94 protein-coding genes, 1 tRNA gene and 1 other RNA gene are annotated in these 115,343 nt (G+C 39.0%); 22 read left to right on the top strand and 74 right to left on the bottom strand.

Going from position 1 to position 115,343, the window contains the following annotated elements; translation table 11 throughout:
• Positions 1-138 precede the first annotated feature (138 nt).
• The 33 genes from K0B81_02705 to K0B81_02545 all read right to left on the bottom strand — a co-directional run bounded on the left by K0B81_02705 (position 139) and on the right by K0B81_02545 (position 40,079).
• Entirely contained in the window at positions 139-2,199 is a 2,061-nt protein-coding gene (locus K0B81_02705) for a T9SS type A sorting domain-containing protein (GenBank protein ID MBW6515511.1), read from the bottom strand.
• A 78-nt stretch (positions 2,200-2,277) separates the two neighbouring features.
• Positions 2,278-3,315 (bottom strand): PorV/PorQ family protein, encoded by a 1,038-nt coding sequence (locus K0B81_02700; protein ID MBW6515510.1) that lies wholly within the window; start codon positions 3,313-3,315, stop codon positions 2,278-2,280.
• 9 nt (positions 3,316-3,324) lie between these two features.
• On the bottom strand, positions 3,325-6,429 hold the full coding sequence (locus K0B81_02695; protein MBW6515509.1) for a hypothetical protein: 3,105 nt from the start codon (positions 6,427-6,429) through the stop codon (positions 3,325-3,327).
• An 80-nt stretch (positions 6,430-6,509) separates the two neighbouring features.
• Positions 6,510-7,148, bottom strand: coding sequence for an energy transducer TonB (locus tag K0B81_02690; GenBank protein MBW6515508.1), 639 nt, complete (start codon positions 7,146-7,148; stop codon positions 6,510-6,512).
• Positions 7,149-7,163: 15 nt separating this feature from the next.
• A complete protein-coding gene (locus tag K0B81_02685) occupies positions 7,164-7,571 on the bottom strand; it encodes a biopolymer transporter ExbD (GenBank protein ID MBW6515507.1) in 408 nt (135 codons plus the stop codon).
• A gap of 9 nt (positions 7,572-7,580) precedes the next feature.
• Positions 7,581-7,988 carry a biopolymer transporter ExbD gene (locus tag K0B81_02680; GenBank protein MBW6515506.1) on the bottom strand — a complete coding sequence of 136 codons (408 nt, stop codon included), beginning with the start codon at positions 7,986-7,988 and terminating at the stop codon, positions 7,581-7,583.
• A gap of 10 nt (positions 7,989-7,998) precedes the next feature.
• Entirely contained in the window at positions 7,999-8,811 is an 813-nt protein-coding gene (locus K0B81_02675) for a MotA/TolQ/ExbB proton channel family protein (protein ID MBW6515505.1), read from the bottom strand.
• Between the two features lie 90 nt (positions 8,812-8,901).
• Complete coding sequence (locus tag K0B81_02670; protein MBW6515504.1) at positions 8,902-11,868, bottom strand: TonB-dependent receptor; 2,967 nt, start codon at positions 11,866-11,868, stop codon at positions 8,902-8,904.
• A gap of 48 nt (positions 11,869-11,916) precedes the next feature.
• Positions 11,917-12,786: a lipoate--protein ligase family protein gene (locus K0B81_02665; protein MBW6515503.1), complete on the bottom strand. Its 870-nt coding sequence runs from the start codon at positions 12,784-12,786 to the stop codon at positions 11,917-11,919.
• 4 nt (positions 12,787-12,790) lie between these two features.
• The gene (gene purM / locus K0B81_02660) at positions 12,791-13,807 is read right to left on the bottom strand and encodes a phosphoribosylformylglycinamidine cyclo-ligase (protein ID MBW6515502.1); all 1,017 of its coding nucleotides are present in this window, start codon (positions 13,805-13,807) and stop codon (positions 12,791-12,793) included.
• A gap of 80 nt (positions 13,808-13,887) precedes the next feature.
• Entirely contained in the window at positions 13,888-14,109 is a 222-nt protein-coding gene (locus tag K0B81_02655; protein ID MBW6515501.1) for a hypothetical protein, read from the bottom strand.
• A gap of 18 nt (positions 14,110-14,127) precedes the next feature.
• Positions 14,128-15,330 carry a pyridoxal phosphate-dependent aminotransferase gene (locus K0B81_02650; GenBank protein ID MBW6515500.1) on the bottom strand — a complete coding sequence of 401 codons (1,203 nt, stop codon included), beginning with the start codon at positions 15,328-15,330 and terminating at the stop codon, positions 14,128-14,130.
• Between the two features lie 62 nt (positions 15,331-15,392).
• On the bottom strand, positions 15,393-17,492 hold the full coding sequence (gene glyS / locus K0B81_02645; protein MBW6515499.1) for a glycine--tRNA ligase subunit beta: 2,100 nt from the start codon (positions 17,490-17,492) through the stop codon (positions 15,393-15,395).
• Between the two features lie 414 nt (positions 17,493-17,906).
• Complete coding sequence (locus K0B81_02640) at positions 17,907-18,860, bottom strand: PorV/PorQ family protein (protein ID MBW6515498.1); 954 nt, start codon at positions 18,858-18,860, stop codon at positions 17,907-17,909.
• Entirely contained in the window at positions 18,857-19,303 is a 447-nt protein-coding gene (locus K0B81_02635; GenBank protein ID MBW6515497.1) for a PTS sugar transporter subunit IIA, read from the bottom strand. The genes K0B81_02640 and K0B81_02635 overlap by 4 nt, the downstream gene beginning before the upstream one ends.
• On the bottom strand, positions 19,304-20,659 hold the full coding sequence (locus tag K0B81_02630) for an amidohydrolase (protein ID MBW6515496.1): 1,356 nt from the start codon (positions 20,657-20,659) through the stop codon (positions 19,304-19,306). It abuts the gene before it with no gap.
• A 305-nt stretch (positions 20,660-20,964) separates the two neighbouring features.
• The gene (locus K0B81_02625; protein ID MBW6515495.1) at positions 20,965-21,582 is read right to left on the bottom strand and encodes a class II aldolase/adducin family protein; all 618 of its coding nucleotides are present in this window, start codon (positions 21,580-21,582) and stop codon (positions 20,965-20,967) included.
• A gap of 12 nt (positions 21,583-21,594) precedes the next feature.
• Complete coding sequence (mtnA, locus tag K0B81_02620) at positions 21,595-22,701, bottom strand: S-methyl-5-thioribose-1-phosphate isomerase (protein MBW6515494.1); 1,107 nt, start codon at positions 22,699-22,701, stop codon at positions 21,595-21,597.
• 211 nt (positions 22,702-22,912) lie between these two features.
• Positions 22,913-25,126 (bottom strand): VWA domain-containing protein, encoded by a 2,214-nt coding sequence (locus K0B81_02615; protein MBW6515493.1) that lies wholly within the window; start codon positions 25,124-25,126, stop codon positions 22,913-22,915.
• Positions 25,127-25,301: 175 nt separating this feature from the next.
• A complete protein-coding gene (locus K0B81_02610; protein ID MBW6515492.1) occupies positions 25,302-26,555 on the bottom strand; it encodes a type II secretion system F family protein in 1,254 nt (417 codons plus the stop codon).
• 218 nt (positions 26,556-26,773) lie between these two features.
• Complete coding sequence (tadA, locus tag K0B81_02605) at positions 26,774-28,480, bottom strand: Flp pilus assembly complex ATPase component TadA (GenBank protein MBW6515491.1); 1,707 nt, start codon at positions 28,478-28,480, stop codon at positions 26,774-26,776.
• Between the two features lie 242 nt (positions 28,481-28,722).
• On the bottom strand, positions 28,723-30,840 hold the full coding sequence (locus tag K0B81_02600) for an Ig-like domain-containing protein (protein MBW6515490.1): 2,118 nt from the start codon (positions 30,838-30,840) through the stop codon (positions 28,723-28,725).
• A 16-nt stretch (positions 30,841-30,856) separates the two neighbouring features.
• Positions 30,857-32,323 carry a hypothetical protein gene (locus K0B81_02595; GenBank protein MBW6515489.1) on the bottom strand — a complete coding sequence of 489 codons (1,467 nt, stop codon included), beginning with the start codon at positions 32,321-32,323 and terminating at the stop codon, positions 30,857-30,859.
• 23 nt (positions 32,324-32,346) lie between these two features.
• Positions 32,347-32,886 carry a hypothetical protein gene (locus tag K0B81_02590; protein ID MBW6515488.1) on the bottom strand — a complete coding sequence of 180 codons (540 nt, stop codon included), beginning with the start codon at positions 32,884-32,886 and terminating at the stop codon, positions 32,347-32,349.
• Positions 32,886-33,440 carry a type 4a pilus biogenesis protein PilO gene (pilO, locus tag K0B81_02585; protein ID MBW6515487.1) on the bottom strand — a complete coding sequence of 185 codons (555 nt, stop codon included), beginning with the start codon at positions 33,438-33,440 and terminating at the stop codon, positions 32,886-32,888. Before pilO ends, K0B81_02590 begins: the two co-directional genes overlap by 1 nt.
• Positions 33,437-34,036: a hypothetical protein gene (locus K0B81_02580; GenBank protein ID MBW6515486.1), complete on the bottom strand. Its 600-nt coding sequence runs from the start codon at positions 34,034-34,036 to the stop codon at positions 33,437-33,439. The genes pilO and K0B81_02580 overlap by 4 nt, the downstream gene beginning before the upstream one ends.
• Before the next feature lie 11 nt (positions 34,037-34,047).
• Positions 34,048-35,121 (bottom strand): pilus assembly protein PilM, encoded by a 1,074-nt coding sequence (locus K0B81_02575; GenBank protein ID MBW6515485.1) that lies wholly within the window; start codon positions 35,119-35,121, stop codon positions 34,048-34,050.
• A gap of 29 nt (positions 35,122-35,150) precedes the next feature.
• Positions 35,151-37,040, bottom strand: a complete 1,890-nt coding sequence (locus K0B81_02570) for a hypothetical protein (protein MBW6515484.1) — start codon at positions 37,038-37,040, stop codon at positions 35,151-35,153.
• A gap of 18 nt (positions 37,041-37,058) precedes the next feature.
• Positions 37,059-37,208, bottom strand: coding sequence for a hypothetical protein (locus K0B81_02565; GenBank protein ID MBW6515483.1), 150 nt, complete (start codon positions 37,206-37,208; stop codon positions 37,059-37,061).
• 31 nt (positions 37,209-37,239) lie between these two features.
• Positions 37,240-37,887: a prepilin-type N-terminal cleavage/methylation domain-containing protein gene (locus K0B81_02560; protein ID MBW6515482.1), complete on the bottom strand. Its 648-nt coding sequence runs from the start codon at positions 37,885-37,887 to the stop codon at positions 37,240-37,242.
• Positions 37,887-38,501, bottom strand: coding sequence for a prepilin-type N-terminal cleavage/methylation domain-containing protein (locus K0B81_02555; protein ID MBW6515481.1), 615 nt, complete (start codon positions 38,499-38,501; stop codon positions 37,887-37,889). Before K0B81_02555 ends, K0B81_02560 begins: the two co-directional genes overlap by 1 nt.
• Position 38,502: 1 nt before the next feature.
• On the bottom strand, positions 38,503-39,558 hold the full coding sequence (locus K0B81_02550; GenBank protein ID MBW6515480.1) for a type IV pilus twitching motility protein PilT: 1,056 nt from the start codon (positions 39,556-39,558) through the stop codon (positions 38,503-38,505).
• 92 nt (positions 39,559-39,650) lie between these two features.
• Positions 39,651-40,079 carry a prepilin-type N-terminal cleavage/methylation domain-containing protein gene (locus K0B81_02545; protein ID MBW6515479.1) on the bottom strand — a complete coding sequence of 143 codons (429 nt, stop codon included), beginning with the start codon at positions 40,077-40,079 and terminating at the stop codon, positions 39,651-39,653.
• Between the two features lie 578 nt (positions 40,080-40,657).
• Between K0B81_02545 and K0B81_02540 the strand changes: the two genes are divergently transcribed.
• From K0B81_02540 to meaB, 14 genes are all read left to right on the top strand, one after another.
• Positions 40,658-42,670: a peptidyl-prolyl cis-trans isomerase gene (locus K0B81_02540; protein ID MBW6515478.1), complete on the top strand. Its 2,013-nt coding sequence runs from the start codon at positions 40,658-40,660 to the stop codon at positions 42,668-42,670.
• Positions 42,671-42,780: 110 nt separating this feature from the next.
• A complete protein-coding gene (locus K0B81_02535; GenBank protein ID MBW6515477.1) occupies positions 42,781-43,755 on the top strand; it encodes a class II fructose-bisphosphate aldolase in 975 nt (324 codons plus the stop codon).
• A gap of 98 nt (positions 43,756-43,853) precedes the next feature.
• The gene (gene gap, locus K0B81_02530) at positions 43,854-44,855 is read left to right on the top strand and encodes a type I glyceraldehyde-3-phosphate dehydrogenase (protein MBW6515476.1); all 1,002 of its coding nucleotides are present in this window, start codon (positions 43,854-43,856) and stop codon (positions 44,853-44,855) included.
• Between the two features lie 166 nt (positions 44,856-45,021).
• Positions 45,022-47,073: an amylo-alpha-1,6-glucosidase gene (locus K0B81_02525; GenBank protein ID MBW6515475.1), complete on the top strand. Its 2,052-nt coding sequence runs from the start codon at positions 45,022-45,024 to the stop codon at positions 47,071-47,073.
• Between the two features lie 4 nt (positions 47,074-47,077).
• Positions 47,078-48,448 carry a glycosyltransferase gene (locus K0B81_02520; GenBank protein ID MBW6515474.1) on the top strand — a complete coding sequence of 457 codons (1,371 nt, stop codon included), beginning with the start codon at positions 47,078-47,080 and terminating at the stop codon, positions 48,446-48,448.
• Between the two features lie 11 nt (positions 48,449-48,459).
• A complete protein-coding gene (locus K0B81_02515; GenBank protein ID MBW6515473.1) occupies positions 48,460-49,656 on the top strand; it encodes a glycoside hydrolase family 57 protein in 1,197 nt (398 codons plus the stop codon).
• The gene (gene glgP, locus K0B81_02510) at positions 49,649-52,234 is read left to right on the top strand and encodes an alpha-glucan family phosphorylase (protein ID MBW6515472.1); all 2,586 of its coding nucleotides are present in this window, start codon (positions 49,649-49,651) and stop codon (positions 52,232-52,234) included. The genes K0B81_02515 and glgP overlap by 8 nt, the downstream gene beginning before the upstream one ends.
• A 95-nt stretch (positions 52,235-52,329) precedes the next feature.
• The gene (rph, locus tag K0B81_02505; protein ID MBW6515471.1) at positions 52,330-53,019 is read left to right on the top strand and encodes a ribonuclease PH; all 690 of its coding nucleotides are present in this window, start codon (positions 52,330-52,332) and stop codon (positions 53,017-53,019) included.
• Positions 53,020-53,189: 170 nt separating this feature from the next.
• A complete protein-coding gene (locus K0B81_02500) occupies positions 53,190-53,498 on the top strand; it encodes a hypothetical protein (protein ID MBW6515470.1) in 309 nt (102 codons plus the stop codon).
• Entirely contained in the window at positions 53,498-53,869 is a 372-nt protein-coding gene (locus K0B81_02495; GenBank protein MBW6515469.1) for a hypothetical protein, read from the top strand. The genes K0B81_02500 and K0B81_02495 overlap by 1 nt, the downstream gene beginning before the upstream one ends.
• A 154-nt stretch (positions 53,870-54,023) precedes the next feature.
• The gene (locus K0B81_02490) at positions 54,024-54,902 is read left to right on the top strand and encodes a radical SAM protein (GenBank protein MBW6515468.1); all 879 of its coding nucleotides are present in this window, start codon (positions 54,024-54,026) and stop codon (positions 54,900-54,902) included.
• Positions 54,903-54,922: 20 nt separating this feature from the next.
• Positions 54,923-57,295, top strand: a complete 2,373-nt coding sequence (gene lon / locus K0B81_02485) for an endopeptidase La (GenBank protein MBW6515467.1) — start codon at positions 54,923-54,925, stop codon at positions 57,293-57,295.
• A gap of 16 nt (positions 57,296-57,311) precedes the next feature.
• On the top strand, positions 57,312-57,599 hold the full coding sequence (locus K0B81_02480) for a hypothetical protein (GenBank protein MBW6515466.1): 288 nt from the start codon (positions 57,312-57,314) through the stop codon (positions 57,597-57,599).
• 8 nt (positions 57,600-57,607) lie between these two features.
• Positions 57,608-58,546: a methylmalonyl Co-A mutase-associated GTPase MeaB gene (gene meaB / locus K0B81_02475; GenBank protein ID MBW6515465.1), complete on the top strand. Its 939-nt coding sequence runs from the start codon at positions 57,608-57,610 to the stop codon at positions 58,544-58,546.
• Between the two features lie 304 nt (positions 58,547-58,850).
• On the opposite strand, the gene K0B81_02470 is transcribed toward meaB, so the two are convergent.
• Genes K0B81_02470 through rsxC form a run of 6 tightly spaced genes read right to left on the bottom strand, consistent with a single transcriptional unit; the run spans position 58,851 to position 64,109 of the window.
• Positions 58,851-59,840 (bottom strand): RnfABCDGE type electron transport complex subunit B, encoded by a 990-nt coding sequence (locus K0B81_02470; GenBank protein MBW6515464.1) that lies wholly within the window; start codon positions 59,838-59,840, stop codon positions 58,851-58,853.
• A gap of 13 nt (positions 59,841-59,853) precedes the next feature.
• Positions 59,854-60,432, bottom strand: coding sequence for an electron transport complex subunit RsxA (rsxA, locus tag K0B81_02465; protein MBW6515463.1), 579 nt, complete (start codon positions 60,430-60,432; stop codon positions 59,854-59,856).
• A 17-nt stretch (positions 60,433-60,449) separates the two neighbouring features.
• Positions 60,450-61,046, bottom strand: coding sequence for an electron transport complex subunit E (locus tag K0B81_02460; GenBank protein ID MBW6515462.1), 597 nt, complete (start codon positions 61,044-61,046; stop codon positions 60,450-60,452).
• The gene (locus K0B81_02455; GenBank protein ID MBW6515461.1) at positions 61,043-61,657 is read right to left on the bottom strand and encodes an RnfABCDGE type electron transport complex subunit G; all 615 of its coding nucleotides are present in this window, start codon (positions 61,655-61,657) and stop codon (positions 61,043-61,045) included. The genes K0B81_02460 and K0B81_02455 overlap by 4 nt, the downstream gene beginning before the upstream one ends.
• The gene (locus K0B81_02450) at positions 61,654-62,733 is read right to left on the bottom strand and encodes an RnfABCDGE type electron transport complex subunit D (GenBank protein ID MBW6515460.1); all 1,080 of its coding nucleotides are present in this window, start codon (positions 62,731-62,733) and stop codon (positions 61,654-61,656) included. The genes K0B81_02455 and K0B81_02450 overlap by 4 nt, the downstream gene beginning before the upstream one ends.
• Positions 62,734-62,771: 38 nt before the next feature.
• Entirely contained in the window at positions 62,772-64,109 is a 1,338-nt protein-coding gene (rsxC, locus tag K0B81_02445; protein ID MBW6515459.1) for an electron transport complex subunit RsxC, read from the bottom strand.
• A 339-nt stretch (positions 64,110-64,448) separates the two neighbouring features.
• On the opposite strand from rsxC, the gene K0B81_02440 reads away from it, so the two are divergent.
• Both K0B81_02440 and K0B81_02435 read left to right on the top strand, forming a co-directional pair.
• The gene (locus K0B81_02440; protein ID MBW6515458.1) at positions 64,449-66,545 is read left to right on the top strand and encodes a T9SS type A sorting domain-containing protein; all 2,097 of its coding nucleotides are present in this window, start codon (positions 64,449-64,451) and stop codon (positions 66,543-66,545) included.
• A gap of 73 nt (positions 66,546-66,618) precedes the next feature.
• On the top strand, positions 66,619-68,619 hold the full coding sequence (locus tag K0B81_02435) for a T9SS type A sorting domain-containing protein (GenBank protein ID MBW6515457.1): 2,001 nt from the start codon (positions 66,619-66,621) through the stop codon (positions 68,617-68,619).
• A gap of 50 nt (positions 68,620-68,669) precedes the next feature.
• On the opposite strand, the gene K0B81_02430 is transcribed toward K0B81_02435, so the two are convergent.
• The 20 genes from K0B81_02430 to K0B81_02335 form a co-directional block, all read right to left on the bottom strand.
• On the bottom strand, positions 68,670-69,971 hold the full coding sequence (locus tag K0B81_02430; GenBank protein MBW6515456.1) for an amidase: 1,302 nt from the start codon (positions 69,969-69,971) through the stop codon (positions 68,670-68,672).
• A 2-nt stretch (positions 69,972-69,973) separates the two neighbouring features.
• Positions 69,974-71,164, bottom strand: a complete 1,191-nt coding sequence (locus K0B81_02425) for a CoA transferase (protein ID MBW6515455.1) — start codon at positions 71,162-71,164, stop codon at positions 69,974-69,976.
• A complete protein-coding gene (locus K0B81_02420) occupies positions 71,164-73,512 on the bottom strand; it encodes a xanthine dehydrogenase family protein molybdopterin-binding subunit (GenBank protein MBW6515454.1) in 2,349 nt (782 codons plus the stop codon). Before K0B81_02420 ends, K0B81_02425 begins: the two co-directional genes overlap by 1 nt.
• On the bottom strand, positions 73,509-73,973 hold the full coding sequence (locus K0B81_02415) for a (2Fe-2S)-binding protein (protein MBW6515453.1): 465 nt from the start codon (positions 73,971-73,973) through the stop codon (positions 73,509-73,511). The genes K0B81_02420 and K0B81_02415 overlap by 4 nt, the downstream gene beginning before the upstream one ends.
• Position 73,974: 1 nt before the next feature.
• The gene (locus tag K0B81_02410) at positions 73,975-74,868 is read right to left on the bottom strand and encodes a xanthine dehydrogenase family protein subunit M (protein ID MBW6515452.1); all 894 of its coding nucleotides are present in this window, start codon (positions 74,866-74,868) and stop codon (positions 73,975-73,977) included.
• A gap of 290 nt (positions 74,869-75,158) precedes the next feature.
• Positions 75,159-75,971, bottom strand: a complete 813-nt coding sequence (locus tag K0B81_02405) for a cyclase family protein (GenBank protein MBW6515451.1) — start codon at positions 75,969-75,971, stop codon at positions 75,159-75,161.
• Positions 75,972-76,068: 97 nt separating this feature from the next.
• Positions 76,069-77,463 (bottom strand): DUF1116 domain-containing protein, encoded by a 1,395-nt coding sequence (locus K0B81_02400; GenBank protein MBW6515450.1) that lies wholly within the window; start codon positions 77,461-77,463, stop codon positions 76,069-76,071.
• A gap of 189 nt (positions 77,464-77,652) precedes the next feature.
• Entirely contained in the window at positions 77,653-79,200 is a 1,548-nt protein-coding gene (gene fdrA / locus K0B81_02395) for an acyl-CoA synthetase FdrA (GenBank protein MBW6515449.1), read from the bottom strand.
• A gap of 9 nt (positions 79,201-79,209) precedes the next feature.
• The gene (locus tag K0B81_02390) at positions 79,210-80,067 is read right to left on the bottom strand and encodes a DUF2877 domain-containing protein (protein ID MBW6515448.1); all 858 of its coding nucleotides are present in this window, start codon (positions 80,065-80,067) and stop codon (positions 79,210-79,212) included.
• Between the two features lie 716 nt (positions 80,068-80,783).
• Positions 80,784-80,860 (bottom strand) — tRNA-Met (locus K0B81_02385).
• A 54-nt stretch (positions 80,861-80,914) separates the two neighbouring features.
• An RNA gene (rnpB, locus tag K0B81_02380) (RNase P RNA component class A) lies at positions 80,915-81,372 on the bottom strand.
• A gap of 21 nt (positions 81,373-81,393) precedes the next feature.
• On the bottom strand, positions 81,394-82,119 hold the full coding sequence (locus K0B81_02375) for a hypothetical protein (GenBank protein ID MBW6515447.1): 726 nt from the start codon (positions 82,117-82,119) through the stop codon (positions 81,394-81,396).
• Between the two features lie 4 nt (positions 82,120-82,123).
• The gene (nadC, locus tag K0B81_02370) at positions 82,124-82,945 is read right to left on the bottom strand and encodes a carboxylating nicotinate-nucleotide diphosphorylase (GenBank protein MBW6515446.1); all 822 of its coding nucleotides are present in this window, start codon (positions 82,943-82,945) and stop codon (positions 82,124-82,126) included.
• A 3-nt stretch (positions 82,946-82,948) separates the two neighbouring features.
• A complete protein-coding gene (locus K0B81_02365) occupies positions 82,949-83,098 on the bottom strand; it encodes a hypothetical protein (GenBank protein ID MBW6515445.1) in 150 nt (49 codons plus the stop codon).
• A gap of 71 nt (positions 83,099-83,169) precedes the next feature.
• Positions 83,170-84,225 (bottom strand): NTP transferase domain-containing protein, encoded by a 1,056-nt coding sequence (locus tag K0B81_02360; protein ID MBW6515444.1) that lies wholly within the window; start codon positions 84,223-84,225, stop codon positions 83,170-83,172.
• A gap of 41 nt (positions 84,226-84,266) precedes the next feature.
• Positions 84,267-84,932 carry a hypothetical protein gene (locus tag K0B81_02355; protein MBW6515443.1) on the bottom strand — a complete coding sequence of 222 codons (666 nt, stop codon included), beginning with the start codon at positions 84,930-84,932 and terminating at the stop codon, positions 84,267-84,269.
• Complete coding sequence (locus K0B81_02350; GenBank protein ID MBW6515442.1) at positions 84,913-87,234, bottom strand: cell division protein FtsK; 2,322 nt, start codon at positions 87,232-87,234, stop codon at positions 84,913-84,915. Before K0B81_02350 ends, K0B81_02355 begins: the two co-directional genes overlap by 20 nt.
• Positions 87,235-87,254: 20 nt before the next feature.
• Positions 87,255-88,319 (bottom strand): YchF family ATPase, encoded by a 1,065-nt coding sequence (locus K0B81_02345; protein ID MBW6515441.1) that lies wholly within the window; start codon positions 88,317-88,319, stop codon positions 87,255-87,257.
• 34 nt (positions 88,320-88,353) lie between these two features.
• Positions 88,354-89,505, bottom strand: a complete 1,152-nt coding sequence (locus K0B81_02340) for an rRNA pseudouridine synthase (GenBank protein ID MBW6515440.1) — start codon at positions 89,503-89,505, stop codon at positions 88,354-88,356.
• A gap of 6 nt (positions 89,506-89,511) precedes the next feature.
• Positions 89,512-90,015 (bottom strand): hypothetical protein, encoded by a 504-nt coding sequence (locus K0B81_02335; GenBank protein MBW6515439.1) that lies wholly within the window; start codon positions 90,013-90,015, stop codon positions 89,512-89,514.
• A gap of 114 nt (positions 90,016-90,129) precedes the next feature.
• Here K0B81_02335 and K0B81_02330 point away from each other — a divergent pair, with 114 nt between their 5' ends.
• Both K0B81_02330 and purE read left to right on the top strand, forming a co-directional pair.
• Positions 90,130-90,789 carry a PTS sugar transporter subunit IIA gene (locus K0B81_02330; protein MBW6515438.1) on the top strand — a complete coding sequence of 220 codons (660 nt, stop codon included), beginning with the start codon at positions 90,130-90,132 and terminating at the stop codon, positions 90,787-90,789.
• 97 nt (positions 90,790-90,886) lie between these two features.
• Positions 90,887-91,342 (top strand): 5-(carboxyamino)imidazole ribonucleotide mutase, encoded by a 456-nt coding sequence (gene purE, locus K0B81_02325; GenBank protein MBW6515437.1) that lies wholly within the window; start codon positions 90,887-90,889, stop codon positions 91,340-91,342.
• 79 nt (positions 91,343-91,421) lie between these two features.
• Here the strand turns inward: purE and sppA are convergent, their stop codons facing one another.
• From sppA to K0B81_02305, 4 genes are read right to left on the bottom strand one after another with little or no spacing between them, the layout of a single operon-like run.
• Complete coding sequence (sppA, locus tag K0B81_02320) at positions 91,422-93,836, bottom strand: signal peptide peptidase SppA (GenBank protein ID MBW6515436.1); 2,415 nt, start codon at positions 93,834-93,836, stop codon at positions 91,422-91,424.
• A 24-nt stretch (positions 93,837-93,860) separates the two neighbouring features.
• Entirely contained in the window at positions 93,861-94,754 is an 894-nt protein-coding gene (locus K0B81_02315; GenBank protein ID MBW6515435.1) for a hypothetical protein, read from the bottom strand.
• Entirely contained in the window at positions 94,744-95,592 is an 849-nt protein-coding gene (locus tag K0B81_02310) for an ABC transporter ATP-binding protein (GenBank protein ID MBW6515434.1), read from the bottom strand. Before K0B81_02310 ends, K0B81_02315 begins: the two co-directional genes overlap by 11 nt.
• Positions 95,589-95,969, bottom strand: a complete 381-nt coding sequence (locus tag K0B81_02305) for a GntR family transcriptional regulator (GenBank protein MBW6515433.1) — start codon at positions 95,967-95,969, stop codon at positions 95,589-95,591. Before K0B81_02305 ends, K0B81_02310 begins: the two co-directional genes overlap by 4 nt.
• A gap of 379 nt (positions 95,970-96,348) precedes the next feature.
• Here K0B81_02305 and K0B81_02300 point away from each other — a divergent pair, with 379 nt between their 5' ends.
• Positions 96,349-99,267, top strand: a complete 2,919-nt coding sequence (locus tag K0B81_02300) for a glutamate mutase L (GenBank protein MBW6515432.1) — start codon at positions 96,349-96,351, stop codon at positions 99,265-99,267.
• Positions 99,268-99,389: 122 nt separating this feature from the next.
• Here K0B81_02300 and K0B81_02295 read toward each other — a convergent pair whose 3' ends face one another.
• A complete protein-coding gene (locus tag K0B81_02295; GenBank protein ID MBW6515431.1) occupies positions 99,390-100,016 on the bottom strand; it encodes a phage integrase SAM-like domain-containing protein in 627 nt (208 codons plus the stop codon).
• A gap of 140 nt (positions 100,017-100,156) precedes the next feature.
• On the opposite strand from K0B81_02295, the gene K0B81_02290 reads away from it, so the two are divergent.
• The 3 genes from K0B81_02290 (at position 100,157) to K0B81_02280 (ending at position 102,064) form a co-directional block, all read left to right on the top strand.
• Complete coding sequence (locus K0B81_02290; GenBank protein MBW6515430.1) at positions 100,157-100,897, top strand: hypothetical protein; 741 nt, start codon at positions 100,157-100,159, stop codon at positions 100,895-100,897.
• A 33-nt stretch (positions 100,898-100,930) separates the two neighbouring features.
• The gene (locus K0B81_02285) at positions 100,931-101,326 is read left to right on the top strand and encodes a hypothetical protein (GenBank protein ID MBW6515429.1); all 396 of its coding nucleotides are present in this window, start codon (positions 100,931-100,933) and stop codon (positions 101,324-101,326) included.
• Positions 101,327-101,509: 183 nt separating this feature from the next.
• Positions 101,510-102,064: a 4Fe-4S binding protein gene (locus K0B81_02280; GenBank protein MBW6515428.1), complete on the top strand. Its 555-nt coding sequence runs from the start codon at positions 101,510-101,512 to the stop codon at positions 102,062-102,064.
• 13 nt (positions 102,065-102,077) lie between these two features.
• Here the strand turns inward: K0B81_02280 and K0B81_02275 are convergent, their stop codons facing one another.
• The 10 genes from K0B81_02275 to K0B81_02230 all read right to left on the bottom strand — a co-directional run.
• Positions 102,078-102,416: a hypothetical protein gene (locus K0B81_02275; protein ID MBW6515427.1), complete on the bottom strand. Its 339-nt coding sequence runs from the start codon at positions 102,414-102,416 to the stop codon at positions 102,078-102,080.
• 281 nt (positions 102,417-102,697) lie between these two features.
• A complete protein-coding gene (locus tag K0B81_02270) occupies positions 102,698-104,416 on the bottom strand; it encodes a M3 family oligoendopeptidase (protein MBW6515426.1) in 1,719 nt (572 codons plus the stop codon).
• Between the two features lie 35 nt (positions 104,417-104,451).
• Positions 104,452-105,057, bottom strand: a complete 606-nt coding sequence (locus K0B81_02265; protein MBW6515425.1) for a DUF2179 domain-containing protein — start codon at positions 105,055-105,057, stop codon at positions 104,452-104,454.
• A 21-nt stretch (positions 105,058-105,078) separates the two neighbouring features.
• Complete coding sequence (locus tag K0B81_02260; protein ID MBW6515424.1) at positions 105,079-106,263, bottom strand: class I SAM-dependent rRNA methyltransferase; 1,185 nt, start codon at positions 106,261-106,263, stop codon at positions 105,079-105,081.
• A gap of 390 nt (positions 106,264-106,653) precedes the next feature.
• Positions 106,654-107,712, bottom strand: coding sequence for a beta-lactamase family protein (locus tag K0B81_02255; protein MBW6515423.1), 1,059 nt, complete (start codon positions 107,710-107,712; stop codon positions 106,654-106,656).
• Between the two features lie 450 nt (positions 107,713-108,162).
• The gene (locus K0B81_02250; GenBank protein MBW6515422.1) at positions 108,163-108,495 is read right to left on the bottom strand and encodes an HRDC domain-containing protein; all 333 of its coding nucleotides are present in this window, start codon (positions 108,493-108,495) and stop codon (positions 108,163-108,165) included.
• A gap of 272 nt (positions 108,496-108,767) precedes the next feature.
• Positions 108,768-110,237, bottom strand: coding sequence for a chitobiase/beta-hexosaminidase C-terminal domain-containing protein (locus K0B81_02245; GenBank protein ID MBW6515421.1), 1,470 nt, complete (start codon positions 110,235-110,237; stop codon positions 108,768-108,770).
• Positions 110,238-110,245: 8 nt separating this feature from the next.
• Positions 110,246-110,809 (bottom strand): T9SS type A sorting domain-containing protein, encoded by a 564-nt coding sequence (locus K0B81_02240; GenBank protein ID MBW6515420.1) that lies wholly within the window; start codon positions 110,807-110,809, stop codon positions 110,246-110,248.
• A gap of 259 nt (positions 110,810-111,068) precedes the next feature.
• A complete protein-coding gene (locus tag K0B81_02235; protein MBW6515419.1) occupies positions 111,069-113,228 on the bottom strand; it encodes a hypothetical protein in 2,160 nt (719 codons plus the stop codon).
• A gap of 64 nt (positions 113,229-113,292) precedes the next feature.
• Positions 113,293-115,343 (bottom strand): hypothetical protein (locus K0B81_02230; GenBank protein MBW6515418.1); only part of this gene is annotated, 2,051 nt, incomplete at its 5' end.

Raw genomic sequence — 115,343 nt, 5'->3', positions numbered from 1 at the left:
TTGTTTTCTATGTATCTTTTATCTACGTTTCAATATAATTCTGTACTTTGATAAAAAAAGGGATGGGTGAAAACCCATCCCTTCATGGCTTACTCTATTTTTTCAAGAGATTTATTAAACTATTACGAGTATGTACTCTTATTTAACCAAGAGCATCTTTCTCATTTCTGAATCATTATCGGTAGTTAGTCTGTAGAAATAAACTCCACTACCTACTGATCTACTATTGTTATCGGTTCCATTCCAAACAACACTATGCTCTCCAGCTGGTCTGTTATCATCAAGTAGTGTTTTAACAAGCTGTCCCTTCACGTTATAAATCTCCAGATTAACTCTGGAAGCTGAAGGAAGATTGAAGCTAATTGTGGTTGATGGATTGAAAGGATTCGGGTAGTTCTGTCTTAACATCTGAGCTGGATTTACTGCTACTTGACCATCATCAACACTTACCGGTCCGAAATCGATATCGATAGATGTGTACATCGTTCTTCCACCTGTTACAGGACTGTTACCCTGTACTGAAGAACCATAATCTTCCTGATCTAAAAAGAAGAAGTGCAATCTAAACCAGTCATTGCCAAGATCTTCCATATGATCTGATATATACCAATAAGTTGGTATCAAACCAGCTAATTCAGGAGTTTCAATAGCATTAAGAATTATTGGTTCAGACCAAGTCTCACCATAATCACCAGAAATTACAATGTAGGTTTCTGGAACGCTTGCCCAGTCTGCATATTGAGCATCACCGGCGTCATTAAACAATTTTGCCTTTGTACTCACTTGGAAGAGGGCAACCATGTACGGTCCATTCTGAATAATTCTATGATAATTTTCATGGAAAAGATCATCATTTCCATACCAATAAACTGGATAGCTGGCATAAGTCAGCAAGAAACCATCATCATCAAACTCTGGTGGAATACTCCATGGTAAGTACAAAGATCCATCCTCATTTCTAGGATACATGTCATTTATTGTAATTTGTTCTGTGTCGCGATGGAATTTTATATGTTTAGTAGTTGTAAAATAAGGATACCAGGTGTTTTCTTCAGTAGATAATGAATACACTGCTAAGAAGTGATAATTGCCTTGTTCGTCGATAGCTACACCAGAACGATTAACATAGGGAGAATATCGCATATCTTGATAAGGTGTATTGCTGTCACTCTCAAAGTAGTCATCAGGATTTTCTACCATTATAGTCGGGTCTGAGGTATACATAGTCCATTCGCCTTCACCATAGTTATCGTTTTCCAGTAAAAAAAGTACTTCATTGGGAGTAAAAGGTTCTTCTGAATCGAGATCTACCGAATGACCAAAAATACCAACATGACCGTCTGTTTTAGATACGATCATTGCTCTGAAAGTTCGGATGTTTTGTTGACGCCATGTATCAAGTTGTGGAATTGTAACATATGTCCAGTCATCTTCATTATAAGTTTCCAAATCAGTAGGATCTGTGAAATCGGCAAAAGCGATCATTGAGTTTTCACAAGGGTAACCCGATAAGTTGCTAGTGAAATTTCGGGCTGCCACATAAACTCTTCTTTGACCGGGATTAGGAGAAGGTCCTATATAGACAGAAGGCCAGATAAATTCTTGATCTTGTTCGGGACCAATATCATAAGGATTGAGAATAACACCATAAGGTGTTTCCCAAAGACCGGGAATACCGATCATGTCATAGCGGTCAAAAGTTACTGGGCAGGTATAGAAAGTTGGGTTACTGGGATCAGGTGTATGCCAAGAAACGAAAGGATCACCAGTTTCCCAGTCGATATCGATACCAGGAAATCCTTCTGCTAAAGTAGCAGTTCCGTCAATTAATCCGGGTCCACTTGTTATGTTCCCGTCTTGAATATATACATAATATACTCTTCTGGTGCCACCTGCAGCCGGTGTTGCTTGAAAGGCAATATAAATGCCGCCACCTGTGTGTATACCGGCAGGTGTCGGTTGAATACGGATAGGAATGGACTCATATGCACCTGGAAAATAATCATAATATGTTGTCATAATGTTTAGCGGTAAAACATCAAATGCATAATCGGGTGCATCTCTGCGACTGCTCTCCACTATTTGATGGACAGCATTATCTGGTTTTTCGGTTAGCAGATTGGTCGGTTGCATTAAATCTGCATAAATAAAACTCGCTGCTAACAAAACAGCAATGATGATTAATACTGATTTTTTCATCTTAATCCTCCTTTAGGATAACTTTTTTTCTTATTGGTTTTTTTGTTCTGTTATTCATAGAAACTATTCAGTTCGAAATTAGTATTGAATTTTCAACGATAGTCTTTGTGCTTTTGACATTAAACCACTCTCTTCGAGATCTCCCATGCCTGTATAAGCATAATCCAAATCGATTATAGCAAAACTAACTGGTATTCTCCATCCAAGACCAAAGGAATATTCAGTTGCATCATAATTAAATTGATATCCCGCACGTAAAGCAAAGACACCTAATTTATATTCTGCACCAATATTCCATGTTTCTTGTCTATCGACACAATTATCCAATTGCATAGAAGCTATCAAAACATTATTGCCGCTTCTATACAGATCTAAAACAATACCGAGCGAGAAATTCATTGGTAACTTAAAAGGGTATTCTTCTCGGTCTTCATCTACCAAGCCATCACCATCATTATCGATCAAGTCAAAAGGATCTTCATCAAAGAGACCATCACCATCATTATCGATAGTATACTCCAGATCAGGCCCAAAGTTCCTTAAAGACATACCAATCTTGAGATTTCTCCATCCTGTATTGTAGGTAGTGCCGATATCAACAGAATAACCATTGACTGTATGTTGAGATTCCCACCCTAAATTTTCTCTGAGATATTTACCTGTCATACCAAAAGCGAAACGATCAGTAAATTGACTGGCATAGGTGAATCCCAAAGCCAAATTATAAGGAGAGAAAGTTTCTCCTGTCGGTCCAAAAACCTCTTCGGTTGTTATATCCATTTGATCCATATGAAGAAATGATATACTAAGGGCAAAGACTCCAAAATAAGTATATCTAGAGGCAGCAATGAATTCATGGTTGATATTAGCAAACCAATTAGTATGGGATAACAATATCTGATTGTTAGTTGTTAATGCTAATCCTGCAGGATTCCAATATACTGAAGAGATATCATCAGAGACAGCAGTATATGCTTCTCCCATTCCAATTGCACGGGCATCAACCCCTAATTTAAGGAATTGTAAGCCCGCTGTACCTGTTTTAGGAAATATTGCCCCGAACATGAGACAAGGAATTAAAGCGATCACAGCTATTATTATATATAGTTTATTCACTTCTCCTCCTTATTGAATGATGACGAACTTGTCAACTTTTATTTTTCCATTAGCGTGATTTTTTACAGAATACAAATAAACACCCGGGGCTAAGATTTGATTATGTCGTGATAGTACATTCCAAGAAGCCATTCCACTGGCTGCTAAACCATGAGTGGCAGCACGGCTGACATTTATAATATCTTCTTCAATGGCTCCATAATGTTCAATGGTATCAACCAAATCCCCAGCAAGAGTATAAATCTTTATCGTTGCTCTTTCAGGAAGATTAACGAACCAGATTCTCTTGCTTCTATCTCCCTTCATATCACCTTCTCTTCTTCCGTCGAATCTGCTTAGCCCAAAATAAGGATTAGGAACTACATAGATATTGTCCATGCTTTCTTGAGCTTCAGGTCCCGGGAAAAGGACTTTCATATTAGCATCAGCGTCTCTTCCTGACTCAAGAGGTTCCAGGTTAAAGTCCGGCATACCTCTGTCCCAAGCACTGACTGCTACATAGTATTCTATGCCTTTGGGTGGAAAATCTATGTAATGACGATAAAACCTACGAGCAAGACGATCTTTATGCATCTCATAAATTTTCTCATCTCTCTGGACAGGTTGTGGTCTGGGATCATTAATGTCATAAAAATTCAGTACCCATTGTCCACCATGACCAACTAGCGGAATTAATGAATCGTCATACAATTCAAGATATATACTCGGTGTTAATTGGGGATCATGGGGATTCATAAATATTAGAGCTTCCTGTTCAAATGTTAGATTCATATTCCCTATATCAATTAGATCATCATAAGTATACTCTGTGAAGTCATACAGATGATAACCATATATTGTTTGTCCCTCTTCAATAGAAGATAAGAGATACATCTCATCGAGATAATAATATTGAGTATCATCCTCGGTGGCAATTCTTGGATTTGGAAGTCCTTTATCTAAGCCAGTATAACCACCATAATCATAATTTAACTCTGCTGCCGGATTGATTGCAATAACATAATCATCTAAATCTTGATCTGTTTCGACCTTATCCCATCTATCAATAAGCATCCAGTTTTCTTGAATACCGGAACCAGATCTGCCATACAACGAGTAACCCTGAAAATCGTGCCGTAATCTGTTTGCAGTCCAGGGATTAACAACTGCATTGGGATTCAAAGCATCAGTATCATCAGGATCAGGTGGTCTAAATTCTTTAGGCCACTCATCGATCGGAATTCCGTTAGGATAATTATAAAGATAACTATCCTCCCATTTAGGATTAAAGGTCTGCCAACCCAACTGTTCAGAAGGAACTACCATTCTATCTCTTGTAAACTCTGATCTATTATCCCAATACACATCTATTCTATTGCCGTTATTGGCTAATTCAGCATACATCTTTGGAATATTTGGGGGTTCTGGTGCTATATAGTGTGGGAAGATGTCAGGCAAAATAACTGACTCGAGATCTTGTGCATCTCCATATATCAATTTTGCCCAAGTTGCTGTTTGTTTCAATTCATCTAAATTTTCACCGGGGAATACTGCCACAACGATCTTCATTGTTTTGCCAGGTGCTAGGTTCCAAGAACCGGCAGTTGGATTAGTCGTACCTTGCATATCTCCATAGAAGGCAAATAAGAACCTTGTATCATTGGGACTCGGTTCCTCATACCAAGGATTTTGATCAGGAGTCCATCCAACAGGTCTTAACGGTCGGAAATAATCTTCATTGGGGTTTCGTCCGGTCATTAACCAATACTTCTCATTCGATGTTACCAGCCCAGCCAGAGGGGGTATTCTTCTCGGTCTACGGTCATTGGGACCATCTCCTCGAGTCCATACCCAACATGCAAATTCAAGCTGCTCCGGATCAGGGGTACAAACTCTGGCACCAATCCAACCGGGTGTAAGGCCACCGTCTCCATCATAGTCACGAGTGTAGGCAAACTCGAAACCTGTACCGGCAACATAACCACTAACATCGTCCAGGGATCTGGCATCTCCGTCCCATGCCTGTGGTCCGACATCACAGTCCATATAAATCGCCATAGCACAGTCATAGAGAGTATCAGCAGGATTCATGTTGGTAATATTAAACTCAACATAGACCAGGTTCTTAATATATTCATAGCTCCATTGATAGCTAAGCTGTCTCACTTTAATATTCAATGGATACCTGACAAACTGACCAGCTGAACTACCAGATTTCCTTTCTTGATGCCTGGGATCTCCTAAGGCACTGAAAGGACTATAGTCATAATAATAAGATATATAGTCCTGCTCAGATACAGGAGCTCCATCTTCATCTTCATTATCATCTCCATCATCATTATATGGCATAGTATAATTATATTTACCGTGCGATGGATCTCTTCCCAAATCAACAAATCCCAGGGGAAACCAAATATCGAGATTATTTTGGATAATTTGACTCTGGAAAGCCGGATCATGTTCATGAAGATAAAGACTACCCAGCGCAGCTATTTCATCAGGTAGTTCATCTGCTTGACGGAATGGAAAAGCTATTCCAATTGGATCTTCATCAATTAAACCATCTCCGTCATCATCGACACCTGCTCTTTGGGTTCTGATTGATTGAGACACAATCCGATCATAAGGATTATATTCTCCGTATTCTGGTCCTAATAGGTCTTGCTCGAAGGGAAAATATGCCGGTAATAATTCCGAATAATCATAATCACCATCAAATCCAACTGCAACTAGTGTGTCGATAACTACCTGCGTATGAACTATCGGATCAAAATTAGGATCACCTTCTGCAATAGTATCATTCTCATCACTAGGTGGCCAATTGCTCCAATATAGCTTTCTGCCTTGAATATCTCTTCTGACCTTTTTAGCTCCAAACCATAGTGAGCCGAGATAAAGATAATCAATCCCGCTACCACCGGGATATTCAAGAGAAGGCCACTGTGGTTTATAGTTTCCAGAACCAAAAAAGCCAAAGTTACTCACTCTGAGCCAGATGTTCCCAACATCATGCCATTGCGACACATCCATTATCCTTGATGCATCACCCTGCTCGATAGCAGCTGCGTGAAGCACATCAACTTGGCTTAAAAGAATCATGAGAACGATGCATATTACATATTTTGTAAACTTCATACTACTTTCTCCTTACTACCTTTGCCTAATCTTTTTCAGTACTAATCAATAGTACAAAGAAAAAGCAAATAGTATATTTATTACTCTAATTGAAAATCTATTGGAATCCTCGCCCAAACAGCAATTGGTTGACCATGAGCTTTGGCAGGAGTAAATTCCCATTGTCTAACTGCTCTTATAGCAGCTTCATCAAGACCACCAGGTCCTGCCATGAGAGATCGAACTACTTCAACAGCTCCAACCGAGCCATCTCTTAAAACTTCAACCTCAAGCAATACTTGACCTTGAATACCACTTCTTCTGGCGAATGTAGGATATTCCGGGTTGACCCTTCTGATCGGCAGTGGTGGTTCGTCATAGATAACAAACCTTGGAGTTTGTCCAATACCGGGTGGTGGTTGAACAACTTCATAGGGATCAAGAACTGTTCTATCTATTGTTTCAACTATCTCCAGATCATCATCATCTCCTGTTAAATCATCATCAATAATAATCTCTACAGGAGGTCTCATTAGCTCTGCTGGGGGTTCGATTCTTTCTCGTATTTCCGGTGGAATTTCAATTGCTTCAGTTATTCTAATCTCTGTTGTATAGGGCCTTACTTCAATCTTTGGTGAAACGAGAAACGAGAATAGAAGCAATAGAACAGCCAAGCTCATTGCTTTATCATAATAACTATTTGCAACATCTTTCCAATCGGTATATCTTTTATTATTCATTTTTTGCCTCCGTTGTTATCTTTGAAGCCGCGCTTCAAAAGACACTCTTAAGGCATTTGCTTCTCTAAGCTGATTTAATATATCAGCCATTATTCCATAATCGGTATTTCTATCGGTTCGAAAACTTACTATTGTATTAAAATCATCATATAGTTTGCGAACCATAATGTCCCTTACTGTAGGAATATCAACAACAAAGTCATCTATAGATATCATTCCGCTCCGATCAACATATATAGTTGTAGCATTACGTCTAGGTACTTTTTCAATACCACGAGCATCTGGTAGAGTAACTCTTAATCCACGTTCTTTAACATAAACAGTAGAAACCATAAAGAAAATCAAGAGCAAGAAAGCAATATCTGCCATAGAACCGGATGGAATAATACTTTCAGGTTTTGATTTAGCTTGTAATCTCGGCATTATTCCTCCTTAATTTGTAGATAGCGAAATTTTTTCAGCACCAGCAGCTCTTAATCTGTCCAATGCTTCAATCATATAATGATATCTGCTTCTTCTATCTGTTCTCAAAGATACCACGAGGTCAGGATTTTGAGCTACCATTTGTCTGATTCTACTCTCTAAGGCAGCATAAGATATTTCTTCATCATTGAGAGCAACTCTTCCTTCACGGTTAATAAGAACTCGGGCAATATTTTCCTCTCGGACCCTAACTCTTTGTGCCCCTTCTTCCGCTACTGGGGGTAGTACCAAACCTAATCCCTGTTTGATATCAAATTTAGTCGTCGTTAAAAAGAAAATCAGGAGTAAAAAAGCCACATCAGGTAATGCTGCTGTGGGAATGCCTCCTAAATTCTTCTTCTTCCTGCGAAATTTCATTTATCCCCCTCTATTTATTTTGTACAAGGGTCTCCACTAATGATTCTGATGCTTTTTGCATATCTATTACCAAATTATCTACCATTCCCATAAACATATTATTGAAAAACTGTACAGGGATAGCTATGGCAAGACCAGATGCTGTGGTAATAAGAGCGATCTTAATACCAGAAGCAACAATAGTTGGGTCAACTTCACCGGCTAAGGCAATAGCATCGAATGCTGCTATCATACCAACAACTGTACCAAAGAACCCCAACATGGGAGCTAAGTTAATAGTAGTCGATAATGAGATGAATCCTTTATCCAGATAGGAAAGTTCTAAAGACGCCGCACTTTCTATCGCTTTTTCGACTGCTTCAAGTCCATCCTCAGCTTTCAGTAGTGCCAGATGAAGTACCATTGCTACTGGTCCTCTCGTTTCTTCACAAATCTTAGCAGCATCGCGGAATTTTTTCTCTTCAACTAAGGGCATAACTTTAGATAGAAGTTCATTAGTATTAATCCTTGCATAAGATAATACAACTAATTTCCAGATAATTGTACCGATAGCCCATACTAATAAAATCAAAAGAGGCCACATAGCAAAACCACCCTGAATGAACAGGTCAACTAAACCGCTGCCGACAATTTTACGAGCAAGCACTTCTAACCAACCCATATCGGGAATATCTTCGAAAACAAATTCTTCTTCAATTTCAGTAACTCCAACTGTCTCGTCTTCTGGGGTTACAACAGCATCATCTTGTTGAGCAAACAGGAAACTCGCTGTTAACAACAAGATTAGAAATGCTATCAATAATCTTCTATAGCTCTTAACCATATTTTCTTATCCTCCTATTGGACACTTTCCTTTTTTTATATCTTTTTTAGCAAGAAACAGTACTAAACCTGTTACTTGTCTGATAATTCATTACCAGTTATAAGAAATACCGAGCGTATAAGTCCTGCCTGAAGACAGAGCAGACGGGTTCTTGATAAACTCTGTATAGTTATGAAGCACCTCTGAATATACATAATCAGATCCGGATTCACTCAGATCTTGCCCATCCCAATCAACTCTTCCTGTTCGTGGATATACCCAATTAACATTTCTTCGATTGAACAGATTATTAATGTTAGCAAACAGTCTCACATTCTGTTTCCTTCCGAATCGGAAGTTCTTGGTCAGACGTAAGTTTGCATTTTCTGTGAATGGCATGCGGCGACTGTTCGTATCAAGCATTTGGGTTCCTTCTAGATTCATAGGTGTATAAGGATATCCAGAAGAAATTGAGTAGATAAAGTTCATAGAAATATCATCCAGCGGGAATATTATATCAGTAAAGGGAACCCACCACTCTTCATCTCTTCCGATTCTAAACTCGAAGTTGAGATTTGCAGCATGTCTTGTATCCCACTCAAGCGGGAATTCTCTTAGATTCCTAAACTCATCCTGTCGTGTTAATCCTGAATGATTACCCTGTGCCCATGCAAAAGAATATGATAACGAGCCGGCTGTAAAATTAGAGAGTATTTTTTGTAATGTGATATCTACTCCTCTGGCACTTCCGTAATCTTCGGAAACATATTGATACCAAGTGATTGTCTCATCATTAGGATCAACTCTTTCTTGCAAACTAACATAATTATAGATATTCTTGTAGTAAGCTGTTATATCAAGTATATAGTCCTCCCCTAACTGTCTCTGCAAGCCAACTTCATAGGTAATCGTTATTTGCGGCTCTAAATTTGGATTTCCCACATCGATTGTCTCTTGAGCGAGAATAGCATCTTCCGGTTTAGCTGTGGTAAAGACATATTGCATCTGTGGTAGCTGATTTTGATAATTATAAGCAAAATGCAGAACCGCTCTCTCTGATATTGGATGAGAAACACCTACTCGAGGAGATACCATGACCCTTGTTTTCTTGACTTTTTCGTCTGTCAGATCTTCCCATTTGACGGTAATATAAGTCCCATCGTCTTGACGGATCAGATAATCATTGCCAAGATGCCAGAAATCAAATCGTAATCCGAGATTGGCTATCATACCTTCAAATTGTAATCTGTTTTGCAGATAGTAAGCACCTTGCCAAGGTTTTGCCTTATATCCGTCTGTCTGTCCGGATGTTTCTCTCAAAGCTTCATGTACATCATAATGTGAATAGACGAAGATCGTATCTTCAATAGCACTATCAGGATCGGTTGGATCTTCATTCACATATATTTCATAAAATACTTCACAGTTATCTCTCAGGTATCTATCAAATCTCAGACGGTTTATTCTCTGTGGATTAAATAATCTATCCTTAACAATTTCATGGCTGGTAATTTCAAAACCTGTTTTAAGATTATTAATTATGCTCATCTGATATTCGAAATCAGCTCTTAAGGTCATGGTTGTTGTCTCATCATCAATAAACCTTGACCAATAGCTTCCCGGCGGGTTGAAACCTCTTATAGCTCTTTCCCTTTCGGTACCGAATACTCTAAAAGCCCAGTAGCTACTATCAATAAATCCATAATCAGGATTATCAATAACACCGTCTCCCGTTCTATCGATAAAGATAATTCCGTCTAAATCAGACTGATAAGTTCCCTCATCAAATTCATAATCTGGATCGATTCTAAAGAAATCATCGCGACCTATTCCTCTCGGACCTTCAAAACGTTCTTTTCTGAACCAGCTACCCTTAACATTCAGATTCATTTGCGGATTAAAGAGATGATCATAGGTAAACATGTATTGTCGCATATCTTCTTCAACCTTGGCATAGTGTTCCAAAGCATATCGCCATGAATGGGCGTAAGGGTACAATTCTGCTTTATCACCGCGAGCAGCAAATGACATTGTTTGTCGGGGATTTAATCTATAGGTCAACTTGAGATTAGCATTGTATGTATTGAAATTTCTATTTCCTAAATCAAACATACCAAGAAATTGGTTTCTATCTGCATAGGGATCAACATACGGAAATTCTGTTACTAAATTCACCAGATCGCTATTAGGATGTGAAATGTAATAGTCACGAAATCTTGAATCGTGCCATAATCCTGCTGCATTAAAAAAGAAGGTAAACCTGTTTCTTAAGTCAGACACAAAAGGTCCAAATACCGGACCACCAAGTGTTACCTTAAGTTCGTCAGAATTACTTCCATCTGTTATAATGTGATCTGAGATCAATTCAACACTTCCGGAATATTCACTCGTTCCATCACGGGTAACAATATTTACAATACCAGATTGTGCATTACCAAATTCAGCTGAGAAACCACCTGTCATTACTACCATATCGGCAATAGCATTTCTATCTATTGTCATAGCTGTTCCACCATCAACAGGGTCTGAAACAGACATACCGTCTATTTGATAAACTACCTCGTTGGCGCGGCCTCCTCGGATGTGCAGATCACCTCCTACTTGAACAGCACCAGCTTGTAGGGCTATAATGCCCTCTATACTATCAACAGCAATATTCTCTATCGTCTCTTGTGTTATACCTCGCGTCGAGCCAGTTCTGTCAGCAACAACCATCTCTCTTTGGGCAACAAAAGTCAACCCTTCAATGTCAACTGCATCTCGAACCATTTGGATATTCAATGTTGCTGTTTCATTGACATTGATCCTCTGACCGGTTACAGTTGTGGGTCGATAACCTATCTGTTGTGCTTGAATATTATATGTGCCAACGGGAATGTTAATCAATATATAAGTACCGTCTTCCCTCGTCTGGGCTCCCATCAAGGGATCAGTGCCGACAAGAATAACATTAGCGTAAGCTACCGGAGTACCATCAGTATCTGTGACTCTACCGGCTAGTCTGCCTGTTGTTTGGGCAAATATTAAACTTACCGAGAAAAGCAGCAATACGATGGTGATTATAATTCTTCTCTCCATCAAAATTCCTCCCTAAATATCATTACATTACATTCTTACTATTTTTTTTCAAATTCTCTTCATTGATAGATATGTGTCAAACTCTTTTTGAGTTTTTCTCTCTTTTTTATTCCATTGATCGGTTGCATACTTTTTATGCATTAACTGCTCGGCAGTATTTTTCTCTACAAGTGTCGGTGTCTCATGCAGATAAAAAGTATCTTCAGGCCATGCTTCTTTAAAACCAGATATCAGATTGTTAACTACTTCATTAAAAGTTAAGTCTCTTTCCAGGATCATTTGTAAAGAGATCGTTCTTCTTTCCAATAAACTGGCAATTCTTAATCTTTCGTCTTCGTTAATATTCGGTATAAAATCAGCAACTTTTTTTTGATTATAGGTCTTTAAGATAGAGCCATGTTGCAGAAAAGCCGTGTTATTTCTTGTTTGGGCACTCCCAACCAATTTCTTCCTTTTATAAGTTAATTCAAAGCGTGAACTGCTTGTAAAACAGGGATTTGCAGGTTGTCGTTGTTCATGCTGACTTAATTCTCCTTTTGATAACTCGGCTTCAACATTCATGATTTTTAACCCTGTAAGCAGGGCTTTACCGATCCTAAAATAGGTGTCAGAAATGCTGCCTGCCATAGCTCCTTCGAGTGGTGATATGACAGCATAAGTAACCTCTTCTTCATGCAGCACCATTCTACCGCCGGTAGGTCTTCTTACAAAACCGTATTGTGATGTTTTAAGCCGTTCAAAATCAAGCTCTAAGTCTATGTTCTGATTAAAGCCACAAGAAAATGAAGCCGGTTCCCAGTCATAAAACCGCAATGTAGGCAAAGATTCTCTCTTGATGATGCTCAAATAAATCGCTTCATCCAAAGCCATATTCATGTATGGACTCATCTTTCCTGAAACTAAAACTCTCCATTCCATAATCTTACCTAATGATGACTCTCTCAGCTTTTTGTACCGATTTTTTTATACAACCAATATTAATACCTTCAGCTCTATCGACAAGTACATCAGCAGTTGAAGACGGTACAACAGTAACAAAGCCAATCCCCATATTGAAGACCCGAAACATTTCCTCTTCAGATACTTCACCTTCTCTCTGCAAATATTCAAAAATCTGTGGTCTCTTCCAACTACTGCTATCTATTTCAGCATATAAATCGTCAGCTATAATTCGTGACAGATTACCGGCTATTCCACCACCCGTTATATGCGCCATTCCATGTATCTGATCAGGAGTCGCATAGTCCCTTAATTGCTGATAATAGGACTTATGAACCGTCAGAAGCTCTTCTCCTACTGATTTCCCAAATTCGTCTATCAAATCAGTAACTTCTAACTTCATTTTTTCAAAAACAATACTTCTGGCTAATGAATAACCATTCGTATGAAGCCCTGAAGAAGGAAATCCTATTACTTGATCCCCTTCCCGAATAGTGCTGCCATTGATGATATTTTCGCGCTCAACACAACCTATTATCGTTCCGACAAGATCAAAGTCACCTTTATCATATACAGCAGCCATTTCTGCCGTTTCTCCACCAATCAAGGCCATATTATGCTCCTTACAAGCAAATACCATGCCCTCAACTATCCCCTTGATCATTTCCGGATCTACTTTTCCTATTCCTATATAGTCGAGAAAGAACAAAGGTACGGCACCGTGCACGAATATATCATTCACGCAATGGTTTACTAAATCACTGCCAATAGTATCATATTTTCCCAGTGATTTAGCGATCAACAGCTTCGTTCCAACTCCATCGGTGCTGGATACTAACACCGGTTTGCTCCATTTCTCCAACTCTAGAACATAGAATCCGCCAAAACTACCAAGTTCTGATAATACGTTACTATTAAACGTTTCCCTTACTAACGGTTTAATACGCTTAACTGTTTCGTTTCCGGCTGAAATATCTACACCTGAAGATCGATAATCCAAAATTACTCCTAATTTATTTAGTCTTGCATAACTATCTCTTATTCAATAAGATGCTACTTTTCGGTTTTTTATGCAGAATCTTATTCATAAAAGCTATTTTCATAATTATTGGTTGCTTCCTCTGTCTTTGGAGAACGGAATATGTCAGTGAAAAAAAGTACATTAAGATCAGTAAAGTATCTAATGATCAACACAACAAGAATCAGTAAGAAGATTCTAATAAGCCAGCTAATCCATAACGAACCCTTATCATTTCTTCTCTCTTCATATCTTTTTCTTAACTCTTCATTTAAAAGTTTCATAAACTAATTTAAGCAATATTAATGGGTTAAGGATAACAAACCGTCTCGTAACCTCTTGACCCCTTCTTGGATGTTTTCCATGCTGGTTGCATAGGAAAATCTGACATAGTTATCGACACCAAATGCCAGACCGGGAACCAGTGCAATATGGAACTTTTCCAATAGATAGGTACAGAGCATAATCGAGTTTATGATTCCTAACTTATTATTTAACAGATAATAAGAAACATTTGGCATGGCATAAAAAGCCCCTTGGGGTTTGTAGCAAGTTACATTGGGAATACTGTTCAGTTCTTCAACCAGCCAATTCCTTCGTTTCTCGAATTCTGTTCTCATCATTTCCACAGATCCATCATCCTCAGTTAAAGCTGCTAATGCGGCTTTTTGGGTTATCGAACAGACATTTGATGTTGTATGTTCTTGGATTCGACCTGCCCGTTTAATAACTTCTTCATTTCCTGCAGCATATCCTAATCTCCAGCCGGTCATGGCATAAGCTTTGGAGACTCCGTTGATTAACACCGTTCTTTCTTTAATTTCCGGTGAGATAGAAGCTATAGAGATATGTTTTATACCATCATAGATAATCTTTTCATATATCTCGTCGGAGATAATTACTAAATTATGTTTTACACAGATTTCGCCAATGGCTTGCAGCTCTTTCTTGGTATAGACACAACCGGTTGGATTATCTGGTGTATTAATTATTAGTGCCTTGGGAGTAGTGTGATATAAAATCGCCTCTTCTAACTGTTCCGCTGTGATCTTGAAATTTGATCCTTCATTTGTCGGAAGAATTATCGGAAAAGCATCTACCATTTCCACCTGAGAAGTATAACTAACCCAATATGGTGAAGGAATAAATACTTCATCTCGAGGATCACAAATAGTCATTAAAACATTAATAATAGCAGCTTTCGCACCCGGGGATACCAATACCTCATGTGCACTATAATCGAGATTATTGTCTCTCTTAAGCTTAGCACAAATTGCCTCTCGAAGTGGTAAGATGCCCGGCGTAACAGTATATCTCGTGAAATTATCATCAATTGCTTTTTTGGCAGCTTCTTTAATATAGTCCGGAGTGTTAAAATCCGGTTCTCCGGCACCCAAGTTAATCACATCAATACCATTAGCTTGCATCTCTTTGGCTTTGGCTGTCACCGATAGAGTTGGTGAGGGACGAATAGCTTTAGCTCGATTTGCAATTTTAATATTCATTATTACCCCCGTTTTCTTGCTCTCTGTTTGTCATCTTTATACGCTTTATAGTAGTCTTATGCTCATTTTTCACCTTCGATAACTATTAGAGAAAGATCTCCCACCTGTAAAAACAGTTTTCTTAATCTATACAGCAAAGCATAGCGATTATTTCTAACAGAATTTTCTTCTACATTCACTAATACTTTGTCGAAAAAAAGATCGATCTTATCTTTAATAGATATGAAACTTTCCAATAAAGCCATATAATCCTGTTCGGTCAGATGTTTTATGGACTCTTCTTCCAGATCTTTAAGAACTTGATAAAGATCCTTTTCGGCATCTTCACTAAATAATCCTGGATCTATCTCTTTAAAATCCTTTTCTTTGGCAATAATATTTGATACCCTTTTGAAGCTAAGAATTAAGCTCTCAAAATCTTCTCGGTTTCTGAGTGCTTGCAACGCCTTTACTTTTTTCTTCAATAATGTGATTTCAGAAAATCCATCTATTATGACAGCATTGATGATATCATAATCAATCTTATTCTGCTCTAAGAGCCATTCTGCTCTCTGCTTGAAGAAATTCAATATTTCTACCTTATTCTTATCCGCTTCCTTGAGATGTTTATTGATCAAGCAGTAAGTAAAATCGATCAGGTCGGGTAAATTAACAGATAACTCATTTTCATAAAGAATTCTTACAATACCGTTTCCAGCTCTTCTGAGGGCAAAAGGATCATTTGAACCTGTAGGAATGCGACCAATGCCAAATATTCCACAGAGTGTGTCGATTTTGTCTGCTAATGCTATTATAATACCAATAATTGTCTGAGGTAATTTGTCAGTGAAACTTAAAGGGAGATAGTGTTCTTCTATTGCCTGTGCTACCTGATGATCTTCACCAAATTTAACAGCATAATTCATCCCTATATATCCCTGTAATCCGGTAAATTCTTTCTCTGCGATCATATTCGTAGCTAAATCGAATTTGCATATAGAAGCAGCTCTTATTGCTTTATCTTTCAAATCTTGTTCGAGTTTTAATTTGTCTGATAAATAGGAAGTTATATCAACTATTCTATCTATCTTATCCTTTATTGTTCCTAATTCTGCTTGAAAGACCATTTTTGATAGACGTTCATTAAAATATGCTCTAGATCTCTGCAAATCCTCTTGATAATAAAAGACTGCATCATCAAGTCGTGCTTTAACAACTCTTTCATTACCATCTTTAGTATTGGAAGCATACTCGGGAAGATTATTCGCAATAAATATAAAGCTATTCAGCATCTGCTTTTTATCTTTGGAATAGAGTGAGAAATATTTCTGATTCTTAGATAGAGTAGAGTGGATTATCCTTTGCGGCAGTTGCAAGTACTTCTCATTGAAACTCGCCAGAACAGCAGTCGGATATTCAACGATATCAGTTACTTCATCTAACAGACCACCATCAAAATTAACTTCACCATTAACACTGATAGCTAACTTAGTTAATTGTTCTCTAATCAGTTCCTTTCTTCTATCCCTGTCACAAATAACGTAGCTTGACTCCAACAGCAGAGAATAGTCTTCAATTTTATCTATATTTATTTGTTTAGCTTCAATATTAAGTACATTACCATAGGTTACTCTACCTGTTTTCAAACCATCGTATTCGAAATTGATAAGATCATCACCGAAAATCGCTACCAGCCATCTTATTGGTCTGGCAAATGTTACATTTTTGGAATTCCAATACATTGTTTTGGGAAATGTGATCTTCTTGATTGATTCAGGTAAGATCTGTTGTAATATCTTTTCTGTTTTTTTCCCAATTACTAATACATCGGCTTTGATATAATCACCCTTATCTGTCTTTTTTATAACAACAGCTTCCGGATTTATTCCGGCACTCTTTATAAACCCACTTCCTGCTTTACTTAAAGTCCCGTCAGGATTATAGGCGACACTAATTGCCGGCCCTATTTTTTCGATTTTCTCATCTTCTTGCTGTAAGGGTAGAGATTTAACACAAAGGGATAGTCGTCTGGGTGTTGAATATTTCTCAATCTCTGAATAAGTCAGTTTCGCCTTACTAAGAGATTCAGACAGGTGTTTGACCAGCGACTCCAGAGCCGGTTGAATATAACTGGCTGGCAACTCTTCAATACCTATCTCAAAGAGCAAATCCTTCATTACCATTATCTAATAGTCCTCATCCCACCGATTTTTTTTATGAAGTGTCATTAAAAAGAGATCGCATTTAATGTCTATGATTATTTGTATAATTTTACCGGCGCTGGTAGTTTCTTTCTCAGACCTGTCTGATAGACTATTTAGAACTATTGGATTCTCTCCTTCTTTTGATAGCTCTGCTGAGATTTGTCTTACCTGTTATTAACCTAACTGATATCCTTATCTGCATTATTTAGAATTATCTACCCGATACTTGAGTCCTGTTCGTATATCTTTTTAAGATGAATGAAAAATCATGCTTTTTATTTATCAATGGTGAGTGAAGCAATGATAAATTAGTGAGATACCAAAGGGGACCCTACGAGTCTGCCGCATCCGACTCGTAGGGTCCCCTTTGGTAAAATACTGGAAACTTAGTTGTTAAAAAGTATATTTAAGTGAGACCTGATTAACGAGTCCTAAATCTCCAAAGGAAGAAATGCTATAATTAATTTCATATTGTCTTAAATAGCAACCAAATCCTGCTGATAATCCCGAAAGAAAATCGAAATCTCCACCCATCCGCCAATCATCCGCTCTGGAGTTAAATCCTGCTCTTAAGGTGAGCATTGGATGTACTTGATACTCTGCTCCAAGCCGACCAAAAAAATCTTGTTCGAATGGTTTTACTATATCAAGATTAGCATTAAGTTTCTCGTTTGGATTGTAATTAAACCCGACTGTTAGTTGAGTCGGCATCTTTTCGTCATATTTAGAAGAGGTAAAATAGGTGAGTTGTTTACCAAAATTCCTCAATGTTACCCCGACACTTACATGATCATTCATTGTTTGATGGAATAGTGCCAAATCCACTGCCACAGCAGAAGCTGAATAGTCATCGATAGATTGATAAATAAATTTCACTCCGACACCTAAATTCAACATCTCATGGACATATAAACCGGTTGAAGCACCGACAATTAGATCAGTAGCACCAAAAGTTCCAGCAGTGCCCAGATATTCTCCCAGATTATCAACGAGTGTTCGTGTTATCCCTTGATTACCTAAATATTGGGCATATAAACCAAAAGCAAAGCGGTCTCTTCTGGGATAAGCAAAGACAACAGACCCTCCCTGAAAACCTTCAAAATAATTAATATAAGAGGTCGAGACCATCATCTTGGTCAACTGTGGTAATCCGGCGGGATTAAAAAAGAGGGCATCGCTATCGTCTGCCTGACCGGTATAAGCATTTGCCATACCGCCAGCTCGTGCAGAATAGAAAAGTCGCAGGAAATTGAATCCTTTAGTGCCTATATCTTCATTAGCAGCATGTAGCAGAGATAAGCTAATAGCTGCAATTATAAGACATACAATCAGTTTTTTATTGTTCATATTTCTACACTCCGGAAAATTCTAAGTAGCTCATCAGCATCCTTACAATTGTAAACTACTGAACGATTACTTTCGTTACGTAAAAATTCGGACATTTTTTGTAAAATCTTCATATATTGATTCCCCTCATTGGAAGGGATGGCAAAACATACGATCAGTTTCACTTTTTTCCTGTCAAGTGAATCAAATTCGATCTCATTGTCAAGGAGATAAATCCCTATTTGTAATTGGGATACAGACGCATCTCTCAGGTGAGGAATGGCAACTCCGTGACCTATTCCTGTAGATAGCTTCTCTTCTCTCTCCAGCAATTTTTGATAAAAGTCCTGAGTTTCTTCGATAACACCTGCTCTTTGAAAATCTTGAGCTATCGTCATCAAAGCGTCAGCTTTGGTTTCAGCGACAAAGTTGGTCTTGATCAGATTAGGTTGGAATAAACTCATCTAGTTTCTCATTTTCTCCTTGTAGTAATGAGCCCTTTCTTTTATCTCTTCCTCGTCGAGAGTGGTCAATTGTCTGTTCAACATTACAAACTGACCGTTAATCAGAACATCAGTTATATTGGCTGAGCTGAGATTATAGACAATTTGTGAATAGGGATCATACAGTGGTAAAGATTCCAGATCGTTTGTATCTATAATGATCAAATCTGCATTTTTACCCTTCTCCAATGAACCAAGTTTATCATTCTTCTTTAATGCACGGGCTGCATTGATCGTCGGAAACTTAATGATTTCTTTGGCTGGTAGAAAAGTCGGATCATTATTCAATGCCTTGTGAACCTTGGCAGTTATGCCCAATTCTTCGATAATAGATAAATTGTTGTTACTGGCTACTCCATCTGTTCCCGTCGTCATATTGACTCTCTTTACCAAGCATTTTTTAAGGGGTAAGAATCCGGATGCTAGTTTTAAGTTACTTTCTGTATTAATGGCAATGCTAACACCTTTTTCCGCTAAAATGTCAATATCGTTATCAGAGAGCCAGACACAATGAGCTGCAATGACATCATCACCCCAGAATCCAATACTGTCTAAATACTCAGTTGGGGTCATCTTGTGTTTCTCTAATGCTTCATCATATTCTTGTTTGGTCTCAGCTAAATGAGTGTGGATCAGCATCCCATTGGAGCGAGCAATTTCGATGGCTTTCTCAAGTGTCTCTTTGCCACAAGTATAAATGGCATGTGGCGATATAGCCGCTTCAATCATTTGATCTTCTTTATACTGCTGGTGTAAATTTAGTGAATATTTAAGAGCATCCAGTGCGTTCTGATGATTAGCTACAGGAAAATCGAGCGTTCCTTCACCTAAGACAGCACGTATTCCGGCTTTTTTTGCTGCTTTGGCTAACATTTTACTCTCAAAATACATGTCGTTAAAGAGGGTCACACCGTTACGGATCAATTCGGCAATCCCGTGTAAGGATGCATGATAGACATATTCTGCCTTCACCATCTCTTTCTCTTTAGGCCAGATATAGTCATTCAACCAAGTATGAAGCGGTAAATCATCGGCAAGACCTTTAAAATAGCTCATCGGAACATGGGTATGGGTATTTATGAATCCAGGTAACACAATTTTGCCTGTACCGTCAATCTTCAAGAGTGGATTATACCGGTTGAGAGGGTCTTTCCCCTGATCACTATTTTCCGGATTAACAGAATAATTACCTACCTCAAGGATAATACCATCGTTGATAGCTATCCAACCCTTTTCAACGGTTTTCATATTTTCATTCATCGTTAAAATTGTTGCTTTGTCAATCAAGAGGTCTATTTTCATTCTTTCATCAATCATAAGTCTTCTCCAACTAAATATCTTTAATAACAAGCTTAGAAACTACCGGTAAATGTCTATATTTTTCTTTTTGTTTTGTGGCTGGCACAAGGAAAGCAAAATAGACAAACAAGGTCTATGTTAAGAATGTCAGCCCTGAGTTGGCTTCGCCGACCCTGAGTTGACTTCGTCGAGCTCGGAAGCAGCCACCCCGATGAAATGGAAAAAGGATTTCATAGGGCAGGCGAAGAAGTGTTTTCCTCGGTTCGATACAATCCGCCCGAGCGGATCACTCAGGGTGACAGATGCACAGACTGAAGTCTATGTTACTCAAAGTTGTCTAATAATTCTATTGTTTTTGATCCGGTGCTGTCGAGAGTACTGCCACAGATAATAATACCATCTGGATGTCCACCCAGAATAATGATCTGAGGCAGGCAATCGAATGTTTTAGTTAGTAATTGCTCGATGGATAAAGCCATTTCAGGTGTTCCATATTCTGCTTTAGGGTCTGTGACAGGGTAGATTTCGTGTACTAATTTCCAAATTTTATGACTATGTATATGAATAACTGCCTTATAATCTAAGGAGTTAGTGTATATAGCTGCATGAGTTAATGCTTCAGACGATGCTTTTATCAATCCGGAACATCTGATATAATTATTGAGAATATCGTAGTCTGTTACCAGTGATAATTCATTTGGTGACAATTTATTCAGATGACCGGTCTGAGAACCGGTGATTATAAAATCTTTGCTCACTTTAACTCTCATACTAATATTGCCATAACCAATTCCGGTTACATCAACCCCAATGACCCCTCTTTCTCTTAACTTACTTCTCCAATAATTGAATTTTTCCAGTTCTAAAACAGTAAGAACTTCAAGCGGTTTTTTAGTCCAATCACAATGATACTTGATGATCCCTTCTGGTTGATTTGTCATAATTCTATTAGTCTATATCATTTCGGGAAAGAGTGAGGTAATTCCTTCCCGATTAGCTTGACACACGCCTCTTTCGGTAATCAATCCAGTAACGTATTTCGCCGGAGTTACATCAAAACCGGGATTGACTACATTTGCATTTATATCGGTAATCAAGACAGATTTAATCTCATTTTCACACCAACCCTCCACATATTTGACTTCGGATTCATCGCGATTTTCTATCGGTGTGTTCTGCAATCCATTTTTCATTTGCCAGTCTATCGTAGAAGAGGGCAGGGCAACATAAAAGGGAATCTTGTTATCCCACGCAGCTAAAGCTTTAAGATAAGTTCCGATTTTATTGGCTACATCACCATCTTGGGTAACCCGATCACAACCTACTAACAGAATATCGACAAGACCCTTTTGCATCAGATGCCCACCGGCATTATCAGTAATTAGAGTGTTGTCAACTCCGTTCTGAGATAATTCCCAAACGGTTAGTCTGGCACCCTGATTCTTGGGTCTCGTTTCGTCAACCCAGACGTGCAGATCAATACCAGCTTGTTGAGCTTTATATATAATAGAGGTTACTGTTCCATAATCAACACATGCCAACCATCCGGCATTACAGTGAGTAAGAATGTTGACTTTCCCCTTTCTTTGGCTGATCTCTTCAATAATGCCTAAGCCATTTTCTCCAATCTGACGACAAATTATTTTATCTTCTTCCAGTAAATCAAGAGCGGTTTTTAAAGCTGCTATCTTCTGGTCCTCTAAATTATCGTGTTGTTTGATAGCTGTGAGAACTCTCCCAATACAATACTCGGTATTTACTGCCGTTGGTCTGGCATTCAGGATTTTTTGGGCAGTTTCTTCGATATAACCGTCACAAACTTTATCTTGGTTAACATTCAGGGCAAAAACCAACCCAAAAGCAGCAGTTACACCGATCAAAGGAGCTCCCCGTACCAGCATATCTTTGATCGCTGTAACAACTTCTTCAGGGGTAGATAAATCTCTGAAAATAAGCTGGAATGGTAAAAATCTTTGATCAATAATACGGATCGCTTCCGGTTTCTCAGAATCCGGAGGAATATAACTTACTGAGTTGTAGTGGGCACCATTAATTAACAATTAAAACCTCACTTTAAACTAATATGTTTTTATATAAGAAGAGCTTCGATAATCGAAGCTCTTCTCTGACGCGGATTGCATCGAACCGAGGAAAACACTTCTTCGTGGCTGCTTCCGAGCTCGACGAAGTCAACTCAGGGTCGGCGAAGCCATCCTCTTCGCCCTTAGCCCTTAGCTCTTCGCCCTTTTATTCTTTGTTAAACAGATATTATCATTTTAATAAGAGTATCTTTTTATGGCCTATGTATCCGGTTGTTTGCATCTTCACAAAATAGACCCCGCTGGTCACTGATTTATTCTCGTTATCTACTCCTGACCATGAAACAATATGTTCACCCTTATCCAGATATTCATCAACCAGATTCTTAACCAATCTCCCTGCAATATCATATATATCTACCTTGACTTTATAAGGTTCGGCAAGAGAAAAAACAATATTGGTTTCAGGATTGAATGGATTCGGATAGTTATAATTAATGCCAGTTACCGGACTAATCTCCCCGATTAGATCAATAGAGACAAAATCGATAGTAATCGTATTTGACGGTAATGATTCAAAACCATTGTGATGGAAAGCAGTAACATGATAGCTGTATGGCTGATCAGAATAGATATGCTCATCGAGATAATAGTCCTCTGATCCCATAACATAATCATAATAACTGTCATTCCTAAATATCTTATAGAACCAGGGGTCTCCATGAAAATCTTCGGTTTCAGGATGTTCCCAATACAAGCTTATACTATTATTCTGTATATAACCTTGAAGATTGATCGGTATTGGTACGTCGGGGATACCTGTAGCAAAACTAAAAATGTTCGACCATATTCCTTCCTCTTCTCCGGCTAATGCTCTAACCCGCCACATGTATTCTGTGTTATAATTGGGAAGAGTCAGGGTAATTGTATTCTCGCCTATTTGGTTAATATCGAAGAGAATTTCCTGATCGTTAGCTATCTGAATTTGGTATGAATCAGCATTGAGAACGGGAGTCCAGAGAAAGTTTACTTCGGTTATCAAATTCTGGAGATTATTCTCGGGTTGTAGTAAGATCGGTGCTGCTACAGGTTCTGAAGTTGTTAGATAATAGGTAGCGAGAAGGTTTCTACTAATCAAAATATTGTTATAATTGATCAAGGAACTGAATTCTACTATGTAACTCCCACTCTGAGATGTATCATAAAATAGTGTCTCATAGCGTCCCGGTTCTGTTTCTGACAAAATCAACTCCAATTCTGTTGAAGTTCTTGTTATCACATAATCATTATCATTCGCTGTTTCATCTTCAAAAGGAAAGCTGTTGCTATAAGTAGTCATCTCATTAGAATCCGGATATCTGACAGTTGCAGTAACAGCAGCGTTGGAGACCGGATTGCCATTGTCTGTTAGTTCAACTATCAACACTAACGGATCATCTACAAGCATAGCATTGGTAGGGAGGATATGTTGCATCATTAGATGGGATAGACCATAGACGCTAATGTCATATTCAAGGTTTTGTGAAAATGAATGGTTATCTATTTTTATTAGCCATTCACCGGAAATTGGTTGAGAAATGTGGTATGATTTGTATGAAAATCCTTCTGCTAAATCATTATTTAGGCAATTATTTTTATGTATTTCTTGCCCATACGGGTTGATCAAACTCAATTCAAGAGCTGATAACTGATCTGAATATTCTTCATTCGAAGCAACGGAAAAAAACACAAAATCTGCATTATCAATATTGACAGAGTAATATCGTGTTTCCTGTGCTCCGATAATGTCATGACCAGATAAATAATTTTGATACCCTCTTAGCATACCACTTATAGTATTATAAATCTGTTGAAGAACTGCCGGGGTAGGAGCATAATGATATGTTCCTCCTGTTTGATTGGCTATCCATTGTAATAGCGCTTGATCGGAATTAGGACCTAAAGCAATAGTATATACATCTATGCTTGCCGGAATCGTTGGTACAACTGATACTGCTGTTGGAGGGTAGTTATCCAATCCATCACTGAGCAGGATCATTGCTTTCTGTCCGGAGACAGTGCTATTGGTTAGTTGATTTCTACCCGCTGCCAATCCTGCTCCGATACTTGTTCTGCCTGAGGATTGAATATTGTTTATGGCGTTTTGGGCTGAGTTGATCGTGGAAGTACCAGTTATAGTAGTTAAGGCAAAGTTGACCGTCGCAGTTTCGTTATAACTAATTACTCCCACCTGATCACCAACCTGCATCAAACCGATAAAAGTTTGTGCTCTCTGCTTGGCGGGAGTCATATAGTTAGAAAATCCCATACTACCGGAACGATCAATAATAAGTGAAATAGCCGGATTATCACGGTCGAAACGTACTGCCGACAGAAGTATTGAAGAACAGATCATCTGTATAACAAATATTAAACATAGTACCGAAAAAAACTGGTTAAATCTCATCTTACCTCCTTTGATTTAAAGGTAAAAAAAATATAAATAACCGTGTTATAACTGCAGCGAAATATATGTAGCAGCTGTTTTATACATATTAAAGAAAAAGAGCGTTAAGCACGCTCTTTTGTCAATATTATTCGAAACCTTTTTCGTTTTGGACTCTATTTTTTTATTTGATCTCTTAATAAACACCAGCACTAATCGCTAAACCAAGATAGAATATTGGTAAATATATAACGACAATTATTGTCCCAACTATGGATGCCATTAATACGATCAATACCGGCTCTATAAGAGCTGTAAGACGGTCTATGACTGAATCTACCAATTTTTCATAAAATTCGGCTGCTTTCCCAAGTAGTTTATCCATGTCGCCTGTCTCTTCACCGGTAGCAAATAGCTGTAACAAGGTCGAAGGGAAAACATGAGTTCTTCTGAATGCACCCACTACACTATAACCCTCTTTGACCATGATCCTTGCCTTGCGAATAGCACCTTCGAATACGGCATTCTGCACAACATTCTCAGATAATTCCATAGTGTCCATAATGGGTACACCGGCACCCATCAGGATACTAAAAGTACGGGAAAACTTACTGATGATAGAATTCTTGAGCAAGCCACCTATAATAGGTAATTTAAAAGCCATCGCATCAAAAAAGTAGCGTCCTCTGTCGGTCAGATAGATCAGAAAGATGGCAAAGCCGACTACAAAGAGCATAAGTAATGTTATTAAAACATTGTCCCGGATGAAATCACTGATCGCTATAGCTGCCAAAGTCGGAGCAGGCAGATCAGCCCCAAATCTTGCATAAACTTCGCCAAACATGGGGATAATGTAATAGAACAAACCCCAAACGACAAAGAAAAGAAAGATCAGGATGAAGATCGGATATGCCATCGCAGATAAAACTTTTCGTCTGGTATCTTCTATCTTTTCTAAGTAATCTGATAAGTTGTTGAGTACGGTATGCAATGTACCAGATACCTCGCCGGACTGCACCAAAGCAATATAGAGATTATTAAAGACACCCGGATGTTGTTCCATCGCTTCTGATAAACTAAAACCCTTTTTGATATCATCCGAGATCTTTTTCAGGATCTTCTTTAACCGTTTGTTCTTTTCTTCCTGCTCTAAATTTGATATCGCTTTCTCAAGGGTTAAGCCGGCTGAAAACATAGTTGCCAACTGCCGGGTAAAGAAAACCAACGCCTTGAGCGAGATCCCGGTCCGGATCTTATATACGACCAGCATCACTTTGTCAAACAGCGATAACTTGCCTTTAAATGCTCCTTCGGCGGCACTTTTAACCGATATAATAGTACCACCCTCTTTACTTAATTTATCTACTGCCTCATCCAGTGAGCCGGCTTTTATTGTCCCTTCTATTTTGATGCCTTTAGCATCCTTGATCACGTACAAGAAAGTTGCCATTCTTTTCTTTACCTCATTTCGATATTTTTTTCACAGTACTCGGACTGTGCGACATTGTCTATCCTTCGATGACTTCGTCGACCCTGAGTTGACTTCGTCGACCCTGAATTGACTTCGTCGAGCTCGGAAGCAGCCACGAAGAAGTGTTTTCCTCGGTTCGATACAATCCGCCCAGCGGATCACTCAGGGTGACAACCACTCAGGATGACAATATTATGTTACTCTACTATTGTTAATTTGATCACTTCGCGGATCGTTGTTATTCCCTTCTTCATCTTTTTATAGGCACTGGCGTGTAGTGTCTCCATGCTGTTCTTTATTGCTGCTTCCCGAATGAGATCCTGATTAGCTCCGTCAAAGATCAGCCGGCGGATATCGGAAGTGACCTCTAAAATTTCAAAAATACCTGTTCTGCCCTGATAACCTGTATTATCACAATGTACACAACCCTTACCTATCTTGAAAGAGATCTTTTTCGCTTCTTCTTCTGTTATTCCGCAATCACGCAATTCTTCCGGAGTTGGCTGATAATCTCCTTTACAGTGAGTACAGATCTTACGAACCAATCTCTGCGCCATCACCAAATTCAGGGAAGATCCAACCAAATAACTTGGAATACCAATATCAATGATACGAGTTATAGTAGCAGGAGCATCATTAGCGTGCAGTGTTGTGAATACTAAGTGTCCGGTGAGTGAGAACTTCACCGCTATATCGGCTGTCTCGGCATCGCGGATCTCGCCAATGAGAACGATATCAGGGTCCTGACGCAGAACTGAACGTAAGGCGGCAGCAAAAGTCAAGCCGATCTTTTCCTTGGTCTCTATCTGTGTTACCCCTTCCAAACGGTATTCAACAGGATCTTCTACCGTAATAATGTTTGATTCTATATCCTGGATCTCTTTCAGTGCAGCATGTAAAGTTGTTGATTTACCACTACCTGTCGGACCGGAAACAATGATAATACCGTAAGGGCGTCTGATCCATTTTTTAAATATTTCCAGATTGTCCTCATCAAAACCGAGAGTAGTCAGTTTAAAGCCGAATTCACCTTTGTCTAAGAGTCGTAGTACTACTTTTTCACCGGTAACTGTCGGAGTTATGGATACACGAACATCAACTGCTTTCATAGACGTCCTAAGAGAAATATGACCGTCTTGTGGTAATCTTCTCTCAGCTATATTTAATTTGGACATAACTTTGACCAACGAAACCACTCCGGCATGGACACCAATAGGTGGACTCATTACTTCACGTAAGGCACCGTCTATACGATAGCGAACCCGGGAATTTTTGTATAATGGTTCTATATGAATGTCAGTTGCTCCGGCTTTGATTGCTTCTGTAATTATCAGATTGATCAGCTTAACAATTGGTGCATCTGCCGTCGCTGATTTATCAATATTGATCTCATTCTCATCTTCATCTACGGCAACGAAACCAAATTCACCAACAGCATCTTCTACTTCAGAAGTTGTACGAATACTTTTATAATATTTCTCTAAGGTGTCTGTCAAAACGCTTTCGCTGATCAATACCGGCTTTATTGCCTTGGAAATTATCTTCTTGAGATTATCCTGAATGACAATATTCTCGGGATCGGTCATCGCTACAACAACACCGTCTTCATCTTCGCGGACAGCGATGACTCTGTTCGATACCGCAAAGGGTTCCGGTATCATCTTAACTACTTTAGATTCAAGGTCTAATAACTGTTCTTCATCAAAAACATCAATCTCTAATTGCTGATGAAGTGCCTCTAATAAATCCTTTTCTTCTATGTAGCCAAGCTTAAGAAGTGTTTCACCTAATTTCAAATTGAAATTGTTCTGTTTTATTAATGCCTCTTTTACCTGATCTTCAGTCGCTGCTCCCATGTGAATTAGTATTTCACCAATGCGGGCAAATTGAGGATTAAAACTCATTATCTCTCCTTGTCTCCATTTCTATTACAAACTCTTTCTTACCCAGCCGAAGTTTATGTTACGTGGTTGCTTCCGATCCTTCGATACAATCCGCCCGAGCGGATCACTCAGGATGACAACAAATAAGAACACTGCTTCGTGGCTGTGCTATATTCTCTGACCTTGTGACTAAAGCCGCTTAACACGTTATTGCTATGTTAAGCAACTTTAGTCCAAGGTTTATGATAAATACCTCTATGCTTCTACGGACGAGGAATATCTCTGTATCTTCTGATGGTAAATGATCCCTGAGTGATCGTATTCGTACCAAGCAATCTGGCTGTTACCTGAACATCAACTGTTGTTACATAATCATCAATTGGCTCCGGACATTCCCAAATTCGGGAGCGGATCGTACCGTTTGCCTCGCCTGCATATGTCTTAATGATATGTGGATATGTTTCGTCGTTTATCGGATTATTGTACGGATCTAACCAATCATAGTATTCAAATATGCAGTGTGTTGAAGTCATAGTAATATTACCACCGGTTACCGGATTACCTTGTCCGTCCTGTAAAGAAACTATTATATGCCCATCTTGAGTAGCTGAAAGTGGATCGTTGTTGAAATATTCATGATAACCGGGAGTAATAACCATTTCCATTCTCGGTTGGTTGATAGGTAACGTTGCCAATAACTCTCCGATAACTTCACCCGACTCAGCTATAATCTTGACCTGATCAAAGGTATTCGCTCCATGATAATACAAGAATGTTCCGGCATAACCGGGTGTTCCATCATCATTACTGGGGGTCGAATTACCGGTATATCCTGAACCGTCGATGTAACAATTGGGGGGAGGTTGAGGTACATCAGCCAAAGAAAACCAGACTGCTGTTCCATTGATAACAGGGTTGTTGTATTGATCTTTAACTACAGCACCAGCTTCGATCTGCCAGATGCCGCCACCCATAGAAACACCTGTATCAAAATCTCCAATTGTCGGAATGACACTTGATGGTGGTCCCGATCTGATTACAATATTAGCTTTGGTGGCGTTTATATCAGGATTTTCAACCAAAGAGACCTTGACTTTAACTGTCCCTGATCCAGTTCCGCTATTTATCGCAGCAACGGCAACACCATCGTTGGCTTGAACCTCATCACTAAGTCCCACATTGTTAATATTGACTCCTGTTGGTGGGTTGGAACCGATGATCTCATATTTTACCCAGTGCTGACCGGAGACCAGATTTCCGCCGTAATCCCGCAATTCAACTCTCAAAGATCTTGATTCAACTCCACCTACTCCAATAACATCAAGAAAGATCTCTTCGGCAATTTCAAAAGATATTGAATGCACAGCATCAGAATAGATATTGAGTAGTGTTATACCTGTTATTGGATCTCCACCCTCTCCTGCCTGAACAGTTCTTGCTGTAATCTGAGCTGTTCCTGCCGATTGTCCGGGAAAGAAATTCACATAAGCAACACCATTTTCATCAGTAATAGAGGAACCTTGAATTCCGCCAAGAGTAGTCTCAAACTCTAAAGGTGTTCCCGGATTCATATTGTTATACATATCTTTAACTGTTGCTCTTATTCTAACTGGGCGTGGGAAATTTACCGGAATTCCCTCTGGAGATACATTAATCCAATCCCCGAATTCATCAACCATCTGGGTCATTAAGCTTATACTTGCTGGAAACCCGGGATTGATATTACCGGTCTTTGTTCCGACCTTATCACCCAAACGGGCTGTGATAGTTAATAGCCCGGCAGAGGTACCTGTATTGTATTGTACTGATGCAATACCATCTGTAGTTTCGGCAATACTTGATTCAGGAAAAATCCCTTTAGTAGCAGAAAAGGTAATCATGGTACCATCAGCTACCGGTTCCCCTAAAGTGTTAATGACCTCTGCCCTGATAGTCATTTGAATTTCAAGGGCTAGATCCGTCAGATCATTTTGGATCTCTACAGTCTCCACTTCCGGAGTCTCGACTATATCTACTAAAACAGATTTACTGATCGTACCGATAAATGCCTCGATCGTAGCAAGTCCCAGATCTCCGTTATCCCAGAAGGTAGTAGTTGCAATACCCATTTCGTTTGTTTTAACAGTTGCTATTAGCTGACCTAAATCTGAGCGAAAACGGACAGTTTGATCTTCAACCGGAAAATCTTCTTTATCTAATACCCGTGCTCTGATCGTTGAATATGTTATGTTATTGTCGGAATAGATAACAGTAGGATTAGCAATAATACTGGTTATTCTATATTTGTCGCTATCAAACACCCTATTATCACAACCAACAAAGGTCATCATTAAAATAGCAAGCAGTACAAAAGAAATTGCTAAAATTTTGCTATATTTCATATTTAACTCCTATAAATTAAAAGTTGGTTTCATCTTCGTCTTCTTCGATTTGACGGATCAATCTCCTATCAAGCCGTTTATCAATCTCGAAGTCAACTTGATGTTCGGAAAGATCAATTATTCTTGGGGTTATCTCGATTATCAAGTCTGTTGTTGTTATCTGTTCATTTTTGTGTTGAAACAGCTTTCCAATAAAAGGTAGATCCCCAAGTATTGGAACCTTATTTACTGAACTTATTAAAGTTGAACTCAATAGACCGCCGACAATTATCTTGCTTCCGTCGGGTACCGTAACAGTTGAATTTACCCTTCTAACCTTCGTTCTGGGAACAAAACCACCAACTAATTCTGTTACGGAACTAACTTCCGGAGATATTTTTGTTGTTATCAGACCATCTTTATTAACTGTCGGTGTGACATTCAACTTGATACCGACCTGTTCTCTTTCTACCTGCGACCTATAATCCCTGTCTGTAACAACAAAGGGAACTACTTCACCAATAAGGATCTCAGCATGCTCACCATTCAGGGCAGTCAGTCTCGTATCGGTTAATAATTTGGCAGCATTGTTCTCTAACAGCCAGTCTATTGTGATATCAAAAGCTGTCAATTGACGGCTGAATTTTGCTACATCACTCCAGCTATCCATCTTTTGAAAATACTGTTCTGATGGTAACTCTCCTAACGGATTACCAGCCAACCTGCCGTGAGGTATAGCTCCTGTTTCATCAGTATAATTGAAAGGCAAACCTACTCCGTCAGCACTAACCGGATTTTCAGCAATAATGGTTGTTAATCTGTTCAGTCTTGACCAATCGACACCAATTCTCTTTGAATCTGTGAGCGAGACTTCTATTATCCTTGCCCTAATTTCAATCTGTTTCTGGGGAACGTCGATTTCCTGTATTCTTTTGCTGATCTCAGCAAATGTTACCGGATTGGCTTTGAGCATGATTGCATTTTGCCCTTCGATCGCAATTGCTTCTCCCGGCAGAACTTTCAAGGCATCTACAATTTTATCGGCATCTACGTAATTTAGATTTATTATGTAGCTTCTTTCCCCTACCTCTTCCTGGATTCTTGTTCTGTCTCCTACTAAGAATGTATTATCTCCGACTAAACGATATGATAACCCTACTGCTTTAACAACTAATGATAATGCCTGCTCGATCGGAACATCTTTCAAACTCACCGTTATTCTTGGCTCATCGTCTTTTTCCTTATCAACTACATCAACTGCTAATACAATGTTACTATCACTCATTTTTGCCATTGTTGAGAGCACATTTGATATGGAGGCATCAACGGCATCAATGGTTATTTTCCTGTCTAACAAATTACCACTTTGTACTTGTGCATATATATTAAATGATAACCCCAGCAAGATGATCAGTATAGTAATGCTGAATCTAAAAGTATGTAAAGAAATCACTGAAGCTGCTCTGGCTGAACAGTCAGTTGTGGATTTTACTAAATTGAACATATATACTCCTTTTCTCTTTAATTTTACCATATATATTCTTGAGATCTTGAACGATCATCAATTTGAGCCGGTTTCGGTGGAATCGGTTTCAGCTCCAAAGTGCTTTCTCGTCCTTGATACGTCAAAGTCACTGTTCCTACATCTATATCAACTATTCGATTATTATTAACTGAGTCACCGATGGCATATAATCTGGTCTCTCCTCCGTAAGCTATGGCAGCTCTTCTATTACCGTTTTCATCTATGTAGGTAGCTGCTAATCTGATCATGGCATCAACTTGTCGCCGCCATTCTTGTTCCAGATCTATCCTCGTGCGGACAATTAGATTTTGTTCGAGAGGATCTCTGGTTACTGTGAACAAGAAATCCATGCGGTCACGGATAGAATGTTCGATCTGTTGGATCTGGTCTATCAATTGGGCATCAATAGCCATATCCTTATATCTTGATTCTACAGGAACTGCCTGAACAGTGTTAACCACATTAACCGTCTTAAGTAAAAAGACAAAAAGGATAATTACGATGATCGCTATCGTGAAGTCTTTTATATATCTTGTCTCCATTATCCCTCCTTTACTATCTTGAATACTGATAGCTCGACAATAACCCTGTATTGAGTTACCAACTCTCCATCAACTTCAAGTTCAGTGACGCCACTGCGAACCGGTTTTACATCTAAAGTATTGACTTTCACAATGTAGTCCAAACTTTCGATCCTTGTTAAAAATCTACCTAACTGAACATAAGTACACATTATATCCATCACAAATTGATGTTCCACTAAATTAGCGGGCGAATGAGCAGATCTAGGGATTAGTGAAAATACTGCGATTTGATTCCGATCTGCTAATTCAGCCAAAGTTCTGACAAAAGCATTAATCTCTTCCGGCGAAAATGATTGTTCAGAAATCAGAGTATTATCTATAACTCTCGATACCTGAGATAACTGCTCATCCATAACCTTGGCGCTATTCAATCTTTCTTGTGCTCTTCTGATCTGGGCATCAATTCGTCTGATATCTCTGGTTTTGTTATTTATCATGGCATTCGCTGAATAAATGAAGAGAAATGTAACAATAACAATAGCACCAAGGAGTATTAAGTATCTTTGCTTCATAGTCTTCTTCTCCTGTCTCTTGCTGAGATGTTGCGTCCGATACAATCAATTTGGAAGCGGAGTATCTCAACATCTTTCTCTCGGTCTCTGTTTGAACGGACAAATCTGATCTCATCAAAATCTACATTTATCTGGTCATTAACTCTCAGATTCTCGATAAACTCATAGATCAGATCAAATTCTCTCTCTTCTATATCTACTTGAGTTATGCCAAAAAGACTTAGTACATCATCTTTATAAGAAAAATGAGTAATCGCTATTTTATCTGTAGTGATATCGGCTAAAGCGATCAATTTATTCGCCCAGAATATTCGTTCTGTACTGGTTCTGGCTAATCTCTCCAGATCACCGGTAGAGAGATACTCTCCGCTATCTTGATATTGTTGTATCTCGTCATTGATCCTCTGCAGAAGATCTCTTCGATTCTCAAGTTTACTGCTGAGAGTTAAATTAAAGTAGATTACGGTCGCATATAGAATTACTGTAATAATTGCAAAGATAACCACTAAGGACATAAACAGTTTGGATTCTGCTTCTCTTTGTTTTCTTAGCTCACCGAATTTGTTGAGGTTAATTGTGAAATAGAATTGTGTCATCGTTTCCCCCCTTACTCCGCTCTCATTGCCAGACCTATCGCTAAAGCTAACTGAGGGTCTTTCTTGTCTCTAAGTTTTTCCGGCATCTCTAAATTGATAAAGGGGTTAAATATCTCAGTAGGAATATTTAACTGCTCAGTAAAATATTCGGGTAATCCCTTCAACTTTGAACTTCCACCAACGAGCAGGACTTTTCTGAAATCGCTGTTGCCCGCTTCTTTGACATAGTACCTTAAGGACCTCTTTATCTCTAAAGCGATCTGTTCTTCAGTCGGTTTATCACTTATCTCTAAAGTAGATAAGCCGATCCCTTCTCCTGCTGTGTCGCCTGTTTCCGTAATCCCGTGTTCAAATTTATGGTTCTCAGCATCTTCGAAAGAGAGATTCTTTCTTTTCATAATATCTTTAGTAATGTTATAGCCACCCCAAGCGAGATCTCGAGAGAAGAATTTCGCCTTTGGTCCGTAGATGATCATATTTGAGCGATGTGCTCCCATATTGACGATCACATATACCCCCTCTTCTACGAAAGCATTTAACATAAAACTATTGGCTACTGCCAATGGTTCGGCATCAACAATGCCCGGTGCAATATCTGCTGCTGTTAGGATATCATTATGTTTTTTTAATTCTTCTTTGGTTGTAGCAACGAGGAGTATGTTCATATTGTTGGTGCGTTCTTCAACATTCAATACCTGAAAATCCAACAACATATCACTACCACTGATTGGCAGGTGTTTCTTAGCTTCGAAAAAGAGTGCTGATTCTAATTCGTCTTCAGGGAGAAAGATCGTCTTTATTTGTTTAATACTAACATGATCACCCCCAATAGAAGTAACCAGATGCTTGATCTTTCTCGGTTTAATTTTTAAAGTTCGCAATATTTCTGCTAATATAGGAGCATAACGGTCTCTTCGTAAATCTGATGGTATATACTCCACACCAGCAGGAACTGTGGGTCTGATCTCATAATTCAGCAGCTTGTAACCGTCATGTAGTCTCTTGAGGTGCACCAGCTTAATAGAATGAGTTCCTATATCAATCCCCACAGATTCTTTAAACTTAGTTGGTTTCTTTTTTGCCATAATTCCTCTTAATTATTGATTATTTATTGTTAAAAGTTTTCCGGTGGTTTCCTGAAGGTCCATCTCCCTAAGAAGAAGCCTAAATCTGCAACACTTTCACTATCTATTGTATATTCATACTTAACTAATGGAAAATCTGGAGGTCCTTTAGTTTCGAATCTGGTGTCAAAGGTATAATCTTTGTCATATCCGCTTGGTCCTCCTGCTGGGTTCAATGCGTTAGAATGCAAGCCGAAGATATGATTGTCAATATCCCAGATACCGGTATCATAATCTGCATTACCACTTCTGCGGACAAAGCCCCGTCTTCTTTGCGCGATAGAGCCAAAGAGTCGAATTTCCCCCCGCAAATAAGTAACTGTTGGTGCTCCATGAGGATTTGGAATAGCGGGAACACCTGCAACAGGTCCCGGTTCAGGCCATATTGGATTATACCACGGATAGTCTAATCCGGGTGGCCAGGGAGCTAATATGCTGGTGGGATATTTGAAGCGATGCAGATCGATCATAGTAAACCACTCACCAAACCAAAACTGAGCTGGTGTAGAACCCTTGGGAAAATGATATTGAAAAGTGAAGATACCATCACCTGCATAAATCCCATTTGGTGTAGTTTCTCCTTGGCTATCACCCATAGCGCATAAGGCACCATATATGTATATATTGTCAGTGTTGGGCTTTTTTCGGATAGTATCTATCGGACAATAATGACCGTATTGGATATAGATTGATTCTTCAGAGATCAGTCCGAAATAATCATTTGTATTGACGGGGTAATCACCATCTTCCCCACCATCGGGTGGTTGACCCGGTATTGTATGTTCGTAGGTAATATCATCTTTTATATAGATATTGTGCGAACTTCCCCATGTCTGAGCACCCCTGATCGTACCGGAGATCCATAATTCAAAAGGAACCCAATATGAAGCATCATTGGCTAACGTACCGCTCATAACCGTCCATGTTGTATCCCGCAAAGCTATATAATTAATCCCTATCTGATTACCAATCGGACCATAAGGGGGGTATTGATCATAAATTATAAACTCTTCTGGTGGATGAAGCTCTTGAATATGACCTAGACGGGCATTATAAGACAGACCATTGATATTCACAAAAGCTATCATATTATCTGACTCGGAATCACCAAATAACGTTCTCCCGTTCTGTCTGACCAATTCTGCAGTCGGCTCAAAAATGACTCTCGGATAACCTTCAATTAGACCCCCACGAAAGACGTCATCCAGAGGATAAGTTCCACCACCATAAACCTTGATCTCTCCGGCTGTTGTAACAAGCCCGTAAAAAGTCGGCCAACCATTGTTACTCCCTCCGCCGATCTGTCTGATCCAAATATCGCTATTACTATGAACCCTGCCATGGATTACATCTGCGCCATAAAAACGAATATTACCATCAACATCATCCAAAGCCCTGTCTATGTCACTAAAGTAATGAAATATTGCCAAAGTTTGTGATGAATAGATAAAATACTCCCCAAATTTCACGATAGGAAGAGAAGATTCTTCGGTTGCTGAGTGCCCTCCGCCAGAGTATGAATTGACCATCGAGCTGACCAGATATCCGCTAGATCCTAACTCATACCTTGTATTGGCTCTTGATCTGATCTCATAGACAGTTCTATGATCTCCATAGTTAACATTAATATTTCGTCTTATATCAAGGGGGAGTCGCTCATTTATCTGATTATTGATCGTTAACCTTGATATAACTTGCCTGACCCTATAGACTTCCGTTCGCAAAAAATGAAATTTCTGCAAACCATCGATCTGCAACCGTGCAGATCTGCTATCACGGAATGCAACAGAAGCTAAAGATATTCCGGAAAGAATACCGATCAAAGCAATAACTATTGCTATACCGATACTCCCTTTTTGATTATTTAAAAACTTGATCATAACTCCTCCCTGGTTAATCTAATCATAACCAAGACCTTGTCTCTGCTCTTCCATTGTTTTTTTCTGATCACTCTTTTCATCTTTGCTGGCTCCACTCCCAACGGACTTGTTATCCATCCGCAGGTTTTTTCTCGTAACACGTAACCCATAACACGTAACACTTTTCATTATACACTGTACATTGATAAATTATTCATTCTTAATGTCGTCCTAATGATATAGTGGTAGTATAAAAAACTTCTCTTCGTTTTTCTTCAGAGATAATGATTTCAGCTCTTAACTCCATTTTTACGATATTAGTGCTGGGATTCCCTGTATTAGACGTTAAATTAAAATAGGTAACCTCAATTCTGTCATCACCGCTTTTAGGGAACAATTGTTCCGAGAAATAAATCCCACCATAAAACCCTTGTACACGGATCTTTTTATCGTATCTATCCCAGAAGAACCTGATATAATCAAAAGAGTGTCCATCATAGGATGTTTCATGAGTACACCTTATCCCGGAATAAGCACCCCAGCCACCACTTAAAGCTTCTAAAGTTGCTGTTTGTGCATTGCCGATGCCAAAGAATCTATATTGATTAAGTTCATCAAGTACGGGATATCCGTACTTCATGGTCTCTATCGCTTCAAATGCCTGTTGTTGCAGATCTGCAAAGTAACTCAACTCTTTGAATTTTGTGAAAAAGGATACTATCGCCAGAGCTGCTAAAATGATCAAAATACTGGAAACGGCAACTGCAGCTATAACTTCTGTTAAGGAAAAACCATCTTCACCTTTGATAAATTTCCCGCCATATATCCTTTTCACACTAACTCGCTCTTTTGCTTTGATCCTGAACATCACCAGAAAAAGTCCTCCTGAACAACCATTACCCTTTCTCCAAGCAATGGTTCAATCCAGACGATTTGTACCTGCAAAGTTTGAAAGGAGTAATAGGCAGTATCAATATGCTCTCTGTTATTAATTATCTGCATGGTCATCGTGCCTGTCAAAGGTGGATAATCTGCTTCGGGAAACTCATCTATTATTACCTGGCGTGCAACAAATGGATCGAATTCCCGGTTTGTAAGAAAATATCTGTAATGATATTGCCAGTTACATTCGCCTGAAGCCAATAGAGTTGCTACTCTGTCGTGATAATTACGATTGATCTGTGTCTCTGCATATAAAAGTGCTAAATATATTCCTACAACAGCAAAAACAATTATTGCAAATGAAACCAGAACTTCTATAAGCGTTAAACCCCTGTTATTAGATAATAACCTGTTGAAAAACTTGTCTCTGGAACAGACTTCCGGCTGTTCTTTATTAGTATTCGAGCCCTTTCCTCTGTCATCCTCAGTTTTTTCTCGTAACACGTAACCCATAACACGTAACACTTTTTTTTCTTTCCTTGCTTTTTTAGCGGAAATTGTATCGAAGGATACAGAGACTTCCGGCTGTTCTTTTTGCATACTAAAATCCAGCTCCCGATTTGAACATCTTAGGATTATCTGCTACCTGTTCAGCTACCTCTCTATCCAGTAAACCGTTCATAACATGGTTGTAAAGTGACTGATCAAGTGACTGCATACCCTCTTTTGTTCCGGCTTGAATTACGGAAGGGATCTGATATGTCTTTTCTTCCCTGATCAGATTTCTCACTGCAACATTTGCGATCATTATCTCTAAAGCTGGAACTCGACCCTTGCCGTCTTTCATTGGTAACAGGGTTTGGGCAACGACTGCTTCTAAGGATTCCGATAACATAGATCTTACCTGAGCTTGCTGTTCTTTGGGAAACATGTCAATTACACGATCTATCGACTTTGTAGCTGAGCTTGTATGTAATGTAGCCAAGACCAGATGACCGGTTTCTGCGGCTGTTAATGCCAGGGAGACGGTTTCCAGGTCTCTCATCTCTCCGACCAGAATTACATCGGGGTCTTCACGAAGTGCGGAACGTAAAGCGGCAGTGAAAGACCATGTATCATGTCCCAACTCTCTCTGATTTATCAGAGAGTTTTTACTCCGGTGCACGAACTCGATCGGGTCTTCGATAGTAATGATATGACAATGTTTTTTGTCATTTATCACATCTATCATTGTTGCTAATGTCGTTGATTTACCACTCCCTGTAGGACCGGTTACCAGAATTAGCCCTTTGTTTTTAAGAGCTAATTTACTTAATATCTCTGGTAAATGAAGCTCCTCGAAATTCAATATTTCGTTGGGAATAACTCTGAATGCACATGCTAAACCATTGATCTGATGAAATGCATTTACTCTAAATCGTACATCATTGCTCAGCTTGGTAGAAAAGTCTATTTCCAGATTCTTCAAAAAGAGTTCTCTCTGAACCTCATTCATGACACCGAAGATCAATTTCTCTACTTCTTCTGCAGATAATTTGGGTAGATTCAACTTTTTCATCTGACCGTGTACACGGACCATCGGTACTGAGCCAGAACTAATATGAAGATCCGATGCTCCAGCATCCGATGTAAATTTCAATAATTCCTGTATTGTCAACAAAACCTCCAGATTGACTTCTGTTGTTTCTATACATTACAATTATAATGCAAGTCTAATATTTTACTATATAGTAGTTGATACAATCCGGGTTAAAAATCATCGTCATCATCATCAGTATAAATATCTATACCGTATCCTGAAAACTGTGACAATTCTTCATCATAAACTACTTGTCGTCCCTCTCCGCCGGGAAAATCAGCCGTTGAGGTTGCTATAAATTGTACCGGTGGATTCCCTACGGCTTCAAAAGTCCAGTTTCTTAAAGTCGATCTACCTAATCTCGCATCACGCAGTGCATCTTCAATATTATAATTGTCGGTAGATCCATAAGTTTGACGGTGAACTCGATAAGCAGTTCTGATAGCACTAATTGCTGATTGTGCCTCTGTTGAACGAGCTTTTTCTACATAGCGCATATAAATCGGGACTGCTATTGCTGCCAATATTGCAACGATTATTACCACGACGAGGACTTCCACTAAGGTAAATCCTTTGTTGTTTCTAAAGAATTTTAACATTCTTCCTCCTAATTAGGTTTGTTTCTTTTTTATATGATACCAAATATATTTGGTCACATAATACAATGCAATTTGCGTTCCAAATTCTCTTTCAAATTCTATAGCGTAATATAATTTCTCGAAATCAACTTATAATGATTATTTGTTCGACTCCAAAATAATGTGAATCTTCTATTTACTGCTGCATGATTTGTCAACAATTATTCCCCTTGATAAATTTCGATCTCCATCTTCATTAGTTATAACGTTTAATTCTACTATCATTACCGTATCTTTTGTCACAATACTTGAGTGATTTAAAAAAATTTCAGGTTGCGGTAATTTGAGTATAACATATCTACCTAAAAATATCTAACTACTTTCGTATTTATAAGTTATACGTTATATATGTCTTGCTCCTCAGGGCTTGAATATGATTATGATCATTTTCAAGATCAAATTGAATCAATCAATGAGCCCTTAAACATTACATACTGCAGTATTTATGTTTTTTCCTTGACCAAGAGACGATACTAAAACTATATGTAAAACGTTAGATAATTTACATCCTAAAATGTAAGGCAAGGAGATAAGAAATCATGAGAAACAATAACAACTCAGTCAAAATTTTTATGACAATTTTCTGTTTAATCGCTGTTTTCTCTTCAGTAGTACTTTTAGCTGACAACAATCAACAACAGCAAGAGACGATATTTGCAGAATATCGTGGCGGAAAAATTACTCGTGCAGATTTTGATGAAGAGTTTCAAAAAATTCCTCATATGTATCGTGCTCGTTTTTCAACTTTGGCCGGGCAAAAAGAGTTACTCAATTCTATAATAATATCTAGATTGTTTTTTTTTAAGGCAGAAGAACTTGGGATTGATCAGAGAGACGATGTTAATGACGCTATTGAAAGTGCTTTAAAAGATCATTATGCTATGGAATTTCGCAAGAGAGACATCTCTGATCGAGTTATTATTCCTCAAGAAGAAGTCTCTAATTATTATGAACAGAGTAAAGATCGTTTTACAGAAAATCCTAATATAGTGATAAGATATATTATGCCAGAAAATGCTGAAAGTGCTGAAAAAGCCAAACAAGCTTTACTCGCTGGAGAAGATTTTATCGACGTTATGAATAGTTATTCTATTAATAGCTTTTCTAAACGACATCAAGGAGTCATTCGTAATATTCGGGGCAATTCATATATCGCAGGGGTGGGTATGGATGAAGAGCTGGACGAAGCAATCACTGCCGCTCCCCTGAATACATGGATAGGACCTTTAACAACAGAAACTGGTATTCATATATTTCAGGTTACCGAAAGAATACCACAGAGAGTTAAACCTTTGGATGAGGTCAGAGAAGAGATTATTTCTCGTTTGAAACCTGTCAAAGATTTAGAAATGACACAAAGAATTTTTAAACAATTAAAGGACAAATATTCTGTGCAAATAGATAATGATCTCTTAGAATCGGTTAATTTACCAGAAGCAAGACCAGATCCGGAAAGAGTAGACCTACTCATTGCAACAGCAAATATACCTGATTTGCAAATCACTGTCGGTGATTTTGTCAATCATATGCGAAGAGTAACTCAACAAGAACGAGCACAGTTAAGCAATCCTCAATATCGTAAAGATCTTTTCGATAATTTACTGATGAATAATCTTTTTGCTTTCGAAGCAAAACAAAAAGGATATGGTGAATTTTTAAAGGAAAATCTTGAAGCAGAGCAAATCAGGCGTAATATCATTCTTAATCATCTTTTTAACGAATTAGTAGTAACCCAAGCAATCCCGACTCAAGAGGATATTGAATCTCATTATAATGAGAATATCGATCGTTATACGACCAATGAACAACGAACCATTCAGTTATTCTTATTCGATAATAATAGAACTGCCAGAAGAGCTAAAAACGATGCTGCAAAAGCATATAGAAATGATAACCATGATAAGATTACTGAAGTTATCGGTAATTCTTTATTTACTGAGAACAATGGTTTGATTGCCAATATACAACGTGATCCCAATATCCCTCGAATTGGGAAAGATGAAATTATGCATCAAGTTATCTGGAATACTAAGGTTAATGAAATAAGTGAAGTAACAAAAAATGCAGATGATAAATACTTCTTTCTAAAAGTTCTAGATGAAATACCTGCTCATACTTTCCCTCTGGCTGATGCTGAAGAACGTATTACTTTTCAATTAACCAGAGAGCTAAGAGAGAGAAAATGGGCTGAATTGCAGGAAGAGTTAAAGGCAGAATACGCTTTAGTTTCTTATCCGGAAAGATTAGCATTTATGTTTTCAGCGAGAGAACTGTTTGATTTAGCTGAAGAAGCAATGAAAAGAAATCGCTATAGAGAAGCAATTCAATATTATGATCAAATAATTGATACTTATAAGAATAATGATGACGATTATAAAGCTCTCTTTATGAAGGGTTTTGTCATGGCAGAGGAATTGCAGAATCCTCAAGAGGCAGTAAAAATATTTCAAGATGTTATTAGAAACTATCCCGCTGCCGATTTACACGAATCTGCAGAGTATATGATCAAATCAATAGAAGAAGGTTTTGACGTATTTGATGATCTGAAATAATAAAACTAACTCGTTTACCCTACTTTTCTAACAAAAAAGGACGTTTTCTTTATCATATAAGTATCGGGAGCAGTTAGGGATGTAAAATATAATTATTTAAAGGAGTGGTAATGTTTTTAGAAGGTAGTAAGTTAAAGAATGTCTTTTTAAAGGCAAAAAAAGAGAGATTTGGAATTATTGCTTCTAATGTTGTGTTTGATTCTACTATCCGTGGTGTTTTGGAAGGTTACGCTCGCCAGAAATCAGATGGATTGTTACAGATCAGTTCCGGTGCCTGCAAATATGCTGCCGGTTCATCAGAAAATATTTTTCTCGGGGCAGAATTGATCTCGGCAATGGTAAAAATTTTAGCTAATCAATATCAAACTTCCGGTATCGGTTTACATATTGATCACGCAACTCCGAATTATTTCGATTTCATCAAATATTGCATTGAAAAACAACTTGTTTCTTCTGTAATGATCGATGCCTCAAAAGATTCCTTTACCGAGAATGTCAGAATCACCAAAGAGGTAGTTGAATTAGCACATCGGCACAATGTTTTAGTCGAAGGTGAAATAGGGTACATTAAGGGCACTGAAGATGAAATTGTCTCAGAAACTGAACTGTATACTGAACCAGAAGAGGCGCTGGAATTTGTCAAACAGACCGGTGTTGACCTTTTTGCTGCTTCTGTTGGCACGAATCATGGTGTAACAAAGGGTCACAAGGTAACTCTGAAGTTAGATCTTATAAAAGAGATCGACGATCTACTCATAGCTAACAATGTTGAGACTGGTATCGTACTACACGGAGCTTCCGGGCTTACGATTGAACAACAACAAACCGCAGTAAAAAATGGTGTAGTCAAGATCAATAAAGATACAGACTATCAGATGGTTATGGCAAAAGCAGTTCAGGCATATTGGGAAAAAGAAAAGGAAGCTGTTGTTTGTCCCTCAGGGCAGAATGAAGATGATTTTACTCCCGATAAGAAGAGATTCGATCCGAGAAAATGGTTAGTAAAGGCAGAAAATGCTGTCCAAAATGAGGTCGAATCGTTAGTTCAGATAGTAAAAAGCAGTAATAATAGTATTTTACTCTAAGAAGAGTACTTTTTTGAAAACACTCTGAACCTGAAAGAATTCAAAGTTTATACAATTTTTACTAAGAAATTATCTATAGAATTAGATAGGAGGAAGTTATGGCTAATATAGCAATTAATGGATTTGGTCGCATAGGAAGATTGGTTTATCGCGTTCTGGCAAACGAACCGGAAATTAATGTCGTAGCAATTAATGACCTGACGGATACTAAAACTTTAGCTCATTTGCTAAAATACGACTCAACCCATAGAACATTTGAGCATTCAGTTTCTCACACAGAGGATAGCATCATTGTAAATAACAAAAAGATCAGAATTTATTCGGAAAAAGACCCGGCTTTATTACCATGGAGAGACCTTCAAGTCGATTACGTTATCGAGTCAACGGGTGTATTCACTTCGAAAGAGAAGGCAACAAAACACTTAACAGCTGGTGCAAAAAAGGTTTTAATAACTGCTCCTGCCAAAGACGAAGTTGATGCCACTATAGTAGTTGGTGTTAATGACAATGATTTGAAAAGAGAGCATGCTATAGTATCCAATGCATCCTGTACTACAAACTGCCTTGCTCCGGTTGCAAAGGTATTGCATGAAAAATTTGGTATAGTTTCCGGGTTAATGACTACTATTCACTCTTATACCAATGATCAAAGAATTCTGGATTTTCCCCATAAAGACCTGAGGAGAGCAAGATCGGCAGCAGTAAATTTGATACCAACCACTACCGGTGCAGCTAAAGCTACAGGGTTAGTAATGAGTGATCTTAAAGGAAAATTTGATGGCTTGGCTGTCAGAACTCCGACTCCTAACGGATCTATTGTAGACCTATCTGTTATTTTGGAAAGAGAAACGACAGCAGCTGAAATCAACGCCGAAATGAAAAAAGCAGCAGAGACAAATATGAAGGGTATTATTGAGTATACTGAAGAGCCCTTGGTTTTAGTTGATATTATCGGAAGCCCCTATTCTGCGATTTTTGATGCTTCTTTAACAATGGTCTCCGGTAAATTGGCTAAAGTCATTGCTTGGTATGATAATGAGTGGGGTTATTCTGTTCGAGTAGTTGATCTTTTAAAGATGATGATTAATATTGATTCTTAACACAAAGAAACATAGTTAAATAGACAGTACTTAAAATGTTTGCCTATTAAGCATAATTATCCCACTTAAACAGATAATTGGTGTATTACATTGATTTAGACAAAGTGGTTCAAACTTAAGAGGATTGAGATTTTTTATGTTATTTAGCTATTGAAGAGGTAGTATCATGAAGGATAATTATTTTAACGAAACGAGTAATCATGAGTGGATACTGACTAATAAAATTGGTGGTTATGCTCTCGGTACAGGTAATTTGATCAACCAGCGTAAGTATCATGGATTATTGATCAGTAGCGATGATAATCTCAATCGACACAATTTGCTTGCCGGTTTAGAAATGGTACTGGAGTGGCGGGGAGAAAGATGCTATCTTGACAGCACTAATTATAGTAGTTGCATTTATCCTGAAGGTTTTTTACATCTCGTCAAGAGCTGGTTAAGACCATATCCCATTTTTCTCTATTCTTCTCTCCACCATAGTAATGATATTCTCGTTAAGAAAGAGATTATGATGGCAGATGACGAAAACACAGTAATGGTTAAAATTACTAATCTCAGTTACCATAAGTTAAACTTTTTTATCAAACCTAAGGTAACCATGCGTAGCCATCATGATACAAATTCACCGGGTACATGGGATTATGACAATAAAGGTTTGCAACTCACTGAAAGAGACTTCTTGTTTCAACACAATAAGTTAGCTCTTTACGGTGTAATCCATAATGGTGCTATCCATCCTGATGGCAATATTTATCGTGATTGTTATTATCCATGGGAAGCGATACGAGGATATAATGGAGTAGAAGATCAATATACTCCTGTCAACATCTCATTTTCTCTCCGATATGGAGAGACTAACTATCTGTTTTTTTCTGACCTAAAAGAGAATTTTCAGGAAATCTCTTTAGATAAGAAGATAGAGAAGATAGAGAAAAAATATTCAGAATTACCTTTACCAAAGGATTACCCTGCTTCTAATGATAGCGATAATCCACTTTTGCATAGATTGGATTTTCAAGACCAAATCATGTTTGATTATAAAGAATATCTGCGCATACTGGAATTCAGTTTGCACGATTTTCATATTAAGGAAGATGTTATTGCTGGTTACCCATGGTTTGGCTGCTGGGGACGTGATACTTTTATTTATTTCGATGCACTGATAAAGTCAGTTGTCAATCATCGACAATGTTGGATGATCATCAAGAAATACGCATCATTAATCAAGAATGGACTCATTCCAAATATGTTAACAGAATCTGCCAGAGACCTCAATTACCATTCTATAGACAGTAGTCTCTGGTTTGTCTTAAGAATTTACGATTTTGTCAACAAAGTTGTCAGTGAAAATCTCTATGGACAGAAAACAATAATTAGTGAATCTGTCGGTTATTGTGAAGAGATTATAAAAGGTATTTTAGATAACACAGAATACCCTTTCTTCATAGCAGATAATGGTTTACTGTATCTAAAAGAAGAGTTCTCCACTGCTACTTGGATGGATGTCAGAATCAATGGTAATGCTATTACACCACGTAACGGAGCACCTGTAGAGATCAATGCCCTCTTTTATAATGCTCTCTGTATCTTTAAGGAGCTAACAGAAGACTATCTCCCAAAGAAAATGATGCAAACCGAGTTGATTAAAAGAGTTACAGTCCAAATTGACAAGATAAAGGAATCTTTTTCACTCTTTTGGATTGATGATTATCTAGCTGATAGATTAGAAAGAGACCTCCCTGTTAAAGAATATCGTCCCAATGCATTGATTGCAACATCGTTACCCTTTTCATTGTTATCTTCCGATAAACTGAAGACAGTCTTTCAAACTGCAACGAATGAATTAGCAACACCTTACGGGCTAAGAACTCTCTCTCCCAGAGATTATCGCTTTAAGAAAAAATATCTGGGTAATCAAAAAGAAAGAGATTCTCAATATCATCAGGGTACTGTTTGGGCATGGCTCATTGATCCTTACACTAAGACATATTATAATGCTTACAAAGGGGAAAAGAGTTCTTTAGAAATGGTAGAAGACTTAACAAAGATTATTTCAAATTTACGGAATGGTTATATGAAAGGACACATTTCTTCAATAGCCGAAGTCTGGGATGGTGAAAGACCTCATTTTCCGAAAGGTTGTCCGGCTCAGGCATGGAGTGTAGCTGCTCTTGTTAACGCAGAACATCTTATTAACAAGTTAATGCAGAAGGATTAACAAGATGAAAGTATTAATGTTAACTTGGGAATTTCCACCTTTGATAGCTGGTGGACTTGGTATGGCATGTTATGGTATGGTCAAGTCACTTCTGAGTTTAGGTGTAGAAATTGATTTGATCTTACCGACAAAAAAAGCAGCATATTTCCCTTTACGAAAAGTTGAAGATGCTGACATACTTCCGGTAAGATTTTCAGACCCTGTTGCTCAAGAAAGATATACTATTGAGACAAGGAAGCTAACAATAGTTGAGGAACGTTTAAAATTTCTCGGTATTAGCGAGAGACCTGAAACTTATATCAATTATCAAGACCTAAAGGATTATAAGAGTCTGATTCAATACGGAACAGAAAAGTTTCAACCGTTACAGGATCTTATTACCTCCCATTTTACTGAAACTGAATACATTACAACCCAAGAAGATCTTATGTTCGCCAATATCAGGGATTATCTTGTCGGACAGGAAGATATTTTCCGTAAAGTCCAAGAATATACAATCAGGGCTACTCAACTTGCTCAAACTCTAGATTATGATTTAATCCATTCCCATGACTGGCTTACCTATCCAGCTGCTATGTTTATCAAAAAGATCACAGGAAAACCTCTAGTTGTTCACATACATGCCACTGAATTCGACAGAGCCGGTGGTGAGGGAGATGAACGAATACATAAGATCGAATTTTCCGGAATGTCTTATGCTGACAGAGTTATAGCTGTTTCCAAATATACTGCTCAAATGGTTATGACTCGTTATCGGATAGATAGCGGTAAATTGCGCATCGTTCATAATGCCCATATAACCAATGTTAAAAAAATGAAAGATCCCGACCAAAGACTCTTTAAAGGACCGACAATACTCTTTTTAGGTCGCATCACTATACAAAAAGGTCCAGATTATTTCCTCGATGTAGCAAAAAGAGTACTTGAAAAACATCCTCGTGCACGTTTTATTATGGCTGGAACTGGAGATATGGCAAAACGACTACTTCATAAATCTGCCTTTTATAGACTGAAAAATGGCTTCCTTTTTACCGGCTTTCTCAACCGTGAAGAAGTTGAAAATATTTTATCCAATACTGATATATATATGCTCCCCTCCGTTTCCGAACCCTTCGGTATTGCTCCATTAGAAGCTATGGCTTACGGTATAGCAGCCATAATATCCAAACAGTCAGGGGTCTCGGAAGTAATTAAAAACGCTTATAAAATAGATTTCTGGGATATTGACCAAATGTCTGAAACTATCTGTTATCTGATTGAAAACCCCGATGTTCGGGAGGAACTGGGACATAAAGGAATGCTGGAAGTTGAACAGATTCGTTGGGATACAGCAGCAGAACATATTAACACAGTATATAATGAAACCATAAGATAAGGGGAGATGCTATGCTAAATTTTGTCTTCTATTTTCAAGTACATCAACCATATAGGTTAAGACACCTGAGAGTACTTGATATCAACACTAACTCTAATTATTTCGACGAAGACTTGAATGCCAAAATAATGCAAAAGGTTGCTCAAAAATGTTATCTCCCTGCAAACAAGCTAATGCTCAAACTGATCGAACAACACTTGGGAAAATTCAAAGTAGCTTACTCTATCAGTGGCGTTACTATTGAACAGTTTAAGAAATACTCTCCTGATGTACTCCGTTCTTTTCAGGAACTTGCTGCGACCGGAATGGTAGAATTTTTAGGTGAGACATATTATCACTCTCTCGCTTCCCTTTATGATACAGAAGAATTTTTAGAGCAAGTTCAAATGCACCGCAAACTTATGCAGGAAGAGTTTGGTCAGAACCCGACAGTTTTTCGTAATACAGAGTTGATCTATCAGGATAGATTATCGGATATCATTTTTGAAGAGGGCTTTAAGGTCATCCTTACTGAGGGTGTGGATCGTATCCTTAAATGGCGATCTCCGTTATATTCTTACAAAAATTACTCTAAAACCATTAGCTTGCTTCTTAAGTATTATATGTTATCAGATGATATTGCCTTTCGGTTTTCAAATAGAAGCTGGCCGGAATATCCTCTTACAGTAGAAAAATTTATTCACTGGATAAATCAATTAACACTTTCAGAGAGCAAGAACAAGAACCTTTTCCTCAACTTGTTTATGGATTATGAGACTTTCGGAGAACATCAATGGGAAGAGACCGGTATCTTTGATTTTGTTGCCCATTTACCTGGTGAGGTATTGAAACATCCACATCTCGGATTTGCTCATCCATCGCAGTGTTATGAATTATCAAATTACCAGCAAGAATCACTCTCCTTCCCGGAACCGGTTTCATGGGCAGATCAGGAACGTGATATCTCAGCTTGGGTTGAAAATGATATGCAGCAGAATGCCATCAATACGATATATGAACTAATAAAGCAGATAAAAATGAAAGGTAGAATCGATCTTTTGAATGATGCTCGATGTCTGACCATCTCGGATCATTTTTATTACATGTGTACGAAGTATTTTCAGGATGGAGATGTACATAAGTATTTTTCTCCTTATGATTCGCCTGAACAGGCATACATCTATTACATAAACGCTTTAGCTGACTTGGAGGAACGAATTAATGGATAGAGAAAAGAATCTTTATACTTTCTATGTGAACCCTAAAATACCGGAAAAATTGAGCAAACTAACTGAATTGAGTTATAATCTCTGGTCAACATGGGATAAGCAGGCGATCAAACTTTTCAACAGAATTGACCCCATAATCTACAGACGCTGTGTTCATAATCCTGTTATGTTACTCCATCAGGTTTCTCCGGAACGACTCGAAGAACTTGCTCAAGACAACGGTTTCTTATCAGAACTGGAAAAAGTTTGGATGAATTTTAGATCATATCTCTCTTATCGCGGATATTATATCAGCTCGAAGGGTAAAAAGCACAACTTCGAAAAAGATGACTGTATAGCCTATTTTTCTATGGAATACGGTTTACATGAATCACTGCCCATCTATTCAGGAGGTCTGGGAGTTTTAGCGGGAGATTACCTGAAAGCAGCTTCCGACCTTGCTCTCCCTTTTATTGGTTTTGGTTTACTCTATAAATACGGTTACTTCTCTCAAATTATCAATATAAACGGTGAACAGCAAGAGGAATGGAAAGAGAATCAATGGCATCTCATGCCTGTTAAGGTTTTGAGTGATGAAAGCGGAGATAATCGTCTGATAAAAATAAAGATCGCTGACGAAGATATCTGGATCAAAGTTTGGTATATTACAATCGGTCAGATCAAGCTCTATCTATTGGATACCGATATTCCGGAAAACACTCCAGCAAATCGCTCAATCACCGACAAATTATACGATGCTAATCGTTCGATCCGATTGATGCAAGAAATTGTTCTCTCTTTCGGTGCCATGGAGTTGTTACATACATTGAAAATCGAACCTAAGGTATATCATCTGAATGAAGGACATTCTGCCTTCATCATACTGGATAGATTACAACGGATGATCAATAAAGAGGGATATTCTTATGCTGAAGCATGTCAAATCATTGCCAATAATACCCTCTTTACTACTCATACTCCGGTTACAGCCGGTAATGAGCATTTTGATATCGAAATGATCCGCAAGTATCTCAAAGATAAAATCGAGAGTATTGGTCTTTCGGTAGAAGATTTCTTTAAAATTGCCGCTATTCCCGGAGATAATAATAATTTTTGGTTACCCGCTTTGGCTCTGCGCTTTTCACGTTATGCCAACGGCGTTTCACAACTACATTCTACAGTATCCAGAAAACTCTGGAGTCATATCTTCCCTAACCTTAATATTGAAGAGATCCCTATCGGTTATGTAACTAACGGTGTACACGCCCAAACATGGTTGAGTAAAGAACTTACTCTTCTCTATGATAGATATATCGGAGCCGATTATCTACATATGGGTGAGGATAGCTCAATCTGGCAAAATATCAAAAAAATACCGGATATAGAGATCTGGGAAGCACATCAAAGACGTAAAGAACAGATGATCTCTTTTATTCGACAACATATTGAACAGACCTTTTTAGAGAAAAAATCTACCATTCCTATCTCTCATAAATTAAGAAATACACTCTCTCCCGATACACTGACTATAGGGTTTGCCCGGAGATTTGCTCCATATAAGAGAGCTAATCTTATCCTCGAAGATCCAGAAAGAATTCTTTCCATAATCAATAATCCACATCGTCCCGTACAGTTTGTTCTTGCTGGTAAAGCACACCCTGCAGACCCGGAAGGTAAGAAACTAATAAAAAACCTTATCGATTTTGCCAAAAAGTATGATATTGAAGATCGCTTTGTCTTTATCGAAGACTATGATCTGAATGTCGCCAAGCATATTGTTCAAGGTGTTGATATCTGGCTTAATACACCGATCCGTCCATTTGAAGCGAGCGGCACTTCCGGTATGAAAGCGGGATTAAATGGTGTTCTCAATCTTAGCGTTCTCGACGGTTGGTGGCCTGAATGTTACGATGGTGAGAACGGTTGGGCTATTACCAGTGGAGAGGGTTATGACACACAGGAGATCAGTAATCATCTGGAATCACAGCAAATATATGATCTTATCGAAGGTGAAATTTCCGATCTTTACTATAGAAGAAATGAATCCAACCTACCGATCGGATGGATCAATAAAATGAAGCATTCTATGTACACAGTTGGTATGGGATTTAACCTGCACCGCATGCTAAGACAATATCTGGATAACTATTATCTTAAAGCTTTTGGCGGTTACAAAGAACTGGTAAAGGATGATAAAAAATTACTCAAAACTGTCCTGAGTAAAGAAAATGAAATAAAAAAATTCTGGAATAACATTTATGTGAAGGATCTGACCCTAAAGCTCAAGGAAAAGGATATCCCAATACAGTCAGCTCATACCTTGACCTCAGGTGATCTCATTTCAGTCGATTGCTATGTTTATCTTGATAAAGCACCAGAGGATCTATTTGTTATTGAGTTGTTCTACCGTAACGTTACAAATAACAGGTACCATTTGCTGAAACTGGATTATAAAGAGAAATATGAAGATAACGTTACCCGATATTGTGGTGAGTTTCAATTAGAATCTTCCGGTATGCAAAGCGTCAATGTCAGAATTAAAGGTGATAATCATCCTTACCTGCAGCATTACTATGAGTATATCAAATGGAAAGAATAAATTCAATCGTTGGTTTTTTCGCTCTCTCGCCACATCGCTCCCTTGTATTTCTATTCCTCAACATTTCACCTTATTTTTCTTAAGGTAATTAAATTATGAGACCGGTAAACATCACCCGCAATTATTTGATCTACCCTGAAGGATCGGTTCTGATCGAAGTCGGTAATACAAAAGTCATCTGCAACGCCTCAGTAGAACAAGGTGTGCCACCTTTTCTGTTAAATAGTAATCAAGGATGGATAACCGCTGAATACAGCATGCTGCCCCGTAGTACCCAACAACGTAGTCGTAGAGAGATAACAAGCGGAAAGATCAGTGGAAGAACCGCAGAGATTCAACGATTGATCGGTCGTGCTTTACGTACTGTATCTGATCTGACTCTATTTCCTGAATATACGGTCTTTATCGACTGTGATGTCATTCAGGCAGATGGCGGAACCCGCACCGCTGCAATTACCGGCTCATGTGTCGCTCTTTATGATGCCTTTCAATGGATGATGAAGAAAAATATTATCAACAAGCTACCACTTAAAGAATGGATGGCAGCAATTAGTGTCGGCATAGTAGATAATAAGCTGCTGGCTGACTTGGATTATCAACTTGATTCAAATGCTGGTACTGACATGAACATTGTCATGACTGAATCAGGAAATTTTATTGAAATTCAAGGTACGGCTGAAAAAGAACCCTTTTCTTCTTCAGAGCTATCAGAACTACTCACTTTAGCATATCAAAACATTAGAGAATTAATCGATCTTCAGAAGAAAGTAGTCGCTCTATTATAGTATTCTCAATAGCAGTAAACCTCTACTATCTATTTTAACAACAGCAGTAACTTTATCTTAAGCTATCCCTATCTGACGATTTTCTTTGACAATAGTTATCTATATATTATTCTGTATATTAGTAACTTAGCAACTGGAATAAGCTTATTAAACAGGAAAAGGATGTGGATATGAAGCTACTATTGCTCATTTTGAGACTGTTGTTGTTAGCCATGATCATTATTCTTATCGTGCACGCCGGTTTTAGAATTCTGCAAGTCAGTTTAAAATTCTGGTATATTTCGGTTCCTGCCTTGATACTGATATATCTTCTCATTTCCAATTATTGGAAAAACAAGAAAGCTCATGAAGAATTTCTTCATACACCGTTTCATCCCTATCAGGAAGTACAACCGGAAAAGGAAACAAATACAGGAAAAGCTAATAGTAAAGATTCTAATAAGGAAGCATTACCAGAAGAAAAACAAAAGGATACTTGATGAATTCTGAAATACTGTTTTATACTTTAGTGATTCTTTTTATTCTGCTCAACTTTTTTGATGGACATTCGACTTATAAAGTGGTCATGAAGACCAGTATTCGTAATGAAAGAAATCCTATTGCCCGCTTCATATTCAAGATTTTTGGTCCCGCTCTGGGTATTATAGTTCTTAAGTTGATTTTAATACCGCTTGTATTTTTGATGTTTTACTATTTCCGTTTCCGCAATACGGATATGAACATTATTCTTATCTTAGCTAACTTCTTCTATCTATCTGTTGTCATCCATAACTATAATGTCGTGAAAAAAATTAACTATTATGCTCAGTTATCAGATAATGATGACGAAGAGGAAGAGTATTTAACTTAACCTGCCGGATCAGATATAGATGTTTCAAGTTAAGAAAAGAGTTCTTAAAAGAATTCTAACCCCAAAACCCTTCATTAATATTCTACTCACATATACTTCTTATTTTCTTTCACTCTTGTTAAAGAGAAGTATCATATGGGGTTCCCCTCCATTAGTGATGATAGAACCAACCAGTAACTGTAATCTTGCCTGTCCTCTCTGCCCTTCAGGTAACAAATCTCTCCAACGAGAACGAAGTTATATCGATCTGACTCTTTATAAAAAGGTTATCAATGAGATCAAAGATACTGCAATTATGCTGCTGTTGTGGAATCAGGGTGAACCTCTTCTGCACAAAGATCTACCTGAAATGATCAGATATGCTAAGGATCACGGCTTATTCACTATGACCTCTACTAATCTGAACTATCTCCCCAATCCTGATGCTTTAGTAGACTCAGGACTTGATAGTCTCATCGTTTCCCTTGATGGTGCAACACAAAAAACCTATAATAAGTACAGAGTTAATGGAGATTTTCAAAAAGTACTCGATAATACCACAAAGTTAGTAGAAGCTAAAAGAAGAAAAAAATCTCCAACGCCTTATATCTCGTGGCAGTTTATTATTATGCGGCACAATGAGCATGAGATACCAGAGATCAAAAAACTTGCCGAGGAATCTCAAGTCGATGAATTGATCTTTAAAACTGTCCAAATTTATGAAAAAGAGGATATAGATAACTTTTTACCGACAAATGATAAGTATCGGCGATACAAAATTACTGAGGATGGTTTTATCTTAAAGAAGAAGATCGCCAACAGATGTCGGAGAATTTTTACCCAGCCGGTGGTAAATTGTGATGGTGAATTGGCAATATGTTGTTATGATAAGGACAATGTTTATAAAGTTGGTAATCTGAAAGATAACAGTATAAAGAATCTATGGAAGAGTTCAAAGATGAACCGCTGGCGAGAGATCATTCTTAAAGAGAGGAATAAAATGGGCATCTGCTTGAATTGTGGCGAAGGTATAAACCTGAAAATCAAAGAATAGGAACTGGTTATGGAGGATAAATGGCTCTAAATAGCAAGACGATAAAAACAAAGAATAGTTCACAACATCCGGTCTTGCCTTTGCGCAATCTGGTAATGACACCAAATATCATTACCCCTTTGCTTGTCGGAAGAAAGGGCTCAATTGAAGCAGTTGAGAAAGCTTACATGGAAGACAAGAAAATCATCTGCGTAGCTCAAAAAAATGATTTTGAGTCTGATCGTGAACCAAAAATTACCGAATTATACAGAATGGGTACTCTCTGTACCATCCTGCAAATTTTCCGTTTGCCAGATAACAATATTCGCTTATTAGTTGAAGGTATTTCTCGTGTTAATATCAAACGCTATACGAAGAAGGAATCTTACCTTGCTGCAGCTATTGAAATAAACAATAAAACTATCGAAAAACCTTCTGCAGAAAATGAGGCATTGTATCGTACTTTCAGAAAAATCTTCCTGGAATATTTACGTCTGAACAAGCAGATTCCGGAAGAGGCAATTATCTCGCTCAATGAGATCAAAAAGCCGGATGAATTCTTTTACTTTGTGTTGGCAAATATAACTGCCGATCTGAGAATGAAACAGAGAATGTTAGAAATCCCCTCTCTGGAAAATTCCATCAAGAGCTTGATCTCTTTTATCAGTGACGAAATTGAGATCCTAAAATTAGAAAACCGGATCGATGATAAGGTTAAGAAGAAATTAACCAAACTGCAGAAAGATTACTATTTGACCGAACAGTTGAAGATAATCCAAAGAGAGTTGGGAATTGGTAGTGATGAACAAGAGGACTTGCTCGAGTTTAAGCGAAAAATAACCGAAACCAATCTCAATGATGAAGCACGGAAAAAAGCGGAAGAAGAATTTAAGCGGTTAAGCCATATATCACCACATTCTCAAGAATATGCCGTTATTCATACTTATCTAAGCTGGATACTCGATTTGCCATGGGCAGAACCGCAAAGTCCCCAAGATCTAAGTATTAAAGAGGCAAAATTTATACTCGATAGAGACCATTACGGGTTAACGAAGGTAAAGGATCGTATTCTCGAATTTCTGGCAGTCATTCGGCTCGCTGATAAAATCAAGGGACAGATCATCTGTTTTGTCGGTCCTCCCGGTGTAGGAAAGACTTCTTTAGGTAAATCAATAGCTGAAGCTACTAACAGGAAATTTGTCAGACTTTCACTCGGTGGGGTACGCGATGAAGCTGAAATACGAGGACATAGAAGAACTTATGTCGGTGCTCTACCAGGTGTTATCATGCAGAGTATGAAACGTGCTGGTACCCTCAATCCGCTCATAATGATGGACGAAGTTGATAAATTGAGTCGAGATTTCAGAGGTGATCCGGCTTCAGCTCTATTGGAAGTACTCGATCCGGAACAAAACAACTCCTTCCGTGATCACTATCTCGATTTCGGATATGATCTTTCTCAGGTTATGTTCATAACTACTGCTAATTCACTTAATTCTATTCCCCAACCATTGATGGATAGAATGGAGATTATTCGTCTCCCCGGTTATACAATGTTTGATAAATATCACATTGCCAAGAATCATTTGATCCCTAAGTTGCTAAAAGAGTATAAGTTAGAAGGGAAAATGGATATCACTTTCTCCATGCAAGCTATCGAAACAATCATCAGCTCATATACACGAGAGGCGGGAGTTAGGGATCTTGAACGTCATCTCTCTAAGATCATCCGTAAAGCGATCAAGAACTATATTGAAGAAAAGGAAGGGAAGAAACCGGAAAAATCAATTCCAAAATTTCATATAGAAGCTAAAGATCTGGTTAAATATCTGGGTGTTGCTCGACATCTTTATTCAGAGGTTAATCGTCAAGATGCTGCCGGTATTGTTACCGGACTTGCTTGGACACCTTATGGAGGTGAGACCTTGCAAATTGAAGCGGTCAAAATGAAGGGAGCAGGAAATATCAAACTGACCGGTAAACTCGGAGAAACGATGAGAGAATCGGCACAGGCAGCTCACAGCTATTGTCGTGTTCATGCCAAAGAATTCGAGATTCCGGATGACTTTCCTAAGAAAAAAGATCTTCATCTCCATATTCCGGAAGGTGCTATTCCTAAAGATGGACCCTCTGCCGGTGTCGGTATCGTTACTGCCTTTACGTCAGCACTATCCGGAAAGAAAGTGAGAGCCGACATAGCAATGACAGGCGAGATTACCCTTTCCGGGAAGGTCTTACCGATTGGTGGATTAGAAGAGAAGATCATAGCTGCTAAAAGAGCCGGTATTAAAACTGTCATTATACCACGCAAAAACGAACCCGAACTGTCGGAAATATCAAACGATATAAAGAAAGATTTGAACATAATTTTGGTAGATTCTGTCTCTGAAGTTCTTCGACATGCCCTTTTATAGCTAATAAATGATCTAAATGAAACTGGAATTCAATGTCGAAGACATTAAGACCTTACCGGACGGCAGTAAAGAGATCTATCTCGATATCAAAGCCGATTGTCAGGTTTTTATCGGCTATCTGTTAGAGGGTTTGGACGGGTATTGCTATCATACTATCGTTGATACTCAAAATGATCCCTATCAAAATAACTGTTTGACAAATTCATCCCACAAAGGCAAAAAGTTAATGAAAATTACTACTACCGTCGATTATTTTTCGGAAGTAGAGAGTTTTCTTAGAGATTTACAAGGTTATGAAATATGAATCGGGAAATGTTGCAGGATCTGATTGAATCGATGTTACAAGGCAATGAAGTTGCCTTAGCTAAGTTGATCTCACAGGTAGAAAATAGAGATCTGGGAAGAGAAATTATCCCCTTGATCCATAAGCAAGCCAATAGTAGCTACACTATAGGTATCACAGGACCTCCAGGTGTAGGGAAGAGCACTCTCACTGAAAAACTCGTTTTACGGCTAATTAAAGATAATAGTAAAGTAGGCATTCTGGCTATTGACCCAACAAGCCCCTTTTCTGGTGGTGCACTTTTAGGTGACCGGATCAGATTACAGCAATTAAGTACTAATCCTCTAGTTTACATTCGATCTATGGCTTCACGTGGATATCTCGGTGGCATTTCTGCTGCTACTCTTGACGCCGCAAAGATCTTAGAAGCTTATGGCTGTGATTATATCATTATCGAGACAGTCGGGGTCGGTCAATCGGAAGTAGAGATCGTACAACATGTTGATAGCACACTGCTGATACTATCACCCGGTTTGGGGGATGATATACAGGCACTCAAAGCTGGTATTATGGAAATTGCCGATATCTTTGTTATCAACAAGGCAGATCGGGAAGGTGTTGATCGTACTGTTGCCGAGATCGAAATGTTGCAGAAGAGTAGTGAACAACAAGAGTATCTCCCCCCTATTGTAAAAACAATTGCCAGAGATGATATCGGTATCGATGAACTTTTACAAAAAGTTCAACTTCATCGCCAATATCTCAAAGAGAGTGGTTCTTTAGAAATGAATAGAAAAAAACGGCTTAAATTTGAGCTGCATCACCGTATCAACAGTATTATCTCTCAAGAAATCTCTACCCTCTTTGCATCTCATAATCTGGATGAAATTATTAACGATATCTATAATAAAAAAACCGATTGCTACACCGTTGCGGATAAGATGATCTCTTCTCTGCTGGTGAAATAACTTCTATTCTATAACTCATATAACAGTCCTAATTATTTCTCAACGATCCTTACGGTATCTTCTTTTATATAAATAAGTTATAATAGACAGACCATTTCTCTCTAATATCTGACTATTCTTGTCTTCTACCCTTAGGAAGGGGTATAGTCGGCTCCCCTCCGACTATACCCCTTCCTAAAGGTAAAACAGTGAACAGATTTACCTTAAACAGCAGAAAAGGGCGACCATCGGTCGCCCCTACAATTCTTTATTTATTCGTGTTTATTAGTTTATTTTCGTGAGAATTCGTGGATAGTTTTATATTTTATCTCCACTGGATAGCTTTTACAGGACATTTCTGCAGACATACTTCACAGCCAATACACTTCTCCATATCGACTTTGTGTGGTTTTTTCAGTTCTCCTTCAATCGCATTTACAGGGCAATTCTTGAGACAAATCATACAGCCAACACATTTATCTTCCAGGATAAACGCCTTTTTTCTTTTGCCAGCTAAGGGATCTATGATCGCTTTTGTAGGACAAACTGTCGCACATAAGCCGCAGACAATACATTTTTCATAATCTATGACCGCTAAATCGTCCTGCATTGTTATCGCTTCCACCGGACACTGCTTAATACAGAGTGAACAACTGATACAGGCAGTGTTATTACCACATCTACGCTTTGCTTCTTGTCCTTTATCGTGTGAGGAACAGAGGATATGAACCTTTTTTGAAATGGGTAATATCTTGATCAAATTTCGGGGACATGCCTTGGCACAGGCACCACAACCGGTACATTTATCGGGATTTACAACTCGCATTCCCCTTTCATCAATTTTTATTGCATCAAATTTACAGGCAGCGATACAATCATTTTGAAAGACACAACCAAAATTACAGTAATTTGGACCGTTAGAGACCAGTACAGCCGCTTTACAGGTTGCTATCCCCTGATAATCGTAACGAAGCAAAGTGTTTTCATATCCACCGCTTTGACAGAGGATAAAGGCAATCTCCTTCTCTCGAATAACTGCTTCGATACCCATTATTCCGGCTATTGCTTTGACTGTATTCTCACCTCCGGGTGCACAGAGATTGATCGGTAGCCCAGAGCTTACTATCCCTTCGGCATAACCTGCACAACCGGGTAAACCACAAGCACCACAATTAACTCCTGGTAACACCTCTAAAATCTTATCTATTTTCGGATCAACTGCCACATAAAACTTCTTAGACGCAAACGCCAAGACTAACCCGTAAACAAGCCCTAGTCCACCTATGATCGCAATGGGGATTAATATCTGTAACATCTATTTTTTCCTCTTAAATTTTAAATCCGGAGAAACCGAGAAATGCTAATGCCATACAGCCGGCTATAATAAAAGCAATCGGCAGTCCTTTCATACTATCCGGCAAGTCTGCCCATTCCAGTCTTTCCCTTAAACCGGCCATAATTATCAAGACGAGAGTAAAACCTATCCCAGCAAAGAAACCGTGTAAGATAGCCTCTAAAAAGGAGAGTGATTCATTGATGTTGATAATAGAAACACCTAAAACAGCACAGTTGGTTGTGATAAGCGGTAGAAAGACCCCTAACGCTTTATATAGAGTAGGAACCATCTTCTGAATAACCATCTCCACAAACTGTACGAGTGAGGCAATAGTCAGAATAAAAGCTATCGTCTGTAGGTAACCAATGTTATATGGGGCTAAGAGATGGTATTGGATCACCCAAGTTATTGTCGATGCCATAGTCATGACAAAAATGACTGCCATTCCCATACCTAACGCTGAATCGAGTTTTTTCGAAACACCGATGTAGGGGCAAAGACCTAAAAAGCGTGCTAAAACAAAGTTATTGATTAGTATGGCTGATATCGCCAGCATGAATATATTGCTCATCTAATACTCTCCTAATCTCACTCTACTTCTTTTTTCTTGAAGAGATTTAATGCTCCCATAAGTAAGCCGAGCGTTAGAAATGCTCCGGGAGCAAGGATTGCTAATAGAACCGGTTGGTAAGAAACCGGTAAGATCTGGATTCCTAAAAGTTGACCTGCACCGAGCAATTCTCTGAAAAAGGCAACTAATACAAGTGCCAAAGTAAAACCTATACCCATTCCCAAACCGTCAAAAATTGATTTAAAAAGACTATTCCGACTGGCAAATGCCTCTGCTCTGCCAAGAATGATACAGTTAACCACAATAAGTGGGATAAAAATGCCGAGATTTTTATGAATTTCCGGTGTATAGGCATTCATCAACATATCGACGATAGTTACAAAAGAGGCAATAACGACAATGAAACAGGGGATACGAACCTTAGTCGGGATGACATCTTTTAAGAGGGAAATCAGGATGTTGGAACAGAGCAGAACAAAGGTTGCTGCCAAACCCATTCCGATAGCATTCTCTATCGAAGTAGAAACTGCTAGCACAGGACAAAGACCCAATGCCATAATGAAAACCGGATTCTCTTTAACGAAACCTTTGGTCATTTCCTTTATCAAGCTCATTCAACCTCCTCAGCACTTGGTTGTTCCTCTTTGACAAACTCTGCTTCATCCTCGATAAGATCGCTGTAACTTATCTCGGGAAGATTTCTCAGCTCTTCTGAAACTCCTTTTATTGCCTTTTGCAAAGAGCTGGTCAATGCCCGGGTCGTAATGGTAGCACCGGTTATTGTTACTATTGAGCCGCTGTCTTTATCGAGTACCAGCTCTTCCAAAGCTAAATTGCAGAATTGATTGGTAAATTCAGGTCTGACACAATTTGCACCCAGACCGGGAGTTTCCGATTGTTTGATCACCTTTATATTAGTTATTCTCATATTAGGATCAACACCGACCATAGTCTGTATAACTCCGCTATACCCCATCTCTTCAGCTATGAAGGTATATCCTGCAATGTTTTTCTCATTATCAAAACCGACATAGAAGGGGTATTCAGTATTCATTAACTTGAATACAGCTGCTTCCGGTAATACTTCACGTCTCGCTTCATCTTCGGCTCTCCGTTGATTCTCCTCAATGATAGGTCTGGTAAAATTGTTCACAAAAGCCAAAACTCCACTGGCTACAGCTGCTATTAGAAAAAGAATTGCCCCAAGCTTAAAGTAATACTTCATATTTTTACCTCCCCGAATGTCTTTGGCAAGGTATATTTATCTATTAAAGGAACAATGAGATTCATTAGAAGGATGGCAAAAGTTACCCCTTCAGGGAATCCTCCGTATAAACGGATTACCGTTGTTAAGAGCCCACAACCAGCTCCGAAGATTATACGCCCCTTTTTTGTTAGGGGTGTCGTAACCATATCCGTCGCCATATAAAAGGCACCTAATATCAAACCGCCACTAAAAATGTGGAAAAGAGGAAGCAGAATAGAGGCAGAAAAAATACCGTCAATACCACCAAAGATGAAAGTCAAAACAAAGACAGTACCGACATAACTCACTGGAATGCGCCACTCGATAATTCTATTCCAGGCAAGATAGATAGCACCTAACAGAAGGGCTGCTGCCGAAACTTCACCAATACAGCCACTTATATTACCCCAAAAGACATTCTGTAAGGTATTTATACTTGCTACCTCTCCCATCAATATCGCCGGTGCATCTGTCACTGTTTCTTTGATGGATTCGACAAAGACAGGGTCTCGTAAAGATTTTACTACTGCCATAGGGGTAGCGGAGGTCACCAAATTCTCTACCGCAGGAATACTCTGAGATAAATTACTTGTTATGCCACTTATTGCTCCGAAGGCATTGCGAGGCCAGCCGGCTGTAGTTAAAGTCGGCCAAGAAGCAACTAAGAATACCCGACCCAATAGTGCAGGATTCAACGGATTATGTCCTAAACCACCGAAAACATGCTTACCGATGGCTATGGCAAAGACAGAACCGAGAACAGGTATCCACCAAGGAGCTCCTGCATGTAGATTGAAGGAAATTAATATGCCTGTTATTACTGCACTACCATCTGTAATTGAGACTTCTTTCTTTCTTAGTTTCTGAATTATTGCTTCGGTAGCGACTGCCGCTATGACACCATAGATCGTTAAGGTTAATGCCCTATAGCCAAATAATAAGACAGCTACTATCAATGCAGGCATCAGCGCAATAACAACACTCCACATGACCTTCTTCACCGAAACCGGTTGATGAATATGCGGGGATGCTGAAACGGCATAGATCCCCGACATTCCCTTCGCTTCTTCTTTCTTTTTAACTTGATCACTTGTCATGACTGTTTCTCTTTCTTTGTTCTATCTATTTCTGTTATCTTATTCTTTCCTATATCTATCCATTGGATCATCTTGATATGTGCCGGGCAAACATAGGCACAACATCCACATTTTATACAATCTACTGCGCCGGCTCTTCTTGCCGATTCCCAGTCATTGTTCTGTACACTGGAAACTATCATACTAGGCATCAGATTCATTGGACAGACATCCACACAGCTACAGCACCTGATACAGGTTTGTTCATTACGTTTCTTTGCTTCTTGACTGTCGAAAAGAATTAGACCGGAACTACCTTTTGCTAAAGGGGTATTGAGGGTTGATATGGCGTAACCCATCATCGGACCGCCGGATATTATTTTGGCAATTTCCTCACTGGTACCTGCACAATGATCTAATAATTCATTAAACAGAGAACCAATCCGGGCTTGCAAGTTCTTCGGTTTGTTGACAATTCTACCGGTTACGGTAATTACTCTGTCAATAAGAGGTTTCTTATAGCGGACTGCCTCATAAGAAGCTATTGCTGTCCCTACATTTTGAACAATTACCCCCACATCCATCGGCAAACCGCCCTTATTGGGAACTTTACGCTGCGTGCAAGCATAAATAAGCTGCTTCTCAGCTCCCTGCGGATATTTAAGTTGTAATCCTACGACTTCTAGATCCTTTTCCTTAGCTAATATTTGTTTGAAGAGTGAAATAGCATCGGGCTTATTTGCCTCTATTCCGATATAACCTTTCTTTGCTCCGACTATCTTCATGAAGATCCTTAAACCTTTCAAGATGTCTTCACTACGCTCCAGCATGAGTCGATAGTCAGCCGTCAGATAAGGTTCACACTCTACTCCATTGATGATCACCGTATCGATCTTCTTATCCGGAGGGGGTGATAGTTTGACATGAGTTGGAAATCCGGCACCACCCATCCCACAGATTCCTGCATCACTGATCCTGTTGCGCATCTCTTCAACTGATAGTTCCATAAAATTCTCATCATCTACCAACTCAACCCATTCATCTGTACCATTACCAATTATCTCGATAGCATACTGCATATTACCTATTGGGTGAGGAAACCTACCAATCTTTGTTACCTTGCCCGTTATGCTTGCATGCATTGGGATGGAAACAAAACCACCAGCTTCACATATCAACTGACCAGTCTTAACGCTGTCACCCACTTTTACTATCGGTTTGGAAGGTGCTCCTATATGTTGGCTAAGTGGGATCACTACCCTCTCGGGTATCAGAAAAAGCTCTATCGGAGAATTCTTGGAATAGCGCTTGAAATCATCACTATGTATTCCGCCGGGAAAGGTCTTTAAACCCATATAAGCTCTCCATTTACACAATTTTGTGACATCTTTTCCAATCTGAAAATCATTGCAAGGTTTTTTTAAACCTATTCATTACATAAAGCTTTTATCTCTGATGGGTTATGGGAGTAGCTTTTAAAATCCTTTATTCCTTGATTTTTTTGTCTATCAAACCTAATCTTAGCTAAAAAATTAAGCACATTTCATTACTTATTCTTAATCACTTCATCTCTTATAGATACAATACCCAACATCGACGATCTTTCTACTATGGTTAAAAAAACTACTTGACTTTTTGACCATAGCATGTGTATAAATAATGAGAAAGCAACCAATAGCTTTTCGGAGGGAAAAATGTTAAAAATAACTTTGATCTCTTTTCTATTTGTCATAATAAGTTTAAACCTTTGGGCAGAAGAATTTCCAATAGCAACAGGCACTTATAGCCAAACGTATCCACAAATAGTTTTCGACGAAGAAAATTACTATGTCGTCTTCGTTGATAAACGGGGTGGAGCGAGCTCTTACGGTTTTTACGGAAAATTCGTTACTCCTGAAGGAGATGTATTAGCGGGAGAAACCGAAGTTGTTCCAGCTCACAACGCTATGTCTTTTATGCATCATCTCGCTTGGGGAGACGATCAATATCTCTTCGTTTGGTCAAGGCAAAGAGGACCCTATAACTACACCAGAGATACTTATGCTCGCCGTTTGAATGAATCAGGGCAACCTCTAGGTGCTTCTTTCCCTGTTTCTATCGGCAATACTCTTAGTGCCTCTTTTATTCGAACGGCTTATGATGGAGAAAACTACCTTGTTATCTGGCAGGAGGGTATGCCTACTCAAGAAGCACACATTAGAGCTCAGTTTGTTAGCTCTACTGGTACTCTGATCGGTCAGAATTTCTCTATCAGACCTCCAGACTTACCGGCAAATACGGCTCAGATCTATCCCGATATCGTCTTCGATGGTACTAAATATTTTGTGGATTGGGACGATAGTCGGACTGGCTCACGGTGTATCTATGCCCAGTTTGTTTCTCCCGCAGGAGATATGGTTGGAGATAACATCATTATAACAACAGAAGTAGCTAATCAGTTCCTCGTTCAAACAGCTTTTAACGGCACACATTTCCTTGTTGTCTGGGCAGATTCGAGAGACAATCCAAATAATAAGAGCATATATGGTCAATTGGTTGATACTTCCGGTAATCTTGTCGGTGATCATATCCCTATTAGTATAGTTGTAGGTAATATGGAGAGAAGCTGGCCCGATATCGGTAGTAATGGAAGCCAATTTCTTGTTACTTGGCAACAGGATTTTTACCGTTCTTCTTCTCGTTCTTTCGAAAATAGAGAACGAGAGGAGATTCATATAGCAGCTGGTGTTGATGTCAGTGATCGTCAGCAACTCTGGTATGACGTGTATGGTAGAGTTATTAATGCTAATGGTTCATTTGCTACTGACGAAATTCCCATCTGTACTGCCATTTATCATCAAGATGAACCAGCTGTTGCATCTGACATGCAGGATTTTCTCGTAGCTTGGGAAGATTCCCGAAATCAAAATCAATATTATGACATCTACGGTATGATTATCGAAGGAGAGATCGTAGCAGAGTACCATCCTCCGCATAATTTAACTGCTGATATAATTAATATCAATGAAATCTATCTTACTTGGGAAGAACCTCTCCCCTCGACAATGCAGGTGATCGGATACAATATTTATGAGAATGATCTCTTATTAACTGAAATTGAAGATCTTGCATTGCTCTATTATCAAACAACCGGAAGAGATAATGGAGTATATCAGTATCATGTAACAGCAATTTATGAAGATGAAATTGAATCAGACCCTTCAAACTTGATCGAAATAGAAATTGTCCTATTACCTCCTCTGAATTTAGAAGCAGAAGTCGATACATCTTACTATATAATAAATCTTTGGTGGTTACCTCCCACAACCCTCAGAGAATTAACTGCTTATAGACTCTACCGCAACGGAGAATTACTAATTGAAACGGTTGAACTATTCTTTGTTGATACAGAACCGCCACTCGGCATGAATGATTACTATGTTATTGCTCTTTATGATGATCTTTATGAGTCAGAACCCTCTAATGTTGTTTCTGCAGGTTATACTAATATTACAGATACCGTTAATACTCCCCTAGTTACCTCGCTCAATCAGAATATTCCCAATCCCTTTAATCCGGAAACCATTATTAAATTCACTGTATCAGAACCGACACATGTTAAACTCATTATTTATAATCTCAAAGGACAGAAGTTAAAGACTCTTCTTGATGAATTTATAGCTGCAGGAGAGTATCAATATTTCTGGAATGGTTTAGATGAGCAGAGAAGAGAGATGCCTTCCGGTATTTATCTCTATCAATTGATCACAGAAAAAGAGATCATTACTCGAAAGATGATAATGTTGAAGTAAAGAAGGTGTATCAGTAAGAATAATCATTTCGCGAAACAAGAAAAACAAAAACCCAAAAGGGAAGGAGAGAAAAATGAAAAAATTTGCTCTTTTCATCCTGCTTTCATTAAGTTTAGGGTGTATTGAATTATGGAGCCAGCCCGTTGAACAGTACAGTTATAATACCGGTGGCTCTATTTTGTATATGGCGATTGATTTCCCATTATTATCAAGGGATGCTCGCCAAAATTATCAAATTGTTTATGGTCCCATCGGCTTGGGATATTCCTATTATGGTTATTTCCCGGGAGGACACACTTCTTATCCGCTCATAAAACAACCACAACCTGCAGGAATTCACAATGGTGGCGGAATATATGTTATTTATCAAGCAGCCCCTGCACAAGGCAGTGCTAAAAGAATCAGCTATGCATATCTACAAGATGGCTATATAGTTTCTGGTCCTTCTTTGATATATCTTGGCGGTGCAGGACCTGATGGGTTTCCTACCATAGATATGGATATGGAAACCGGAGATCCATTTGTTGTCTGGCATAGCCCTTATGCTAATATTGATCAGGAGAGAGTAATCTGTTTCTCTTTCGATCAATATGACCTGATCGGGATTCCTGGTTTATGGGAAAGTGCCTCTGTTGTCATTGATAATCCGGTTCTTGGTGAAGAATATATCTATCCTGTCGTCAAGATCGGTCCTTCACCCAATCCCGGAATGAAAAGAGTCTATGTTGTGGGCTTTAATAACCATGAGATAGGAAACCTAAACCCCAGTTATAACGCTTATCTCGCTTATGTAGATTTTTCTCATCCCAGTGACTTGTCAAACTACAGTGCAAATGATTGGACTCATTATGAAGTCCCCTACATGCGTGATTGGGCAATGCAGGGTATTAGGGCTTATAGTGATTTCACTGTCTCTGATTCGGGCAAGGTTATTATCACAGGTACTCTTTATGATTGGGGTACTTATAATGATCCTAATTGGGTTGAAGGTTACAGTGATAATGATGTCCTATTTGTACTGGTAAACACGAATTATGGTGAAGGAAGTTCAGAAGAAGATTGGGATTTGTATCTGCAGGAAGCTAACATACCTGTTGAAAATCCTGATGATTATTTCACTAATGATGTTGGTATTCCTTATGATAATTTGTATCTGGTTCCATTTGCTCCACGATTTAGTGCTGTTGTAACCGATATGGAAACTGTAGTTTTTAGCTGCATATACCGTCTATCAGCTGGACGAGGTGATGATTTCTTTCCTGATCAGGGATATGTGAAATTTCTCAACTTCTCATTCGACACAGGAGAATTCACAATATCAGATGTACATCCCCGTAGTGATAACCCCTCTGCTCAACCTTATCTGCCTTGGGATCCGGAAGGAGATGGAGAATGGGAATATGATAACGATGGTAACTTAATAATGACCTACTCATGGCCTGTCTGGACATCTAATGAGGAAGATTTTGAGACTGAGAATTATGTCCGTGTATCTCATAAGAATAGTGATTTTTTTGTGGTCTTTCAAGAGAGTATCTATAATGAAAATAACTCTGATATTTACATTATGCATACCAGAGATTACGGACAAACATGGTTACCTGATAACCAGCATATTTTAAGCACTTATCCTGAAAGCGATCATTATCAAGCGGAATTAGAGGGTATAATACCGGCATATCTTTACCCGACACAGCTAATAGAATTTCTCGACCCGGATACAGCTAGAATTCACTTTCTGTTTTTTGATTATCAGGATTATCAGAGTAATGATGAAGATAATTTAGCACATCCTGTACAAAACAGACTCTACTCTAATTATCCCAATCCTTTCAACCCAATAACTACTATCCGTTTCAATCTGCTCCAAACTGAAAAAGTTACTCTGTCAATCTATAATATCAAAGGGCAACTCGTCAACACACTGGTAGATGACATTATGACCATCGGTGAACATCAAGTATCCTGGGATGGAACAGATAGCAATAACAGAGTTGTTGGTAGTGGAGTCTATTTCTATATATTAACTACAGAAGATCATTCAGAAATAAGGAAGATGGTGTTGATCAAATAGCAACATCTTTATAAGCTCTGGAGGATACCTTCTGGAAAATCATACAAGTTTTATACGCTGCAATTTATTATCTCGTTAAGTACTTTGGCATAGGCAAGAAGATTCTCGTCCTCTCCATAAGGAGCGATAAGTTGCAGACCTAAAGGTAACCCTTTTCTGTTATTATCTGAAGGAATAGTGATTGATGGTAAACCGGCAAAAGTCCAGGGAAGACTCATTAACGGACTACCGGTTGAATTTAGTCCTAAGGGAGCAGATCGTGTAGCTGCTGGAGTTAACAAAAGGTCTATCCCTTTTTCTTCCATCTTTTCCGTAACCTCGTAGCGCATTATGAGTTGCTGTTCACGTATTGCTTTTACTTTTTCCGCTCTGATATGAAGTCCTTTCTTATATAGACTTTTAGAATGTTCTGAATAGAGTTTAAAATGCTCCCAAAAGATTTCATGATGTTGCACAGCAAATTCTGCAGCAAGTAATTCTTGATGCAGTTCGTTGATCAGTTCGATATTCTTAAAGAGTGTCGTAGCACGTATCTCAAATCCGGCTTTGGTAAAAAGTTTGAGAGTTCTATTAAATGATTGTAGAGTAGCCGGTTCTGCCTGATTGAGAAATTCAGAAGCGGGAATAGCGAGAAGTGGTTTTTTCTTAGCAGTAATTTTGTGCCAATTACTAATAACCGATCTGACCACTAACTTCATACTCTCAACATCCGCTGTAAAAAAGCCAAGATGATCTGCCGATTTAGCTAACGGAAAAACTCCGCACATGGATACTCTGCCATAACTCGGTTTGAATCCAACAACACCGCAATAGGCAGCAGGTCTGATAACAGATGCAATGGTTTGAGTACCAACCGTCAATGGAGATATGCCGGCAGCTACTGCTGCGGCAGAACCACTACTTGACCCTCCCGGTGTATGTTTGGGATTATGAGGATTAGTCGTTTCTCCCGGTTGAAAGTATGCAAACTCGGTACAAACTGTTTTACCTAAAATAATAGCTCCGGCACTTTTCAAAATAGTTACGATATCTGCCTCTTCTCCTTGAAAAACTTCCGGTGGTAGTTTTGACCCTGCTAAAGTTTGAAGACGATCTACATTTATTATATCTTTAACTCCAACTAAAACGCCAAAAAGAGGTGGTCTCTCATAGGGATCAGGATATCTCTCTAAAAGTGCTTTTGCTTCGAATAGCAGTCGAATATCCCTCTTTTCTTCTGGTATAAATGAGTGTATTATCGGCTCAATCTCTTCCATTCTTCTTAAGGTCTGTTCGATATAATCCGACAGAGGCAGTTTGCCACTTCTCAGATCATGGGCAAGATTCTTCAAAGATATCGGAGAATAGTACATCTTTAGATTACTCCTTCATTTTTCAATTCTTCAAGTTCTTCAGTAGTCAGTTCTAATAAACTGGTATATATTTCCTTGTTATGTTCACCTATTTCCGGAGCTTTAGGGCGAGTTTGACTTTCAGATATAGATTTCATCTTTATAGGATTACCGGCAATTTTTACTTTTCCGGCTATTTCATCTTCAACCTCTAATATCATGTTACGGGCATTGACCTGAGGATCTTGCATAACTTTGTTAATATCGTTAATAGGAGCACTTGGGATATGAGTTTGGGCAAATAAATCAAGCCACTCTTGAGCAGTTTTGGAAATAAATATCGGCTCCAGTATTGCATTGAGCTCTTTAAGATGCTCTGTTCTAAATTTATTGCTTTTAAACCGCTGATCTTCCAATAGTTCCGGCTTTTGGATTGCCTGACAGAATATACTCCAGAGAGAATCATTTCCGATAGCAAGAACAAAGTACTCATCTGATCCCTTATATGCCTGAAAGGGAGAAATTGTAGGATGACGATTACCTATCGGCTCAGGACTTTTACCTTCTGCCTGTAATCTCAACATAGCATTTTCCAGAATTGCTACCTGACAGTCCAGCATAGCAATATCTATCTTCTCTCCTAATCCGCTCTTCTCTCTTCCATAAAGTGCCGAAGTTACTCCGATAGCAGTAAAGAGTGAAGCAGTAATATCTCCTAAAGACATTCCTACTCTTGTGGGTGGTGTGTCTTTCCAGCCGGTAATACTCATGATGCCACCCATTGCCTGTACAAGAATATCATAAGCAGGGAGAGGTGAATATGGTCCTGTATGTCCGAATCCGGAAGAAGCTGCATAAATAAGTCGAGGATTGAGTTCTTTCAGTACTTCATAACCTAAACCGAGTTTTTCCATTGTCCTTGGTCGAAAGTTCTCTATGATCACATCAAAGTGAGGAATTAGATCTAATAAGATCTTATTCCCTCGGGGATGCTTCAGATTGAGAGAAATGCTCTTCTTGCCACGATTTATGCTGATGAAATAAAGACTTCTATGTTCATGAAAGGGACCAAAGGCACGCGAGTCGTCCCCTTTTCCGGGTATTTCGACCTTCACTATCTCAGCACCCAGATCGCTCAATACCATTGTGCAAAAAGGACCTGCCAAAACTCTAGTTAAGTCCAAAACACGAACATTCTCTAACGGTTTAGACATTATTTCTCCTTTTCTTTATCTAATAGGGTCAATGCTACTTTCTCGGCGGTGATTGGCATGCTCTTGATCCTGATCCCGAGTGCATCTTCCAGAGCATTAGCTATCATTGGAGCTGCCGGTAACATTGTATGTTCTCCAATTCCTCTAGCACCATAAGGTCCATCAGGTTGTGGAACTTCTATGATAATCGGGATGATCTCATCGGGAACATCCATAGAGGTTGGGATCTTATAATCGGAAAAGTTCGGATTCAGCATTTTCCCTCCCTTATCAAATCGCATATCTTCATAGAGAACCGTTGCCAGCCCTTGTAAGAGTCCACCTGTGATCTGCCCTTTAACAAGATCGGGATTTATTGCTTTACCGGCATCTATGGCTTCTGCTGCCTTGAGAACTCTCATTTTTCCCGTCTCTTTATCTATTTCCAGGATCAGAGCTCCAGCTCCTACTGTATAATGTACATTCGGATGCCCACCCTGGCTTGTTTCCGGATCTCCCTTTGTTGACGAGAATTCAGGCATAAAGACACCTCTGGCATTTATCGGACCCCCCTTAAAGGTTCCATCTTCGGTCATGATACCATTAATGACAAAATCTTTGAGTGGTAAATAAAAATCCTTCTTGGTGTGGCATTTTACCGCTTCATCCTCCAGATACAAAGAATCCTGAGAGAGATGATAAACCCTTTCTATAAGAGCAAAGATCTGGTCTCTGGCATCTATGGCTGCCTTTTTCACCGCATTACCACAACCCCAAGTTACATGGGATGCTACTGTTTGCCATTCGTAAGGATTACGGTCTGTATCGGGATTTTCTACTCTTATCTTGGAAGGTGGAACTCCCAATACTTCGGCAGCAATCTGAGCCATTACCGTCTGATAACCCTGTCCTATATCCATACCCGAGATGAGCAGATTGATACTTCCATCCTCATTGAACTTTAAAAATGCTGAAGAACTGGCATTAGGCGGCATAGCAGGTGCTTTCCAAAAAATAGCAAACCCCTTACCGATTGCTTTCTTGGGATCTTTGGACTCTCTATTTTTGTCCCATTCTATAGCTTTAGCTACTTCATCTATTGCCTGATGTAACCCGCTAGGATTCATTTCTGCTCCGTAAGCTGTAGTATCACCCTCTTTAATAGCATTTATTCTGCGGAAATCTACCGGGTCGATATTCAGTTTGTTGGCGATACGATTAACGTGAGATTCCAGACCAAAGATGAATTCCGAATAGCCAAAACCACGATAAGGACCTCCCGGCGGCAGGTTTGTATAAATACAGATCGAATCGATAGAAACATTGGGTATTCGATACGGTCCGATAGCGGAAAGCCCTACAGCATTAACGACATTGGCACCATACTCGACATATGCTCCGGCATCCCAATAGATCTTATGATCTATCGCTGTTATTGTTCCGTCTTTCTTGGCACCCATCTTGATCTTGGCTACTAGGCCGAGCCGCTGATAAGTATTCATGAACTCCTGTTCTCTTGACCAACGCAATTTTACTGCATAACCGGGTAACTTTGTAGCTATAGCAGCCGGTATTATTTCCATTGTTACCCCCGCTTTACCGCCAAAACCACCACCAACATGAGGAGCAATGACCCTGACATCTTTATGGGTTAATCCCAAAGAGGATAGAGCTTCGGCAAAGAGATTTCTCTGCGTATGTGGTGACTGGGAAGAACTCCAGACGGTTAATCTGCCCGAATAATCATATTTTGCTATTGCAACATGGGTTTCCAAAGCACAATGGGCATAACGGGGCACATAATAGGTATCTTCCAAAACTATATCCGCTTCAGCAAAAGCTTTCTCCATATCACCTTTACGGGTCTTACGCCAATGAGCTATATTAGTCTTTTCCTGGGGAAAGAACCAAGGTACATGAGGATATTTATCCAGGTCAGGATGCAGTAAAACAGCATCATCTTTCATAGCATCCAGTTGATTAAATACAGCAGGCAGCGGTTCGTATTCTATCTTGACCAGTTTGGCAGCTTTTCTGGCTGCTTGAGGAGTTCGTGCTACTACTGCTACAACTTGTTCCCCAACAAAACGGACCTTCTCCTGAGCAAGAACATAACGGTCTTTCATATAGAGCCCGAACTTAAAGGGAAAATCCTTACCGGTAAAGATATTCACCACATCCTTGACCTTTAATGCTTCTGAAGTATCTATCGATTTGATAAGAGCATGAGCTTCCGTGCTGCATATAATATGAGCATGCAGCAAATTAGCGCCAAAATCAATATCGTCTGTGAAGATAGCAGCTCCAGACACCTTCTCTTTGCCATCTATCCGGACTACAGGTTTGCCGATATATTTATAGTCGCTCATTTCACCTCCTTTCCTGTGACGTCTAAGATGGCATCAAAGATAGGTTTATAGCCGGTACAACGGCAGAGATTGCCCGAGAGCACTTCTTTGATCTCTTCCAGATCTGGTTTAGGGTTTTTGGTGAGGAGTTCGGTAACGGTGATAATTATCCCCGGTGCACAATATCCGCATTGAAAGGAATTGAAGGCGATAAATGCCTCCTGTAATGCATTGAGATTCTTTGCAGATATTCCTTCCAGTGTCATTATCTCCATTCCGGCAGTTTCAATAGCCAAGACAAGACAGCTACGAACACTTTTCCCATTCAGCAAAACCACACAGGCACCACAATCTCCCCTATCACAACCACATTTGGGACTTTTCAGACCCATCTTGTCGCGTAAGACCTCCAACAGAGTTTCAGAAGGTTCGACCTGAACAGATCGCTTTTCATTATTGAGTATAAAAGTAATCTCCTTCATCTTAACCTCCCAAGATCCTTACCGTATTGATAATCTCTCCGTTCATTCGCTGTTGACAAACAATCAGACCCCTTTCAAACATTACCCGACAGATATGTTCTCTATACTCACGTGTAGAACGGATATCGGTGATAGGACTGATTTCTTCGGCAACGAGTTCCTTTGCCTGTTTCAGTAGATCCTGATCGATCTCTTTCCCTTTGAGTAGTTCTTCGATCTTCTGGGCACGGATAGGAATGGGACCTACTGCAGTAAAGGCAATCCGGTATTCGAGATCTGCTCTGATCAAGATCCCTAATCCAGCTTGAGCTAAATCTTCACCACCATATCTTCCGAGTTTGATGTAACAACCGCTGTTCTTCTGAGATGGTAAAGGAACAGTAACTCCCACAACGAGCTCATCCGCTTTACGGGCAGTTTTTCGTGGTGCTATGAACCAGTCGTTGATCGGTATATCCCTTTTCCCTGTCTTGCTTACTGTATGAACTATTGCATCATAACATAAGAGAGCGGGAGCTGAATCCATACAGGGTACGGCTGAGCAGATATTACCGACTAAGGTTGCTCTGTTCCGTATCCCTACTGAGGCAACAGCTCTGGCAGATTCCCAAAGCAGTAGATAATTATCCTTAATAACTGAAGAGTCCAAAATATCAGTAAAAGTTGTTTTAGCGCCAATAAAAAGCTTATCTTTATCAATATCAAGTCCTCTCAATTCGGATACTCTCTTGATATCAATTACTGCCGATGGTGATTCCAGATCATCTTTGATATTGACGATCAGATCTGTTCCTCCTGCCAATAAGGCAGCTTGTTCACCTAATTGTTCCAGCAGTTTTACTGTTTCGTCTAAAGATGACGGACAATAGTATTCGAAATCGTTTGTTATGGACATTTTATTCCTCTTATAAGTTTGTTCTTCTATATCGGTATGCTACTCCGTCGCCCTGAGTAATTGACTACGTTAAACTCGGATGCAGCCACGAAGAAACATTTCCTTTTTTTTGTCATGTCGAGCGAAGTGAAGCGTAGTCGAGACATCTCATCACGGAGACTGGAAAAACAAGCATGATTTTGTGTAGTTTTAACTAAGTCAGGAATGAGATCTCTCCGTTTTGAAATAATCACTTCGTGATTTTTCTCCAGTCGAGATGACAAGTTCTAATCTCCAATATTTTGAATCAATCAGGGCTCTAAAGCAATAATACGGCACATAGAAGATTCCAGTTCAATACCTCTCAAGGGAAAGAGGCCGATCCATACTCGTTTATTACTTATTTTGTCAATATCACCACCAAGATTTTCAGCATGTACCAGCTTCTTGGGGAAGAGTTTGAGATGCATGACCTGATAATACTCTTCGGGTGGAAAGAATTCATCCCAACTCTTGCCATATTTTGCTTTTAGCTTCTTTTCCGCCTCTTTGAACGGTTTGGGATGCCAATCGCGAATGATCGTATTCATTGGATGATCTGCACTACCGCAATCTACCCCGATCCATTTGACCTGCATATCTAATGCCCATTCGTGAAAAGAAGGGTCTGGTCCCGGATGCTTAACAAAATACTTGATTTCGTCAGATTCGGGTTGGTCCCATCCATATTTGTGATAACCGGTATTGATGATCAGAATATCCCCTTTCTTGACCTCGATCTTGGACATCAGCAGATCAGGCGAATAGAGGTCATAATCACCAACAGAATCAGAAATATCAACAACTACACCGGGTCCTACCCACTCTTCGATAGGAACATCACCTACCGTCCTGCCATTAGCATAAAAATGGATCTCACCATCAATATGGGTTCCGACATGGTTACTGGTAGTGATGATCTGCCCATTGGCTCCCTGTCCCATATGTGCACCGGCAATTCGTTTGAAATATTGAATTCCCAACGGCATATAAGATGGCCATGGTGGTGTATGAACGCTTAATCTCTGGGTAAGATCATGCATTTTTACACTGTTCATAAATTGTAGTAATTCTTGTGTGTTCATAACTTTACTCCTTTGTTTATAATAATCTCTCTAACCTGTTAACAACTCAATATTTCTCTCAGAATAACAATTTACTGAAATTTTCATTGCCTGTCAATTATTCCAACACTTTAGCTAAACCTTTAATAGCATTAATAAACGGCTCTGTTGGTGCACTCAGCACCCCCGCTCCGACCTGTCCGATACCCGGTTGTTTATGAGCCACTCCGGTATCTAAAAACGGGGTCAAATTCTTTTCTATTACTTTTCGCACATCTATACCTAACGGTGTTCCGCGAAAGTCAAGAGCCGGTATTTGAAAATTTTCACTTTCCGTTGCTGTTATCTCATACATCAGATTCGTATATCTTTTGGCATCTGCTGCAGTGCCACCGACAAATTGAGCTATGGCAAAAGCAGCTGCAATAGCAAATCCACCCAATCCTGCAGTCTCTGTAATTGTGCTGTCCCCAATATCGGGATTGGCATCTTCCTTTGTATAGCCGGGGAAAAAGAGGGCATCAGGAATGAGGGCTTTGCCGGTAAACCATTTGTTCCCCGTACCGGCTAAACGAATACCAAAATCCGTACCATTACGAGCCATAGCTATTACTATACTGCTCGGAACTATATTAGAAGCGGCATCAAGCATGCATTTGGCAGCAGGCATTGAGAGGTTCAGGAAAAAGTGATCGTTACTATTGATAAATTCCAGTACCTTAGCAGAGTCAGTCACGTTTTCAGATGTTTTCAGAATAGCCGGTGCTAGTTGCCTGATCAATAGAGAAGTTCCGGCACGGTTACGATTATGTACTTCATCACCCATGTGTAAAGCTTGTGAGATAAGATTCTTTAGATCTATCTTGCCCAACGACCTGATCGCTTTATCTAATATCGGATATAGTACCTTTTCCATCCATTTCAGTTTCTCGATCACTTCCGATTGATAGGCACCGTAACGGAGAACCTTCCCCAGCCCTTCATTCTGAGTACAATAAGCTTCGTTACCATAAGTATCGTTTTTTATGATAAATACCGGCATCGAAGGTGAGATTATTCCCGCCATAGGTCCAACAGCATTATGCTCATGACAGGGTGCATATTCTATCTCCCCTGACTTAGCTAAATTCTCTGCCTCTTCCTTGGTAGCGGCTTTCCCCTCATAGATCAAAGCTCCGATGATAGCTCCCCTCATCGGTCCGCACATTCTATCCCATTGGATAGGGGGACCGGCATGAAGTATCATATTCTCCTGCATTCCGGGTATCACATTACGTGCTATATCGAGTCCTAAAAGAACCGGTTGCCCCTTTTGGATGATATCTAATGCCTTCTCATTAGCTTGATCGATCTCTTCCTGATGATGCGCTATTATCTGCATGATGGAAGAGTCTATTTCTAATGGTGGTGACCAATTAACCTGAATTGTCTCTACATTCTGCTCTTTCAGATCTTTGCCAAATTGCTCCAACCCCAGATTGATCACCTTAAGTTTTCCTTCCCGTAATTTCATAAGTTTTCCCTTTAACTGGTTATTTTTATATACTGAGTTACTAATCTGTTTTCATAACAACTTCTTCGTTCCTTTTAACCTTGTCCAAATACACAGACTGAAGTCTATGTTACGAATAATTGTTATCCTGAGTGTTCTGCTGACTATTTCTTGTTCCTCTTGCAGCAGAATGTATCAAAAGGTGACACTTTACTCTATATCATTCAAGATACGCTTTATAATCCCAACTGCCAGTTCAACTGCTTCTGCATTGGTTTGCCTTACAATTGCTCCGCTATCTTGTAAGGTTCTGATAATGTTCTGCCGATTCTGAGGGTCTTCATCTGTCCCTATCACCGAACATATTACAGGAAAACCGCTCTCCTGCTTGACCTCCTTGATTATTGGTGCTAACTCCTTTTCTGGATGAGGATGAGAACCATAACCGAGAACTACATCAAACAAAATTACTGCCGTTTCAGGATCATGACTCTCCTCTTTGAGTTTCTTGATTCTTAAGGAATAATCTATCATCGGATGTGGTCTTCCCACTGTAAACTCCTCTTCTCCGAGATCAATCATAGTGTGTTCCTTACTTTGCCAAACATCTGTCAATTTTGCATCAGGATGGAGTGGAGCATTACTAAAGGCATATCTACCCAATCTTTTATAAAAGATATTCTGCGCTTCATAGCATAAGGTCCCGCCACTATACAATCCTCGCAGATATTTTCTTGATCTGTTATCCGGTAATTTGATAGATGATAAAAGTACTGGTAATTCAACATCACTCTCTTTTATCTCCTCTCCGGTTAGTAACCGGCAAGCAACAACAGCTGTATCCGACAGAGTTTCCGTGACATATATATTGTCTAACTTAGGTATAGTAATTAACTTAAGATAATTTATAACTATCGGTTTCTCGGTAGTTTTGGCGAGTTTCCATATCTTATCTATCACCTCATCATCAGGCAGTTTGCTGATCAAGACGATTACTTCTGTCTGTGGATCGTTGATCAAGTATTGCAGGCAGTATTGCATCATCAAACCACTGATCTCTTTCTTGCCGTCACGACCACCTGTACCGAATGCCTGCGAAATACCCTGCCCCAGATTATGGATGATCGAACTCACTTCTTGCAAGCCAGTCCCGGCAGCAGATACTATCCCGATCTTGCCCAGTCTGATACTATTGGCAAAAGCCAAGGGTATATTATTGATTATTGCCGTACCACAGCCCGGACCCATCATCAACAGATCATGAGCAACCGCATACTCTTTCAGCTCCCTTTCATCTTCAATAGATACATTGTCAGAGAAGAGCAGAACATGTTTGCCATTCTCCAGAGCTTTTCTTGCCTCTCTGCCAGCATACCTTCCGGCTACAGAGATCAATACCAGATCTGCATCAGGCATTATTTTCAGAGCACTTTCCAGAGATCGGGGCTGATGATCTTCTTCTGCTGCTCTCTTCTCTCCGGGTAGCCCTTTCTTGATCCATGCTATTGCCTCTTTTAATAGATCGTTAGCTAACTCCTCAGTTTCTGCTTTAATAGCCAAACAAATATCCGAACCGGTTGCCTGATCAAACTCTTCCGTTAGCATTCCGACAGCTTTAAGAATCGACTTGTTCTCTTTTGTTGCCACTACCGCTAAGGCATCAGTCACACCCTCTTTCTCTTTGATCTTTTCCGAGATCTGCATCAATTTCACCGAATCGAGATAACGATTGTTGATCACTATACTAACTACTGCCATAAATTCACCTTAAATCTCTATTTCAAAACAGGTTAGGAATCCTGCCATCATATCATAACCGGAAGTCTCACCCTCCGATAAAATTGCTTCAAAATCAACCACAACATCTCCTGTACCCCTAATCAACTTGGTGAGGAACGATTTCCAGTAAGAATTACAATAGCCGTTCACTGCTTCAAAAAGAAAAGTATTTACCAACGGATTGCTTCCGAGAGCAAGTCTATAAATCTCCTGTTTCAAATCAGTTACGGCTCTGTCTCCTAAATACTCTCGGAAACTCAATCCAATCAGATAACCGATTAAAAAATCATCTCCCGATGGAGTTAGTCCGTAACCCCTTCCCTTAAAACCCTGTACAGCAAGAGGATAGTTACCATCTTTAAGTGCTCTGAAAGCTCGGTTCATCTGTTTCATAAACTCACTGTCATAAGAAGATCTTTCCGGTATTGGTACATTATCTTTGTTAAGAAGATAAGCCAGTGTATATTGCTTATCCTTAGCTAAATATTTTGCTTTTAGATCAGTTAGGTCTGATGATATGGAATTTGATCTGAGATACATCTGGGGTAAAAAAGGATCGTAAATATTCTCTTCTATATAATTAAAAATCTCATTCCCGTTAATGATGATCTTCCCCGGATAATGTTCTATTGCCTTGATCTTATGCAGCTCAAGATTTGGTATGACTAATCTCAAGACCCCTTCATAAGATTTAATGTTAGATAGACTAACTATCAGATCATTATAAAGAAAATTGATATTTCTATCGAATATGGAATGAATTTGTTTAAATTCACCACAAGGGATTCTTTTCCCAATAGATGAAATAGTTCCGGAAGAATGAAATACCTTACTCTGTTCAATCATATCAGAAAATTATTCATCTTGTTAAAAGTGTCAACTTTTTTCAGGAATAATGATTTCTTACCATTTATTACAATAAACTGAAAACCCTATTATCTTCTATCCGTTTTGTAAGATAGGCATTAGTCTGTTTATGGTCAATAATCATCAACATCGTGATTTACTATCCATTGTCATCCTAAGTTATACGCCACCCATTGTCATCCTGAGTGTTCTGCAATGGCTTCTTGCTTTATCCGGCAGAATGTATCGAAGGAGGGCTTGTGTCGATATGGTTGTGCTATTCTTCAACCCTTCGATACAATTCCAGAAAGATAGAGCAAGTAGTTTGCCTGGAATCACTCAGGGTGACAATGTATTGAAACTACCTAAGAACCAAGGGTTACTTAGAGTGACAGTGTGGTGAAACTACGTAAATACTGAGAAACTCGGGATGGCAGAAAGGATTTTTATGTATTTAATGAAGATTCTTCGGCTTTTTCCTCAATACTGCAATAACTTTTTCCAGTAACCAAAACAAAACTAAAGTCAGTGATCTTCTTTTTGAATTGGTTTTAAGTATGAGAAACCTAAGGGGAGTACACGAGTCGGCGGTAGCCGACTCGTGTGCTTCTTATTGATTGGATAAAGACAATTTAATGATAAAATTTATTATGTTGTTCTCTTATTGAGAGTATATTGAGATTGGTTTTCATCATCAAAAATAGTGTCTATAAAAATGGTAGCGAGGGAAGGATTCGAACCTTCGACCTTCGGGTTATGAGCCCGACGAGCTACCAGACTGCTCCACCTCGCATCATAAGTGTAAAAATAATACTTCTCTTGAGAAGTCAAGAGAAATCAAAATTTGATGTCAAAGAGGGAAATAAGCCGGGTTCTGTATTCTGTTTAATAAACAGAACAATGTCTATTTGTCTGAACCGGATATTACTATTCCCCTTAAGGAGATTTGGTTTCCCAAACCGGTTTTAGCTGCTCACCCGAGAACAAAGTATGCCGGGCAGACATACGGCACGAGGCACTGTTCTCCTATTTAGCATTGCACCGAATAAGGCATTCCTGGCATATATTGTCACCAATATATCCGGTAGTCTCTTACACTACCATTTCACCCTTACCCTTCACCATTTTAGCATTTCAAGTTATCATCGTAAACAATCACCAACAAAGTTAAAATAGTGAAGGGCGGTTTGTTTCTGTGGAGCTAGCTCTCCGTCACCAGAGCTTCCCGTTAGGAAGTATCCCGCCCTTTGGTGCCCGGACTTTCCTCTCCCCTATTTCAGGGAAGCAGACATTTATCCCACTTTGACATCTAAAAACAATATATAGTTATTCTTCCTTATTGGCAAGTTCTTTATCAACGATCATTCTGCCGCAACTTTCACAACTTATGATGGAATCTTTTCTGTTGATATCGATCAGTAACTGTGGTCTGACACTGAAACCGCAACCACCGCATCCATTGTTAGTATTAAGAAAGACCACTGCCTTGCGATTTTTATTTTTTATAAGTGAGCCGTAGCGGCTGACAATATTGGTTGGTAAGGTTTTGGCAATTTCGTTTCTTTTAGCTCTGGTCTGTTCAATTTCTTTATCAACTGCAATAATTTTCTTTCGCAAGATATCTTCGTTTTTGTTTAATTCTCCTTCGGCAGCTTCTAATTCATTCTTCTTCACTTCTAACAGTTTCTTAAGCTCCTCTTCCTGATCTATCATCTCTAAGATCTGATCATCAATAGCCGAATTCTTTTCTTTTAAGCCGTCTATTTCGTTGTTTAACGCCTTGTATTCTTTATTGGTCTTGATCATGGAAAGCTGAGTTTCATACTTATTCATCTGCTCTTTATTTTCTTCTTGTTCCAATTCCAACTTATCGCGATCCATAAGATTGGTGTTGAGCTCTTTTTTGAAATCTTCAAAATTCTTTTTCGCACTTGAAACGTTCTTCTCCAACTCTTCCAATTGCATCGGTAATCTCTTTTTCAATACTTCTTTTTCACCGATTATATCATCATACCGTTGCATACGGATCAATGCGATCAGTATTTTCACCATCTTACTACTCCCTGAACAATAAACTAATATCCAATGCTTTTGCTGAATGGGTGATAAAACCTGCAGAGATATATTGTACACCGGTTTCAGCATATTTTTTGATATTAGTGAGATTAACACCGCCTGAAACTTCTAATTCAACCTTCCCGCCAAAGAGGGCAACTGCTTTACAGATGCTCTTGAGAGACATATTGTCGAGCATAATCCTGTCCACCCGACAGTTATAGGCTTCCCGAAGTTCTTGCAGATTCTTTACTTCTACTTCGATTTTATAATTTAAATTGTGTTTGCGAACTTGATTAACCGCTTTGGTTATAGAACCGGCTGCCTGAATATGATTATCTTTAAGCATTATCATATCATAGAGCCCGAACCGATGATTATAGCCACCACCAATTTTAACGGCGTATTTTTCTAATTCTCGTAATAATGGGGTAGTTTTACGAGTGTCTAAGAGCTTGGTATTATAGGGTTTGAGAATATCAACCATCTCTCTGGTTATTGTTGCTATACCGCTCAATCTTTGGATAAAATTCAGGGCTACTCTTTCACCGGCTAAAATTGCTCTCGTGGAACCGTTAAATTTAATTATCTCATCACCCTTACGGAGTTTATCCCCATCTCTTTTATAAGCAACCCAAGTGATGTTGGGATCGAGTTTACGAAATACTTCAATAGCTACATCTAAACCGGCTAAAATTCCCTTCTCTTTAGCTATTAAAAAAGCGATTGATTTGTTGTTGTCTAAATTGAGATAATTGCTTGTTATGTCACCTGTGCCGAGATCTTCTTGTAACGCCTTTTCAATAAGCCAGTCAATCTTCATACCTTAGACCGCCTTTGATAACGCTAAGCCAAGCAAGATGTTAACCCGGTTTTTGAAGACAAAAAAAGCATTTACCTTTTGGTAAATGCTTAATGCTTTATTTTTATCAAAACCAATTTGATCAGTAAATCTTTTATCACCTTCCAAATTCATCAATTACTTCCTCGAATTTCAGAAAAATATTTTGAGTCCATTTGTCAATAACTTTTTAAATATTGCCCGATTTATAGATAGTCTTTCCAACCCATCTTTTCGATCATAGCAACGACATCTTTTACTTTTTCAGAACTCTCCTTTTTGGTGATCAATAGTACATCGGGAGTGTCAATCACTACTAAGTTATCTGTATCAATCATCGCTACGAGTTTTTTGGCGTAAACATAATTACCGCTGCTTTTGATAACAATATTCGGACTTTTGATGGCATTGCCGTTCTTGTCTTTTTCTGCCAGATCGGAGACAGCTCTCCAACTGCCGACATCATTCCAGTGATAATTAACAGGAATTACAACTCTCTTTTCTGCCTTTTCCATGATAGCTATATCTACCGGTGTCTTGGGCATTTGGATATACTTGCTGCTTATATCGGCATCTAATCCTTTTTCATCCCATAGTTTCTCTATGCCCTGTAATAATTTATACATCTCGGGAGCATGAAGGCGATATTCTTCTAAAATGTCTCCGACACGCCACATAAACATTCCACTGTTCCAGAGATAATTCCCTGCACTGAGGAAAGATTTGGCGGTTGCAAAATCAGGTTTTTCTTTGAAATTAGTAATCTTGTGAACACCTTTTGTTATTGCCTTTCCTGCTTCGATGTATCCATATCCGGTAGCCGGATAATCCGGTTTGATACCGAAAGTCACCAGATTACCCTCTTTCGCAGCCTTCTCTGCAACCTTGATGCTTTTTTGAAAGATGTCCTCTTCGACAATTATATGATCAGAAGGGAGAACAAACATGATCTTATTTTCTGAGTATTTACGCTTTAAGTAGGCGGCACTTAAAGCGATACAGGGTGCTGTATTTCTTCCCACCGGCTCTATGATCAGATTTTCTTCCGGCAGATTGGGAATATTATCGTGGATAAGAGGACGTTGTGATTCTGTTGAAACTATATAGATGCTCTCCAAACCAATGATAGGAAAGAGCCGTTCAACAGTTTTCTGAATCATCGTCTTGTCCGAAAACAACTGTAAATATTGCTTGGGTGTTATCTCCCTGCTTAAAGGCCAAAATCTGGTTCCAGAACCTCCTGCCATAATGACACCAATCATATTATCCTCCAAATTTCTATATTAACTTATACTTATTTATCTCAATCGAGAGTATTTTCCTGGGGAATATTGATACGATTGTCTATTATTGTGTAATCTTTATCCGGTGTGACATTAAAAACACTCATATCAAAACGCTGGTTAACTCTCTCGTCATGAAAATTAAAATCAACTCTATTTTTGTTATGATCTTCATAACTAACACCGACTATAATAAAATCGCTGCGTCTGATGATCATTTCTGCTCTGGCTGTATAAAGATCATCTTCAGGGATCATCACTATCTTATAGGTATCCTCATTATCAACAATCAATTCCTTTGCCGATTGGTTCCAATACAGGTCAATGATATCATTCGGCTTGAACAAGCCGCCGGTATGTTCCATATCGGTGATGATCATTGTTCTTTCTACCTCATTGATCAGATATAGCGTTTCATCAAGAATCATCTTCTGTCCCGGTGGAGAACTAAAGATGATCGCCATCTTTTGATTTGCTATATAGATCTCCCCTTGTGATTCCATGAGACGATCCTGAATTTTCCAGTAATTCGTTTGAGTAAAACTGGCTGCAAAGTATTCAATAGTATCATACTTAGCGGTTAACTGCTGATAGACTTCATCAATAGTAATCGCAGATGATAGACCATAACTAACTACAAAAATCAACAATAATAAGATGAACCTGTTATTCGATACCATAAGCATCCAAAACCTCCTGTGTGGCAGTGACTTCACGTGATTTACTGCCGGCATATTTACCGATTATTTTCGCTCTTTCCAGCATATCGATCAATCTGCCGGCTCTGGCATAACCGATCTTGAAATGACGCTGTAACATTGATACAGAAGCCGTATCTGCAGAAACAACCAGCTTAGCTGCTTCAATAAATAACTCGTCATCATAGTCAACTAATTCTACACCCTCTTCACTTTCAGTAATTATCTCTATCTTCTGTTCCGGTTTAGGTTGTGTACGGAGATATTCTATTAAATGCTCTATGTCACTATCCGAGACAAAAGCCCCGTGAATCCGTTCTGCCTGCCCCTTGGTGGGCGGAATAAAGAGCATATCTCCCTTACCGAGCAGAGTTTCTGCACCATTCATATCAAGAATAACCCGTGAATCTATTTTCTGAGCAACCTGAAATGCTATTCGAGACGGGAAATTGGCTTTGATCAGACCAGTGATGATCTTGATCGAAGGTCTTTGTGTAGCTAAAACGAGATGGATTCCTATCGCTCTCGCTAACTGGGCTAACCGTGTTATCGGTATTTCTATATCTCTTCCGGACCGCATGATCAAATCGGCAAACTCATCAATGATTATCACAATATAGGGTAAGGTCTCTTCAAAGGGCTTTTCTTCGTTGCTAACAAGTTCTTTGATCTTTTTATTATAGCCGTTAATGTCACGGACATTATAATGCTGTAATAGTTCATAACGGCGTTCCATTTCCTTTACTGCCCAATTAAGAACTATTAATGCCTCTTCTGAATCGGAAACAACGTCCTGTATCAAATGAGGTATCCCCTCATACCCCGATAATTCTATCCTTTTGGGATCTATCAAGACAAGCCGTAACTCTTCGGGTGTAGAGCGGAAAAGCAAACTACAGATAATAGAATTAATGCAAACACTCTTACCCGATCCTGTTGCTCCGGCAATAAGCAGATGGGGCATTCCTGCCAGATCAGCTATTACCGGTGTTCCTACTATATCCTTACCGAGTGCAAAAGCCAACTTACTTGGATTCCTGACCATCTGCTCCGCTAACATGATATCTTTGAGATAGATCACTTCCCGTTCTTTATTGGGAACCTCTATTCCGATCAATCCTCTGCCCGGTATCGGTGCTTGCACTCTGATAGAACGCGATTTTATCGCTAAAGAGAGATCATCTGCCAAGGCCTGAAAACGACTAACCTTGACGTGTGGAGCAGGTTTTAATTCATACTGAGTGATTATCGGTCCGATATTGACATTAACCACCTCAGCTTCGACACCAAATTGAGCCAGTTTTTCTATCAATATGCGGCTTGTAGTGGTGATGATCGCTTCCATCTCATCACGATCGCGTACCAGAACCTTTGCCGAACTGGTTAGAAATTCCTCGATACTCGGTTTCTGATATTCTTCCTGATTCATCTCTTCTGGAGGTATTTCGATTCTCTTTCTACTTTTCTTATCCTTTCTTGTCTTTTTTAATGCTTCGTCTATATTAAGATCTTCGTCACTAAGATCATCTAATATTCCGTTATGATCATCATTATACTCTACGTGATCTGTTATAGTCGGGGCTATTTTTTTATCCTGTTTTATTTTTCCGGCTTCCCCTTTTTCCTCTTGCTCAATTTTAGCAGCACGGGCAGTTTTGAGAGCTTCTTTATCCTGTTTTTTAGGCATTTTCTTGAGTGTTAAGAAATCAAAGATACTAACAAAAGCTCTTCCTAACCAGCGGAGGAAAACCATCACTAAATTAGTTCCTAAGATAGTTATCAAAAAACCGATTAGTAAAGCTATAGATATTATCGCAGTTCCTGTGTTACTGAATATCCTAAAAAGAACATCATAAGCTGTTTCAACTATTACTCCACTCTTAGTGATAAAAGCTTGTTCTCCTGTTAAGAGGGAAATATTTAAGAAGAATCCGAGAAAGATGATAGAAAAAGCTTTGATACTGTATTCACGTTTGTAGGGAAAGAAAATCCTGACCAACCCGATCAAGAAAACAGAGATGATAATAAAATAAGATAATAGCTGACCAGTGAGAAAGAAGAACCAAAACCCGAAAAATGCCCCAAATGGTCCAATCAAATTATCAACGCGTTCAAAGTTTAAGGTTATGATATCAAAGAATGATGTACCGGAATGGGTTAAGATACTATAATCGCTTTCCAACCCTTCCTCTCCCGGTATAATCGATAAAAAGAAAAGCAGAGCCATAATGGCGAGAAAAACGCCACTATAAATATTCCCAAAATAACTTCTTTTCTTATAATTCTTCATACAAACACCCTGTTACCTGTCTAAACACTAAATCTGATAAATAATACATCACCATCATTTACTATGTAACTTTTACCTTCAACGCGGATCTTACCTTTCTCTTTTAATGCCTTCTCAGAACCATACTCAATCAGATCGTTGTAATGAAAACACTCTGCTCTGATAAAGCCCCGCTCCATATCAGAATGGATCTTTCCTGCTGCTTCCTGAGCATTATCACCCTTTGTGATAGTCCATGATCTGACCTCTTTGTTGCTTACCGTGAAAAAACTGATGTATCCGAGTACCCTATATGCCATTTGTATGATCTTGTCTCTGGCTAAAACACTGATGCCCATTTCGTAGAGAAACAGTTCTGCGTCGTCTGGCTCCAGACTAAGCAATTCCATCTCAAATTTCCCTGCTATGTCGATCGCCTCGTAGCCCATCTGGTGAAATTGCTCAAGTAAGTTGGTATTCTTTCCCAATCTGTTCTCATCAGAGTTTATGATTATCATCACCTGCTTGATTGTCAATAACTGAAATCCTCTGATTACTTTCTCTTCTTCTGGAAGTAGTTCAGCGGTTCTCAATGGTTTCTCTGCGTTTAAGATATTGACGACCTTTTCTAATACTTTCTCTTCATATTGGTTTTCTGCTGATCTGACTCCCCTTTGCAAATTCAATCTGACTTTATCTAAACGCTTCTCGGCAACCTGCATATCATTGATCAGCATCTCGCTTTCTATCTCTTGCAACTCTTTTAAAGGATCCGGCTCTCCTATTGACTGGTTAAGTACCTGATCATCAAAATTGCGTAAAACTAAGCAGAGTGCATCTAATTGCTTCATCTGAGGTGAATCAAATCTCATTTTTTGGGTTTCTTCTTCATCTCCCGGAAAATCAATAACTTCTATGATAGAATAGGTTGTTTTCTGGGGTTTATAGAGCTCCGATAAAGTTGTTACTCTCGGATCCAGTACTTCCACTACAGCAATGTTAGGTTCATTCTTATGAAAATAACCTGTCTGGGCATTAAAACCTGTTAAAACGTTGAAGACCGTTGTCTTGCCTCTGTTTGGTAGTCCGATCAATCCTAATTGCATCTTATTCTAACTTTCCTTCATCTCTAAAATTCTATTAGACCTTTCTCTTACGAATGCCTGAAGTGGTTCGTCTTTTATTATCTTTCATTTCCGGTTTGTTCCGGTCACCAGTAGTAGCATCTCTCTTGAATCTCTTGTCTGAAAATGTTCCTTTCTTTCCTTGATAACCTGCTTTGTCCCTGTAAGATGATTTCTCAGTATAACTCTTATCTCTATCCCGATATGACTCTCTACCTTTTCTGTTGGCTTTTCTATCATCATCTCTACGGTTATCAATTCTGTCTCTATCCCGTCGTTCTCGTGAAAATGGAGCATAACCATCTGGTCTTTTACCTTGTTTTGCTTCTGAGCTCTTAGGATAACTTTTTTCAGTTCGTTCTTTAGTATATGAGGGTTTCCGATACTCTCTCTCTTTTGCTTCTCGAGAGCTAAGTGTAGTTTTTCTAGTTCCACTTCTCTTCTTTTGTTTGTCCGGTTGCTCTTCTTCTAAGATGGAACGTATTTCCCGCGGTTTTAGAGGTCTAAACATACCTGTGGGGAGATCATCTAACTTTATTCCGGCAATCTGTAGCCGCTTCAAGCTTATTACTTTATATCCCAATGTTTCTAACATCTTACGGATCTGTCTGTTCTTGCCTTCATATATAGTAAATCTCAGTATCGTTGAGTTGGCATCGCTCTTCTTGATAAAGACTCTTGCCGGTAACGTCTTTTCACCGTCAATGATCATTCCTTCCTGTAATTTACGGAGGTCTTCATTTCTGATCATACCTTTGACTTCGACCTTGTATATTTTCGATAATTTATAACGTGGATGCATGATCTTATCAGCAAAATCACCATCATTCGTTAAAAGTAATAACCCTTCAGAATCCTTATCAAGTCTGCCGACAGAAAAGAGATTAACATCGAATTTGGGTAAAATATCAAAGATTGTCTGCCTTTTATATTCATCACTTTTGGTTACGATATAACCTCGAGGTTTATTGAGGGCTAAGTATAGCATCTTCTCACTGGGAGTAACAACCTTGTTTTCATAAGTCACTACATCAATTCCCACATTGATATCAGTTGCTAAGTCTTTACAAAGTTTTTGATTAACGAAGATCTTCCCCTCAGTGATCAGATCTTCTACTTCGCGTCTCGAACCAAGACTACATTTTGCCAAATATCTGTTTATTCTCATCTCTGCTTACCATGCCTCTAAACTATTGCGGATTATTATTCTAAATAACTCCTGATATATTTCATTCCTTGCCTCTTCTTCATTCTGCCACTTCACAGCTACAGTTGTCTGAGGAGTATATCTCTCTGTTATAGTTAAATTTCTGCTTTCCCAGATTACTTCATTGCGGATCAGATCGGTAAAAGTTATTGCTATTACTAATCTTACCTGATACTCTTCAATAGTCTGATCTATATTATATCCATAAATTGTATTGGTGTAATCAATTATACGCCCCTCAATCTGACTGTCAGGATTATCATAAGCAATACGTAATCTGCCGTCCTGTTGAAACGAGGCGATTATCGAATTTCTTAACTCCTCTTCCAGATAGAGTTCTAAGGTCTCATTCTCAAAAGGGATTAGCATCACATCTCTAAGATGGGGATACTGATTCATCCGAAGAGAATAAGTACATCCGGAGAGGATTAATAAAATGGCTATAATGCCTTTAATATACGGTAATTTCATATTTTCAAGTCACCTCACGACCTTTTTATGTCAAGAAATAATACTGATATACTTGACAAAAAGAAATGGTTTTTTAAATATCTGCTTCAATCCAAAACTACGGAGGTTGTCGGGATGAAAAAAAATCTGCTCACTGTTAATGAGACTGCTAAATTACTGAAAGTTAGCCCTAATGTGATAAAAGAAATGATCAATGATAATGTCTTTAAAGCAGTTAAATCAGGTAACACACAAAAGATAAATAAAAGTGATATAGATGAATGGTTGGCAAAATTGAATGAAAGTGAAGAACAGATGCTGGCTCTGAAAAGAACTGTTTGTAGATTCCAAGATTATTTTCTGCCGGAATACATCAATATGAACTTCGAAGCGGATAATAAATACGAAGCTATAGCAAAGATGTCCATCATGGCTAAAGAACTGAAAATCGTACGCGATCAAAGATGGCTTTATGAAGTTGTCGTTGCTCGTGAAGAATTGGTTTCAACTGCTGTAGGTAAAGGGGTTGCCTTATTGCATCCCAGACACCATCACCCCTCTAAAATTAAGAAACCTTCCATTCTGTTCGGGAGATGTGAACAGGGCGTAGAGTTCGATGCACCTGATAATGAATCTGTAACCCTTTTCTTTATGCTACTGCTACACAATGATAAGCAACATCTCTTCTCTCTTTCCTATATCTCCAAGTTTATCATGAAAGATGAGAATTTACAGGCACTTAAGAATGCTAAAAATCCGGAAGAAGTAGTTAACTTATTGACCCTTCATAAATAACATATCAAAAACTCCGATTACATTTTCGATATAAGGTGCATAACTCTTTAGAATCTATAATATTATAGTCCCAAAAACAAACATATATGAGGAAAAAATGCAGAAGTTAGTTAGAGTGATATTAGGCAGCAAGTCCGATATGGCAATTGGCGAAGATATAAAAACTTATCTCGAAAAATTTGCTATCCCCTATGACTTTTATGTTTCATCAGCTCATCGTAATCCTGAAGCAACTATGAAGTTAGCTCATAATGCTCATCAAGAAGGAATTAAAGTGATCATAGCAGTAGCCGGTATGGCAGCCCATCTACCAGGTGTAGTAGCAGCTCATACTCCTCTGCCTGTTATTGGAGTTCCGGTAAAGGGCAATAGCTTGTCGGGTGAAGATGCTCTCTATTCTATAGTTCAGATGCCGGTAGGTGTTCCGGTCGCAACAGTAGCTATTAATGGTGGTAAAAACGCCGCTATTCTTGCCTGCCAGATTTTGGGTTCGAGTGATGATAATTACTTGAAGAAAATGTTGGAATTCAAATCAGAGTTGGCAAACGGCTGATGTTTCACGTGAAACATTCTGCTTTATAACATAAGAAAAGGGCTGATTAGATCAGCCCTTTTCTATCTATTCTTATTGCCTATTCTATACCTTTGATATCAAATAACGGCATTAGGTATAATCCCCTCTCATTCTCCCACTTATCATGCATCTCTTTATATTCCATCAGTAACTCTACTTCTTCCGGTAGTTTGATTAAGCTCTGTGGCTTAAAGAATACTCCGCTTCTTTGGATATTCAAGGAGAATCCACTGAAACTGTAGGAATAGTCCTTTAACTCAAGTTCTTTGTAGCCAACTAATCCTTTCATTATCTCTATCGCTTCTTTCATTCCACCTAATTCATCAATTAAACCGAGTTCTTTTGCTCTTTTGCCAGACCATACTCTCCCTTGTGCTATTTGATGTACTTGATCATAACTCATTCCTCTTCCTTCGGCTACAGCATTGACAAACTGATCATAGCTCTCCATTATATAGCTTCTTAATAGCAAAACTTCTTCCTCTTCTATGGGACGGTAAAGGGCAAGCAGATCCGAATGCTCTCCTCTCTTGAGTGAAGACCATCTGATGGCTATTTTATTAAATAAGCGATTAAAGTTTGGTATTAATCCGGTCACTCCAATAGAACCGGTCACTGTTGTAGGTTCGGCAACTATCTTGTCGGCATAAGCTGAGATATAATAACCACCTGATGCAGCTGCTCCACCCATTGAAACTACTAGCGGTTTGCCTTCTTCTCGACATTTTTTAACCTCTCTCGCTATTAGATCGGAAGCATAAGCAGATCCACCACCACTGTTAACCCTCAAAATAATACCTTTTACACTCTTATCTTCTCTGGCTTTTTTGATCTGTTCTGCCGTTGTTTTGCCACCTATTCTTCTGCCAGGTGCACCTTTACTCATTACAATATCACCCGTAGCATAAATCACGGCTATAGTGGCTTTTGGTGTTTCTGACCATGTAAGATTCATTTTTTCGTTTGGGAACTCTTTCGTTACCTTTGGATTAGCATACAGGTTTTTTAGTTCATCTTCCAGTTCATCTTCATAGATTATCTTGTCGATCAAACCAACTTCTAAAGCATTATGTGCCGACAGGTAAGGTCCATTATCAATTAAGTCATCAATATTCGATTTTATCTTGCTGCCTCTCCCCTCTTCAATTAAGATGGTCAGGTATTGATAATAGTCGTCTAACAGATCATTATAAGTTGCCTTTTCTGCTTCGGTCATTTCCGATTCGGTGAAGATATTCAAACCAGTTTTAAAATCATGACTCCGTAAATCGTGTATATCAATACCGAGCTTATCTAACATATCAGATAAATACGGTATAGCAATCGAGAAACCTATCAAGTTAACAGCACCATTCGGGTTTAGATATATTGCATCGGCTATCGAAGCAAAGAAAGCATAATGAAGATTTCCGTAGTTATCACTATAAACAACGATCTTCTTCCCTTTTTCTTTGAAATCGAGTAGTTCCCTGCGAAGTTCCAGCATGTTAGCATAATTGGTGTTTAGTTGAGGATTCTTGAACACAATACCCTGTATCGAATCATCTTCTTTTAAGACTCTGATCCTCTCTATTGTCCTCTTCATTGTTTCTTGATTCTTGACCATCAAAAAGGGACCAAACCTACTTCTCTCTTTCTCATCTACTATCTCTCTTCTCATTGTATATTCATAGAGATTATCACGTTTGATGGGAAAAGGTAATGAACGATGATCCTTTTTCGCTAGAAAGATGTAGTATTTTCCACCGGTGTAATCATTATTCTCATCAAAATTAACTGCTGATCCTACTCTTGATCTTTTCATAGCTAAGGAAAAGTTGATACCTATCGTTTCGCTTTCCAAATTATAAGCGCCGGAAATTTTTATTCCGTTGATCAACTCTGTTTCCAAACCTATTGTCGGTTTATCCCATGATAATTCTCTTCTCTCTGCATCTCTTTTCTCGGTATAGCTAATATCACCGGTGAGGATTATCCTGTCGCCCCAATAACCTGTTCCCCACAACGGTCTGATCCCTATACCGGTATGATAACCAGGATACTTGCGATTGATATTCTTGGCATTCAATCCTAAGCTCAGCAAATTATGCGGTCTGTATAAAGCAGAGATAGAATAATCGGCATCTTTAATGTCACTATTAAGCCAATATGTATCTCCACCGAGATAGATATTTCGGAATAGCTGGGTAGATGTTGATAGGCGATAATTATTACTACTTCCGACTTTTCCGTAAACAAAAGCAAAACTATCCCAATTGAAGAAGATGCGATATCTTCCTTCTAAGCCATCTTCATCAAAGAAATCTTCAAAGGCAATCCCTGCTGCATTACCATACATCAGTGCTGCCGGATTTATTTCAGATGCAGTATAGTCATCAGCAGTTGCTACAGATCCGGTCTGGGCAGTAAGTACATTTGCTGATAACAGAATGACTAATACTAAGCCAATCAATACGTTAGTTCTTAATTTCATAAACTCTCCTCTCTATGTTATAGATTATTGTTTGATTTCTCTCTTACTGTATATTATAGTCCCTAAATATAAGAATACAGCGCCAACAACTATATGAACAAGTGTTTTCCAATTGATTAGGAATGACCAATTAGGCAAAGTAAATTCAGAATCATAAGGACTTATTGAACTTATATTATTCCATCCAATATTGATAACAGAGAAGATATAGTCGAAGGGGGAGGGAATATTCCAGCCATAGATATTGTTAAAGATCAGCCCAATAATCCAGAATCCAAAAATAATACCAACAAATTTTGTGTTCGCTGCATCCTGAAATAGCGCTGATACCAGAAAGGTAAGAGCAATAAATATGGCTGATATAAATAATATTGGGACTGCCCAATGTAATAATCCAATAAATCCGAACCAGAAATTCCAAGGCATTACTTCTCGTAGCAATATACTGATCACGGCGTTAGTAATTAGAAAATTTATCAAACATAAGCCAAAAAATATCAGCCAATTACTTCCGACTATAGCTATGAACTTCAACATTGTTTTTCTGAGTATTGAGACCGGTTGCGCTCTGTGAAACAGCTCGTAATTATCTCTATGATTAACATTTAAGGCATTATTAGTCGTTAAGGCAAGAGTCAAAAGAAAGAGAATTGATATTGATAAAGCCGCTATATAGTTGTAAACATAACCAATTTGCTTATACTGCTCTACAACCTCAGTCGGTATTGTTCGGATTACTTCTCTGAGAGACAATGCCTCTCCATCTATTATCGCAGCGTTCCCTTTATTATAAATGAGAGAGAAGACTATCATTAGAATTATAACAGCATAGATAGCAGCTAAAATCCAAACCGGTATAAATAACTTCTTTCCTAATACTATCACCTCTTTTTTTATTAATGCTTGATTAGTTTTCATAATATCCTCCTACTTCCGCGAGAAAGAGGTCGGTTAATGATGGTCGTCTATATTCTGCACCCTCTATTACCGCTGACTTCTCTACTAACCCGCTGATAGAACCTAATTTTGGGGTAATTAATCTGGGATTAAGTTTCATAAATTCATCTTTCTGTTCTGTCGGGACAGAAATGATACTATATCTATTCTTTAGTTCTTCAATGCCATCGTGTAGTATGATCTTACCCTCATCAATAAAGATGATATCGTTTAGAATATGCTCTACTTCCTCTACCTGATGGGTTGATATAAGGATCGTTTTGGAATCATCATAAAACTCGCCTAATATTGTGCTGAAAAATTCCCTGCGAAAGGCAATATCCAAGCCAATGGTTGGCTCATCTAACAGCAATATGCTGACATCGAGTGATAGAGTAATCATTAGATAAAGCTTTGTTTTCATGCCTTTAGAGAGTTTTCCCACTTTCTTATTCATAGGTAGTTTGCTGATCTCCTGTAATCTTTGAGCACGAAGACTGTTCCATGCAGGGTTAATATTCGAGACATAATCAATTGTCTGCTGAACAGTTAAGCGGTCATCAATAATACTAACATCAGGTATAAATGCCAGCTCATTAAACAGATGATGCTTATGCTCTGATAGTGGCTTACCCATTACCTTGATTTCACCATCATGCTTTAAAAACCCTAAAAGACATTTCATTAAGGTAGATTTACCTGCTCCATTCTTACCAAACAGACCAATTATTCTGCCACTCGGTATGGTGAGATTCACTTGGTCTAATGCCTTAAATTTTCCATAATACTTGCTTAATTGTGATATCTCGATTGCATTCATTTCTCTTCTCCTTCTTGCTGATAGATAGTCTCTATTGTTTTTAATATCTCCTCTTTTTTGATGCCAAGCTCTTTCCCTGTCATTATAATAGAAATTAAATCCTCTTCCCGAAACTCTTTCTTCTTGCGCTCTCTTAACTTTTTCCTCGAGCCGGGACTGACAAAAATTCCTATACCTCTTCGCTTGTATAGGATCTGCTCGTTGATTAAATCGCTTAAAGCATTTACCGCTGTCTTTTGATTGATCTGATATGTTTGAGATAACATACGAGTGGAGGGTATCATCTCATCTTCTTTTATCAAACCTTTGATAATTGCTTTTTCGATCTCCTGCCTCATTTGAATGTAAATCGGCATCTGATCATCAAAGAATTTCATTTTTCACCTCCATTTTCTTTTCTCTCATCTCCTGTCTGGTGGTAAGGTAATTCACTGGTTCACCTTGTCAAGCTATATTTTTTCTGCAGATATCTTAACATCGTCAATTCCCTTTTACAGATAGGATTTTGCCTCTAAAAAAAATTTTGAGAGACTAGTTTCTCTTATCTCGAGATAAAACTTTTCTAGTATCCTGAATCAAAAAATCTTTAACAATTTCATTCTTAAACTGATCATTTTATAATCAATTGATACAAAGGGACAAAATAGTTGATATTGGAAATAATAGCAAAATCCAAGAGTTAAATATTGCACTTGACAACGTTGGTTCTTCGGGGCTAATTAGTACTTAAAAGCATTAATAATGGCGGGAGTAGATATGATTGATACTAAATACCTTCTAATTACAGATATAGGTAGTACAAACACCAAATCCATATTATTACAACAGGAAGAGGATACATATTCTCTTGTCGGTATAGAAAAAGAGGCGACTACTGTTGAATCACCTTATGATGATGTTAAGATTGGTCTTTACCGTGTCTTACGTCACTTAGAAAAGAAGAATGGTTTTCAGCTTCTTACACCTGAATCAGATGAAAAGAATGTAACTATAGCAAAAGAAGTTAGTTACCTCACGACCAGTAGTGCCGGTGGTGGCTTACAAATCCTTGTCATAGGGCTATCTCTCAATGAATCTGCCAGCAGTGCTCAAAGAGCAGCTTATGGTGCCGGTGGAGTAATTCTCGATACTCTTGCCATAGATGACAAACGATCGATCATTGAAAGGATTCAATTAATAGATCTGCTTCGCCCCGATATCATTCTTTTTTCTGGCGGTATAGACGGGGGTGCTTTAGCTTCTGTCATTAGAATGGGGGAGATGCTCAATGTATCTAACCCCAAACCTAAATTCGGTGTATCTTCTAAGATCCCTTTGATCTATGCCGGAAATGTAGAGGCGAGAGATTTTATTCAGACAATGTTTGAAAATAAGTTCGATCTTCATTTTGTGCCCAATATCCGTCCTAATATGAAAGAAGAGAATCTTGAACCGGCAAGAGACGAGATCCATCGTCTATTTATGGAAAATGTAATGGAACAGGCACCCGGTTATAGTGAGTTAAAACAGATCGTAACAGATGCAATAATACCTACACCTTCCGGAGTTATAAAATCACTGGAAGTAATTAGTAATTATTTCCAGAAACATGTTATAGCTGTCGATATCGGAGGAGCTACAACCGATATATTCTCTAACATCTTTGGTAGATACTATCGAACTGTAAGTGCCAACTATGGGATGAGTTATAGTATCACCAATGTCATGGCAGAGAGTGGGTTTGCCAATATCCGCAGATGGTTGCCAAGTAGTCTTGATGAGAATTATATTCGTAATTACATCAGTAATAAGATGTTATATCCTACATACATAGCATCCGATGAGATCCAAGAAGCTATAGAGCATGCAGCGGCAAGAGAAGCCATTGATATGTCCCAAAAACACCACTTGCAAATGAATTTCCAGATCCAGAGAATTGGCCTGTTGGAGATGATCAAAAGTGGTATGACGAGGAAATTCAAAGAAGCCATGTATTATGAAAAAACTGTAGATAAACGTAGCTTTTTCTTAAGAGATTTTGATATTGTCATTGGTGCCGGTGGAGTTTTTACAGGTACTCGAAATCGTAAGCAAGTTATACTTATGTTAGCTGATGCTTTTGATATAGAAGGAATAACAGAGATCTGGCGCGATAAAGATTTCATCTCTCCGCATCTTGGTAAATTGAGTGAAGTTGACCCTAAGTTAGCTGAATCTTTACTTTTTAAATATGCCTATGAGAAACTTGCTCTCTCGATCAAACCGATATTCAAAGCCCCGAAGAAAAAGCTTAAACTGTTAGATATTAAGATGAAAGAGAGTGGTAAAGAAGAAAACTATGAAATTTTATCTGATTCGTTAATACTTCTTGAACCTACTCAGGAAGCAGAATTTGAAATCCATTGTCTTAAGGGTTGTTCTCTCGGTTCTCATGATAATCCGCTGAAGTTAAAAAGTGATGTGCCTTTGTTGATAGATACGCGAAAAAATAATCGTTTTGATTTTGAGATGATGAACGAAACCTTAAAACTTTACGACCTCAAAGGAAATGGGGAAGAGCTAAAAACGAGTTTTGATAATTTAATGCATCATAAGCAGATAGAAGAAGGAACCGCTCTCTTACACCGCAATCTACCCTATAAGGGTGAGATCTATGCTAAAGAGGGTGATGAGGTAAAAGCCGACACCTTAATAGGTGAGGCAAAATTTGACCCACCTAGACTGTTTATCATTAACTTAATAACTCTCTTGAGAATTGATAAAGATACATTTAAGGAGGGTTTAAAAATATCAGAAGATGATGAGATCTCTGCCGGACAGAAGATATTTGATATTCCACCTAAGGGTATACTTAGCTCCAACATCTTCTATCATTCCAATATCAGAGGAGTGGTTGAAAGGATTAATTATGAGACCGGTTCTATCTACTTGAGAGAGATACAGGATTATCCATTAAAACCGATGAAAATCAACTTAGCAGAGAAGCTTGGCATTAAACCGAAAGACTTAAAGGGACATCTCAAGAAGAGAGAGAATGATTTTGTCAGAACAGGAGAAACTCTTGCCAGATATATGTTTAAGAAGGATAGAACTGATCTGGCTAGAGGTCAATCAACTGTCTTTACTTCACCGACAACCGGTACCATAACAAATATTGATTATGAAAAAGGGATAATAACTATCCAATATCTAAAGAAACCATATACTCTTCATCCGGGAGTTAAGGGAAAGATTATTCAGACAGAAGAGAACCGTTCGGTTACTATTGAGTATAATGGAATAACTATCAATGGTATTATCGGTTTTGGTAGAGAAAACTTCGGATATTTGAAATATTTGGATGATCCTGATAAAAACGATCTAACTGCTTTCGAGGGAAAAATTATTGCCTGTCCCCAAGCAGTTGATCTTCTATTGCTCAAAAAAGCTCAAGCAGCAAAAATAAAGGGTTTAGTTATACCATCCATTAACAATGCCGATCTGACTCAATTCTTAGGAAATGAGATCGGGGTAGCACTGACAGGTAAAGAACCAATACCTTACCCAATTATTCTGACTGAAGGATTTGGTAACTTTTTGATGCATTCTACAATTCAGGATAAACTAAAAAAATCAGACGGAAAGGAGATCTATCTCGACACATTCACACAGATCAGAGCAGGAGTAAGAAGACCAAAAATTATTATTACCGACTAGTTCCGGTTATCGGAAAAAGTATAAAGTCTTTTACATTTGACTCATTTTTGCGTTATTAATCTTTAGTTACTGATTAAACGTAAGGATTTGTCGGCGGTACTGAAAAGTGCACCATGTCGGTACTAAAAAGTGCTCCACTTTTTAACCGAAAAACAAGCGGATATAAATCCAGCTTTCAGCTCTTGATAATCATATGGAGTAGAGTTCAATCTCTCTATTTCAACGATTGTAAGACATTCTATGCCTTTTTTTTCGAATCGAATAGAACTTATATGTCTTGCTGGATTTCGAGTGATTATATCGTGTTTCAGGGCGTTGTTGATTACATATCTGAAACACCTCAAATAGGTATTAGCGGTGGATCGAGAGAATTTCTGATTGAGTAGATAATCCTGAAACCCCTGACATATCGAATTATCAAACTTATTAATAGGTAATGACTTAGATTTATTGAATTTCAGAAATAGGGTTAGAGTAGTTCGATAGTTTCGATCTGATGTTTTCCTCGATATAGTCTCCCGAAAATATGTGATGAAGTCTATTTCAGGCTCTATATTAGGTTTCACTTCTCTCGGTATATCCGATTTCTCTATATCTCGGAGTTTCTTCTTCGAAGTCCTTATAATCTCTTCATCTTTTCTCAGACATCCAGTAAGTTGTAGACCTAATGATGGTTGTCTCCGAACTCGCTCCCAATCATAATAGTCAGCATATATCATTGCGTAACGCTTAGTCTTTCTCACTCTCATTGTATATCGTCTATCGTGACTCCAATTCAATATATTTTTCTCGATAATCCATATATTAGCTTTAGTTTTTGATATTTTTCATTGACAAAATAAAGGTTTTTTTTATTGCATTAGATATAAAGAATAGGATGTATTTGGATATGTCACAGATGAATGTTTTCAACCCAATCATGCATGAAATGGTTAAGAATTTAGCTCCTTGGCATTCTTTCATTGCAGGCCCGGGTTTTCCTGTAAAACCACTATATCGGCGTGACGAACAATTTAGAGATATTGAACAAGTTGTTGTCAAATATTATGCTTCTGATTTGCAAAGCATTACTGCTGTAAGCAAAACAGGTGAGACAGCATCTGTTTTATTTGAGATTATTGATGATTTGAACTTAAAAAAGATGCTATGTCATCTCAAAAAGAATGAGACTACTGAGTTAACTATAACTGAATGGTTCGATAACAATAAAGTATATTTAACTATAAGAAGACCTGAAAGTAAGGAATATGATGTAGATATTGTTGTAACAGCTATTGATGGGAATATCCATGAATTTGATATTTTTATTAAATTCAACAGTCAGGAGTTTCGTGGTATCATTAAGGCAAAATCACTTGATGTACCTCAAATTGCCCTTGATTTTGCAGAAGCTATTAGCTCAATGCAATCTAGTCATACAATTGCTGCTGCAGACCCCAAAATCATTGGTATCATTACGATGGAAGCATATAAGATGTTTTACCAAGAAATCCGGGATATAGTGTGGCATGCTATTAATTTTGTTGCTAGTGTCCTCGTCCACATATTAACTGTTTGTTGGGGGGGAGCACTTGCACACATTATTAGTTTTCTTTTGATACCATCTGAATTACATACTGAAGAAGAATAATTAATCCAGTTAAGGACAGTTAAGGAGTATATAATGCAGCAGTCTCTGATTCATATTATTTTTGCCGTCCTATCGGTAGGTTGCCTTTATTGGTATGTATTCAAGAGACCTGTAAATCTTCGCAGATATCTTCAATGGAGGCATGTTCAAATAGTTAGCAGCATGTCATTCTCCGAGATAGAAGAAAAAATACGAAAGCTTTATCGTAATAAGTTGTGTATCAATGTGGGAATGACTAAAGACGTTTTTTATTTTAAAGATAAACCAACTTTATACACTTGGGGTAATACTTATATAGTTAAGCAGGGGGATGATAAGCAGCATATTACGCTATACTATCGTGGGTCAATGCTTAAGTGGCGTGTTGATAAAACAAACCTTTCCAGTGTCATTTTCTATTTAGGTGGCCGATCAGAAACCGCAAATTAATCGTCCTAACACTAGGAGATACAGTAGTTCGTCGGAAAGAACTACTGTGCTGCCGGGAGAAATGACCGAGAATAATTGTTACCGACTAGATCCAGTTATCGGAAAAAGTATAACGTCTTTTACATTTGACTCGGTCTAACTGTATATTTTTCTTTGTGCTGATAAAAATAATAAGGAGTCAGAATGATTTCAAACTCAATCTTAAGAACTTCGTTTGTTGCCATCATTTTGATCGGCGTTTTCATCTCTTTTTCGTATGCTATCAGACCGGAAGCACTGGAGCTTTCAGGAAAAATCGAAATTGAAGATAATATCGTGTCTTATACAACAGCAGAGGAGACTATTCTGCTCTATCTTATTGCCGGTGAATTAGTTGATAGTCAAACCTTCCCTCTTGATATGGAAGAGGATTATATTCTCAGTGCCCACCCCTCAGAGAAAGGTTTTATTGTTTATGAAATAAAGACCGTTGACGGTGAACAGAGTTTTAGATCAACAGATAGAAATCCGATAATTGTCTCTTTTTCACCTGAGTTGATTTATACTGTAGAAGCACGTCGTTGTATTTCCTGCCGTTTGTGCATTAATAGTTGCCCTGTGGGAGCTATCAGGATGGTCAGAGGAGTTGCAGTTATAGATCAGGAAAAGTGTATCTCATGTGGTATTTGCATAGAGGGCAATGCAACCTACTTTGAAGGATGCCCGGTCGAAGCAGTTCTTGAAAAAGAGAGAGAATAGTATCGTATTGTTGTTATTCTATCTCAAATTCTCTGGTAAGCCTGCCGATACGATTACAACTGGCAACTATATTAAGTTTCATTCCTGATTGTACATCTGGTAATCTATAAACGAGAGTAACTGAATCATTATCGTCTTGCCTGCTCATTTTATGAACTACAAGCTCGTTTCTTCCGTGTTGAATCGTAAGCTGGTCTATGTAGTGATTTCCCGGATTATTGACATTATGCTCGATAACTATAGTCAATAACAACTCTTCCTCATTAAAAGTAATATTCATCTCAGTCGGTGGATGTGCCATCAAAAAAGATAGTCCAAGCAATAGTATCATAAGAAAAATGGTTTTTTTCATAAAAACCTCCATCTAAGGTTTAGTTTAACCGAAAAATTTGAAGTATATAGCTAAAGAGCCATGGGATATCGCAAAGATAAACGTTAAGATGCCAAAAAATCGATGGTATTTAACTTTTACTTTGATCACTCTAGCCCCCATAAGAACTGTAATTAACAATAGGGCAAAGGTAGTCAGCCCTAAAGGGAATATAAACTGATATAGCATAATAACTCCTTATCTTGTTATAAATTAAATATATTTTTTGCTTTCCGTAAGTCAACTTCATTCTCGCAAAATTATTACTTGATTTCCTCTAATTCTTTCCGGACAAATTTCATTAACCCCTCAAGGTTACTTTCTGAGAAGTCAAAATTGATGCCGGCAGTTTCATAAAGTTGATCAACCGGTTTTGTATATCCCAAAGCAAGGAATTTCTTATAGTCTTCGACCGCTTTTTTCCCTCTTTCTCGGTAATTTTTATAAACAGCAAGAGCACCTAACTGTGCCATTCCATATTCGATATAATAGAACGGAACTTCAAAGATATGCAGCTGGAACATCCACGAATATTTTTTCAACTCTTCCAAACCCTGCCAATCGACACCTGTATTAAACCTCTCCATTAGACTGGCAAAGTATTCTGCTCTTTCCTGTTTTGTATGCTGCGGATTAGTATAGATCCATTGTTGGAAGGCATCTACTATCATGCACCAGGGCAAGAATTTAAGGGTACCTTGCATCTGATCACGCTTCGCCTTGTTGAAATCTTCTTCAGAAGGATAGTATTCAGTCCAATAATCCATGGTCATCATCTCCATAGCCATAGACGCCAACTCAGCTACTTCACTGGGAGTATCCTGATAATGGATGATCGGTATTTTGTTAGTAGCGAAAGAGTGCATGGCATGTCCCGACTCATGCAGCAGAGTGACTACATCCCTGTGCAGACCGACAGCATTCATAAAAATAAAGGAGGTTCCCATCTCGTGTAAGGGGTAATTATAGCCACCGGGTGCTTTCCCTTTGCGGTTTTCCAGATCAAGTAGTCCGGTATTATCCATCTTATTAAGATTAATGGCAAATTCCGGATCGACTTTATTCATGATTTTAATCCCTTTACCGATAAACTCTTCGGTGGTTTGAAAAGGTTTCAGGATTTTCCCGTCCAGATCGACTGCCGTATCCCAAGGTCTAACAGATTCAATATTTAGCTTCTCTCTTCGCTCTTCTGTCAATTCTCTTAAATAGGGGAGGATAACCTTTTCCACAGAGTAATGGAACTGTTGGATATCTTCCGGTGTATAGGCAAAACGTCCCATCTCTTTATGTTTATAATCACGATAATTATCAAATCCGGCATTCTTTGCCTGTTGTTCCCGTAAGTGACGCATTTCGTCAAACAGGTCATCCAACACTTCTTTGTCCTGGTTCATTCTTTCATAACGCAACCGCCAGACCTCCTCTCTCGCCTTTCTATCCGGCTCCAGAAGATACTTGCCTAATTGCGCAAGAGTCTGCTCTTTCCCGTCATAAGTCACCGTCATTTTGGAGTTTATCTCTCCGTATTTGTTGCTCAGTTCGACCTCTTTCGTTTTTAAAGGTACGTTCTCTTCGCGGAAGATCTCAATCTCATTGGCTATCATTCTCTTCAGATGTCCATACTCTTCATCGGAAAGCTCCTTTTTATAGGGACTTTCATAAAACTTCAAGTTAAGTTTGTTGTTATAGGGCTGGGCTTTAGCTACTACTGAGGCATAAAATTGATTATAGTTTTGTTGATGTTCCGGTTGATCTGCATAACGGGTCATTTTTATATAGAGATTAGCTATCTTCTCCGAGATGATCATTGCCAACTCGCTGCTCTGCTCCATCAATTTAACTAAGTCTTGACCACTATTGATCTCCATCTCCAATAACTCTTGAAATGATTTCTCCACTACATTCCAGTCGGTTACGTTATAATCCTCAGAGTAGTATTTCCTCTTTCTTCGACTGATCTTTTCTTCCGTAATCTTCATCATAAACTCCTTAATATTTTATAGTTAAAAACATTTTACTTTCCTTTTCGTGTTTGCTTGAAGAGACGTTTCATATGAGTAAAATCTTGATTATAGAACTGACCACCGGGGGCAGTATCACTGACGAATTTTATCTCCTCAATGGTATAAAAAGCTTTTGGATTAAATTCTTTGATAATTGAGACGAAGTCTTCAATGCTCTTTCTCTTGATAACCGAAAATATGATCTCTACCTGTCCTTCAGCTCCATGCCCCTTTATAGTAGTAAAACGATATCCGGCATTGCGTAAGAACCCTACCAATTTACTGCTATCTTTTTGAGGAATAACTCTCATCTGCACCAATCCCATCGCCATCTTCGCCTCGATCTTGATCCCGACAAAGTTCCCCATGGCAAATCCTCCGGCATAGGCAAGATAGTAGTAATAATTGTTCAGGTTCTGAACGATCTGTTTCATTATGATCAACCAGAGTAGAACCTCAAAGAATGCTAACATCGGTGCCAGATATTTCATACTCTTGGAAACAAAGATGATCCTGATACTTCCGATTGTCTGGTCTAATATCTTGGAAAGAAAAATGATCAAGGGAAGAATAATATAGGCAAAGACAAACGTGTCGGTGAAAGCTATTGCTTCCATTATCTTAGCTCCTTAAAGATATTATTGAATATGACATATAAAACACTTCAGATAGGTACTTTCCGGAGTAGTCAAACTCACCGGATGATCCGGAGAAGCACCCCTCTTTTCTAACAATCTTACGTGTCTTCTGTTACTAACTGCTGCTAATCTGATTATTTCAGCAAACTGATCAAGGTTTATCCTCCCTGAACAGCTGCAGGTTAAAAGAATGCCGGAAGGATTCAGACACCGGATTGCTAAATCGTTCAGACTGATATAACCCTTGATGGCAGAAGATATTCCACCCTTCGATTTTGCAAATTTTGGGGGATCAAGAACTATCAGATCGAATTTTCTCCCCTCTGCAGCAAATGCGGTTAAAACCTGAAAACTATCACCTTTTTCAAATTTCACTATGTTTTGTAAATTGTTGAGGTCAACGTTCTGCTCAGCCAATTTCAGAGCAGTTTCAGATACATCCACCCCTAATACCTCTTTAGCTCCGGCAGTGGCAGCAGATATAGAAAACCCACCGGTGTAGCAGAACAGGTCAAGCACTGAACGATCCTTAGCATATTTGCTCAGAGCTCTTCTATTGTCTCTCTGATCTAAATAAAAACCGGTCTTTTGCCCTGTCTGTAATGAAATATAAAAATTCAATCCACTCTCTTTTATCTTTAGCGGATTCTCCGGTTCTTCGCCCCAATAAAGCCCATCGGCAAGAGTCAGCTTTTCACTCTCTCCAATCCCTTTATCTGTCCTCAAATAGATTCCTCGAGGTTTTATCTCTTTCTTTAATACTTCAACTATTATATCCCTCTGCTGATAAAGAGCTAATGATGTAAATTGCAGAACTAAAAAATCATTATAAAAATCTACCGTTAACCCCGACAGGTTATCACCTTCGTTATTTATCACTCGATAGGCATTAGTTTCCGATAGATCCAAAGTTTTCCTTCTCAGATCGACAGCTTCTTGTACCCTTATACGCCAAAAGTTATTATCTAAGTGTTCACTTTCACACCAAGAATACAATCTTATCCTGATCTGACTCTGCGAATTGTATAAACCCCAAGCAACAAACGTTTTATCATGAGCATAGAGAGCAACGACATCACCGTCTTCCGGTTTACCCTCTAATCTCGATATAGCTCCCGAAAATACCCAAGGATGTTGACGTTCTGCCAGATGACCGACCTGTTCCTTTAAATACACTCTAAACATACTTTTAGCTGCCATCAAATTAATTACTTTAAAAATTTACTTTAACAGATTTAGGCATTAGGTTTACTGTCAATCTAAATCAAAAAAACAGCATCTACCCGTTTATTTCTAAAAGCACTCAAGTTAGAAATTTCATCTCTAATCTGTTTTGTCATCCTGAGTGATTTCCGAAAAGCTGCTTGCTTTGCTAACGAAAATAGTATCGAAGGAAAGACAAAACAAAATAACCTGATTCTCTGTCTCTCTTATCACTCGATACAATCTGCACTAAAATGGTAAGCCCCTCACAGAAGCAATCCATTTTGGTGCAGAACACTCTGGATGCCAGAAAGGTTTTTCGAATTTTTAAACCTTCATCCAAACATTTTCTTTGCTCTTTGACAAAATAAGCTATATTGCTGCTTTGATAATCTTCACGATCGCTTTCAATGCTGCTTTATGCCCCGCTCCGTTGATCTGATTCGTTGTACCTGTGAAGTACAGATTGGTATCTGGATTGTAAAAGGCAAATGATCCGGTTTGCCCCCAAAAACCGATTATTTCTCTGATTGGCTTGAAGGGAGATACAATTCTTGGTATCCAGAGTTTCTCTAAACCAATGCCATAGAAAAGAAGAGCCGGTGGTGGCAGGATCAGATTCCATCTCTTCAGACTATTTATTCTCTCTTTAGGGAAGAAACGTCCTCTAAAGAACTCTTTTAAAAAAATCATACTTTCTTCAGCAGTGGAAACGATCCCACCTTCGGGAGTTACTGATGCTATATACTTGGGTAGCCATAATTTATTTGATTTGTAATAGAAGGGAACCGGACTTGTATCATTGGTGTCGTGGTATGCATAAGTGTCATGTAAGTTGAGTTCGTCAAATATGTTTTCCTTGAAAACCTGACCAATACTTTTTCCGGTTACTACTTCGACGATTTTACCGAGTAGCTGATAGTTGGTATCGGAGTATGTAGCTTTCCCCTTCTTGCCTGGTATGAATTTGGGTTTAAGGTCTTTTACCAGTTCAATCGTTTTTTCTAAGTGCCACGATTCATCTTTACCATCTGTTAATTCTGCAGCAGCTGTTTTACCGTTAGCCTGTTTATGAAAGAAATAATCAGGTAATCCGGAAGTATTTGAAATTAAATGCATTATGGAGATATTGTTAGAATAATCAACACCTCGTAGCACATGTAACTCTTCGGTCAGATCACTTGGTAAATATTCTGTTATCTTATCGGTAAAACTGAGCTTTCCTTCCTCAATAAGTCGCATTACTACTGCTGTGATATATAGTTTCGTAACACTGGCAATAAAGTAACGACTATCTTTTTGCATTTCGCCTGCAGCACTAGTCCAAGAAAAACTATCATCACCACTTTCCACTCTGAGAACTGCACTGAAAATATTCTTTTTCTTAATTATTTTCTCAACCGTTTTGTTAAGAAATGATTCCTTAATCACTTTTTTCAACTGCTTCTCCTGAATAGTTTATCCTAATAGCATTTGCTGACTCGTAAAACCTTGCTCTTCCAGAACTATTAATGTCTCATCGTTTTAATTCTCTCCAGGTAACTTTGCCATCATGATCTTTCTCTGCTCATAAGCTGCTTGATGGTAAAGAAACCAGATCGGGTCTCCTGCATATCTAAAATTTCCCTCTCTGTCCAGTTTTATGGTTCTCTCTCTATGAGCTGGTCAAGAAAACAAATCGTTGTTTTTCTACTTAATACTCAACAACGCTTAGGTAATTCTTTTTGCCCCTTACCAATAGATAAAAATACAGGAGCAGGACAGAAATCTGGATTTTCCCAGTTATGGTTTACCGTGTTACCAGAGTAAACTCTTATTTTTTAGAAAATACTTCAGACGCGGAACCCGTTGTTGTTGTTCGTGTTCGTCGGGTTGTTGTTGTTACGATTGGAAACTGTGCAGTTGTTGGCATTTGACTATCTCGGCTATCTGAGAATTGTAAAGTATAATGTAAGCAGGTAAACCCTCATTGGCTGCAAGCTCATTCCGCCAGTCTCTTAACCGGTTATATTGAACAATCTGTTCTTCCGATAGATCTTTTAGCGGATTACTATCACTTTTCTTCTTTGAAACATATTCAATGAAAAAAGAATAGTAAACCCCATCTCCGCTATGAAAGAACTCTTTATCAATGTGAATAATCTGATTCTCTTCACAGAATTTGACAAATTCGCTATCGTCAAAAGAGCGCGAGATCGCGATTGAAAAGAACAACAATTAACTTATAGATAAACCATACCTCCTTAAAAATAAATTTACTACCGGATAGCAGGGGGATAAATCCCCCTGCACCCCCGGTTGTTTATTATCCTTTTTACTAAACTCTGTTAAATCTTCTGTGGACCGTTCTGACTCTAAATCATTGCCAAAAGGTTCACCCTGTGAAATTGCACTTCGTGCACCTGCAATGCAGGATTTCACAAGGTAAAAAGGTAAAAAATTTACCCCGTGAAATTGCAAAGCACAATTTCACTGGCGGACAAAAGTTAAGGGGAAATCCTACAGACGCGGAAGCCGCTATCGTAGCTCTTGCTCGACGGGACGCTGACGGCACGATGGGAAACTGTGCAGTAGCTGACGCGGTCGCTCCAGCCACCGCCCCGCCTCACCCGGAAAGAACCGCTCGTAGCTCCGGTTGGATTGATATATGAACCAGATGGATAACTATCCCAAATATCCCATACCCAATTCCAGACATTGCCACTCATATCATAAAGTCGTAACTCATTAGGCAGTTTTGTGCCGACAGGATGAGTAGTGCCTCCCGAATTTGCATCATACCAGGCATAATTGACTAACTGAGACTCTAAGTTAGTCCCTGCATAAGTCGAATTAAATGTCCCCGCATTCTGAGCAGGTACACCACCCCGGGCAGCATACTCACGCTCCATCTCTGTAGGCAAACGATAGCCGTTAGCTGACCAGTTACAGGAGACATTGGTATGATTGGCATCACTCGTATTCCAGCCAGCGGGCCAATTGGCAGGGTTAGTACCATAGGTACTGTAACTATATGCCGGAGTCAACCCTTCCATCATACTGAGACGGTTACAATACTCTATGGCATTGAACCAGGATACTTTATATGCAGGATAGTTATCTCCTAAACCATACTGTCTCGTCCAATTAGGATCATGTATACCTGCCATTACAGATGAATATTCTGCCTGAGTAACCTCATACGTACCTATGTAAAAGTCAGATAATGAAACATTGTATGAACCTCCTCCTGTGTCACCGGGGTTGAAATAACCAAATCCACCGGGACTGAAAGTAACCCCTGCCGTACCCTGAACAAAGATCATCTCTCCAGGAATAACGTCTATGATATAATTAGCCTCTGCTATCTCACTCTTAATCCAGCCATCTTTATATGCTCTGGCTTTGAGTGTAGTATCTTTTGATATCTCTATGGGGATTGTATATTTAGGTGATGATTCCGTAGGATCTGTTCCATCGGTTGTATATCTTATCGTCGCTCCTTCCGTGGCACAAGTGATAGTAACAACTTGAGGTATTTTATAAGTGCCCCCAGGAGGGTTGAATTCCGGGGATGCTACAGTTCGGGTAATAGTATAAACGGCCTCTGCTATCTCACTTTCAATCCAGCCATCTTTATATGCTCTGGCTTTGAGTGTAGTATCTTTTGATATCTCTTTGGGGATTGTATATTCAGGTGATGATTCCGTAGGATCTGTTCCATCGGTTGTATATCTTATCGTCGCTCCTTTCGTGGCACAGAAGATAGTCACCGTCTGAGGTGAGGTGTATGTCCCTCCCGGGGGATCGAACGTGGGGGTTGCCACAATGTCCAGTAGCTCTTCGAAAGTTATGCTTTCGATCTCGCTAATGGAGATTGACACTTCTGTATTGTCTGTCTTATGAATTATCATTTGCATCGCCAGAACAGAGGCAGCCAAGATTAATATGAGTAAAAATAGTGTTATTCTTTTCATTTTTCCTCCTATTTCAGCATGATCATCTTGCTGAACTCTTCTGTGTCGTTAACACAAACCCGGTAAAAATAGACCCCGCTCCCTACCTGTCTGTTGCTGTCATTACTACCGTCCCAAATGATGGCGTGGGTTCCGCCTTCCAAAGTGTCATCAAGCAGTTTTCTTACTCTCTGACCTTTGACATTATAGATCTCTATCAGGGTTCTGCTCTCCTGAGCGAGTTCAAACGATATGGTCGTCTCGGGATTAAAGGGATTGGGATAATTCTTGAGAAACCTGATCGGGATCAGGCTAACAAACTCAACCATTTCTTCAACAGACATATCCTCACTGAAAGTGATCTGAACTATCTCGGTAAGATTAAATATTCCCGGGTCACCGGAAATCAAATGGACATTTAACGTTTCGTCAGTAAAAGTCAGTTCCTCAATATCTGCCAGATTATATCCGACAGTATCTTCAGAAACCAAATGGATAAAAATAGATCCTGCTGATAAGACGGACAGGGTGAATATCATTAACGTCAGGATCAACATTACCCTTCTAAAGAGTATCAAGAATGATCTCATCATAATAACCTCCTTTTGGTTAATAAGATCATTAACAGCTCAAATGGTTGGATGATTTGGACGATACTGCTATGAAGTGTTTTTTTACGACATCACTTCCAACCGTTTCAAGAAATCGACATTAAAATTTTCTCCTGTTGCATAAAAAACCACACTGAATATTGCTAATATTAAAACCATCTCTAAATGTTACAACTTAACCACCAAACAGATTGATTGATGAAAACGGGAGAGGCAGAGTCGCTGCCTCTCCCTATTGGTTCTATTTCAAAAGCACCATCTTCTTGATGTCCCGGAAACCTCTATCGGTTTCCATACTGTAGAGATAGACACCGGAAGATGTCTTTCTTCCATAACGGTCTTTACCATCCCAGACGATACCGTGATAGCCTTGAGAGTAGTAAAGGCTGCTGAGCAATTCTCTCACCACCTGTCCGCGCGAGTTATAGATAACCAGCGTGACTCTTGCCCCTTCGGCAAGAGAGAAACATATCTTTGTCTCCGGGTTGAAGGGATTGGGATAATTGCCCAGCAGTGCGTTTACGGAGTGAATATCCATCTCATCAATAGACATTTCTTCAACAGTAGTAAATGTCCAGACGAGACAGTCTTCAGCATGGATATGCTCATTATTGTAGATGACAAAGGGAATCACCTGCCAGTAGTAATTCTCTCCATAAGCAAACTCAAAGGGGTGCTCTTCGAAGAGATGCTCTCCAGCCCCCCCCTCAATATCTGCCTGATATGGATCTTCACTCAAATCACCTGTCCACATATTGACCAGGAAACCGTCAGGATCTGAAAATCCCTCTTCAGATGTATAAGTCCAACCGATATGTGTATTAATCGGCACGTTGGTAGCCCCATCTTCCGGGACAGGGCTGTGAGCATGAGCCGGAGATTGTGGTTTTTCTCCTTCTGTCGTAAATGACCAGACAGGACAGTTTTGGGCATCTCCGAGGTTATTGAGTTGTGAGTTTTGAGTTGTGAGGAGATATCTATCTTTTCCGTTTGTACTAATCCTGTCATCATAAGAATATATAGTTGTAGGGATAACCATCCAGTAATAGGTCGTTCCATATTCCAGATCAGGTAGTATCTCCGTGCTTGAATATTTGATCTGATCGTCTAGATAGAGAACCCAGTCAAATTCATCATCTTCTTCAAACTCACCTGTCGAGTTCATATAGACACGGAAACCGAGAGGATTGGCAGACATGGGATGAGTAAAATAACTCCAGCCTAACTCTGCCAAATTGACAGGTACATTCACACTACCACATACAGGTACAGGATCCACCACTCCGTGAGGGAAAGAAAAGTATGTGAGGGTTTGCCAATGTAAAAAGGGATAACCGTGATTTAAATATACTGGATCTTCTTCCCATATTTCGGTAAAATCCCAATTGACATAGGTATTCTCAGCATAAGGATATGTCATCTCGGCAGTGGTTCTACCTTCACCTCCCGCACTCGTTTTCTGTCCCGATGTTTGGGTATTCCAATAACTGTTGGTAGAGGAACTAGCCGATTGAGAACCGACAAGGCCACCAACATTTGTATTACCCATTACATGACCTAATGAGTAGCTATCATTTATTTGTCCGGACAAAGTATTGATACCTACAAGACCTCCAACATGATAATCACCATAGACTTTTCCAGAAGAATAACTACAGCATATGTTACTTGATGTATTGTAACCAACTAAACCACCCGATATTCCATATGATGCATTTATGTTTCCGCTTGATTTACTCATCTTTATTGCTGCCCATTGTTCGTTTGATCCGGCAATCCCGCCAATTGCTGAGCCTCCTGTGACACTTACTGAACTACTGCTCTTTAAAATTGTGCTGTGCCAAGTATTTACTCCAACTAACCCGCCTCCAGAATTTCCTGTAATTTTTAGTATTCCCGAAGAATTACATCTATATATTGTGCTTGAATCAGATACTCCAACAAGAACACCTGCAACATCCCAAGCAGTGATGTTTGCATTTAGTATGTTTATACGATGCAAGTAACTATCTGATATATATCCAAACAATCCAATAGGACTACTATCTGGTCGATTAATATATAAATTGTCAATTGTGTAACCAGCACCATTATATGAACCTATAAACCAATATTCGAAATAACTGTCTCCAATTGGATGCCAACCCTGACCATTGAACCAGTCAACCGTTTCCGAAGCATCAATGTTAGCAGTCTGGATATAGTTAAATCCCCAGCGTGTCTCCTGATCAGGATCTGGTACTACAGCATTGCTTGCCGCTATCCAGTAAAGATTTTCCAGAGATGCAATCTCATAGGGGTTGCCTTCGCTTCCGTCTCCTGCAGCAGGTGCTATTGCGGTTTGAGCCATAAGGCTCATACTAAACAATGCTAGTATTAAAATTACAACTAAACGTTTCATCTTAACCTCCAAAAAGATTGATGAAAACGGGAGAGGCAACGTAAGTTGCCTCTCCCTGTTGTTTCTATTTCAGAAGTACCTTCTTCCTGATTTCACGAAAGCCTCTATCGGTTTCCATAATGTAAAGATAGACTCCGGAAGATGCCATTCTACCATATTGCTCTTTACCATCCCAGAGGATGCTGTGATAACCTTCTGAGTAGTAATGTCCTTTTAGCAGTTCTCTCACCACCTGTCCGCGGGAGTTATAGATTATCATCGTAACTCTTGCCGCTTCAGAGAGTGAGAAGTTGATGTTTGTCTCGGGATTGAAGGGATTAGGATAAGCACCGAGCAATCTGGTCTGCATACCCTCTGCGGGAAGTACATCCATTGTCTCTTCGATTTGGAACCCTTCCAGAGCGATTTCAGAGCCACGGGCAGGGATGAAATTAATGCCCAATCTGACATTCGGTTTGAAATTGAAGGTCGAAGTAGTAGTGGCATTCGTCTGATCGGCATTATTCGAGCCGGTGAATCTATACCCGTTACTCTGATCGGTTATCCTCTGTCGTCCCGAATTACTCCAGGATGTAGCGAGACTGAAGGCCGTATCTACGAGGATATTATCCACTCCGTTCCAGGCGAAGGGTGCTGGAAGTTCGAGCATATCCCAGCCACCAGCTTCCGGTATATACTCAACGGTCGTGAAGACTGTCTCATAAGGACCGGCATCGTGTGAGGAGGCATCAATAGCCGTTGTATGCTTCATTCTGATGATGAAGTCTGGCAGCGGGTAGAGTGGTGACTCTTCCACATAGAATCCGAGATGGGTGACCAGCCCTTCACCGAAGTAGCCGGCAGCATTAATCTCGGCGGCTGTATATACCATCTGTCCACGGAGACTGGCATTCCTGAGGTTGATCGGTGCCTGCTGATTAGGTCGGTTAACACCCGTTCCCGTACCTATCTCCACAAAGACACCAAACGACTCGATCTCCGTAGTGAAAGACCAGACAGGGCAATCTGCAGCAAACAAGATTTCATCCCCATCCATAACATAAGGGATGACCTGCCAGTTGTAAGATGTCTCGTATAACAGATCTGCTACCGGATATGTTGTAACATTTCCGAGATCGATCATTTCGGGTTGAGATTCCTGAGCGAGCCAATAACTGAAGAAATAGCCGTCAGGAACATTCCCTGCCTCATTAGGTTCCCAGGCAAAGATGAACTCAACGGGAATATTTTCTGCAACCGGTATCGGATAGAGAGCAATGGCAGGAAGTGGCGGTTCAGGTGGCAGTTCAAAGAAATGAGCTGTAACAATTTTATCGCCATCCATCAGTAAGGTAGTAAAAGGATCGAATATCTCAGCACCGTCAACAAACCACTTTTCGAAGTCCCAGCCCTCTGCGGGATAAGCTGCCAGATTTACGATCGTGTTCTCGGTATAGATATGCTGACCTGCAGCCGGTTCGGTTGTACCCTCACCGACTATGTTCACCGTCAAAGTATATTCTATGATCAACTCTTCGGTAGTGAATGTCCAGACGGGACAGTTTTCAGCATAGAGATAGTAAGTTTCACGAACACTTCTGGTTTCGCTAACCACTCTCGTTCTCCTTTCGCTAAAGAGCAGCCCTATCGTTCCATTCTCCACTATTACATAAGGAACGACCTGCCAGTTGTACTCTGCCAGATAATCCAGTCCCTCTACAGAGTATTCTGTATTAATTCCGACATCTATCATTTCGGGCTGTTCTCCATCAGCAAGCCAGTAGTTGAAAAGATAGCCGTCTGGGATAACCCCATCAGGATCTGCTGCCCACTCGAAGGTAAAGGCAACAGGTATATCAACAGCCTGATCTGCCGGAAAGATAGCAATGGCAGGAAGTGGCGGTTCGGGCGGGAGTTCAAAGAAATAAGCTGCAATAACTTTATCGCCATCCATCAGGACAGAAGTAAAGGGTTCGAATACATCAACACCATTAATGATCCATTTCTGGAAGTCCCAACCCTCTGCAGGATAGGCTGCCAGATCGACCAGCGTATTCTCGACATAGAGATGCTGACCTTCCGTCGGTAAAGTTGTTCCGTCACCTGTTATTACAATTGTAAGAGAATACATGTTCG

Source organism: Candidatus Cloacimonadota bacterium (assembly GCA_019429305.1).
Taxonomy (GTDB): Bacteria; Cloacimonadota; Cloacimonadia; order Cloacimonadales; family JAJBBL01; genus JAHYIR01.
This window is presented reverse-complemented; position numbering and strand designations above follow the sequence as displayed.

What these genes read in the sequence shown, in the direction of transcription:
- K0B81_02705 (MBW6515511.1), bottom strand. Translation starts at nt 2,199, where the DNA reads ATGAAAAAATCAGTATTAATCATCATTGCTGTTTTGTTAGCAGCGAGT.
- K0B81_02695 (MBW6515509.1), bottom strand. Translation starts at nt 6,429, where the DNA reads ATGAAGTTTACAAAATATGTAATATGCATCGTTCTCATGATTCTTTTA.
- K0B81_02690 (MBW6515508.1), bottom strand. Translation starts at nt 7,148, where the DNA reads ATGAATAATAAAAGATATACCGATTGGAAAGATGTTGCAAATAGTTAT.
- K0B81_02685 (MBW6515507.1), bottom strand. Translation starts at nt 7,571, where the DNA reads ATGCCGAGATTACAAGCTAAATCAAAACCTGAAAGTATTATTCCATCC.
- K0B81_02680 (MBW6515506.1), bottom strand. Translation starts at nt 7,988, where the DNA reads ATGAAATTTCGCAGGAAGAAGAAGAATTTAGGAGGCATTCCCACAGCA.
- K0B81_02675 (MBW6515505.1), bottom strand. Translation starts at nt 8,811, where the DNA reads ATGGTTAAGAGCTATAGAAGATTATTGATAGCATTTCTAATCTTGTTG.
- K0B81_02670 (MBW6515504.1), bottom strand. Translation starts at nt 11,868, where the DNA reads ATGGAGAGAAGAATTATAATCACCATCGTATTGCTGCTTTTCTCGGTA.
- K0B81_02665 (MBW6515503.1), bottom strand. Translation starts at nt 12,786, where the DNA reads ATGGAATGGAGAGTTTTAGTTTCAGGAAAGATGAGTCCATACATGAAT.
- K0B81_02655 (MBW6515501.1), bottom strand. Translation starts at nt 14,109, where the DNA reads ATGAAACTTTTAAATGAAGAGTTAAGAAAAAGATATGAAGAGAGAAGA.
- K0B81_02650 (MBW6515500.1), bottom strand. Translation starts at nt 15,330, where the DNA reads ATGAATATTAAAATTGCAAATCGAGCTAAAGCTATTCGTCCCTCACCA.
- glyS (MBW6515499.1), bottom strand. Translation starts at nt 17,492, where the DNA reads ATGGTAATGAAGGATTTGCTCTTTGAGATAGGTATTGAAGAGTTGCCA.
- K0B81_02640 (MBW6515498.1), bottom strand. Translation starts at nt 18,860, where the DNA reads ATGAACAATAAAAAACTGATTGTATGTCTTATAATTGCAGCTATTAGC.
- K0B81_02635 (MBW6515497.1), bottom strand. Translation starts at nt 19,303, where the DNA reads ATGAGTTTATTCCAACCTAATCTGATCAAGACCAACTTTGTCGCTGAA.
- K0B81_02630 (MBW6515496.1), bottom strand. Translation starts at nt 20,659, where the DNA reads ATGATTGATGAAAGAATGAAAATAGACCTCTTGATTGACAAAGCAACA.
- K0B81_02625 (MBW6515495.1), bottom strand. Translation starts at nt 21,582, where the DNA reads ATGACAAATCAACCAGAAGGGATCATCAAGTATCATTGTGATTGGACT.
- K0B81_02615 (MBW6515493.1), bottom strand. Translation starts at nt 25,126, where the DNA reads ATGAGATTTAACCAGTTTTTTTCGGTACTATGTTTAATATTTGTTATA.
- K0B81_02610 (MBW6515492.1), bottom strand. Translation starts at nt 26,555, where the DNA reads ATGGCAACTTTCTTGTACGTGATCAAGGATGCTAAAGGCATCAAAATA.
- tadA (MBW6515491.1), bottom strand. Translation starts at nt 28,480, where the DNA reads ATGAGTTTTAATCCTCAATTTGCCCGCATTGGTGAAATACTAATTCAC.
- K0B81_02600 (MBW6515490.1), bottom strand. Translation starts at nt 30,840, where the DNA reads ATGAAATATAGCAAAATTTTAGCAATTTCTTTTGTACTGCTTGCTATT.
- K0B81_02595 (MBW6515489.1), bottom strand. Translation starts at nt 32,323, where the DNA reads ATGTTCAATTTAGTAAAATCCACAACTGACTGTTCAGCCAGAGCAGCT.
- K0B81_02590 (MBW6515488.1), bottom strand. Translation starts at nt 32,886, where the DNA reads ATGGAGACAAGATATATAAAAGACTTCACGATAGCGATCATCGTAATT.
- pilO (MBW6515487.1), bottom strand. Translation starts at nt 33,440, where the DNA reads ATGAAGCAAAGATACTTAATACTCCTTGGTGCTATTGTTATTGTTACA.
- K0B81_02580 (MBW6515486.1), bottom strand. Translation starts at nt 34,036, where the DNA reads ATGACACAATTCTATTTCACAATTAACCTCAACAAATTCGGTGAGCTA.
- K0B81_02575 (MBW6515485.1), bottom strand. Translation starts at nt 35,121, where the DNA reads ATGGCAAAAAAGAAACCAACTAAGTTTAAAGAATCTGTGGGGATTGAT.
- K0B81_02570 (MBW6515484.1), bottom strand. Translation starts at nt 37,040, where the DNA reads ATGATCAAGTTTTTAAATAATCAAAAAGGGAGTATCGGTATAGCAATA.
- K0B81_02565 (MBW6515483.1), bottom strand. Translation starts at nt 37,208, where the DNA reads ATGAAAAGTGTTACGTGTTATGGGTTACGTGTTACGAGAAAAAACCTG.
- K0B81_02560 (MBW6515482.1), bottom strand. Translation starts at nt 37,887, where the DNA reads ATGTTCAGGATCAAAGCAAAAGAGCGAGTTAGTGTGAAAAGGATATAT.
- K0B81_02555 (MBW6515481.1), bottom strand. Translation starts at nt 38,501, where the DNA reads ATGCAAAAAGAACAGCCGGAAGTCTCTGTATCCTTCGATACAATTTCC.
- K0B81_02545 (MBW6515479.1), bottom strand. Translation starts at nt 40,079, where the DNA reads ATGTTAAAATTCTTTAGAAACAACAAAGGATTTACCTTAGTGGAAGTC.
- K0B81_02540 (MBW6515478.1), top strand. Translation starts at nt 40,658, where the DNA reads ATGAGAAACAATAACAACTCAGTCAAAATTTTTATGACAATTTTCTGT.
- K0B81_02535 (MBW6515477.1), top strand. Translation starts at nt 42,781, where the DNA reads ATGTTTTTAGAAGGTAGTAAGTTAAAGAATGTCTTTTTAAAGGCAAAA.
- gap (MBW6515476.1), top strand. Translation starts at nt 43,854, where the DNA reads ATGGCTAATATAGCAATTAATGGATTTGGTCGCATAGGAAGATTGGTT.
- K0B81_02525 (MBW6515475.1), top strand. Translation starts at nt 45,022, where the DNA reads ATGAAGGATAATTATTTTAACGAAACGAGTAATCATGAGTGGATACTG.
- K0B81_02520 (MBW6515474.1), top strand. Translation starts at nt 47,078, where the DNA reads ATGAAAGTATTAATGTTAACTTGGGAATTTCCACCTTTGATAGCTGGT.
- K0B81_02515 (MBW6515473.1), top strand. Translation starts at nt 48,460, where the DNA reads ATGCTAAATTTTGTCTTCTATTTTCAAGTACATCAACCATATAGGTTA.
- glgP (MBW6515472.1), top strand. Translation starts at nt 49,649, where the DNA reads ATGGATAGAGAAAAGAATCTTTATACTTTCTATGTGAACCCTAAAATA.
- rph (MBW6515471.1), top strand. Translation starts at nt 52,330, where the DNA reads ATGAGACCGGTAAACATCACCCGCAATTATTTGATCTACCCTGAAGGA.
- K0B81_02500 (MBW6515470.1), top strand. Translation starts at nt 53,190, where the DNA reads ATGAAGCTACTATTGCTCATTTTGAGACTGTTGTTGTTAGCCATGATC.
- K0B81_02495 (MBW6515469.1), top strand. Translation starts at nt 53,498, where the DNA reads ATGAATTCTGAAATACTGTTTTATACTTTAGTGATTCTTTTTATTCTG.
- lon (MBW6515467.1), top strand. Translation starts at nt 54,923, where the DNA reads ATGGCTCTAAATAGCAAGACGATAAAAACAAAGAATAGTTCACAACAT.
- K0B81_02480 (MBW6515466.1), top strand. Translation starts at nt 57,312, where the DNA reads ATGAAACTGGAATTCAATGTCGAAGACATTAAGACCTTACCGGACGGC.
- meaB (MBW6515465.1), top strand. Translation starts at nt 57,608, where the DNA reads ATGTTGCAGGATCTGATTGAATCGATGTTACAAGGCAATGAAGTTGCC.
- K0B81_02470 (MBW6515464.1), bottom strand. Translation starts at nt 59,840, where the DNA reads ATGTTACAGATATTAATCCCCATTGCGATCATAGGTGGACTAGGGCTT.
- rsxA (MBW6515463.1), bottom strand. Translation starts at nt 60,432, where the DNA reads ATGAGCAATATATTCATGCTGGCGATATCAGCCATACTAATCAATAAC.
- K0B81_02460 (MBW6515462.1), bottom strand. Translation starts at nt 61,046, where the DNA reads ATGAGCTTGATAAAGGAAATGACCAAAGGTTTCGTTAAAGAGAATCCG.
- K0B81_02455 (MBW6515461.1), bottom strand. Translation starts at nt 61,657, where the DNA reads ATGAAGTATTACTTTAAGCTTGGGGCAATTCTTTTTCTAATAGCAGCT.
- K0B81_02450 (MBW6515460.1), bottom strand. Translation starts at nt 62,733, where the DNA reads ATGTCGGGGATCTATGCCGTTTCAGCATCCCCGCATATTCATCAACCG.
- rsxC (MBW6515459.1), bottom strand. Translation starts at nt 64,109, where the DNA reads ATGGGTTTAAAGACCTTTCCCGGCGGAATACATAGTGATGATTTCAAG.
- K0B81_02440 (MBW6515458.1), top strand. Translation starts at nt 64,449, where the DNA reads ATGTTAAAAATAACTTTGATCTCTTTTCTATTTGTCATAATAAGTTTA.
- K0B81_02435 (MBW6515457.1), top strand. Translation starts at nt 66,619, where the DNA reads ATGAAAAAATTTGCTCTTTTCATCCTGCTTTCATTAAGTTTAGGGTGT.
- K0B81_02430 (MBW6515456.1), bottom strand. Translation starts at nt 69,971, where the DNA reads ATGTACTATTCTCCGATATCTTTGAAGAATCTTGCCCATGATCTGAGA.
- K0B81_02425 (MBW6515455.1), bottom strand. Translation starts at nt 71,164, where the DNA reads ATGTCTAAACCGTTAGAGAATGTTCGTGTTTTGGACTTAACTAGAGTT.
- K0B81_02420 (MBW6515454.1), bottom strand. Translation starts at nt 73,512, where the DNA reads ATGAGCGACTATAAATATATCGGCAAACCTGTAGTCCGGATAGATGGC.
- K0B81_02415 (MBW6515453.1), bottom strand. Translation starts at nt 73,973, where the DNA reads ATGAAGGAGATTACTTTTATACTCAATAATGAAAAGCGATCTGTTCAG.
- K0B81_02410 (MBW6515452.1), bottom strand. Translation starts at nt 74,868, where the DNA reads ATGTCCATAACAAACGATTTCGAATACTATTGTCCGTCATCTTTAGAC.
- K0B81_02405 (MBW6515451.1), bottom strand. Translation starts at nt 75,971, where the DNA reads ATGAACACACAAGAATTACTACAATTTATGAACAGTGTAAAAATGCAT.
- K0B81_02400 (MBW6515450.1), bottom strand. Translation starts at nt 77,463, where the DNA reads ATGAAATTACGGGAAGGAAAACTTAAGGTGATCAATCTGGGGTTGGAG.
- fdrA (MBW6515449.1), bottom strand. Translation starts at nt 79,200, where the DNA reads ATGGCAGTAGTTAGTATAGTGATCAACAATCGTTATCTCGATTCGGTG.
- K0B81_02390 (MBW6515448.1), bottom strand. Translation starts at nt 80,067, where the DNA reads ATGATTGAACAGAGTAAGGTATTTCATTCTTCCGGAACTATTTCATCT.
- K0B81_02375 (MBW6515447.1), bottom strand. Translation starts at nt 82,119, where the DNA reads ATGGTGAAAATACTGATCGCATTGATCCGTATGCAACGGTATGATGAT.
- nadC (MBW6515446.1), bottom strand. Translation starts at nt 82,945, where the DNA reads ATGAAGATTGACTGGCTTATTGAAAAGGCGTTACAAGAAGATCTCGGC.
- K0B81_02365 (MBW6515445.1), bottom strand. Translation starts at nt 83,098, where the DNA reads ATGAATTTGGAAGGTGATAAAAGATTTACTGATCAAATTGGTTTTGAT.
- K0B81_02360 (MBW6515444.1), bottom strand. Translation starts at nt 84,225, where the DNA reads ATGATTGGTGTCATTATGGCAGGAGGTTCTGGAACCAGATTTTGGCCT.
- K0B81_02355 (MBW6515443.1), bottom strand. Translation starts at nt 84,932, where the DNA reads ATGCTTATGGTATCGAATAACAGGTTCATCTTATTATTGTTGATTTTT.
- K0B81_02350 (MBW6515442.1), bottom strand. Translation starts at nt 87,234, where the DNA reads ATGAAGAATTATAAGAAAAGAAGTTATTTTGGGAATATTTATAGTGGC.
- K0B81_02345 (MBW6515441.1), bottom strand. Translation starts at nt 88,319, where the DNA reads ATGCAATTAGGATTGATCGGACTACCAAACAGAGGCAAGACAACGGTC.
- K0B81_02340 (MBW6515440.1), bottom strand. Translation starts at nt 89,505, where the DNA reads ATGAGAATAAACAGATATTTGGCAAAATGTAGTCTTGGTTCGAGACGC.
- K0B81_02335 (MBW6515439.1), bottom strand. Translation starts at nt 90,015, where the DNA reads ATGAAATTACCGTATATTAAAGGCATTATAGCCATTTTATTAATCCTC.
- K0B81_02330 (MBW6515438.1), top strand. Translation starts at nt 90,130, where the DNA reads ATGAAAAAAAATCTGCTCACTGTTAATGAGACTGCTAAATTACTGAAA.
- purE (MBW6515437.1), top strand. Translation starts at nt 90,887, where the DNA reads ATGCAGAAGTTAGTTAGAGTGATATTAGGCAGCAAGTCCGATATGGCA.
- sppA (MBW6515436.1), bottom strand. Translation starts at nt 93,836, where the DNA reads ATGAAATTAAGAACTAACGTATTGATTGGCTTAGTATTAGTCATTCTG.
- K0B81_02315 (MBW6515435.1), bottom strand. Translation starts at nt 94,754, where the DNA reads ATGAAAACTAATCAAGCATTAATAAAAAAAGAGGTGATAGTATTAGGA.
- K0B81_02310 (MBW6515434.1), bottom strand. Translation starts at nt 95,592, where the DNA reads ATGAATGCAATCGAGATATCACAATTAAGCAAGTATTATGGAAAATTT.
- K0B81_02305 (MBW6515433.1), bottom strand. Translation starts at nt 95,969, where the DNA reads ATGAAATTCTTTGATGATCAGATGCCGATTTACATTCAAATGAGGCAG.
- K0B81_02300 (MBW6515432.1), top strand. Translation starts at nt 96,349, where the DNA reads ATGATTGATACTAAATACCTTCTAATTACAGATATAGGTAGTACAAAC.
- K0B81_02295 (MBW6515431.1), bottom strand. Translation starts at nt 100,016, where the DNA reads ATGAGAGTGAGAAAGACTAAGCGTTACGCAATGATATATGCTGACTAT.
- K0B81_02290 (MBW6515430.1), top strand. Translation starts at nt 100,157, where the DNA reads ATGTCACAGATGAATGTTTTCAACCCAATCATGCATGAAATGGTTAAG.
- K0B81_02285 (MBW6515429.1), top strand. Translation starts at nt 100,931, where the DNA reads ATGCAGCAGTCTCTGATTCATATTATTTTTGCCGTCCTATCGGTAGGT.
- K0B81_02280 (MBW6515428.1), top strand. Translation starts at nt 101,510, where the DNA reads ATGATTTCAAACTCAATCTTAAGAACTTCGTTTGTTGCCATCATTTTG.
- K0B81_02275 (MBW6515427.1), bottom strand. Translation starts at nt 102,416, where the DNA reads ATGAAAAAAACCATTTTTCTTATGATACTATTGCTTGGACTATCTTTT.
- K0B81_02270 (MBW6515426.1), bottom strand. Translation starts at nt 104,416, where the DNA reads ATGAAGATTACGGAAGAAAAGATCAGTCGAAGAAAGAGGAAATACTAC.
- K0B81_02265 (MBW6515425.1), bottom strand. Translation starts at nt 105,057, where the DNA reads ATGGAAGCAATAGCTTTCACCGACACGTTTGTCTTTGCCTATATTATT.
- K0B81_02260 (MBW6515424.1), bottom strand. Translation starts at nt 106,263, where the DNA reads ATGTTTAGAGTGTATTTAAAGGAACAGGTCGGTCATCTGGCAGAACGT.
- K0B81_02245 (MBW6515421.1), bottom strand. Translation starts at nt 110,237, where the DNA reads ATGAAAAGAATAACACTATTTTTACTCATATTAATCTTGGCTGCCTCT.
- K0B81_02240 (MBW6515420.1), bottom strand. Translation starts at nt 110,809, where the DNA reads ATGATGAGATCATTCTTGATACTCTTTAGAAGGGTAATGTTGATCCTG.
- K0B81_02235 (MBW6515419.1), bottom strand. Translation starts at nt 113,228, where the DNA reads ATGAAACGTTTAGTTGTAATTTTAATACTAGCATTGTTTAGTATGAGC.